Source organism: Streptomyces sp. NPDC048057, from assembly GCF_040653095.1.
Taxonomy (GTDB): Bacteria; Actinomycetota; Actinomycetes; order Streptomycetales; family Streptomycetaceae; genus Streptomyces.
In genome coordinates this window covers 1-109,496 of the sequence record NZ_JBEZNF010000013.1, presented here as the reverse complement: position 1 = coordinate 109,496, position 109,496 = coordinate 1, and the positions used below count along the sequence as shown (strand labels likewise).

Sequence of the window (109,496 nt, the reverse complement as noted above, 5' to 3'; positions counted from 1 at the left end):
CCCACCCCGCGGTGGGACGCGTTCCTCGCCCAGACCTTCGGCGGGGATACCGACCTCCTCGCATACGTGCAGCGGATGGCCGGGTACTCCGCCAGCGGATCCGTGAAGTGGCACATCCTCCCCTTCCTTCACGGCCCGGGCGGCAACGGGAAGGGCGTCTTCCTCAACGTGCTGCGCGCGCTCCTCGGGGACTACGCCGCGACCGCGCCGAATGCGTTCCTCATGGCCGGCGGGCAACGCCACGAAACCGAGATCGCTCGCCTCCACGGGCTGCGCCTCGTCATCGCATCCGAGGTCAACCAGGACGCCAAGTTCGACGAGGCCAAGGTCAAGGAACTCACCGGCGGCGACGGGCTCACCGCGAGGTTCATGAGGCAGGACCACTTCACGTTCGAGCCCACCCACAAGCTGTGGCTGATGGGCAACCACCAGCCCCGCGTGTCCGCCGGCGGCAACTCCTTCTGGCGACGGCTGCGCCTCATCCCCTTCACCCACACCCCGACGGAGATCATCGAAGACCTCGACCAGCTCCTCGTCACCGAGGAAGGCCCCGGGATCCTGGCCTGGATAGCGGCCGGAGCCGTCGCCGTGTTCCGCGGCGGACTCCGCGACCCGGACTCGGTGAAGGCCGCGACCGCGCAGTACGCAGCCGAGGAAGACGCACTCGCCCGGTTCATCGGCGACTCCTGCCACCTCGGCGGAGGGGCCCACGTACTGATCAACACGGCCAAGCTCCGTGCCGTGTACGACGACTGGTGCCGCGCCGAAGGCGAGACCCCGCTCAAGCCTCAGGTCTTCGGCCGGGAGCTGCGGACCCGCTTCGGCATCGAGCAGATCCGCTCCAACGGGCGCCGCTTCTACGTCGGGATCGCAGTCCTCGATCGGTCACTGGACGACGATCGCGACGACGAGCCGGAGGAGTAGACCGTGGCCGTGATCCTCCAGTCCGCGGAACACAACTCGGACATCCTTCCCGTACCAGGCGCCAGGCTCCTCGTCATCAGTGACAGCAGTGACCGATCAGTGACCGTACACATCACCCTTCTGTCACTGCCTGATTCCTCATCTGACCTGCACCTTCCGAACGCCAGTGACCGCAGTGACCGTAATTCTCGGGTTCCAACTCCGTACGTGCGCAAGAAGGTCAATGTAAAGAACCCCAGGATCGGTCACTGCTGTCACTGCGGTCACTCATCCAGGACCAGCCATGGCCATGAACCCAGGCATCGCAGCGAAGATCGCCGCCAGCTCCGACCACGCCCGCGACGCACCCTGTCCCCGCTGCCACGCCCCGGTGCTCACCGCCCGCGCCGGCCGCGTCGCCGCCCTCGACGTCATCGCCGACCCGGACCCGATCGACGCCACCACCGAGATCCTTGCCCGCCTCGACGGACGCCTCACCTGGCACCTCACCACCACCGCACTCGGCGTACGACGCATCGTCTGGCGCAACCCCGGCTTCGCCCCGCACAACAAGCACCCGGTGCTCCAAGACCACCGCTGCCCACCCCAGTCCATGCAGGAGACCCTCATATGACCCGCCACTTCACCCTCGCCCTGCCACCCGGGTTGAAGCTCCTCAACGCGAACCAGCGCCTCCACCACCGCGTACGCGCCGAAACCACCGCGGCCATCCGCGCCGCCGCCATGACCGCCTGCTCCGAGAACGACACGATGCGAGCCGCCCTCACCGCCGCTGGAGCCGCCCCGGTGCTTCACCGCGCCTACATCCTCGGAGTGCTCCACCCTCCGTCACGGCGCCGCGCAGACCCCGCGAACTGGTACCCGAGCTTCAAGGCCGCGGTCGACGGGCTCGTAGACGCTGGGGTGTTGGAAGACGACGACCACACCCGCGTCGTCGGCCCCGACATGCGCATCGGCCCCACCACCACCGGCGGGCAAATCGTCCTCCACATCCAAGAGATCAGCGCGGACCAGCACGCCGCGTTCCAGTGGGGAGCCGCGTCATGATCCCCACCCCGTGCACCGCTGCGCCGGAACTCTGGTTCTCCACCAAGCCCCAGGACCAAGCCGAAGCCGTCACCGCATGCGGATTCTGCCCCCTGCGGAAGCCGTGCACCGAGTACGCGACCGCCCAGAACATCCCCTGGGGAACCTGGGGCGGACTCACCGAGAAGGACCGCCGTCGACAGGCACGCCGAGCCAGATCCGCGAGCGAGCCCGAGTGCCGCACACACCGCGCCATCCAGAAGCACCGCCGCCGCAAGGAGACCTGCATCGCGTGCCAAGCCTGGTGGGCCACCGTCCTCGAAGCCGACCGTCGCCACCGGCTCGCTGACGAACACGCCAAAGGCGGCAGCCTCACCGGCTACCAGATCCACCGCCGCCTCGGCGAACGCCCCTGCGCCCGATGCCGCACCGTCAACCGGCTCGCCAGCCAGCAACGACGCGACCGAGCCACCGCCACCTGACCGCCACCGCCGGCACTCGGTTCCGCGCCGCACGCGCCCGAAGGAGACCCGCCTCGTGTCCGTCAGCATCACCGTCCACTGCGAGCGCAACTGGCGCCACGGCACCTGCGCCACGGCTCCTGCGCCACCAGCTTGATCACCACCGCGACCACCACCGCGACCACCACCGTCGACGCTCTCGCCTACGCCGAAGCCCGTGGCTGGGCCACCGGCACCGGCATGGGCGACCTCTGCCCCGGCCACTCCGGGCGCACCACCAGCCCGCCGCCCGTCCGCCGCATCCGGCCCCGCACCGAGGAGACCCGCTGATGTCCGACCAGCCCACCGCCGGCTTCCGACCGCACCCGGCAGCCCGACCTCTTCACCGACCCGACAGCCGAGGAGAACTCCTGATGCCTGCCGTCGACCGCTATCCGCTCCGTGTCCGCCTCCACGGCGGCCGGAACACCCACGGCGCCCGCCCGCTCGACGACGACCAGATCACGGCCTGCGACTACTTCGCCGCCGCCGGCTCGCAGAACCACCAGCTCCCCGCGGACAGCCCGATCACCTGCCCCGGCTGCCTGCGGCAGATCGCCCGGCAGGAGGCCCGTTGATGTTGCTCGCTCTCGCCGCCACGGCCGCGCTCGGCGTCGGCTACGTCCTCGGCCGTATCCAGCCGCTGGACCGCCTCGACACCTGGGTCTGGCGCCGGCTGACCTTCGGCGGGCCGTGGGTCCGCTCCCGCTGGCAGCAACTGCTGGTGTTCGGCGCCCACGCCGTGGTGCGCCCCCGGGCCACCGTGCACGCCTGGCGCCACCGCAACGACCCGCCCCCGCCCCCGCCCCGTAGCCCAGTCCCAACCATCCGCACCGACAAGGAGAACCGCTGATGTCCGAGAACCCGCCCCGCCGCTTCCACCTCCAGCGCGACAACGACCTCACCGGAGTCTCCGGCACCGGCCGCGTCGCCGACGGCATCCTCTGGCCCGACGGCACCGTGACCATCCGCTGGCGCGGCGAACGCCCCTCCACCGTCAACTGGGCATCGATAGACGACGCCCGCACCGTCCACGGCCACGGCGGTGCCACCCGCATCATCTGGGACGACCTCGCGCCCGGCGCCTACACCCTCCGCTCCAGGTGCCCTCACTGCCCCGACGGCCACACCCCGCCCGACCACGGCCAGCCCTGGCACGCCCGCGTCGGTTCCGAGCGGGACGCCGACGGACAGCCCACTGTGATCCGCGTCGAGCGGGCCGCCGGGGCGCACGTCGCCGAGTCCGACGCCGACTGGATCCGCGACCGCCTCAACGCCCGCTGACCCCGCCGGGGCCGCTGTACGCCCGCCAGACGGCCGAACACCCATCCAGCGGCCCCGCGTTCCGCCCACCCGCCGTACGCCCGCCACACGACCACCAGGAGCCCCACGTGACCACGCCCGACGGATGGCGCGGAGCCACCGAACTCACCCCCGAGCGCGAGGCCGAACGCCTCGCCGCCACAGGCATCGTCGGCTACCGACAAGACCGCGACCAGCTCCACCACTGCCTCCACCACAAGCCCGCCCCCGCCAACCGCTGCGCCGACTTCCACGCAGTCACAGCCGACGCCCTCGACCACAGGGCGATCTGCGTCCACTGGGACTGCGGGCGCGACCTCCTCGCCACCGCCGCCATCACCACCCAGGAGCAGCCCCGATGACCACCCCCGCAGACCGGCTCGCCCGTATCGCCGACGCCCACACCGCAACCCGCGGCCCCGCAGGCACCACCGACGGCTACTGCGCCGAATGCGACCACCGCTGGCCCTGCCCCACCTCCATCTGGGCCACCACGGACCGCGACCCGCTCGCCACCTGGGACCCCGCAGACGACGACACCGCCCCCGAGTAGCCCCGCCGGGCCGCTGTACGCCCGCGTGAGCGCCGAACACCCGTCCAACCGCCCCCGCGCCCACCCCAACGCCCACACGCCCGCACACGACCACCAGGAGCCCCACAGTGACCCCCGCCGACGAACTCCGGGCAGCAGCCGCCCTGCTGCGCACCCTCGCCACCGCAGCCACCCCCGGCCCATGGCGCCAACACGACACCCACCTCGACCTCGGCGGCCACACGGCAACCGTCCTATCCGGCCACCAGAACACCACCGAACTCCGCGCCTGGCTCCCGACCATGAGCCACGAACCCTGGGACGAGACCCGCAACGTGTGGGCCGACGCCTCCTACATCGCCCTGATGGACCCGACCGTCGGCCTCGCCCTCGGCGAATGGCTCGACCACGCCGCAACAGCCCACGACGCCTCCGTGACAGCCGCCGCCAGCGTCTGGCCCGATCCGGCTGACGCCGCAGAGCGCAGCGCCTGGGTAGCCCGACAGACCGAACTGCCCGCCCTCGCCGTCGCCCGCGCCCTCACCCAGGAGCAGCCGTCATGAGCCAGCCCCGCCACACCGCCGACACCATCACCGACGACGCCCTCGACCACCTCTACCGGCAGCTCGCCACCCTCCACCGCCGCACCGAAGACGACGCCGACACCATCCGCCACTGGCAAGGCCGCGCCGAGACCGCAGAAGTCCGCGCCGAGAAGGCCGAAGCCGCCATCGACCGAGTCCGTACCGCCCTCGCCCGCCTCTGCGACGACGTCCCCCACCCCGGACACGACCACCTCTGCCCCGACGACATCCAACGCGCCATCGAGGACGCCCTCGACGAGCAGCCGGCCACCTGACCCTGAGCACGACGAAGGGGCGCCCACCAGCCGACCAAGCCCGGGACGCCCCACACGGTGCGACCACCGTACCCACCCGCCACCGCACGGAGCGCACCATGCACACCACCACCACGCCGACGACCACACAGCAGCTCCAGACCATCGCCCGCCTCTGGCCCGACCTCCTCCAGCAGCGCACCACCCGCCCCCACGACGCATGGCCGCCCTCCTCCCTCCAGACCTACCTCCGCACCGTCGAGGAGTACGACCCCGCCGACCGCAGCGCCCCCGTCCGCCTCCACATCATCGACACCATCCGCACCATCACCGTCGCCCTCGTCGACACCGCCGACCAGATCGCCGCCCAGGTCCAACGCCAGCCCATGAGCGACGCGCCCGCGAACTGGCCGGCCACCGACCGTACCCGCCGCAACGCCCTCGCCCACGAAGACCGGCAAGACCCCGCCCGCTGGCCGTACACCGGCACCCGCACCGCCCCCGCAGCAGCACTGTGGCTCCACGCCCGCATCGTCGGCGCCCCCGGCCCCTGCACGGCCCTCACCGGCCCCCAGCACGACCGCATCGCCCACGTCGCCGACCACGCCGCACAACGCCTCACCCACGCCCTCGGCACCAGCCGCCGCACCATCCCCACCGGACGCACCTGCGGCTGCGGCGGCGAACTCCTCCTCGACGGAGGCGACGGACACCCCCCGGTGATCCGCTGCGGCTGGTGCTCAGCACGCACCGCAGCACCCGCCGCCGCCTGAACACGACAACGGCCCGCCCAGCGACGCAACCGCCGGGCGGGCCCCGACCCGACGGGAGCAACACCCCGCCATGGCCACCACCGAACCTATCCGCAACACCGCGACGACCGTCGCGGCCCGTCGCGCACGCGTCGCGCAACTCCTCCGCGACAACGTCCAGCAAGCCGACATAGCCCGGCGTCTGAACGTCTCCAAGCACGTGGTGTGGCGCGACGCGCAGGCGATCGAGCGCGACACCGCGCAGCGCCCTGACCAGCCACAACCAGCGCCGCCGCGACACAGCCGCGACGCCCTTGCGCGACGCGCCGAAGAGGCCCGCGACGCCATGCGCGACGTCAGCGACGCCGTTGCGGCCGTCGTCGCGGCCAGGCCGTCCCACGTCGCGGTCACCACCGCCACCGCCCACGCCTGGGCGCGGCAACTCCGCGACCACGCCGCCGTGCTGGCGCGCATCGCGGACGACTTCACCGAGTACTACCCGGCGACCGCAACGTCCGAGAGAGGATGAGCCCATGGACGACCTGATCGCGTTCCTCCGCGCCCACATCGCCGAGGACACAGCCGTCGCCGAGACCGCCGGGGGCTCCTGCACGTACCTGCTCGACGACCCGAGCCTTGCAGGGCTCGACACCGGGGATCGCGCGCACGTCGCCCGCCAATCCCCGTTCCGCACGCTCAGCGACGCCGCCGCCATCATGGAGCTGCTGCACCGCTACGAGAACCCCCAGACCAACCCCGCTTTCCCGCCTTCCGTGAACAAGTTCACGGCCCAGAACGAACAGCTCATGCTCGCTGACGTGCTCCGCGTCCTGGCCCACGCTCACGCCACCCACCCCGACTATCGGACCGAGTGGCGCCCTGAGTGGCGGCGGTAGCTCCGCTGTCACACCCCGGGCGTACCGTCGGAGGCGTCCACATTCGCGCCTCTGGCTGGGCGCAGCACTCGGACCCGCCCCGCCGCTCCCACCCCCAGCGGCGGGGCGCACCGCGTACTACACCTGTAGTTGCGCCCCGTCCCGCCGTACGGCATCCTGACCCTGCGCGGTACTCGCGCGCCCGAAACTAGCCACGGCGTCCGGTCTTCGCATTCTCCTTACAGCACGGTCACAGCCGTGCCACGATGCCCCTAACACGCATCTTGGGGGCACAGGTCATGCATCAACAGAGGGTCGTACACAAGCGCGGCGCGAACCACGGACTCCACATCGTCCTCACGATCTTGACGTGCGGACTGTGGGCGATCACCGGATGGCCCATCGCCGCCGCCATGGGACGCAAGACCGTCACCACCGCGCCGAGCCCGATGTACCCGCCGCCGCAGCAGGGCTACCCGCCCCAACAGGTCCCCCCAGGCCAACCGTACGGACAGCAGCAGCCGTACGGGCAGCCCGGATACGGCTACCCACCCCAACAGCAGCAGCCGCCGCAGGGGCACAGGCAACCCGGCTGGGCCCAACCCCAGCAGCAGGCGTGGCCACCCCAGCAGCCCGGAGGCACCCAGCAGCCCCCGCCAGGAGCCTCCGGGCCACCCCACCAGCAGTAGCCACACCAGCCCCCGCCGCCGCGGGGGCTTCTTCATGCCCCGGGAGGTGCCACGTGGCCGAGAACCGGCCCCGCCCCGTCACCGACGAAGACCGCCGCAGCATCCGCGAACTCCACGCCGCCGGCCACGGCCGCAACGAGATCGCAAGGCGGCTCAACCGCGGCACCCGCACCGTCAGCGTCATCGCCCAAGAACTCGGCCTCGTCTTCGACATCACCGCGACCGAAGTCGCCACCAAGCACCGCATGGCGCAGCTCGCCGAGAAGCGCGCCATCCTCGCCGACGCCCTCACCGACGACGCCCTACGCCTAAGCGAACAGGTCTGGCAGCCTGCCGTCGTTTACAACTTCGGCGGCAAGGACAACACCTACGAAGAGCGCGGAGTCCCCGAACCGCCGGCCGCCGACAAGCGGGCCCTCATGGCCGCCGCCACCGCGGCAGCAGCCCAATCCGTACGCCTCGTACCGCCGGCCGTCGATACCGACGTCGAGGACGCCGTCTCCGTGGTCGGGAAGCTGGGTGCCGGGCTCGCCGTAATCGCAGCACGGATCAGGGCGGAGGAAGCCGGAGGCGAGGAGGCGGAAGGTGGATCTCCTTGACGCGCTTCCCCTATCCCACAAGCAGATCATCAGCATCGTCGACTCGCAGGCCAGGCTCAACGGCTGGGAGGGCGCGGTCCGGTCCGGGAAGACCATCGCGTCCCTGCTCCGCTGGCTGATCTACGTCGCCAGCGCCCCGCGCGGAGGCGAGCTGGTGATGGTCGGCCGAACCCGGGACTCGATCTACCGGAACGCGTTCCTGCCGCTGATGAACCCGGAGATCTTCGGAGCGCTCGCCCACCAGGTCAAGTACACCAACGGCGCGGCGACCGCCACGATCCTCGGCCGTACGGTGCACGTCCTGGGGGCCAACGACGCCCAGGCCGAGCCGAAAATCAGGGGCATGACCTGCGCCGGAGCGTACGTCGACGAGGCCACCACGCTGCCGAAAGCGTTCTTCGACCAGCTCGACGCCCGCTGCTCGGTCCCTGACGTACAGATCTTCTTCACCACCAACCCAGACAACCCGGGACACTGGCTGCGCAAGCAGTACCTCAAGCGCCCGCAAGAGACGAACCTGCGATCGTGGAGCTTCACCCTCGACGACAACCCGTCGCTCACCGAGGAGTACAAGAACCACCTGAAGTCCACCCACCAGGGCGTCTTCTACCGGCGCAACATCCTCGGCCACTGGGTGCAGGCCGAAGGCGCGATCTACGAAGCCTTCGACCCCGCCCGCCACATCGTCAAGACCCTGCCGCCCATGGCCCGCTGGCTGTGCGACGCGATCGACTACGGCACGACCAACCCCTACGCCGACCTACTCATCGGCCTCGGCACCGACATGCACCTGTACGTTGCGTCCGAGTACCGGTGGGACTCGAAGGCGCAGCGCCGGAAGAAGACCGACGTCGAGTACTCCGCCGCGCGCCGCGCCTGGCTTCAGGCCGTGCCCCACCCCGGGTCGAACGCGGTCGGAGTCCGGCCGGAATGGACGATCGTCGACCCGTCGGCCGCCTCGTACATCGAGCAGCTACACCGCGACGGCGTGACCGGCGTGACGCCTGCCGACAACTCGGTCATCGACGGAATCCGTACGATCGGAGCCCTTTTCGGGGCCGGGCGTCTGCTCGTCCACGAGTCCGCCCGGGGGCTGATAGAGGAGATCCCGGGCTACTCCTGGGACGACGAGAAGTCAGCGAAGGGCGAGGACGCCCCGATCAAGCTGGAAGATCACTCGTGCGACGCCCTCCGCTACGGCATCCGTACGACCGAGGCCCTGTGGCGCCCCCACATCCCCACCCTCATGGAGGTGGCCGCGTAGTGGCCTTCGAGACGTCCTACCAGGAGTACCGCGACCGCGTCGCCCGCCAGTACGGCGCCGAAGAAGAACTCCGCCGCCTCTGCCCCACGTACGCGCGGCACCTCGCGACCACGCTGCGGACAGACGCAGCAGCAGCCAGCGGCCAGGAACGTGCCGCACTGCTGCGCCTCGCCGACCGCATGGACCCCGACCTGACGGAGGTGGCCGCGTGAACGGGCTCCCCAACAGCGTGACGCTCGCGCAGGTACAGGAAGCACTCAGTTCCCTCGGGATCCCCCTCACCCACGTCACGAGGGTGACCCTGGACCACCACCGGGGCGTCACCGTCCAGCTCTACGTCACGGACGACGCCGGGCGAAAGCAAGTGCACGCCGGCTGCCCGCTCATGACGGAGCTGACCATCCCCTACGAGACGCCGGAGGTGTCCGATGCCGCTGCCGACGGCTGACACCCCCTGGCCCCCCGCCAACCTCGACCGCGTCCGCGACAAGATGACCGTCTGGGACGCCTGGTACTCCGGCGACCCCGACGCCCTCGCCTCCGTCTACGGCGGCCAATGGGGCGACGACCCCAGCGACACCGGGTTCTTCGCCTCCGAACGCGGAGGCTGGCGCGCCGCAGTCGGCCGCCGCATCAGCCGCTGGTTCTGGGGCACCCCCACCCCCTCCGGCGAACGCCGCTCCAAGCTCCACGTCCCCGTCGCCTCCGACATCGCCACCACCAGCGCGGCACTCCTCTTCTCCGAACCCCCCACCGTCACCGGCGCCGACGACGCCACCACCGACCGGCTCACCACCCTCATAGACGACGGTCTGCACGGCGCGCTCCTTGAAGGCGCCGAACTCGCCGCCGCCCTCGGCGGGGTGTACCTGCGGGTGCTGTGGGACCGCGACCGGTACGACGCCCCCTGGCTGGAGCCCCACCCCGCCTCGCACGCCGTGCCCGAGTGGCAGTGGGGACGGCTCGCGGCCGTCACCTTCTGGCGCCCCCTGGAGGTCGAGGGGGACCGCGTCGTACGACACCTGGAGCGTCACGAGCCCGGGTTTGTTCTCCACGGCCTCTACCAGGGCACCCGCGACAGCCTCGGCATCCGTATCCCGCTGACCGACCACCCCGCCACCGCGCCGATCGCACAGGCCCTCGGCCCACGCGGCGACGCGATCGAGACCGGGGTCCGGCAGCTCACCGCCGTCTACGTGCCGAACATGCGGCCCAACCGCCTCTGGCGCGGCACTCCGGCCGCGGCGTACCTCGGCCGGCCGGACATCGCCGGCGCCGAGCCGCTGCTGGACGCCCTGGACGAGGTCTACTCGTCGTGGATGCGAGACATCCACCTCGGGAAGGCGCGCATCATCGTTCCCGGGACGTACCTGGAGTCCAACGGCCCAGGGAAGGGCGGCTACTTCGACGCCGACCGGCAGATCTACTCCGAGCTGAACATGCTGCAACGCCCCGGCGACAGCGCGATGATCACCCCGGTGCAGTTCGGGATCCGTGTCGCCGAGCACCGCGACACCGCGCAGGACCTGGTGGAGCAGATCCTTCGCACGGCCGGCTACTCGGCGCAGACCTTCGGCGAGCAGGGCCAAGCCGCGGTCACCGCAACCGAGGTCGTCGCCCGTGAGCGGCAGTCCTTCACGACCCGTAACCGGAAGATCGTGTACTGGCGGCCGGCCCTCGCTGAGGCTCTGGAGACCCTGCTGGCCATCGACAAGGCCGTCTACGGGACGCTGGTCACGGTCGCCCGGCCCGACGTGGCGTTCGGCGACTCCGTCAGCGAGGACCCGAAGACCCTCGCGGAGACGGCGGAGCTGCTGCGCCGCGCGGACGCCGCGTCGACGGAGACCCTGGTGCGTCTCACCAACCCGGGCTTCGACGAGAAGCAGGTGCAGGCGGAGGCGGAGCGGATCCTTCAGGAATCCGGCCGTGCCGCGCTCTCCGACCCGACCCTGACCGGAGCCGAAGGGGGGCCTCCCGATGCCGGTGTCCCCAGCGATGGCGGAGGATCTGGCCCGTGAGGTGTCCCAGCTCTACCAGGACGCCGAGACGGCGCTCCTGGAGCTGCTGGCCGCTGCGCTCGAAGCGGACATCGAGTCGCCGCGGTGGGCGGAGCTGAAGCTGGCAGCGCTCGGCAACCTCCGCAACGCGGTCGAGGAGATCACCCGCGCGCTTCAGACCGACACCAACGGCGCCGTGCGGCGGGCCTTGATCGAGGCGTACGGCCGCGGGCGCACCGCGGCCATCGCGGACATGGGCGGCCTCGACACCGGCCGCGAGCTGGCCGCCCGCACGGCGCTGCCGAACACGCCCGCGGTCGATCGCCTCGCCGCGTCGATGGCGGACGAAACCCGCCCGGTGTACGCCCGGATCACCCGGGCCGTGACGGACACGTACCGGCGCATCACCGCCACGGCATCCGGCACGCAACTGCTGACCGGCATCACCCGCCGCGCAGCATCCCAACGAGCGCTCAATCAGTTCGCTGCCCGCGGCGTGACCGGGTTCGTCGACCGCGCCGGCCGCTCCTGGGGCATGGCCGCCTACGCGGAGATGGCGGTGCGCAGCGTGACGGCGCGCGCCGCTGTCGAAGGGCACACCGATGCCCTCGCCGAACTCGGTGTGGGGCTGGTCATCGTGTCGGACGCCCCGTTGGAGTGCCCCCTCTGCGCCCGATGGGAAGGCGAAGTCCTCAGCCTGGGCGGGCAGTCGGGGCCGCACACGATCCGGGCCCCGCACGCCGATCCGCCCGGCCGGCGCGGGCTGCTGCGCCGTACCCCCACCGTGGTGGTGCACGTCGCCGGCTCGCTGCTGGAGGCCCGCGCGAGCGGCCTGTTCCACCCCAACTGCCGCCACAGCCTGGCCGCATACCTCCCCGGCGTCACGACCCGGCCACCGCACCACCCCACCCCCGGCACCTCGTACGAGGACACGCAGCGGCAGCGGGAGATCGAGCGGCACATCCGCCGCTGGAAGCGCACGGCCGCCGCCGCGATGACCGACGCCGACCGGCGCCGCGCCGCGACCTACGTACGGCGATGGCAGAAGGCCGCGCGCGAGCACGTGGCCGCGCACCCGGACCTGCGACGCAAGCCCGCGCGAGAGCAGATCAGCTCCGCGCGCTGAACAACCGCCCGCCAGGAGCGGGCCAACGACGCCCCAGGAGGGCACCATGACCCGCCGCACCCCTGCCCGCCACCGCCGCGACGGCGCCGGCTGGGCCCACCCCTACGCGCGCGCCCCTTTCTCCCCGATCTTCTACGCCGACGGAGGGGACGGCGACGGCTCCGGATCCGACCCGGCGCCCGCAGCGCCGGCCGCCGGTAACCAGGGCGACGACGGCGGGCAACAGCCGCGGATGTACGACGCCGCCTACGTCGACAGCCTCCGCAAGGAGGCCGCTCAGTGGCGCACCAAGCTCCGCGAAGCCGAGCAGCAGCAGGACACCCGCTTCAACGGCCTCGTCGACCAGCTCAAGGCCGCCGGGATCAAGCTCGGTGACGACGCCAACCCGGAGCAGCTCCAAGCCAGCCTCACCGCCGCGCAGTCCGAGCGCCGTGACGCGCTCCTGCGCGCCGCCCTCTACGAGACCGCGGGCGAGCACGGCGCCAACCCCGCCGCGCTCCGCGACTCCGTCAGCTTCCTGGACTCCGTCCGGGAGATCGACCCCACAGACTCCGCAGCCCTGGTGGCCGCGGCCAAGGCGGCCGTCGCCGCCAACGCTTCTCTCTCCGCAGCTCCGGCCGGCCCGGTACGCGGTGGCGCTGACCTCTCTGGTGGAGGCGGCTCCGAGCCTCGGCAACTCACCGAGGACGACCTCTCCCGCATGACGCCCGAGCAGATCGTGGCAGCCCAGGACAAGGGCCTGCTGCGCAACCTGCTGGGCGGATAACCCCAGAAGGAGGCCCCTGTGGCCATCACCCGATTCCGGCCGGAGATCTGGTCCGCCAGGCTCCTCGTCGCCCTGCGCAAGCGCCTCGTCTACGCCGGGCCGACGATCGTCAACCGCGACTACGAAGGCGAGATTGCCGAGGCCGGCGACACCGTCCGCATCACGTCGATCTCCGACCCGACGATCGGCACCTACGTGCCGAACGCGACGGTCATCACGCCCGAGGAGCTGACCGACGCGCAGCGCACCCTCGTCATCGACCAGGCGAAGTACTTCGCCTTTAAGGTGGACGATATCGACAAGCGGCAGGCCCGCGGCGACGTCATGACCGAGGCCATGAGCCGCGCCGCCTACAAGCTGGCCGACACCGTTGACCAGTACGTTGCGTCCTTCTACACCGGCGTGCAGGCCGGGAACGTCGTCGCGCCGGTCACCATCGACACCTCCACCCCCACCTCGTGGGACGCGGAGGCCGCGAAGGCGTACAACGAGATCCTGGTGCCGCTGAAGGTCCAGCTCGACGAGGCCAACGTGCGCACCGACGGACGGTACGTCGTCATCCCCCCGTGGCTCCACGGCGTCCTGCTGCGCGACCCCCGGTTCGTGAAGGTCAACGAGTCCGGCACCAGCGAGGGCCTGCGCAACGGGCAGGTGGGGCGCGCTGTTGGCTTCGACATCCTCGTCTCCAACAACGTCCCCGTCCCGACCGCGAACAACTTCATCGTCACCGCGGGCGTGAACTCGGCCATCTCCTTCGCCGAGCAGATCAACAAGACCGAGGCGTACCGGCCCGAGTCCAGCTTCAGCGACGCGGTCAAGGGCCTCGCCCTGTACGGCGCGAAGCTCATCCGCCCCGACTCGATGGCGTACGTCACTGCCGTCCAGTCCTGACCCGGAGGCCACCATGGCACGCACTCCTGTCGCTTACAGCAACCTCGTCCCCAACAGCAACCTCGCCGACCCGGCCGGCACCGCGCTCAACCCCGGCACCAACAACGGGCACGTCATCCCCGCCGCCGGGCCGAACGGCAAGGCCCTGCCCGAACTCACCGTCCTGCGGGTCACCGCGGGCGCCACCGGCGGCAACGTGACGGTCAAGGCCGGCACCTACCCGCCCGCGATCGCGTCCGGCCAGGGAGACCTCGTGGTCGCGGTCGCCAACGCGGGCACCCAGTGGATCGGCCCCTTCGAGTCCGGCCGGTTCCTCCAGAACGACGGCACCATGCTCATCGACGTGGCGTCCGCCGTCGTCCCCGGCACGATCACCGCCTTCCGCGTCCCGAGGAACACCTAATGAGCAGCGACCACATCTACGTCCGTGGGGAGGGCGGGACCATCTTCCGGATGGATCTGCCGCTCCCGGAACCGATCGCGGATCGGCTCGCCAAGGGCGCGCTGCGCCGCGTCAACGAGGACGGCACCCCCTACGTGGAGCCCGCTGAGGCTTCGGGGGTGCCCGGTCTGCCGCTGACCGAGCCCGCGCGCACGGCGCCGAAGACGTCGTGGGTCGGCTGGGCCGTCGTCCAGGGCGCCACGGCCGATGACGCCGAGGCCATGACCAAGGGCGACCTGATCGACAAGTACGGAACGGGAGGTGGTTCCGGTGCCGGTGATCAGTGACTTCGGAATGAGCGCGTCCGTGCGGCAGACGAAGGCGCAGGATCTGACGGTGGTGACGGACCCGCTGGACTTCCGGCGCGGTGTGCACCTGGAGTCCGGCACGGCTGCGGGCATGGCTGACCGGGTGTTCCACGACCGGCGCACCCTGGCCGCTTCGGCGACGGAGGATCTGGACCTGGCGGGGGTGCTCACCGACGCCTTCGGGGCGGCGATCACCTTCGTGAAGGTGAAGGGCCTGTTCGTCTCCGCGGCCTCGGCCAACGCGAACAACGTCGTGATCGGCGGCGCCACGTCGAACGCGTGGTCCACCCTCCTCGGCGCCACCGGCACGATCACGCTGCGGCCGGGCGCGACGCTCGGCGTGATGGCCGGCGCGACGGACGCGACCGCCTACGCCGTGACCGCAGGGACCGCCGACCTGCTGAAGGTCGCCAACTCGGGCGCCGGCACCAGCGTGACGTACGACCTCGTCCTCATCGGCACCAGCGCGTAGGAGGTGGCCATGGCCAGGGTGTACGCCACGGCCACCGACTACCAGACGTACACGGGGCAGACCCCGCCCGAGGACATCGCGAGCCGCCTCGCGCGCGCGAGCACGTTCCTCGACTCCCGGGTGTTCCGGCTGTGCTGGTGCGACGCCGACCCCGTGACCGGGCTTCCGACGCACCCCCTCGTCGTGGCCGCCTTCCGCGACGCGGTGTGCGCGCAGGCCGAGTGGGGCGCGGAGGTCGGGGACACGACCGGCGCGGCCGGCGTTGGCTGGGGCTCCGTGAGCATCGGCTCCGTCCAGCTCAGCCGGTCGGTCACCGCGGTCAGCGGAGACGACGCGCCGGGGCGGCAGATCGCGCCGGCTGTCTGGGATCACCTGCGGTCGCCCGACCTCACCCCGGATGTGCTGCTGCTGGGGCTGGTGGTCTCGTGAGGGTCCCCGGTTGGCTACTCCAGCACACGGTCACGGTGTGCCCCTATATAGGGGACAGCGCGTACGGGCCGCAGTACGGGCCGGCGACCACCGTGCGGTGCTTCCTCGACGACCAGACCCGCACGGTCCGGGCAGCGGACGGGCAGGAGGTCGTCTCCTCCAGCACGGTGTACGCGCCGCTGGAGACCGTCTGTCCGGCCGAGAGCAGGGTGATCCTGCCGTCCGGCCGGGAGACCACGGTGATCGCCGCGCTCCGCAGGGATGGCGGACGGCTCCCCGTACCGAGCCATCTGGAGATCCAACTGTTGTAGGAGGTGGTCGGCTTGCCGCAGTACACCCGCTTCCGGCCGGGCGACGCCCGCCGCCAGTGGACCTCACGCGGGCGCCGGCTCGCGTCCGAGGGGCTGCAACGTGGCCTGGAGCACGTCCTGGGCGAGGCCAGGAAGTTGGTGCCGCTCGACGAGGGCACCCTTGAGCGCTCCGGCCGGGTCAACATGATCTCCGAGCTGGACGGCATGATCACCTTCGACACTGTGTATGCCGTCAGGCAACACGAGGAGCTGACCTGGAAGCACGCCCCCGGCAGGTCGGCGAAGTACTTGGAGATCCCGATGAACTCTGAGCGGGATGTGGTTCTGAGGATGATGGCGGTCCCGTTGGGGAGGTGGCTTCGTGGCTGACCTTCTCGACGGCATCGCGCAGCACCTCGCCGCCCGTGGCATCGTCCAGTACGACCCGACCGGCGTCACGGGCAACTGCTTCCTTGAGTCCATGCCGAGCGCGCCGGACACGGTGGTCGTGCTGACGCTGTACGACGACGGCACCGAGCCGGACAGTCTGCTGCCGTACGACGAGCCCCGCATGCAGGTGCGGGTCCGCGGCGGGCGCGACCCACGCGTGTCCCGCGCCCTGTGCTCGCGGATCCGGTCGGAGCTGCACGGCCTCGGGCCGGTCGTCCTGCCGGACGGCACGACGCTGATCCTGGCCGTCGCCCTCTCGGGCGCCCCCGGCTCGCTCGGCGTCGACGCCAACCAGCGTCACGAGCACGTGGCGAACTTCCGCCTGGAGATCCGCAACCCAACGGCGCACCGCGCCTGACCCCCCTTCCACACTTCAGCCCGTCGCCGACCGGTGCCCGGGCCCACAGGCATGCCCGGAGGAGAAATGCCAGCTCAGAAGTACAACGCACGCGACTGCCGGTTCCAAGTCGAGGACTTCAACGCCCCCGGCACCTGGCTGGAGTTCCGTACGTCGGAGGGTGGCACCGGAGAAGGCGGCATCACCACCTTCACCAAGAGCCACGAGTACGAGACCGCGGACACCACCACTTTCGGCAGCGAGGGCCAAGCCGAGTCCCAGAACATGCAGATCGGCAAGTCCTTGACGCTGGAAGGGCTCCGGCTGAAGGACCCCGTCACGGGCGCCCTGGACCCGGCTCAGGCACTGATCGAGGCGCAGGCCGAACGGCTCGGCAATGCCTCCTTGTGCGGCTTCAGGTTCGCAGCTCCCGGCGACACCACCTGGGAAGTATGGCCGAAGGCTCACTTCCAACTCGGCGACACCGGCGGCGGCAACAACGACAAGGCCAGTTGGTCCGTCACGATCACCCGCTCCGGCCCGTCGACCACGGCGGCCATCGCATGACCGCCCGCAAGACGGAACCCACCTCCTTCGACGCCTGGTGGACCGAGGTCCACGGCGCCCGCACCACCGAGGTCTGCGGCCTCACCGTCAAGGTCCCCAGCGACCTCCCCTACGGATTCAACAAGCGCTTCGAAGAGCTTCAGGACTCCGACAGCGACGAGGACGCCGCCGAACTGGTGGCGCTGCTCTTCGGCGAGGAGGCCGCGAGTGCGTGGCTCGACGGCCCGGACCGGATCGGCACTCGACAGCTCTTCACGATCCTCGGGTGGGGCATGGCGCAGGCGCAGGGCGAGGACGTGTCCTACCAGGAGGCGTACGACGCGGTGATGGAGCAGGTCGTGGGAAAAGCTCCGGAGCCGAACCGCGCCGAGCGCCGCGCAGCCGCGCAGAAGAGGCCGTCGAGAAGTACTGGTGGGCGGTCGAAGCCGACTTCCTCAGGGAGTACCACCTCGGCCCGCAAGACATCGCGGGGCTGAGTACCCGCCGCTTCTGGGTCCTCCTCAACGGCCTCTCCGGCGAGGCCGTGTTCCGCCGCATTGCCGGCGACGAACTCAACGTCGTCGACGACCCCGCCCTGATTCGCGCCGCCCTCCGCGGCTGACCACGAAGGAGGCGGTGCGGCATGTCCATGACGATCGGCGACCTCGTCGGCTACATCAGGGCCGACGGCAGCGACTTCGAGCGCGGCATTGCCAGGTCGCAGCTCAGGATGGAGGGCTTCCGCCTCGACACCGCCGGGCGCCTCCGCGATCTCTCCGGCCGCTTCATTCGTGAGTCCGAGGTCATGGGCAACGCCCTCGCGGATTCCTTCTCCGACGCTGAGCGGGCTGGGACGCGGATCGTCACGGTGTACAGCAGCGTTGCGGACGCCCAGTCCAGGACGATGCGCGCGAGGTTCGCACGCCTGCGGGCGGAGGCCGGCCGGCTCGGCACCTCGCTGGCCGGCATGGTCAACCGCGTCGCCGAGCGCGTCGGCGGCCTCGACTTCAGCCGCCTCGCCGCCGCCGGGCCCGCTATCGGTGGGGTCGCGATGCAAGTTGGCGCCCTCGCGGGCCGGCTCGGCGCAGCGGTTCCGGTGGCTGCTGGGCTGGCTGCGACGGTGGGCAACATCGCCCCGGCGGCGGGCCTTGCTGTGACCGCCCTGTTCGCGGTGCAGCTGGCGTCCAAGGCGCTGAAGATCGGCATGGTCGGCGTGAAGGACGCCGTCTCGGCCGCGATGGACCCGTCCGATCCGGAAGCGTACGCGGAGGCTTTGAAAAAGCTCTCGCCGAATGCGCGGGAATTCGTCAAGGAAATCCGCACCATGCAGCCGCAACTGAAGGCCCTCCAACAGGGTGTTCAGGAACGACTCTTCCGGGGCCTCGACGACATTCTGAAGGGAATGGGGAAGACCACGCTCCCCATTCTCCGGAATGGCCTGTCGAACTCGGCCAACGCACTGAACCTGATGGCGCGGAACGTTGGCAACGCAGCGATGGGGCTCAGCACGTCCGGCACCCTCGGGCGGGCCATCAGCGGGGCCAACACGGGCCTGTTCAACCTGTCGCGGGTCCCGTCTCAGATCATGGTGGCTCTCACACAGGTGGCCGCTGCCAGTGGCCCGGCATTCGGGCGCCTCACGGCGGGCGCCGGGAATGCTCTGGACAGCATCTCGGAGCGGATCGACCGAGCTTTCCATTCGGGCGCGATGGAACGCGCCATTGAACAGGCGCTCGTAATTCTCCGGCAGCTGGGTCAGGTCGCGGGGAACGTGTTCTCAATTGTCGGGTCGATTTTCGGGGCTGCGAACGCATCGGGCGGCTCCTTCATCCAGGTGCTTCAGCAGATCACGGGGGCGCTCGCGGATGCGTTCGCCAGCCCGGCCGTCCAGGCGGGGTTGCGGGCGATCTTCGAGACCGTTGCGACCCTGGCGCGCGTCGCGGCGCCGCTGCTCGGCAGCGCCCTGAGCGCGCTGGGGCCCGTGTTCGCCGCGCTCGGGCCGCCCGTGCAGACGCTGATCACAGCGCTCGGCGCCGCGCTCGGCCCGATCATCGCCGCTCTCGGCCCCGTGCTACAGGCCGCTGCTACGGCGGTCGGTGCGCTCGTGGTGGCCGCCGCGCCGCTGCTGCCGGTGATCGGTCAGCTCGTCGCGGCCCTGCTGCCGGCGCTGTCGCCGATGCTGGCCGCGGTCGCCTCGGTGTTCACCGCCTTGGCGCCGGTGGTGCAGCAGGTCGCCTCGATGATCGGCCCCTTGCTGACGCCGATCATCAAGGGCCTGAGCGACATCCTCGTTCAGCTCGTGCAGCAGGGCGCGCAGCAGTTCGTATCCATCCTCCAGATGATCATCCCGGTGTTGCCTCAGGTCGCGCCGCTGTTCGTGCAGCTCGGGCAGTCCGTCGGGCAGGTCCTCACCGCGCTCGCGCCGCTGCTGCCGCAGCTCACCACGCTGAGCATGCAGCTCGTGTCGTCGCTGCTGCCGGCGATCCTGCCGCTGCTCCCGGTGCTGACGACGTTCGCGGCGCTGTGGCTGCGGCTGGCGACGGGCGTCATCACGGGCGTCGTGATCCCGGTGATCTCCGGCATCCTGGCGGTCCTGGGCGGCCTCCGGACGGCGATGCAGCCGGCTCTGGACGCGGTGACCTGGCTGACGACCGGCATCGCCTCGGCGTTCGAGTGGCTGTACAACCTGCTCGTCGGGAACAGCATCATCCCCGACCTCGTCACCGAGGTAGTGGCCTGGTTCGCGGGCCTTCCCGGCAAGGCGCTCTCCGCGCTCGGCGGGCTCGTCGCCTCGGTCGCCGGCCCGGCGCGCAACGCCGCCACGCAGATGATCACCGCCGTACGCGACGGGGTCTCCAAGGCGGTCGAGTGGGTGCAAGGTCTCCCGGGGCGTGCTGGTCGGGCGCTCGGCAACATCGCCTCGACCCTGTACAGCAGCGGCCGGTCGCTCGTGCAGGGCTTCATCGACGGCATCGTCAGCAGGGCGGGCGACATCGCCAACGCGGTCAGCGGCCTGGTGTCGAAGGCGAGGGACTTCTTCCCCTTCAGCCCCGCGAAGGAAGGCCCCTTCTCCGGCCGGGGCTGGACCCTCTACAGCGGGCAGTCGATCGGGCAAGCACTCGCCGCCGGCATCACGGGCGAGCAGGCCACGGTGGCGCACGCGGCGGGCGGCATGCTCGCCGCCGCGCAACAGGCCCTCGGCGCGGGCCTCGCGCTCCCCGGCGCGGGCATGCCGGGGCTGGCTATGGCCGGCGCCGGCGCGACGGCGGGCGCCGGGGAGCGGCGCATCGTCCTCGAAGTCCGCAGCGACGGAAGCCGCGGTGGCGACTACCTCACCGAACAGATCCGCCAGCAGGTCACTGTCCTCGGCGGCGGCGACGTCCAACGGGCCTTCGGCCGGCGATAGATAGATAGGAAGGAGCAGCAGGTGGCGATCCCTGACGCGCGAGTGGAACTCCAGATCGACGGCGTGTGGACCCCCGCGACGGTGCGGCATGAGCCGGGCATCACCCACACGCGCGGCCGGCGCTCGCGCGGGTCCACGGCGGACGCGGCCGAGGTCGGACTCACGTTGGACAGCCCGGGCGGGTTGTACGACAACCGCAACCCCCGCAGCCCGTACTACCAGCGGCTCGGACGGAACACCCCGTTGCGGCTCACGGTCGACTCGGGGCAGCGGGCACTCGTCATGGGGGCCGGCGGAGGCGCGTCCACGCCGGACGCGCCGCCCCTCGACATCGTGGGCGACACCGACGTCCGGGTCGAGGCGACCCTGGACAACTGGCTCGCGGACGGAAGCGTCGAACTGGCCGGCAAGGGCGCGCAGGCCACGAACCAACGATCGTGGTTGCTGCTGATGCGTGACCGGCGGGTGCGCATCGAGTGGTCGACCGCCGGCACGTCCACGCTCGGCGCGACGTCCACCATCGACCTGCCCGTCCCGCCGTCCCGGCGCCTCGCGATCCGGGCGGCGCTCGACGTCGACAACGGCGCGGCCGGGAGCACCGTCACCTTCTACACGGCACCGAGCATCGCCGGGCCGTGGACGCCGCTCGGGGCGCCAGTCGTCACGGCCGGGACGACGTCCGTCTTCGCCAGCACCTCACCCGTCCGCGTGGGCGACGGCTGGGGAGACTTGGGCTTCCCGTCCGCGGCCGGCATGGTCCATGCCTTCGAACTCCGGGCCGGCGCCACGGTCGTGGCCGCGCTCGACTTCAGCGCGCAAGCGGAGGGGGCGACCAGCTTCACTGACAGCGCAGGCCGACCGTGGACGGTGGAGGCGGGCAGCACGGTCACGGGCCGCCGCACCCGTGCCGTGGCCGAGGTCCCGAAGTGGGAGCCTCGCTGGCACCGCAGCGGGCACAACGTCACCGTGCCGATCACCGCGGCTGGGTTGCTGCGCCGGTTGGAGGCCGGCCGCGGTGACCTGGAGTCGACGTTGCGTCGCCGGATCCCTTCGGAGCCGTCGGTCAGGGCCTATTGGCCGATGGAGGACGACCGCGACGCCACCCAGGCGTACAGTCCGCTGTCCGGCGTCGCCCCTCTCGCCGTGACCGGGCTGGACTTCGCCGCCGACAGCAGCCTCGTCGGCTCGTCGGCGCTGCCCCGGCTCAGCAGCAGCGCCACCCTGACGGGCACTGTCCCGACTCACCCGGCGACGGGCGAGTGGATGGTTACCTACGTCTGCTTCATCCCGACCCCAGCGGGCGGGGCGGGGCCGACGCAGCTCCTGGAGTTCACGACGACCGGCACGGTCCGACGGGTCACGGTCGCGCTGGAGCCCCCAAACGCGATGCGCCTGACGGGCGTCAACGCGGCCGGCGACGTGGTCCTGAACCTCCCGTTCTCCCCCTTGGAAGAGTTCTTCGATCGGTGGATCCGTCTCGAGGCCATCGCAAAGCCTGCCCCGGCTCCGGGGCAGGTCACGTACCACCTCGGCTACATGAACATCTCCGGCGACGGGTACTTCCTGGGCACCGACATAGCGGCCACTTCTGGGGTCGTCGCATCCGTGCGCACCCGCTTCGATGCCACAGCGGCCGGGTTCAGTGTCGGGCATCTCGGCGTCCTGAGCAGCGACAACACATTGGCCTACGAGTTCGCCGACGATGGATTCCGGGGCGAGGCGGCATCCGGGCGCATCACCCGCCTGTGCGCTGAGGAGGGTGTGCCGCAGACGGTGGACAGCGGGGACACGGTGCCTATGGGTCCGCAGCGGCCCGGGCAGCTGCTGTCGCTGTTGGAGGAGGCGGAGGCCGCGGACGGTGGCCTGCTGCTGGAGCAGGCGACGGCGCTCGCGCTGTCGTACCGGCCGCGGGTGAGCCTGTACAACCAGCGCCCGGCGCTGATGATCAGCTACGAGCAGTTGACGCAGCCGTTCGAACCTGTCGAGGAAGACACCGTACGCAACAGCGTGACCGTGTCCCGGACGGGCGGCTCGTCGGCCACCGTCGAACAGGACACCGGGCCGCTGTCGACTGCGCCGCCGCCGGCGGGGATCGGCTTGTACGAGGAGGCCGTCGCCCTGTCCCTGTTCCATGACGGGCAGTTGGAGCAGATCGCCGCCTGGCGGCTCGCCCAGTCCACGTGGGATGAGTACCGGTATCCGCGGCTGAGGCTGCTGCTCCACCGGTTCCCGGAGCTGGCGCCCGCCGTGTGCATGCTGCGGGAGGGCGACATCATCCGCATCACCAACCTGCCGGACCATCTGCCGCCGGGGCCGCTGGACCTGATGGCCCTGGGCTGGTCGGAGACGTTCGGCGAGTTCGAGTGGGTGGTGGACTTCATGTGCGCCCCGGGCGGTCCGTGGACCGTCGCCGTCGCCGAGGACCCCGCTCTGGGGCGGCCGGATACGGAGGGCTCGTCCCTCAGCGCGCCCGCCTCGGAGACGCAGACGGCTCTGGAGGTGCAGACCGACAGCGGTCCCCGTTGGATCGACTCGGCGGGCTACGGGGCGATGTTCCCCTTCGACCTGGCGATAGCCGGCGAGCACGTGACCGCCACGGCGATCGTCAACCGGGCCGACACCTTCGCGCGCACCCTGTCGGGCACGTGGGGCACGTCGACTTCCGGGCAGGCGTGGATGGAGGTCGGCGGCGCCACCTCCGATCGGACGGTGGCCAGCGGCCGAGGCGTCATCACCCTGGCGGCCAACGCGGGGTCGATCCGCTTCCAGACGATCACGGGGCCGGTCGCGGATGCCGAGGTCCGGGTGCGCATGTCGGTGTCGGCGGTCGCGACCGGGGCCGCTTACATCCCCGGCATAGCCCTGCGCGCCGTCAGCACCTCCGTGTTCTACCGGGCCCGGGTGCACTTCGGCCTCGCAGGCGCCCTGTCGGTGTCCATCACGCGCGGCACGACCCAGGTCGGCTCGGCGCCGGCCCTGCCGTACACGTACACCGCGGGCAGTGAGCTGGAGGTCCACGTGCGGCTCGTCGGGCACACCGTGCAGATGCGCGTGTGGCCCGTCGGCCAGCCGGAGCCCGTCGACTGGACCCACACGGTCACGATCACCACGGACACGATCGAGGCCGGCGAACTCGGCCTCACTGCCTCGGCGTTCAATGGCAACACCAACACGGCGCCCGAGCTGAGGTTCGACGCGTTCGAGATCATCACGCCGCAGCTTGCCACCGTGGTCCGCTCGGCGAACGGCGTCATCAAGGCCCACGCCACCGGGGCGCCTGTGAACCTCGCCCACCCGATGCGCACCGCGCTCTGACCAGAATGGAGGGGTCATGCCGATCCTGGCAGGCCAGATCGTCACCGCGGCCCAGCTTGATCGCCTTCAGCCGACGCCGTACTCAGCGGAGTGCACCGCGGCCCTCACCGGCACGACGTCGTACCAGCCGATTCCCGGGCTCACGATCACCCTCGCGACCGAGACGGCGGGCGCGCGTTTCACGGCGAGCGGCGTGTTCGATTGCAGCGTCACCGTGGTCCACGCGACCAATCTCATGGTCGGAAAGCTCCAGGTCGGCGGCACCGACCAGAGCGGCTTGGCTATCCATGCGATGGATACGCCGGATCGGGACACGGTCGCGATGTCCTGGTCCGGGACCCTGGCCAGTGCGGGGACGCAGACCTTCACGCTGCTCGGCGTGATCAACGGCGCGGGCGGCGGCGGTCAGTTCCATCTCCACTCGCGCTTGGAGGTCGTGATCTACGAGGTCACCTGACCCCTCCCTCGCCCTCACCCCAACGCCCCTCGCCGCCTTGGCCGGGGGCTTTCTTGTGCGCCCTGGAGGCTCCCGTGCCGCTTGTCACCCGCGCCCAACTGGGCTGGCCTGCCTCTGCGGCAGCCGCCCAGACGTCCACCCGAGGCGTGAAGATCCACTACGAAGGAACGGCGGTCTCGACCAAGCTCGCCGACGACCACCAACTGTGCCTCGCCGAGTGGAAGAACATCCGCCGCGCGCACCTCGCCGACAAGACGCAGGGCTACAGCGACGTGGCGTACAACTACGCCGCCTGCGTCCACGGCTACCTGCTGGAGGGCCGCGGGCTGCGGCGCCGGACCGGCGCCAACGGCAACGCCCAGTTGAATCGCGACCACTTCGCGATCGTCGCGCTCATCGGCTCCAAGGGGCTCACCCAGCCCACGGACGCCCTGCTGCACGCGCTCCGCGACGGCATCGAGCTGCTGCGCGAGCACGGCGCCGGCTTGGAAGTCCGCGGGCACCGGGACGGGTACGCGACCGCGTGCCCGGGGGATGCGCTGTACGACTGGGTGGAGCGCGGCGCCCCGCGGCCCGGCGGCTCCGATCCGGTGCCGCCCGCGAAGCCCGGGACGCGACCGCCCGCGAAACCCGTCGTCGACCTGTCCCGGCTGATCGCCGCCGCGAAGTCGGACCCGCCGCGGCGCGGGACCCCGGTGTCGTACTACGGCACCAAGACCGTGGAGACCGCGCTGGTGGCCGAGAAGCTACTCGCCCGCGAGCTGGCGGACGGCCACTACGGCACCGCCACGGTGCGCGCGTACGCGGCGTGGCAGCGGCGCTGCGGCTACGCCGGCAAGGACGCCGACGGCATCCCCGGCGCCGAGTCCCTGAAGAAGCTGGGCGCCAAGCGCGGCTTCACCATCACCCCCTGAAGAACGGAGAACCCCCCATGTCTCGACTCGTCCTCGACACGATCGAACGCACCGCCGGCACGTACGTCGTCGCCCTCCTCGGGCTGCTGCTCGCCGACGGCTTCGACCTCACCGACCTGTCCGCGCTCAAGGCCGCGGCGATCGCGGCCATTCCGGCGGGCCTGTCGGTGCTGAAGGCCGCCGTCGGCTCGCTGATCGGCGATCAGGCGACGGTCGGTTGGATACCGCGGAGTCGCCGGTGACTCCCGAGCAGACGACGCAGGTCGCGGTCGAGCTGGCGGAGGTGAAGGGCGAGATTCGTACGGGCTTTGCCGAGCTGAACGGTCGGCTGGATCTGGCGCTCCAGCGTACGGGCCAGTCGGAGGCCGATATCGCGGCGCTGGAGCAGCGGGTGGAGGCTCTGGAGCGGGCGCGTTGGCCGCTGCCGTCGATGGCGGCGTTGACCGCGCTGGGTGCGCTCGCTGTTGCGCTGTGGCAGAGCGTCGGCCGGTGAAAGAGGAAACGGGAAACCCCTGTTGGCGCGTGGTGGCGCGGTGCACGCTGGCCGCATGACTCCCTTACTGCGGGTCGTGTCCTTCGGGTACGGCCACGCCGCTCCACCGTTGGCGGACATCACCCTTGACCTGCGGCGGGCGCTGCGGAATCCGCATCATGACCCGGCTATGAGGCAGATGACCGGGCTCGACGACCGCGTGTACCAGCATGTCCTCGCTACCCCTGGAGCCTGGCAGCTCGCTGCTCAGACCACGCTCGCGGCGCACATACTCCTGACGGAGTCTGGCGCCCCGATGCTCACGGTCGCGGCGGGCTGTGTGGGCGGCCGGCATCGTGCGGTTGTGATGGCGCGGGAGATTCAGAAGCTGGCGTTGCTGTACGTCGAAGCGTCGGGGTACGAGGTGGAGCTGGTGCACCGAGACGTCCACCGGCCAGTGCTGCCGTCGTCCGTCCACAGCTGAACAACTGCCCCGTCCGCCCCCTTCGTGGGAGCGCGGCGGGGGCTGCTTCGTGCGTTCAAGGGGACGACTGGGGGACGACTGAGACGTGTGGGGGACGACTGGGGGACGCGTCCCGAACCGTGAGGCGTCCCCTCGCTGCCCCGCTCCCACCAGGACAAAGGGCGATTCAGACGCCATGGGGGACGCGGGGGACGACTCTTACCCCCTTCTTCTCTGTCCTGATGAGGAAGGAGAGGAGAGGGATAGAGAGGAAGCCGGAAACAGCGTCCCCTGCGTCCCCACCGTCCCCCGGGTGGGGGTGAATCTTCGCGTTCTCCCTGCGCCCGCGGGGCCGGCGGTGCTACGTTCCTGGTGTGCCAACCGCTGGGCAACTGGCGGGCGGTGCCTCATCAGCCCTGGAGGGCGCGGCCTCGGCCGCATCACGTCCCCCGTTTCGACGGAGGCGTCATCATCATCCCTTGAGGGATCGCAACAGTGCGGTGGCCTTTCAGTTTTCCGCTTCCGCTTGTTCTTCCGGAGCTGGTGAGGGTTCCGGCGTTCACCTTCCTGGTGGGCGCCGGTTCCTGCTCCGGGCCCTTCGAGCCCACAGGAGCCGACGATGAGCACGATGTACCTCATATCCGCCGCCCCCGGTGACCTGGTCCCGGGCCGCGAGCTGGCCGACCCGGAGTGCCCGGAGGTGCCCGGGTTGCTGGACCGTCCGGAGATAGCTGCGTGGCTGGCGCAGGTCGGCTACGGCCCCGACGCTCCGGACGAGTTGGTCTACCTGCTGGCCGAGGGCGACGCTGGTGCTGTGCCCGCAGGGTTCGAATACCTTGCCGTGTCGGTCTGAACGCTGATCGGCTACCCCGCTCGCCCCCTCCCCACCCGTGGGGAGGGGGCGGCTTTGTCACGTGCTGGGGAGCCGTCGGGCGAGCCGCTCCCAGAGGATGGCGGCGGCCATGGCGGTGTCGCCGTCGGTGTCGGGCAACTCTGCCAGGTGTCGGAGCAGAGCGATCGCGGCTTGTGCTTCCGCCGCGGTTCGGCGTCCGACTCGTCGGGGAGCTGGGCGAGGTCGAGGTCCATGCTGGTGCAACGCGCGGCCCGGCGGGCGGACACGGGGCGGGTGGCTGCGCTACCGTGGTCGGCACCCCGCCGCTGCGGGGGTGTTCCGTGTTTCCGTCTCAGAGTGGATTCGTCCCTGCCGTTGCGGGGTTGCCGGGGGCGGTGCGGTCTAGGACTCGCGTCATCTGCTCGGCTACCTCCATCTGCTGCTCGGCGTGGTCGGGGTGGGTGTCGGCGAGCATCCCAGCTGAGAACGCGATCCATTTTTTGGCCGTGGTTAGAGCGTCGCGGAGGTCGGCGATGTGCTGGTCTCGCGGATCGGGTGCGGTCATGGCGGGAGGCTACCCGGCGGGGTGCCGCACCCGCTGCTTCAGCTCGCGCTCGACCTCGTACCGTCCCTGCCCGGTGGCGGCGGCGTGCGCCGTGATGCCGGCCTGCACCGCGGCGGCGGTCTCCACGGTGAGCCGGCCGGCGCGGATCTCCTCCCAGGCGGTTCGCTCCAGCGCGATCAGTTCGTCCGTGAGTTCGATATCAGCCACGGACCGAGATCCTACGCCTCGTAGGCTGGCGCCATGATCCGAGCAGTGGTGTTCGACATCGGTGAGACCTTGGTGCGCGACGACCGATACTGGGGCGGCTGGGCGGACTGGCTGGATGTACCCCGGCACACGCTGTCCGCGCTGGTCGGCGCAGTCGTTGCGCAGGGACGGGACAACGCGGACGCACTGCGGCTCGTGCGACCTGGCCTCGATGTGCCCGCGGAGTACGCGGTACGGGAGGCCGCCGGCCGCGGCGAGGTCGTCGAGGAGCCGGATCTGTACGACGATGTGCGGCCCGCGCTCGCTGCTCTGCGCGAGCTGGGCGTTCGCGTGGTCGTGGCCGGCAACCAGACCGCCCGCGCCGGCGAGCTGCTGCGCGCTCTCGACCTGCCGGCCGACGTGGTCGCGGTGTCTGGAGACTGGGGTGTCGCCAAGCCGTCCCACCAGTTCTTCGAACGGGCCGTTGCCCTCGCGGAGGCGGCACCGGCGCAGACGGTCTACGTGGGTGACCATCCGGCGAACGACGTCGCTCCCGCCGCCGCGTACGGCCTTCGCACCGCGCACCTGCGGCGCGGCCCGTGGGGCTTCTACTGGGCGGACGACGCCCAGGTGCGAGCGGTGGCGGACTGGTCGATCGACAGCCTGCACGATCTGGTCCCGATCATCTCAGCCAACCGGGAACGGTGAACGGCCCCACCGACGGGTGTCAGCAAGGCCGTTCCTGTACCCGGATAGTGACAGCGCGGGTACTTTCGAAGTGTCGAGCTTCGAATGGAGACCATTATGCCCGCGCCCAGTGCGCGCGAGGTAGGGCTTCGCGTTGCCTACCAACGCAGTGTGTCCCGGCCTCGAATGACGCAGCAGCAACTTGCCGATCGGGCAGGTGTCCACGTCGGCACGCTCCGAAAGATCGAGCGGGGCGCCCGCGGTGCCGGCGATGCCGTGCTCACGGCGATCGCGGACGCGCTCGGGATCGACGTCTCGGTACTGCTCGGCGCGCACGATCGCAGCGCCGGCCGGGTGAGAGCTGCACTGCCTGGGCTCTCGGCGGTGATTGCGACGTACGACATGCCCGACGATGGCCCGGTACGACCGCTGTCAGAGTTGCGGTCCGCCGTTGAGGCTGCGGAGCGGAAGCGCCTGAACGCCCAGTACGTGAGCATCGCCGAGTCGGCCGCGTCGCTCCTCGGTGAGCTGTTCCGCGCGTTCGACCAGTCCGCCGACGAAGGCCGTCCCGCGGTCGCACGCCTCCTCGTCTCCGCCCTGCGCACCGCAGATGCTGCCGCCTACAAGTACGGCGCGCACGACCTGTCCGCGCGCCTCATCGACCTGATGCGGTGGTCCGCTCCTCACGCAGGGGATCAGGTGGTGGGCGCGACGGTCGCGTACGTGCGCACGGAGACGTACTTCGCAGCCCGCGCGCACGATGCGGGCCTCCGCGCGTTGGAGGTAGCCATGGACCGGGTGCCGGCGCCGAGTACGCCGGCGACGTCGGCTGCACTGGGCGCGCTCCACATGCGCGCCGCGGTGATCGCGGGGCGCACGCGATGTGCCGCCGCTGCCCATCACCACCTCGCCGAGGCTGAGCGGCTGTCTGAGGATGTTGAGGAGGGCACCTATGGGGGGACCGCGTTCGGCCCGGAGTCGGTGCGCATCCACGCGGTGTCCGTTGCGGTCAGCCTCGGCGGTGACCACACCGCCGCCGCGCTGGACGTGGCCCGCCAGTGGAAGCCAGCGCTGACCCTTCCTGCCGAAAGGAGGAGCGGCTTCTACATCGAGCTGGCGCGCGCGCAGCTCTGGTCGGGGCGCCCGGACGACGCGTACGAATCGTTGAAGGTCGCGCGCCACATCGCGCCGCTGCATGCTCGCGAGCATCCGTGGGTGCGTGAGGACGTCGCGAAGATCCGCCGCATCCGGCGGGCGGACGTCGAAGACTTGTCGTCCTTCGCCGAGTGGTGCCACGCGGGAGACGCCTGAGCCGAGTGACCCACCTTGGGTCACTTGTGGGGTACCTGCGGCTTCATCATCGCTCTCAACCGCGAAAGGTTGGGAGACCCCTCCATGGTGCACTCGCCACCGATCGAACCGGCGCTGGTGCTCACCGGCACCGTGAGCTTGGCCCGGCTGCACGGCGCGGCATGCTGGCATTGCGGTGCCGCGTCCCGCCCGATGGAGCCCGTAGGGCTGGTGCGCTTCGAAGCTGATCAGCGCGTGTGGGAGGTCCGCTCCTGCGGCTGCCGCCCTGGTCCCCTTGTCTTCGCGTTGCCCTCCGAGGCCGCGCCGGCGATGACGATGCGGGTGTACCGGGTCGCCCCCGACGGGACGCGCGGCCCGGTCGAGCGGGAGGTCAACGTCCGGGCAACGGAGGACACCGTGCCCGAGCCCATGAAGTTCCCGCCGTGCTCCTGCCCCCGCTGCGTACGGAGGCCGCGGTGACCCGCGCTCCCCTCCCGGACGGCCACGTCAGCATGGTCGACATCGCCCGGGACGCCGACCTCGCGCGAGCACTCGCCCGCCAGGACCCGACCGGCCCCCGGGCCACGGCGGTCCGCGCCCGGCTCCGCAGGTACATCCTGCTCGTGATCGACGAGGCTGAGGCGTACGGCCGCGGCCTGCCCGACGATCGGCGCCGCGACATCGTCCTCCACGACATCGACCTCGCCCGGCAGGCTGCGGCGCTCCAGCCCGGCGAGGCGGACCCTGTGGTCGCCCTCCGGATGCTGGCCGAGTCGGCGCGCAGGACCACCGCCTACACCAGGGGCAACACCCAATGAGGCGCGCAGCGGGCACCGTACGCCCCCCGCTACGCTGCGGGCGAGATGACCGATTTCGCCGACGAGGCCCGCTCCCGGGTGGCGCGCTTACTGCGCATGGCCGACACGATGGATGCCCGGCTGCGGGCCCGGATCGTGGACTACGTGGCCAGCACGCCGGACCCGCCCCTGATGGGGCCGCAGGGCATCCGCACCCGCGGTTGCCCGAAGTGCCGGGCCACGATGTGGCTGCAACCTGGCCTGTGGATCTGCGCCGTCTGTGGGCGCATGGAGGACGAGTGAATACCCCGGAATGCCCCCGCTGCGACCGGCTCATGGAGCTGGCAGCGGGGTGGTTGCAGTGCCCGAAGTGTCACCGCGTGGCACGGCCCGGGGACACGAGGGCCCAGATCGACGACGACGAGCACCAACTGAAGCGCGTGCTCGCCATGATCGACGAGGCCACCAGCCCGGCAGCACGCCAGGCGACGTACGAGCGTCGCGTCATCGAAGAAATGGAGGCCCAGATGGGACAGCGGATCGAGACGCGCGGGTGCAGCAGGTGCGGGGGCACGATGTACCGCACGGTGGACGTGGATGAGAACGGGAACCCCACGTCGTACCCGCAGTACGTGTGCAGCAATGGAGCCTGCGGCAACGTCGAGGGCTAACCCCCGAACCGCCCCGGCCCTGCGTTTCCGCTCCCCTGCGGCAGGGCCGGGGCCCTACTCGCCCGCGTCGTCAGCGACGAGGACCGCCAGCGGGACGTCGAGCGCGCGGGCGATCCGCAGGAGGCGTCCGTACGGGGGGTCGCTGGTGCCGGCCTCGATGCGCTGGAGGGTCCGGCGGTCGATACCGGCCATCTCCGCGAAAACCTCTTGAGTGTGCCCGGCGTAGAGACGTGCTGCCCGGATGCGATCGCCGAGCCGTTGGCGGCTGTCGCTGATCCAGGCGGGGGTCTCGGGCACTCGACAAACTGTTTGACCTGCACGATTGTTTGTCAGCGTCAGTCATGTCGCTTTTTGTGATCATGGCTCCACGATCGGCCGCCCGTTCTCCGAGCACCCCCGGAGGGCGGGCGGCCTTCTGCGTGCTCGGGCCGAGCGTCCGGGTGGGAGAAGTGGGAGACGACTGGGAGATGATCATGGAGAGTAGATGCACAGCATTGCTAGCTACTGCTAGATACAGCCAGAGTTGGGCATCATGGGAGCGCAGGTCAGCGACATATCCGCAGGTCACGCCGATCCGGCTCGGGCAAGGCAGGCAATCGACAAGATCTTCTGGGAGACCAAGCAGGGCTGACGCCCCTTGCGCTCCTGGAGACCAGGTCAGAGCGAGCACACCAGTGGCCCGACCGCGGGGATTCCTTTCCGGCGGTCGGGCCACTGCGCGTCTGAAGATCCTTCGTCCGCGAACGGTCCTTCCCGACGCCTTCGGCGACGGGCGTCAATCCGAGACGCACGTCCCACGCGCGCGCCTGCGCGGACCGGACGAACTCGGACACCTCGAAGACGGGCAGCGCTAGGCGCTGGTCAGAGGCAAGGGATGAGGTAGACGCGGGCGAAGTGCGTACCGATGTGCGCTTCGTGGAGGTGGCCAGATACGGCTCGGTCCCCCTGGACCGCCATGACCGCGTGGACGTGGGCGAAGCCGTTACGGATCTCGCCGGTGCCCGTCATCTCGGCAGGTAGCTCGTACTTCGTGATGTCGTCCTTCAGCGCGTCGCCTTCGGGCATGGTGGAGACCGTGAAGCGGTCGGCGGCCCCGATGAGCGACACAATCGCCGCGTCCGTCACACCGGCCTTCGCCGCCTGCCGGTTCACCGACTCCATGAGTTCTTCGTTCTTGACCTCGAAAACCAGCACGTCAGCTCCATCCGATCATGGGTGAGAGTTCTCGCAGCATGACGGATGAGCACCAACGCGCACCAGCGTCCCTTGGATTGACCGCTTCCTGCGCGAAGCGCCCAGCAAGGAACGGGGCCTGTGAGGCGTAGGCACCTGGGGTCGTGACGATGCGCCCGGCCGTCGTCCAGTCGACCGCGCACACCCTTGACGTCACCGCGGTCATGTAGAGGTGCCGGACCTCGTCGTCATGAGTGAGGACGTCCGTGACTTTCGCTGCATGGTCCTGGCTAGGGAGTTTGGCCAGGATGCCCGCAGCGTTCACGCGCAGGACGGACGTTCCCGCGTCCCGCATCCACCGCGTGAGGTGCGACACCGACGCCCTGTCGGCCATGGAAGCGATCACGATGTCAGTGCCGTGTGTTGTCTGGGACAGCGCCAAGGGCCCCGAGTCCCGACCCGCGATGCTCGCCACCATCTGTGAGGCGATATGCCCATGCGCGGCGACGAGGGCCGAAAGGCCAATGAAGTTTCGTCGGTTCACGTGATCGAGCGTAGCTTCACTCTTCAAGTTCTCGATAGGCACGTTGAAGACGTGCGCTAGTTGGCGAAGCCAGTGATCGCCGGGGATCACTTTTCCCGCTTCCCACCTTTTGACTGCGTCCCGTCCGGGCGCGCCGTTGGGTTCGCCAGCGGCAATGGAGAGTTGGTCAGCCAGCTTGTTCTGAGTCCAGCCTCTGGCACCGCGCAGATCACGGATGAGCTGTCCGATCGGCATGGAGCACATGATGCCCCTCCGTATGCCCCTCCACGGCGCTCTCCGCGGAGATAGACCTGTACGTGTGCAATCGGGTCTCGACTCGGCCACCCGCTCCGATTCTGCTTCACGGCCGCCCATCGAGTTCCGACCCGCTACAAGAAGGCCCCCGCAGCCGGTGAGACGACTCGGGGGTGTGGACGACTGGATGGAGTCGACGCGATGCATCGTACTGACGGCCGCAGATCTTCGGGGAGTTTCCCACCAGGCGCCGAACTCAACCCAGCGTCCGAGCGCGCAGTAGTTGAACGACCCGACGAGGGACGGGCCGCGATGACGATGCGGGTGTATCGCGTGGGTTCGGATGGGACGCGGTGGCCGGTGGAGCGGGAGGTCAGCGTCCGGGCGTCGGACGACATCGTCCCGGAACCGATGAAGTTCCCGCCGTGCTCGTGTCCGCGTTGTACTCGGGGTGCTCGGTGAGCCTGCGCGTGAGCCTGGTGGATGTCACCCGGGACGTACGCCTCGCGGGTGCCGTGTGCCTGACTCAGCCGCCGAACGACGCCGTCGAAGCACTCCGGGGCCGACTGCGGGCCCACATCACCATGCTGGCGGAGCCCGCTGAGGAGTACGGGCGCAGCCTCAGCGGGGAGTGGTACGGGCAGCACGTCCTCACCTGCGTCGCGAGTGCGCGGAAGGCCGCGGCCGGGGTCGAGCCCGGAATTCGGATCGATGAAGAGCTGCTGCTCTTGGCCGAGTTCATCAAGACCTTGCTCATGTACACGGGGCGCAAGCCACGGCACAGCGCTTGATCTCCGTGTGCCGGCGCACGGGCAAGGGGCCATCGCGTCGGCACACGGGTCCAACCGGCCCCGGCCCTTCTTTCCGATCCCCCGCGACAGGGCCGGGGCCACCCACCCACAGGAGCACCACATGCTCACCCTGATCCCCGTCAGCGCCGCCAAGCTGACCGCGACCGACGTCACGACATGCGAGGCATGCTGGCGCCAACCCGTCACCACGACCCGCACCGCACCCGGCATCCGCGACCTGCTGTGCGACACCTGCGCCACAGAAGGCAATCCGGTACGCGTCGAACTCTTCCCGCCCCTCGGGATCTACCGCCTCACCGAACGCCGAATCGAAGCCGGCAAACACGGCAAGCCAACCCCACAGATGCCACCCGACCCAGGCCCACACCCACCACGACCAGCACCGACCCCGACGCCCGGCGTACCCCCGGTGTAGCGGACGGCCAGGCGTCCTCGTGGATCAGTCAGCCAGAGCGCCCAAGTCCCCTCGCAGGACGGCGCGGGCCTCGTCGGTCGTGTCCCGGTGCGCCTGCCTGGCAGTTTGGGATTCCGGCGTCGGCACGGTGGCGCCGGAGGCGAGCACTTCATGGATCCCGCGCAGCGTGACGTATGCGGCGTCGATCGTCGACGTCACCTCGCGGGATGCCGTGAGGGCCAGCCGCTCGCGCGCCCCGTCGCACCCCGAATGCAGGAACGCCTGCCGGATCCTGACCGCTCGCACCTGTGCGTTCGGATGGTCTTCGTCCGCCGCCGACCGCATGGCCTCGTGCGCCGTCCGGAAGGCGACGAGGCAGTCCGCGTACAGGTTCCGGCGGTCCTGGAGCCCGCTGTCCCTGGCGGTGCGCCGCCAACGCACGTGTTCGCCGACCAAGGTGGCCCCCACTCCGAGGACCGCCCCGAGTCCCGTACCGACCAGACTCGCCCACTCCACGCCACCGGATGGTGCCATGCGGGCGCGCAGTACATAACCCTCCTCACAAGCCACCTCCGGGTGAAGCCAAGGGCGAAGGCGCAGGTGGGCCAGCACAAGGGTGGGAGGGTGGGGGGACTTCGCGGCGCGCCAGCAAGGAGCAGACGCATGCAGTGGACCGTTCACGGCGAACGGCAGATCTACGCCAACCTCTGGGTCAATCTCTGGCTCGCGGACGTGCAGCAGCCGGACGGCCTCCGGTTCGAGCACCACGTCGTCCGGATGCGGCACCTCGCGGTCGCCGCCGTCGTGGACGACCGGAAGCGGGTGCTGATGATGTGGCGCCACCGGTTCGTGACGGACACCTGGGGCTGGGAGTTGCCCATGGGGCTGATCGAGGAGGGCGAGTCGCCGGAGGAGACCGCGGCGCGGGAGGTGGAGGAGGAGACCGGCTGGCGGGTGGAGGCGCTGAAGCCGCTGCTGTACGCGCAGCCCGCGAACGGCATCACGGACTCGGAGCACCACTTCTTCCGCGCCGACGGCGCCACGTACACCGGCCCGCCCGTCGAGGTGAACGAGGCCGACCGCATCGAGTGGATCCCGCTCGCGGAGGTCCGGGGGATGATCGACCGCCGCGAGATCGTCAGCGGCGCCAGCCTGAACGCGCTGCTGTACGTCCTCCTCGACGAGGCGACGGCGGGGCCGCGGACTTAAGGGGCCCGTTTACGCGGCCGGCACCGCGAGCAGCGGGCTGCCGTGGTGGCGTAGCCACTGGCGGTACGCCGCGGCGCCAGCGGCGACTTCCCGGTACGCCTCCGCCAGGTCCACGTACGCCCCCTCGGCCACCTCCTGCGCGCCGGCGCGGGAGCACAGCAGCAGCCGTACGGCCAGGGGGTCGCCGCGCAGGGGGCGGATCGCCATGTCGCCACGCGGGTCGGAGGTGGGCTGGCAGGGGGCGACGGCCTCGCCGACGGCGATCAGCGCGGCGGCGGTGTGGTAGTCGCCGTGCAGCAGCGGCGGGTCGATGCCGGCGGCGAACAGCACCCGGCGCACGCCCTCCCACTCGCCGTCCACCGTGGGGTCGACGATCCAGCGGTCGTCGGCCAGGTCGGCGAGTTCCACGACGGCGGCGTCGGCGGCCGGGTGGTGGCGCGCCATGGAGACGAACTGCGGTTCCCGTTCCACCAGGACGCGTACGGACAGCCCCTCGGGCAGCACCAGCGGGCAGCCCTCCACCTCATGCACGAAGGCGACGTCGAGCTGTCCGGCCGCGACCAGCTTGAGCAGGGAGTTCGGCGAGACGTCCACGTGCAGGGAGATGTCGGTGCCGGGCAGTCGGCGGCGCAACCTGCCGAGCCAGCCGGGCAGGGCGCGGCTCGCGGTGGAGCCGATCCGCAGCCGGGGTCCGCCCGCCCGCGCGGCGGCCGACTTGGCCTCGGCCACCAGGGCGCTCATCTCGGCCAGCAGGGGGCGCGCCCGGCTCAGCACGGCGCGTCCCACGGGGGTGGGCCGGCAGCCGGAGCGCTCGCGCGCGAAGAGCTCGGTGCCGAGGGAGTTCTCGATGCGGCGGAGTTGGGTCGTCAGCGACGGCTGGCTGACACCGAGTTGCCGGGCCGCCTTGTGCAGGCTGCCGGCATCCGCGATGGCGCACAGGGCGCGGAGGTGTCTCACCTCTAGCTCCATGGTTGGAGAGTAGGACCGCGCCAACTGCCGCACCAGACGCATAGTCCGGGCACAGCGGGACGGATGAGGACGACACCGCCCGAGAAAACGGAACCCTCAAACCCGGATTGATGACATGAGCATGCAACAACCGGACAACCGGGACGCCCCGGGTGATGCGTCGGCGTTATCGGGGGTTGGCATCATCCCAACCAGGGGTGGTTCCCCGAAACTCGGCCGTACCGAACCGCTCAACGGACGAGTAGGAGCCCCCCATGCGTCACCCCCGAACCGTCCTCGCCACCGCACTCGGCATCGGACTCGCCGCCGCGCTCGCCACCCCGGCGACCGCAGCCACCGCCCCCGTCGCGTCCACCGCACCCGCGGCCAGCACCGCCGCTGCCGCCGCCGGCTGGGCCGCGTACGAGAAGTCCGGCGAGGACGCCCGGGCGACCGAGGCGTTCATCCAGGCCGTACAGAAGGCCGTCGCCGAGAAGCGCGCCGCCAACCCGGACGCGCGCGTCGTGACGGTCAACTACAGTGCGGCCGGCGCGCCGTCCTTCCGCAGCCAGATAGCCCGCAGCACCCAGGTGTGGAACAGCACCGTCACCAACGTGCAGCTGCGCGAGGGCGGCAGCCCCAGCTTCACCTACCGCGAGGGCAACGACCCGCGCGGCTCGTACGCCAGCACCGACGGCCACGGCCGCGGCTACATCTTCCTCGACTACCGCCAGAACCAGACCTACAACTCCAACCGCGTCACCTCGCACGAGACCGGGCACGTCCTCGGCCTGCGCGACAACTACAGGGGCCCGTGCAGCGAATTGATGTCGGGCGGCGGCCCCGGCCCGTCCTGTCAGAACGACACCCCGAACAGCGCCGAGCGTTCCCGGGTCAACCAGCTCTGGGCCAACGGCTGATGAGCTGACCGGCCCTCAGCCCCGGGACTGAAGGGCAAAGGAGGGGCGTCCCGCCGAAACCATCGGCGGGGCGCCCCTCTCCCGTAGCTCTTCCAACGCGCGCCCGGCGCGCTCCGCGTCAGGCGTCCGCCGGCGTGAGCACCCCCAGCTCCGCACCGTGCGGCAACAGCCGCTGGAGCCGGTCGAGCGCGTCGTCGAAGTCGCCCCCGGCCACCCCGGCCTCGAACGCGGCCCCGCCGTAGTGCAGCGTCAGGTTCAGGTCGGCCCGGTCCAACGAGCCGTCGGGGCGCGGCTCGCCGAGCGTCAACAGACAGCTGAGCGTGGCCCGCTGGACCGCGCCCTCGGCATGGACGGGGAGCGGCATGTCCCACTCCAGTACGCAGGACGAGAGCAGCCCCTCGGCCCCTATGGCCTCCAGCGCGGCAAATGTCGCACCCTCGTACTCAACACCCCTGATGCGCGTGCACAGTTGACGTCCGCGCGCCGCGATCGTGACGGCTTCCGCGCCCCGCCGATCCCGGTACCAGCCCGCCCAGACTTCAGTCGACTCCGATGACATGGCGCGGACTGTAGCGCTACGGCGGACGGGGGCGTACATCAGGGATGCCTGAACGGCGCGTTCGGCCCCGGCAACGTTCCGGAACCGTTCGGTCCGGGCCCGTCCCCAGCCGGATGCGGAGGTGAACTCCGGGTGCGGTCAGGCCGTGCCGACGGAGGTGTCGGGGCCCGCGCCCGGCGGCTTGCGGGAGCCCGCAGCGCCCGCAGAACCCTCCGCGCCGGCGGCGCCCCCGGCGCCTTCCGCGCCCTCGATCTCCTCGGGCGGCACGTACCGCTCGCACGCACGGTGGTGGCAGGGGCCGGGCCCCCAGAAGGGGACGAACGCCCCGAGGGTCTTGCGTCGCTTGATGACGGTACCGACAGGCCGGCCGCACGCCGGGCACCGGAACTTCGCCTGCGGGCTCCGGAGCTCCACCTGCGGGCTGCGGACGGTCCGACGTCCATGGCTGCCCATGACCCCAGGATAGAGCGGGGTACGGGGAGCGGGCAGCCCGGCGGTGCGCCCCGTTCGCCCACTCGGGTCGCCCCCCGGGCCGCCGGCCCCGCCCGCGTCGCTCAGCGGTTGCGGCGCGTGACGAACTCCGCCAGCGCCAGCAGATCGCCCGCCGCCGCCAGGTCCGGCACGGCCCGCGACAGCTCGTGGACCGCCCGCGCCATCCGGTCCGACGCCTGCTCCTGCGCCCAGTCACGGCCGCCGGCCCGGTCGACGGCGTCCGCCGCGCGCGCCACCGCCGCCCCGGTCAGGGGCCCCCGGTACAGCTCCGCCAGCTCCGCGCCCGCCGGCGTACCGGAGGTGAGCGCGGCCACCACCGGCAGGGACTTCTTGTGCGCGGCGAGGTCGGCGCCGGCCGGTTTGCCGGTGCGCCCCGGATCGCCCCAGATCCCGATCAGGTCGTCGATGAGCTGGAAGGCGAGCCCGGCCTCGCGCCCGAAGGCATCCATGGCCGCGGCCTCCTCCGGCCCCGCGCCGGCGTACAGCGCCCCGATCGCGCAGGAGCACCCCAGCAGCGCGCCCGTCTTCGCGGTCGCCATGGTCAGGCACTCGTCGAGCAGGACCTCCTCGGGGGCGCGCTCCTCGAAGGCGCAGTCCGCCTGCTGGCCCGCGCACAGCTCGATCACGCAGGCCGCCAGCCGGTCCGCGGCCTCGACCGCCGCCGGGTGGGCGTCCGCGGCCAGCAGTCGGTGCGCGAGGGCGAGCACCGCGTCACCGGTGACGATGGCGTCCGCGGTGCCGAAGACGGCCCAGGCGGTGGCGCGGTGCCTGCGGGTCGCGTCCTCGTCGATCACGTCGTCGTGGAGCAGGGTGAAGTTGTGGACCAGTTCCACGGCCGCCGCGGCCCCGACCGCGGGCTCCGCCGGCCCGCCGAACGCGTCCGCCGCGGCCAGGACCAGGGCCGGCCTGATCGCCTTGCCCGCCAAACCCGCACCGGGCGCGGCGGGCGCGCCGGCCCCGGGCTCGTGGTCCTCCCAACCGAAGTGGTACGCCGCGACCCGCCGCAGCGAGCGGGGCAGCGTCCCCACGGCCGCCCGCAGCCGCGGGTCGACCAGTTCACGGGTGCGTTCCAGCAGGGCCGCGGCCTCCCGGGCCCCGACGGCCTCCGACATGGTCAATGAGCGGTCCTTTCCCCGGTGGATCGACGACCCGCTTGCCCCTCGGCGCTCAGCCCCACCGGCCCACCTCCACGTTCTCCAGCACCCCCAGCGCGTCCGGCACCAAGATCGCCGCGGAGTAGTACGCCGTGACCAGGTACGAGATGATCGCCTGCTCGTCGATGCCCATAAAGCGCACGGAGAGGGCGGGCTCGATCTCGTCCGGGATGCCGATCTGGTGCAGCCCGACCACGCCCTGCTCGGACTCGCCCGTCCGCATGCACAGGATGGACGTCGTCCCGGACCCGGTGATGGGGATCTTGTTGCACGGGTAGATCGGCACCCCGCGCCAGGACGGCAGGTGGTGCCCGCCGACCTCCACGGTCTGCGGCACCAGCCCGCGGCTGTTGCACTCGCGCCCGAACGCGGCGATGGCCCGCGGGTGGGCGAGGAACAGCCGCGACCCGCGCCGGCGGGAGAGCAGTTCGTCCAGGTCGTCGGGGGTCGGTGCGCCCGCGTGCGGCTGGATCCGCTGCCCGTGGTCGCAGTTCGCCAGGAGGCCGAACTCCCGGTTGTTGACCAGCTCGTCCTCCTGGCGCTCCCGCAGCGCCTGAACCGTCAGCCGCAACTGCTGCTCGGTCTGGTTCATGGGCTGGCTGAAGAGGTCGGCCACCCGGCTGTGGACCTTCAGCACGGTCTGGGCGACGCTCAGTTCGTACTCGCGCGGCGACGCCTCGTAGTCCACGAAGGTGTGCGGCACGACCGCCTCGCCGACGTGGCCCGCGGACAGGTCGATCGCGGCTTCGCCGTGCTTGTTCGTCCGCTGCCTCGGCACGGCGGCGAAGGCGGCCAGGTGCGCGGCGAGCGACTCCACCCGGTCCGCGAGGCCCAGCACGTCGGCCCGGCTCAGCTCCAGGACGGTGCAGGCGGTGGCCGCCCGGACGGAGTGGTCCCAGGTGGCGTCGGCGGCGACGAGCGCGCCCTCGCCGAAGTACGCGCCGTCGGCGAGCGCGTCGAGCACCGCCTCGTCCCCGTACGGCCCGGAGCCGACCCGCTCGACCCGGCCGTGGGCCAGCAGGAAGACCCGGTTCGTCGGTGTCCCGGCGGCGGCGATGACCTGCCCGGCCGCGTACTCCCGCTGCACGCAGCGGCCGGCCAGCTCGGCGAGCGCGCTCTCGTCCCCGTACTCCCGCAGGGCCGGCAGCTCGCCCAGCTCGGCGGGGACGACGGCGACCCGGTCACCGGTCTGCACGAAGGTCACCCGGCCGTCGCCCACCGCGTACGTCAAGCGACGGTTGACCCGGTAGGTGCCGCCCTGGACCTCCACCCACGGCAGCGTCCGCAGCAGCCACCGGGAGGTGATCTCCTGCATCTGCGGCACGGACTTGGTGGTGGTCGCCAGGTTCCGCGCGGCGGCCGTACCGAGGCTCTGCTGCTCCGGCGCCCGCGGCTCGCGGACCTCGTCGCCCGCAGCGCCGACGAAACCGCCCGAACCAACCGAACCAACGGACATAGGACTTCCTCTCGATCTTGCGTGACAGCCGCAGGACACACCGCCGCCCCGGGACCCGAAGACTCCCGGCGAGCGCCGCCTGACCTGCGTGGAGAGAGCGTTTCAGCGCATGAAGTGCCGGCGCCATTACACGAATTGATGGGACTGGATCAGCTCCGGCGGGGCATATCCCGCGGAATTTGGCAATCCGCCAGGTGGGGTGATCAGAGCTGACCGGATCGGATCGCACACGTTCCGAACAGCCGGCGGGGCCGTCCGGCCGGGGTAGGTAGGCCGATACGGAATTCTCCGTACCTCATCCCCAACCTCTTGTCCCGACCCATCCCCAAAAACCCCTCCTCTCCTCGTACCTCCAGGGAGTCGCCATGTCCTCACCCATGTCCGCCAGCCGGTTCCTCGAAGCGCTGCAGGACGAAGGGCTCAGGGTCGTCCAGGTCGGTGAGTGGCGCACGCACAACCGCAACCACAAGGGCCCCTGGGGGCCGGTGCACGGCGTGATGATCCACCACACGGTCACGAAGGGGACGGCCCTGACGGTCGCCCTGTGCCGGGACGGCCGCCCCGACCTGCCGGGCCCCCTCTGCCACGGCGTCATCGCCAAGGACGGCACCGTCCACCTCGTCGGCTACGGTCGGGCCAACCACGCCGGGCTCGGCGACGACGACGTGCTGCGCGCGGTCATCGCCGAGAAGGCGCTCCCCTCGGACAACGAGGCCAACACCGACGGGAACCGACACTTCTACGGCTTCGAGTGCGAGAACCTCGGCGACGGCAAGGACCCCTGGCCCGAGGCCCAGTTGGAGGCCATCGAGAAGGCGTCCGCCGCGATCTGCCGGGTGCACGGCTGGAACTCGCGCTCGGTGATCGGGCACCTGGAGTGGCAGCCGGGGAAGGTCGACCCCCGGGGCTTCACCATGGACGCGATGCGCTCCCGCATCCACGACCGCCTGAAGTAGCACGCCTGACGTAGCACGACTGACGTAGCACGGCTGAAGGAAGCCGGGTCGCGGGGCCGGGGCGGTCGCCCGGGGGCCGTTGTCGGACCCCGGGGCCACAATGGGATCCATGTCGCCACAGGTGTTCGATCCCGCCGCCGCCCTGCGGCCCCGGCTGCCGTCGCCGCTGCAGCCGGTCGAGGACGAGCGCTTCGCCCGCCGTGGCGTCCGCCTGCTGCTCAAGCGGGACGACCTGATCCACCCCGACCTGCCGGGCAACAAGTGGCGGAAGCTGACGCCGAACCTCACGGCAGCGGCCGGCCGCCCGCTGCTGACCTTCGGCGGCGCGTTCTCGAACCACCTCCGGGCCACGGCCGCCGCGGGCCGCCTGCTCGGCGTGGTCACCATAGGCGTGGTCCGCGGCCACGAGCTCGCGGACCGTCCCTTGAACGACTCGCTGGCCCGCTGCGCGGCGGACGGGATGCGGCTGGTCTTCGTGGACCGCACGACCTACCGGGCGAAGGCCGACCCGGCGGTGGTGGCGCGCGTGATCGCCACCGCCGGCGGGATACCGGACTCGGTGTACGTGGTGCCGGAAGGCGGGAGCAACGCGCTCGCCGCCCGCGGCTGCGCCGACCTGGGCCGGGAGCTTCGGGGCGCGGCGGACGTCGTCGCCGTGGCCTGCGGCACCGGGGGCACCGTCGCGGGGCTGGCCGCGGGGCTCGCCCCCGGGCAGCGGGCCGTCGGCTTCCCGGTGCTCAAGGGCGGTTTCCTCACCGCCGACGTGGAACGCTTGCAGCGGGACGCCTTCGGGGGCCGCCGCGGCGACTGGTCCTTGGACGACCGCTTCCACGGCGGCGGATACGCCCGTATACCGGCCGAGGTCCATCGATTCGCTGACGAGTTCGAAACGCGCCACGGACTGCCCCTGGAGCGACTGTATGTGGCCAAAATGCTGCACGGTTTGACCGCGCTCGTGGCTGAGGGCGCCTTCCGGCCGGGGACGAGCGTCGCCGCCGTCGTCACCGGCGCCCCCGACCCCGACCCCGCCGCCGTCACCGGAGCCCGCGGCCCCGCCGGCCGTCCGCAGCGGGAAGGGGAGCGCTCGCGGGACGCGGATCAGTCGTCGCCCTCGCGATAGGCCGCCGCCTCCTCCAGGTCCAGCCGGAACAGCAGCGTGCGCATCATCTCGTCGTCGATGCGCCGCTCGTCCCGCAGCCGTACGAAGACCTCCCGCTCCGTGCCGATCATCTCCCGGGTCAGCCTGCGGTAGGTGTCGTCGGCGGACTCCCCGGTCTCCTCGTTCACCGTCCCCAGCCGCTCCCAGACCGAGTTCCGCCGGCGCTCCATCACCGTCCGCAACCGGTCCGCCAGGGGCTCCGGCAGGGCGTTGCGCGGATCCGCCAGCAGCTCCTCCAGGCGCCGGTCGGCCGCCGCGGACGCCTCGCTCTGCGCCTGCGCCTCGGCGAGCGTCTCCGCGTACGCGTCGCGCTGCGGCAGCCGCAGCGCCCTGATCAGCGCCGGCAGCGTCAACCCCTGCACCACCAGCGTCCCGATCACCGTGGTGAAGGTCAGGAAGAGCACCAGGTTCCGGGACGGAAAGGGGTCCCCGGCCGCCGTGGTCAGCGGTACGGAGAACGCGATCGCCAGCGAGACCACCCCGCGCATCCCGGCCCAGCCCACGACCGTCGGCGCCTTCCAGTCCACCTCGGGCTCCCGCTCCCTGATCCGGGGCGACGCCCGCCGCGGCAGGAACGTCGCCGGGAAGACCCAGACGAACCGCACCACGACCACGAACACGAAGACCCCGACCGCGTACCCGAGGGCCTGGCCGACGCCGTAGTGCCCGAGCCCCTTGAGGACGTAGGGCAGTTGGAGGCCGATCAGCGCGAAGACCGCGGACTCCAGGACGAAGGCGACCATCCGCCACACCGCGCCCTCCTGGAGCCGGGTGGCGAAGTCGACCTGCCAGGACCTGTGCCCCAGGTAGAGCCCGACCACGACCACCGCCAGCACCCCGGACGCGTGGACCTGCTCGGCCGCCGCGTACGCGACGAAGGGGATCAGCAGCGACAGGGTGTTCTGGAGCAGCGGCTCCTTCAGATGGGTGCGCAGCCAGTGGATGGGGACCATCAGCAGCAGTCCGACGCCGACGCCGCCGAGCGCGGCGAGGGCGAACTCGGCAATGCCCTCCGCCCAGGTCACGCCCTCCCCGACGGCCGCCGCGACCGCGACCCGGTACGCGGTGATCGCGGTGGCGTCGTTCACCAGGGACTCGCCCTGGAGGATCGTGGTGATCCGGTTGGGCAGCCCCAGCTTGCGGGCGATGGCGGTGGCGGCGACCGCGTCCGGCGGCGCGACGATCGCGCCCAGCACCAGCGCCGCGGTCAGCGGGAGCTGCGGGATCAGCAGGTGGGTCAGCCAGCCGACGGCGAGCGTGGCGAACAGGACGTAGCCGATGGACAGCAGGGCGACCGGGCGGACGTTGGCCCGTAGGTCGAGGTACGAGCTGTCCAGCGCGGCCATGTGCAGCAGGGGCGGCAGCACCAGCGGGAGTACGACGTGCGGATCGAGGGTGTAGTCGGGGACCCCGGGCAGGTAGCCGGCGAGCAGCCCCACCGCGACGAGCAGCAGCGGGGCGGGGACGGGGGTCCGCCGGGCCGCCCCGGCGACCGCGGCGCTGGCCGCGATCAGTGCCACCAGTGGCAGTGCTTCCATCCGCGCTCCTCCTGCCGCCCGCGACGCCGCCCGCACCCGGCCTGGCCGCCGCCGGTCCCCGACCGGACCGGACCCGCGGACCGGACCCGCCGGACCGCCCGTCGCTCGACGCGAAGGGGCGGCGCATCCGCCGTAACCTGGCCATCATGAGCGAGTGCCCGCACACTGCGGCTCTGCCCCGCCCGGAGCCGGCCGCGCAGTCCGAAACCTGCCCCGAGTGCGTGATCGCCGGGACGCAACCCGTACACCTACGGCTCTGCCTGGTCTGCGGTCACGTGGGGTGCTGCGACTCGTCCCCGCTGCGGCACGCGAGCGCGCACTTCAGGGAGACCGGTCACCCCGTGATGCGGAGCTTCGAGCCCGGCGAGGACTGGCGCTGGTGCTTCGTGGACGCCTCGCTGGTGTAGGGCGGGCCGGAAAGTCGGGGTGCGCCCTGACGCGTCGTTGCAGGTCGCACTCCGTGCGCCGCTGGACATGGCCGCCGTTTCTCTGCGGGAACGTTGGTCTCCACCGGCTGGTGGGTGGCTTGTCGCGCAGTTCCCCGCGCCCCTGATTCGCCCACCTCGTCGTTCACCTGCGGGGCAGGGCCTTGAGGGGCGCGGGGAACTGCGCGACAGGCCCACCGCCGGGCCGCAGGCGCAACCGCGCAGCTCGCCGCACGGTGAAACCGCGGGTTGGTGCGCCCGTCACATGGGTACGTCAACCCTTCACCGGCCGCCTGGAATTGCGTCCCGCAGACCTCTAGCCACTGTGTGTACTCATATGCCTACCATGAGTGACAGTGACCATAGGGGGCCCTGCGACAGGGCACCATGGATCGCGATAGCGTCGCCGGGCCGGTACCGGCTGCGCGCGGAAGTCGACCGGTCTTCGTACCGGACCGCGTAACCGACGGCCCCGGGACCTTCCTCCCGCGGCCCCGAAAGAGCTTGTGTCACCTTGGAGGTGAGGGTGTCCCAGATCGCAGGTGAGCCCGGGACCCAGGACTTCGTGGAAGTCCGGCTGCCCGCTGCGGGTGCCTATCTGTCCGTGCTGCGTACGGCCACCGCCGGTCTCGCAGCGCGCTTGGACTTCACCCTCGACGAGATCGAGGATCTGCGGATCGCAGTCGACGAGGCGTGCGCGATCCTGCTCCAGCAGGCCGTTCCCGGCTCGGTCCTGAGCTGCGTGTTCCGGCTCATCGACGACTCCCTGGAGGTCACGGTCTCCGCACCGACGACCGACGGCCGGGCCCCCGAGCGCGACACCTTCGCCTGGACGGTGCTCTCCGCGCTCGCCGGCAAGGTGAACTCGTCGGTGGCCGACGACCGCACGGTCTCCATCAGCCTGTACAAACAGCGCGGCGCGGGACCCGGGCCGGCGTGAGGAACGGGGACGGTCCGGTGTGGGACGAGGACGGTCCGGTACGGGACACGGATCGGGACGGACGGCCGGACGCGCAGCAGGACGGGCGGGCGGACGGGGCACGGCAGGGGCGGCGGGACGGGCAGCCCGCGGTCCCCGGCATCCCCGGACAGCAGGTCCGACCGCTCCCGGTCGAAGGACCCCACGTCGAGGTGCTCAATGGCGAGGTGCCCGACGGTGCGGAACCGAGCGGCCGAGGGGCCGCGGCGGAGCAGGAGGCGGGGGCTGCCATTGCGGCGGAGCCCGGGGCGAGGGCGGACCACATGAGCGAGCAGCAAGAGCAGGCGCACGACAGCCGACCGGACCACGACCACGACCACGGCGCAGCTGACGACCGGCGCGACCCGGACGAGCGGCGCGAGAGCCCGAACGAACACCGGAACGAGCAGCGGAACGGCGGGCAGGACCGCGGTGGCGCGCGCGCCCTCTTCGTCGAGCTGCGCAAGCTGCCCGACGGCTCCCCCGAGCGCGCCGAGCTGCGCAATCGACTGGTGCGGATGCACCTCCCGCTGGTCGAGCACCTGGCCCGCCGGTTCCGCAACCGCGGCGAGCCCCTGGACGACCTGACCCAGGTCGCGACGATCGGCCTGATCAAGTCCGTGGACCGGTTCGACCCGGAGCGCGGCGTCGAGTTCTCCACCTACGCCACCCCCACCGTCGTCGGCGAGATCAAGCGGCACTTCCGGGACAAGGGCTGGGCGGTGCGGGTGCCCCGCCGCCTCCAGGAGCTGCGGCTCGCCCTGACGACGGCGACCGCGGAGCTGTCCCAGCAGCACGGCCGCTCCCCCACGGTCCACGAGCTGGCCGAGCGGCTGAGCATCTCGGAGGAGGAGGTCCTGGAGGGCCTGGAGTCGGCGAACGCGTACTCCACGCTGTCCCTGGACGTCCCCGACACGGACGACGAGTCCCCGGCGGTCGCCGACACCCTCGGCGCGGAGGACGAGGCCCTGGAGGGCGTCGAGTACCGCGAGTCGCTGAAGCCGCTGCTGGAGGACCTGCCGCCGCGGGAGAAGCGGATCCTGCTGCTGCGCTTCTTCGGCAACATGACCCAGTCGCAGATCGCGCAGGAGGTCGGCATCTCCCAGATGCACGTCTCGCGCCTGCTGGCGCGGACCTTGGCGCAGCTGCGGGAGAAGCTGCTCGTGGAGGAGTGACGAACGCCCCCGGGCGTTCAGGAGGGTGCTGAAGGCCCTGGCCTCCCGGGGCGCGTCAGCGCTGCGGGCCGCGGATGCCGAGCGCCTGGGTCGTCGCCGGGTTCACCAGCAGCACCAGACCGGAGACCGCGACCACCGCGAGCACCATCCCGACCGGGATCAGCGCACCGGTCGACCTCAGCAGCGTCCACGCGGGGATCAGCGCCATCAGATGCGTGATCAGCGCGGGCCCGCGGCTCCAGCTGCGCTGGAGCAGCAGCCCGCGCGCCGCGACCAGCGGCAGCGCACCCAGGGCGATCATGGTGAGCCCGCCCATCTCGGCCTGGGACGGGCTGTCCGGCCGGCCCAGGAGCCCCATCACGAGCATGTAGACGCCGTACGCGACCAGCGCCAGCCCTTCCAGACCGGACGTCGCTGCGGCGGCCGTCAGACGGGCGGGGCGGGGGCTCGGCGCATCACTCACCCCGCCAGGGTAGCCGCCGCGGCCGGCCGGTCGATCCGCCGGCCCCGCCCGACGACCGGCCCGCGCGGGGACCGGCGCGCACACCCGCGTACGGACCGGTGCGAGGGGGCTGCGAGGGGTCCGGGGTGGACCGGCACTCCCCGCTGGGTACGCTGCACCCCATGCGTGCACTCCTCGTGGTCAACCCGGCAGCAACCACCACCAGTGCTCGTACGCGCGACGTATTGATCCACGCGCTCGCCAGCGAGATGAAGTTGGACGCGGTGACGACGGAGTACCGCGGCCACGGCCGGGACCTGGCGCGGCAGGCGGCGGAGTCGGGCGAGGTGGACCTCGTCGTCGCCCTCGGCGGTGACGGCACCGTCAACGAAGTCGTCAACGGACTGCTCCACGACGGCCCCGAGCCGGACCGGTTGCCGCTGCTCGCCGTCGTGCCCGGCGGTTCCACGAACGTCTTCGCCCGCGCGCTCGGTCTGCCGAACGACGCCGTCGAGGCGACCGGCGCGATTTTGGACGCGCTGAACCGCAAGAGCGAACGAACGGTCGGACTGGGTCTCGCCTCCGGCACCAAGGGCACCGCCGACGAAGGCGTGCCGGAACGCTGGTTCACCTTCTGCGCCGGATTCGGTTTCGACGCCAGCGTGATCGGACGGGTCGAACAACAGCGGGAACTGGGAAAGCGTTCGACGCATCCTCTTTACGTACGGCAGGTGGTGCGCCAGTTCCTGCGCTACCCGCACCGTCGGCAGGGCACGATCGAGCTGCGCCGACCCGGCGCCGACCCGGTGACCGACCTCGTGGTCTCCATAGTCGCGAACACCTCTCCCTGGACCTACCTGGGCAATCGCCCGATCTACGTCTCCCCCCGGGCCTCCTTCGACACCGGTCTGGACGTGCTCGGACTCTCCCGGCTGTCCACCGCCGCGGTCACCCGTTACGCCTCCCAGCTGCTGATGTCGACGCCCGAACGGGGCCCCCACGGCAAGCACGCCACGACGGTCCACGACATGGATGACTTCACCTTGAATTCAAAGGTTCCGCTCCCCTTTCAGATGGACGGAGACCACCTCGGGCTGCGGACGAGCGTGACGTTCACAGGCGTACGCCGTGCACTGCGTGTGATTGTGTGAGTAGAAGGGCCGTACGACCTTTATCTCGAACGTACGGACTGCGATCCACCCCATGGAAGTACGGCTGTGACCTAGTCGACACCGAGGAATCAAAAAAAACTTTCCGGAAGGGGTTGTATCCGCCGCCGAGGTTTGCGAATCTCTTCATGGCGATCGGGACGGCCCGCAAGACCTCGGCCCGCAGATCGCCAGAACCCCTCCCCTGAAGCCTGGACCTTCGTCGATCTGATGTTGGCGATCGCCCTTCCCTCGCGGGGGGATTCGTGAAAGCGTTCACATTCACAAGCACCCGCATGTCATACCAAGGAGAGGTAGCAGCCATGGACTGGCGTCACAACGCCGTTTGCCGCGAGGAAGACCCCGAGCTCTTCTTCCCCATCGGCAACACCGGTCCTGCGCTGCTGCAGATCGAGGAAGCCAAGGCCGTCTGCCGTCGCTGCCCCGTCATGGAGCAGTGCCTGCAGTGGGCGCTTGAGTCCGGCCAGGACTCCGGCGTCTGGGGTGGCCTCAGCGAGGACGAGCGCCGCGCGATGAAGCGCCGCGCCGCCCGCAACCGGGCGCGCAACGCCAGCGCCTGACCGCCACCGCGACAAGCCTGAGGCAACCGGGCGGCGCGTACAGCGCGTACGCACTCACCGCCCCCGAACCGCAGCGCGCAGGAGCAACGACCCACAGCATTCGAGCCCCGGAACGTCTCTCGAAACGTTCCGGGGCTCGCTGCTGTGCCCGAAGTCACGTCCGCCGCGGCGCCGTCACTTCTTCTGTGCGCGCACCGGTACGTCGAGGACGACGCGCGTGCCGCGGCCGGGCTCCGGCACCGGAAGCATGTCGAAGGTGCCGCCCAACTCCCCCTCCACCAGCGTCCGGACGATCTGGAGGCCGAGGTTGCCGGCGCGGTGGGCGTCGAAGCCCTCGGGCAGACCGCGGCCGTCGTCCTGCACGGTGATCAGCAGCCGGCTGTCGGCGCGGGTCTCGCCGCGCACCGCGGACACCTCCACGGCACCCCGCTCCCCCGCCGGGAAGGCGTGCTCCAGGGCGTTCTGGAGGACTTCGGTGAGCACCATGGAGAGCGGGGTGGCGACCTCCGCGTCGAGGATGCCGAACCGGCCGGTGCGCCGGCAGTCGACCTTGCCGGGTGAGATCTCCGCCACCATCGCGATGACCCGGTCGGCGATCTCGTCGAACTCGACCCGCTCGTCCAGATTCTGGGACAGCGTCTCATGGACGATGGCGATCGAGCCGACCCGGCGCACGGCCTCGTTCAGGGCCTCCCGGCCGCGCACGGAGTCCATCCGGCGCGCCTGGAGGCGCAGCAGGGCCGCGACGGTCTGGAGGTTGTTCTTCACCCGGTGGTGGATCTCCCGGATGGTGGCGTCCTTGGTGATCAACTCACGCTCGCGGCGGCGCAGTTCGGTGACATCCCGCAGCAGCACGAGCGAGCCGATGCGGACGCCCTTGGGGCGCAGCGGGATGGTGCGCAGCTGGATCACTCCGCCGTTGCCCTCCACCTCGGTCTCCCGGGGCGCGTAGCCGCTGGCGAGCTTGACCATGGCCTCGTCCACCGGTCCGCGGGAGGGGGCGAGTTCGGCGGTGACCTGGCCGAGGTGGTGTCCGACGAGGTCGGAGGCGAGGCCGAGGCGGTGGTAGGCGGAGAGGGCGTTGGGGCTGGCGTACTGGACGACGCCCTCCGCGTCCAGCCTGATCAGCCCGTCGCCGACGCGGGGGGACGCGTCCATGTCGACTTGTTGCCCCTGGAAGGGGAAGGCTCCGGCGGCGATCATCTGCGCGAGGTCGGAGGCGGACTGGAGGTAGGTCAGCTCCAGCCGGGAGGGCGTGCGGACGGTCAGCAGATTGGTGTTGCGGGCGATCACGCCGAGCACCCGGCCCTCGCGCCGCACGGGGATGGACTCCACGCGCACGGGCACCTCCTCGCGCCACTCGGGGTCGCCCTCGCGCACGATGCGGCCCTCGTCGAGGGCTGCGTCCAGCAGCGGACGGCGGCCCCGGGGCACCAGGTGTCCGACCATGTCGTCCTGGTAGGAGGTCGGGCCGGTGTTGGGCCGCATCTGCGCGACGGAGACGTACCGGGCGCCGTCCCGGGTGGGCACCCACAGGACGAGGTCGGCGAAGGAGAGGTCGGAGAGCAGCTGCCACTCCGAGACCAGCAGGTGGAGCCATTCGAGGTCCGAGTCGCTGAGAGCGGTGTGCTGGCGTACGAGGTCGTTCATGGAGGGCACGTGTGCGAGCGTACCTGTGGCCGGCGGCGGGGATGAGAGGCCGGTGAGTCAGGGATGAGAGGTCGGATGAGACTTCAAACTGGTGCGGGCGTACGCATGGACATCCGCGAATGGTCTAGTCCACAATGAATGCATCAAGAGCTTCCGCCCTCCCCGCACAGGTGGGCGGAGTGAGGTCCGGCGTTCTCTGCCCTGACTGCGCCGCGTCCTCCCCAACGGCCGCGCGAGCCCGCACACTCGCCCGGCCGAAGCACTCCGGGCTGCGGTGCCGGGCGGGTTGAGGGTCCCGCCAGGCGCCGCGGCCCGCGGGTTTTTCCAGCCCCCCTTTCCCGCCCCCGGCCCGGCCTCAGCGGGTCTCGGTGACCTTCGCCAGGGCCCGTGGGGCGTCCGGGTCCTGGCCGCGGGCGATGGTGACCTCGTAGGCCAGCAGTTGGAGCGGGAGGATCTCCACGATCGGCTGGAGCTCCTCCGGGAGGCCGTCCGTGGGGAGCACGAAGCCCGCGGACGCCGCCGCGACCTGCGCCGCGGGGCCGATCACCACCAGGTCGGCGCCCCGGCCGCGCAGCCGGTCCAGGACGGGCTGGAGGGCCGTGCCGCCCTTGCCGTCGGTGACGACCGCGATGACGGGCGAGATGTTGTCGACCATCGCGAGGGGGCCGTGCAGCAGGTCGGCGCCGGAGTACGACAGGGCCGGGATGTAGCTCGTCTCCATGAGCTTGAGCGCGGCTTCCTTCGCCGTGGGGTAGCCGTAGCCGCGCGAGGTGATCACCATGCGTTCGGCGAAGCGGTAGCGGGAGGCGAGTTGGCGGACCTCGTCCTGGCGGTCGAGGACCTGCGCCGCGAGGTCGGACAGTGCCTTGGCCGCCGCGCCGTCGCCGCCCCGCAGCCCCTCGACGAAGAGGTACAGCGCCAGCAGGGACGCGGTGTACGTCTTGGTGGCCGGCAGCGCCTTCTCGGGGCCGGCGAGGACGTCGATGTGGAACTCGGAGACCGCGGCCAGCGGCGAGTCCGGGTTGTTGGTGACCGCGAGCGTCACCGCGCCCGCCTCCCGGGCCGCCCGGGTGGACGCCACCAGGTCGGGCGAGCCGCCGGACTGGCTGACGGTGATGACGAGGACGTCCCGCAGGTCGGGCTTGGCCCCGTACGCCGTCGTCGTGGACATGGACGTCAGCCCGCACGGCAGGCCGAGCTGGATCTCCAGCAGGTACTTCGCGTACAGCGCCGCGTTGTCGGACGTGCCGCGCGCGGTCAGCAGGACGAACCGGGGTGCGCGCGCCGCGATCGCCGCGGCCGTCTCACGGATGCGCGGCGCACCCTGCTCCAGGATGCGCCGCAGCACGGCGGGCTGCTCCGCCATCTCGCCGGACATGATCCGCCCGGGGCGCTCGCTGGCCGAGTGCGGCGAGCCGGCCTGGTCCGGCGGCTGCTGCGAAGGGGCAGGCATCTGGGGGCCTCCAACAGGCGTTCCGTGCGCCGGGGCCCCGGGGCTTTGGGGCGGGGTCGAACCCCCCGCCCAAAAGCCCCGGGGCCCTCGGCACAACACTCGGACCGCGTCGGTCAGGCACCCGCTCCCTTGCCGGTGATGACCTCGGCGGCGGCGCGTCCGCAGACGCGGGCGGCGCCATGGGTCGCGATGTGCAGCGCGCCCCTCGGCCGTGACCTGTTGACGCCCATCTCGACGACGACCGTCTCCGGCCGGGCCGCGACCAGCGCGTCCAGTGCCCGTGCCATCCAGGGGTGGCGGTGGACATCACGTACTACTGCGACGATCCTACGGTCTGCCGCAGCCGCCAGCACTTCCCCGACCAGCTTCTCCGTGCCGCCGTCGGCGTTCGCAGCGTTCGCGGCGTCCTGAAGGGTGTAGGCGTCGCCCCGGGTGTCCGGGACCAGCGCGGTCAGCTCGCCCACCACGCCCCACGGCGTCTCGTCGCCGACGGCGATGTTCGCCTCGGCGGCGAAGGACGCCACGTACGGCGCCTCGGTGACGGGCTCGTACGGCCGTTCCCCCGCCGTGACGGCGACGGCGCGGCGCGCGGCGACCAGCCCCACATCGACTCCGTCGGAGCGGATGCCGGGCGCGGTCCCCTCCTGCGTTTCCGCGCCCGGCTCCGCGACGGCCTCCCGTGCCCTGCGCGCCCAGTCGGCGAGGGCGCGGACCCGCGCCGCCGCGTCGGCCAGCCGTTCCTCGGGCAGGTCGCCGTCCCGTACCGCGGTGACCAGCGCGTCGCGCAGCGCCACCACGGTCGCCTCGTCCGCGAGCCCGCCGCCGACGCAGATGGCGTCGGCGCCCGCGGCGATCGCCAGGACCGCCCCGCGCTCCAGGCCGTACGTCGCGGTGATCGCCTGCATCTCCAGGCCGTCGGTGACGATCAGCCCGTCGAAGCCCAGTTCCTCGCGGAGCAGTCCGGTGAGGATCCGCGGGCTCAGGGTGGCGGGCCGGTCGGCGTCGAGCACCGGCACCAGGATGTGCGCGCTCATCACGGCCTTGGTGCCCGCCGCGATCGCCTCGCGGAAGGGCAGCAGGTCGCGGGCGTGCAGGGTGTCGAGACCCACGTCGATGCGGGGCATCGCGTGGTGGGAGTCGACGTTGGTGTCGCCGTGTCCGGGGAAGTGCTTGACGCACGCGGCGACGCCGGAGTCCTGGAGGCCCTGGACGTACGCCACGGTGTGCCGGGCGGCGAGGGCCGCGTCGGCGCCGAAGGAACGGACGCCGATGACCGGGTTGTCCGGGTTGGCGTTGACGTCCGCGGACGGCGCCCAGTTGAAGTCGACGCCGCAGACGGCGAGCCGGCGGCCCAGCTCACGGGCGACGTCCCGGGTCAGCCCGGTGTCGTCGACCGTCCCGAGGGCGTAGTTCCCCGGGAAGGACGAGCCGCCGCGCACCTCCAGCCGGGTGACGTCCCCGCTCTCCTCGTCGATGGCGACGAGGAGGTCGTCGCGCTCGGCCCGCAGTCGGGCGTTGAGCGCGGTGAGCTGCTCGGGGGTGGTGATGTTGCGGCCGAAGAGTCCGACGCCGCCGAGTCCGTCGGCGATCTGCCGCAGCAGCCAGTCGGGGGCCGTGGTGCCCTCGAAGCCGGGCTGGAGGACGGTGAGCGCGTCCCGACTGAGCTGGTCGGTGGTCCTGAGGTGGTTGGTCGTGGTGGTCACCGCGCGTTATCCCTTCACTGCGCCGTCGGTGAGCCCCGAGACCGCCTTCCGCTGGAGGAAGACGAAGAGGATCAGGATCGGGATGGCGAAGAGCGAGGACGCGGCCATGGTGGCGCCCCAGTTGCTGCCGAAGACGGACTGGAAGCTGGACAGCCACAGCGGCAGGGTCTGGAACTCCACGTCCTTGTTGAGCACCAGGACGATCGCGTACTCGTTCCAGGCGGTGATGAAGCCGAACATCGAGGTGGACATCAGGCCCGGAGCCAGCAGCGGCAGGATGACCTTGAAGAACGCCTGTCCGCGGGTGCAGCCGTCGACCATCGCGGACTCCTCCAGCTCCTTGGGCACGGCGGCGACGAAGCCGCGCAGCGTCAGGAGGGTGAAGGGAAGGATGGAGACCGTGTAGAAGATGGTCAGCGGCACCAGGCTGTTGAGCATGTCGGCGTCGCGGGTGATGAAGTAGAGCGAGATCACCATGACTTCCCAGGGCGCCATCTGGGCGATCATGAAGCCGATGATGAATCCGCGGCGGCCCTTGAACTTCATCCGGGCCAGGGCGAAGGACGCGGCCAGCGCGATCGCCAGGGAGAACAGCACCGCGAGGATCGTGACCGTGAAGGAGTTGCGGACCAGGGTCCAGAAGTGGTCGGCCTCGATCGCGGCCTTGAAGTGCTGGATCGTCGGGTCGAGCGGGATCCACACCGGGGTGTCCGCCACGATGTCCGTCGTCTTCTTGAACGCGGTGGCGAACATCCAGTACACGGGGAACACGAAGCCGACGCAGAGCAGGACGGCCGTCACGTTGGGCCACACGCGGCCCAGCAGGGAACGCTTCATCGCTCGTCCTTCTCTTGCTTGAGAACGATCCGCAGGTGGAACGTCGTGATGAACAGCAGGATCAAGATCGTGAGGATCGCAATGGCGGCGCCCATGCCGTAGTGCTGGTTGCCGATGCCCTCGACGTACGCGTACACGGGCAGGATCTCGGTCAGTCGGTCCGGACCGCCCTGGTTGATGGCGAGGACCTGGGGCAGGGCCTTGAAGACCCAGATGATCTCCAGGAAGGTCGTCGCCAGGAGGAAGGGCTTGAGGAACGGCAGGGTGACGGAGGTGAAGCTGCGCCACATGCCGGCGCCGTCCAGGGACGCGGCCTCGTACAGCTCCTTCGGGATCGTGGTGGTGGCGGAGTACACGTAGATCGCCACGAAGGGGATCGACTGCCACACGATCAGCAGGGTGATCACGAAGAAGGTGGAGAGCTGGCTGCTGAACCAGTTGTAGTCCGCCATGCCCTCGAAGCCGATCTTGGCGAGGACCCAGTTGACGACGCCGAAGCGCTGGGCGAAGAGCCACTGGTAGACGGTGGTGGAGGCGATGACGGGCATGGCCCAGGCGAAGACGAGCGCGATCAGCAGGGCGAAGCGCATCCGCTTGCCCAGTCGGGCGAGCAGCAGACCGACGAGGAGGCCCAGCACCATGATCAGCAGGACGTTGACGCCCGTGAAGACCAGGGATCTGCCGGTGACCCGCCAGAAGTCGGAGCCGGTCAGGATCTCCTTGTAGTTGTCGACCCCGTTCCACTCGGTGAGACGCTGGATCAGCTGTCTCATGTTGAGGTTCTGGAACGACAACAGGAAGTTGTTGAACAGCGGCCACCCGAGGACGACGATCGTCACGCCGATCGCGGGAAGCATCAACAGATAGGGCAGGAGTGCGCCACCTCGGGACGCTGAGGGCTTGCCCTTGCCCTCGACGGAGACCTTCGATACCTCCGTCGGGCCTGAAGGCGGCCTTTCGGTCTGCACGGTCATGCTCGTCATCTCTTCACTAGGCGCCGGGGGGAACGCAGTGGGCGGCCGGGGCGGGGGCGTCTTCGGCCCCCGCCCCGGCCGCGAGCAGAACTACTGCTTCTGAGCCAGGCGCTTGTTGAACTCGCCCTCGACCTGCTTGGCGGCGTCCGCCGGCGACTTACCGTTCAGCACGGCGGTCAGGTAGGTCTTGATCGGGTTCGGCGCGTTCTCGACCGCGGCCCACTCCGGGATCAGCGGGGTGGTGCCACCGCCCTTGGCGGACGGCGCGGCGGCCTCGGCCACCGGGTTGCCCGTCAGGTTGGAGTTCAGCGACTCCTTGTTCGGGATGACGCCGCTGGCCTTGGACAGGCCGCCCATGTACTTGTCGGAGAGGATCAGCTTCAGGAACTCCTTGGCGAGCGCCTTGTTCTTGCTGCCCTCGGCGACGGCGAGGTTCGAGCCGCCGAGGAAGACGCCCTCGGGCTTGTCGGCCGTCTCACCCGGAATGGTGAAGTAGCCGATGTCCTTCTCGATCTTCGGGTCGGCCTTGACGGCCGTACCGGCCTCCCAGCCCATGCCGATGAAGGCGCCGGTGTTGCCCTTGGCGAAGATCTCGGCCTGCTGCGGGGTGGCCTCGTCCTTGTCCTTGGGGGCCTGGGAGTACGACTGGAGCTTCTTGTACTCCTCGGCCGCGGCGACGACCTTCGGGTCCCCGAGGTTGGAGACGTACTTGTCGCCGTCCTTCTTCACCAGCTCGCCGCCCTGACCGATGACGAGGCCGACGAAGTGGTACCAGTTCTGGCCGGGCAGGTAGATCGGCTCCTTGCCCTTGGCCTTGATCTTGTCGAGCGCGGCGTAGAACTCGGCGCGGGTCTTCGGCGGCGCGGCGATGCCGGCCTCGGCGAAGATCTTCTTGTTGTAGAGGACGACGCGGTTGGCGAACCACCACGGCACGGCGTACTGCTTGCCCTCGAACTGCGCGCCCTCGTTGAAGTTGGCGGCCCAGTCCTTGCCCACCGCGTCCTTGACCTCGGCCAGGTCGGCGAGGCCGCCGCTCTTGGCGTACGCAGAGGTCTGGGTGTTGCCGATCTCGAAGACGTCCGGCGGGTTGTCCTCGGAGAGCGCGGTGGTGAGCTTCGGCTGGATGCCGGTCCACTGCTGCTCTTCGAACTTCAGCTTGGCGCCGGTCTTCTGCTCGAACTCAGTCGTGAGATCCTTGAGCCACTGGTCGGGCGTGGACCCGTCCATGGCCCAGAACGTCAGGGTCTTGCCCTTGAAGTCCGCCGGGTCGCTGGAGCCTTCGTCCTTCTCGTTGTCCGAACCGCACGCAGCAATGCTGACCAACATGCCCGCGACGCCGATCGCCGCGATGAGCTTGCGCTTCACGCCACCCTCCTAAGGGATGCCTGCCACCCCCGCCCACCACGAAGCCACACGTACGTCATACGCGAAGTACTACTGCCTGGGGCTGGGACCTGGTCTTTAATGGTTTAGACCAGTACCGGGAGCTTGGCCTAGACCTTTAGGGCTGTCAAGGCTCGATAAACCTGCCTATCCAGTCCGTTACCGGAACGACATCTGGGCATGATCCGGGCAGGGTTCGGCCGCTCTCCCGCCCCGCGTTCCGCCCGGCGACATGGACTAGACCAACCCTAGTGCCCACGGTGTATAAGAAGCAGTGGTGTCGCCTGGAACGGTGCCAGGAACACGACCTGGCAGGAAGCCGGGGACGACGAGGGTCACTCCCCGGGACCGGCCCGTGCCACGATGTGAGCCGCGACAGACGGAGGAGCCGGTGACGGCAGCAGCGCAAGCGCAGGAGTCGGGAAGGCGGGCCATGACGACGGACGGGGTGGGTACGGAGACCGAGGGCGGGACGCAGACCCGCACGGCACGCGTACCCAAGTACTACCGCCTGAAGCGACACCTCCTCGACATGACGGAGACCCTGCCGCCGGGCACTCCCGTGCCCCCGGAACGCACGCTCGCGGCCGAGTTCGACACCTCGCGCACCACGGTGCGCCAGGCCCTCCAGGAGCTGGTCGTCGAGGGCCGGCTGGAGCGCATCCAGGGCAAGGGGACGTTCGTCGCCAAGCCCAAGGTCTCCCAGGCGCTGCAACTGACCTCGTACACGGAGGACATGAAGGCCCAGGGGCTGGAACCGACGTCCCAGCTGCTGGACATCGGCTACGTCACCGCGGACGACACCCTCGCCGGGCTGCTCGACATCACCACCGGCGGTCGGGTGCTGCGGATCGAGCGGCTGCGGCTGGCGAGCGGCGAGCCGATGGCGATCGAGACGACGCACCTGTCGGCGAAGCGCTTCCCGGCGCTGCGGCGCAGCCTGGTGAAGTACACCTCGCTGTACACCGCGCTGGCGGAGGTGTACGACGTCCACCTCGCGGAGGCGGAGGAGACGATCGAGACCTCCCTGGCGACCCCGCGGGAGGCGGGGCTGCTGGGTACGGACGTGGGCCTGCCGATGCTGATGCTCTCGCGCCATTCGCTGGACGAGCGCGGCGAGCCGGTGGAGTGGGTGCGGTCGGTGTACCGCGGCGACCGCTACAAGTTCGTGGCGAGACTCCGCCGCCCCCAGGACTAGCCGCACCTTGTCTTCGAAGCCCCCCGGCGCACCGGGGGGCTTCGCGCTGCGCGCACCGTGACACATCCGCCGCTTCCCTGCGGGCCGGCTGGTCTCCGCGGCCCGGCGCCGGGCTTGTCACGCAGTTCCGCTCCTGCGCCCGAAGGACGTGGGCCCAGAGCCCTGAGACACACTCGCCGGATTCCTGCGGGAGCATCGGTCTCCGCGGATGCGTTGCGGTTGTTCGCGCAGTTCCCCGCGCCCCTGTTTCGCCGCCCCAGTCGCCACCCTGCGGCGCGCCTGTGGCGTGCCGCACGACTCCCCCTCCGAAGCCGACAGACATAACGACGAGGGTCGACACAACAGGAACGCTGGAGGTCCCCCCACGCCCTCTGGGCGTAAGGACGGAACCGTGCGAGCAAGCCGCAGACGGGCCGCGGAGGGCAGCGTGGCCGGGGGCGGAGCGGCGAGGGCGGCGGGGTTGCGGCCCCAGCGGACACGGTGGCACGACACAACATGTGGGGGCTACCTCCAAGCACCGCCCCCACATGTATGCTCATCTCGCTGTCACCGCAGAGGAATCCGGTGCGAATCCGGAACTGTCCCGCAACGGTGTGCTTCCGCATGCTTCGTCATGCCGAGCGAGTCCGACCGTCTGTCGACAGCGCGCCCGGCTCGTCCGACCCGGGTGCCCAGACGTCCGGGCCTCGCGGTTGGGCCGGTGGACGCCGTACGCGCCGTCGGCCTGCGCAACGCAGCGGCAGCGCGTCCCGGCACGCCCACTTCCCCCGCGCCGCCCGTGAGCCGAGCGAGGGAGAGCACCACGTGACCATCGCGCCAGCCGATCCGGCTTCAGGCACCGCCGAGCAGCTTCCCGGGCAGCCGACGCCGGCCGCCCGGCCGACCGGGCCCACGCCCCCCGGAGCAGCCGCCGCGGTGCCCGAGGACGGCCCGGGGACCGCGCTCCTGCGGACCCTGACCGACCTCACGGCCGATCTGCCGGACACCGACCCCGGCCGGGTCGCCGCCGCGGCCCTGCGCGGTCGGCACGCCGGGTCGGACGCGGCCGAACTCCACGGGCTCGCCACCGACGCCGCCGCGGGCCTCATCTCCGAGGACCCCGCCTACTCGCGCCTCGCCGCCCGCCTGCTCGCCCGCACCATCGTCGCCGAGGCCGCCGGCCAGGGCTCCGTGTCGTTCTCCGACTCCGTCAAGGTCGGCCACGACGAGGGCCTGATCGCCGACCGCACCGCCGGGTTCGTCGCACTGCACGCGGAGCGCCTGGACGCCGCGGTCGACCCGGTCGCCGACGACCGCTTCGGCTACTTCGGCCTGCGCACCCTCTACAGCCGCTACCTGCTGCGCCACCCCATCACCCGTCAGGTGATCGAGACCCCGCAGCACTTCATGCTCCGGGTGGCCTGCGGACTCGCGGAGGACGACGGCGTACGCGCCCTGGACGAGGTCGTCTCGCTGTACGGGCTGATGAGCCGGCTCGACTACCTCCCCTCCTCCCCCACGCTCTTCAACTCCGGCACCCGCCATCCGCAGATGTCGTCCTGTTACCTCCTCGACTCCCCCCTGGACGAGCTGGACTCCATCTACGACCGCTACCACCAGGTCGCCCGGCTCTCCAAGCACGCCGGCGGCATCGGGCTGTCGTACTCCCGCATCCGCGCCCGCGGCTCCCTCATCCGCGGCACCAACGGCCACTCCAACGGCATCGTGCCGTTCCTGAAGACCCTGGACGCCTCGGTCGCCGCGGTGAACCAGGGCGGTCGCCGCAAGGGCGCCGCCGCGGTGTACCTGGAGACCTGGCACGCGGACATCGAGGAGTTCCTGGAGCTGCGCGACAACACCGGCGAGGACGCCCGGCGCACCCACAACCTCAACCTCGCGCACTGGATCCCGGACGAGTTCATGCGCCGGGTCGACGCCGACGCCGAGTGGTCGCTGTTCTCCCCCGCCGACACCCCCGAGCTGGTGGACCTGTGGGGCGAGGAGTTCGACGCCGCCTACCGCGCCGCCGAGGCGAAGGGCCTGGCCCGCAAGACCATGCCGGCCCGCGAGCTGTACGGCCGGATGATGCGCACCCTCGCGCAGACCGGCAACGGCTGGATGACCTTCAAGGACGCCGCCAACCGCACCGCCAACCAGACCGCCGAGAAGGGCCACACGGTCCACTCGTCGAACCTGTGCACCGAGATCCTCGAAGTCACCGACGACGGCGAGACCGCGGTCTGCAACCTGGGCTCGGTCAACCTCGGCGCGTTCGTCAAAGACGGCGACGTCGACTGGGAGCGGCTGGACGCCACCGTCCGCACCGCGGTCACCTTCCTCGACCGGGTCGTCGACATCAACTTCTACCCGACCGAGCAGGCCGGCCGCTCCAACGCCAGGTGGCGCCCGGTGGGTCTGGGCGCCATGGGCCTCCAGGACGTCTTCTTCCAGCTCCGGCTGCCCTTCGACTCCGCCGAGGCGCACGCCCTGTCGACCCGCATCGCCGAGCGGATCATGCTCGCCGCGTACGAGGCGTCCGCCGAGCTGGCGGAGCGCCACGGCACCTTCCCGGCCTGGGAGAAGACCCGCGCCGCCCGCGGCGTGCTGCACCCCGACCACTACGACGCCGAGCTCAACTGGCCCGACCGCTGGGCCGCGCTGCGCGAGCGCGTCGCCCGCTCCGGGATGCGCAACTCGCTGCTGCTCGCGATCGCCCCGACGGCGACGATCGCGTCCATCGCCGGCGTGTACGAGTGCATCGAGCCGCAGGTGTCGAACCTCTTCAAGCGCGAGACCCTGTCGGGCGAGTTCCTCCAGGTGAACTCGTACCTGGTGGCGGACTTGAAGAAGCTGGGCGTGTGGGACGCCCAGACGCGGGAGGCGCTGCGCGACTCCAACGGCTCGATCCAGGGCTTCTCCTGGGTCCCGGCGGAGGTCCGCGAGCTGTACCGCACGGCGTGGGAGATCCCGCAGCGCGGTCTGATCGACATGGCGGCGGCGCGCACGCCGTTCCTGGACCAGTCGCAGTCGCTGAACCTGTTCCTGGAGACGCCTACCATCGGCAAGCTCAGCTCGATGTACGCGTACGCCTGGAAGCAGGGCCTGAAGACGACGTACTACCTGCGCTCCCGCCCGGCGACCCGGATCGCCCGCGCCGCGAGCGGCACCACGGCCGCCGTCGCGCCCGTTCCCGCGCAGACCACCGCCGAAGAGGCGGTCGCCTGCTCCCTCGAAAACCCCGAGTCCTGCGAGGCATGCCAGTAATGTCCGACACGTCCACCCCCAAGCGCACCCAGAACCTGCTCGACCCGGGCTTCGAGCTGACCCTGCGGCCGATGCGCTACCCCGACTTCTACGAGCGCTACCGGGACGCGATCAAGAACACCTGGACCGTGGAGGAGGTCGACCTCCACTCGGACGTCGCCGACCTCGCGAAGCTCACGCCGAAGGAGCAGCACCTCATCGGGCGGCTGGTCGCGTTCTTCGCCACCGGTGACTCGATCGTCGCCAACAACCTGGTGCTCACGCTGTACAAGCACATCAACTCCCCCGAGGCGCGGCTGTACCTGAGCCGTCAGCTCTTCGAGGAGGCCGTGCACGTCCAGTTCTATCTGACCCTGCTGGACACCTACCTGCCCGACCCCGAGGACCGGGCGGCGGCCTTCGCTGCCGTCGAGAACATCCCCTCGATCCGCGAGAAGGCGCAGTTCTGCTTCAGGTGGATCGACCAGGTCGAGAAGATCGACCGGCTGGAGACCAAGGCCGACCGCCGTCGCTTCCTGCTGAACCTGATCTGCTTCGCGGCCTGCATCGAGGGCCTGTTCTTCTACGGCGCCTTCGCGTACGTGTACTGGTTCCGCTCCCGCGGCCTGCTGCACGGCCTGGCGACCGGCACCAACTGGGTGTTCCGCGACGAGACCATGCACATGAACTTCGCGTTCGAGGTCGTCGACACCGTCCGCAAGGAGGAGCCGGAGCTCTTCGACGACGAACTCCACCAGCAGGTCACCGACATGCTGAAGGAGGCGGTGGACGCGGAGCTCCAGTTCGGCCGCGACCTGTGCGGCGACGGCCTGCCGGGCATGAACACCGAGTCCATGCGCGAGTACCTCCAGTGCGTCGCCGACCAGCGGCTGGTCCGGCTGGGCTTCGCCCCGGTGTACGGCTCGGAGAACCCGTTCTCCTTCATGGAGCTCCAGGGCGTCCAGGAGCTGACGAACTTCTTCGAGCGCCGCCCGTCGGCGTACCAGGTCGCGGTGGAGGGCTCGGTCTCCTTCGACGACGACTTCTGATCCCGTACGCACGCGAACGCCCGGCCGGGGCTGCCCGGCCGGGCGTTCGCGTGCGTACGGACGAATCGGTGTCCTAGTCGTTCGGGACGGTCTCGTACCGCGGCGTGCCCTCCGCCATCTGCTGCAGCGCGTCCTTGCGGTCCCGCTTCGACAGCCGGTCGATGTACAGCCGCCCGTACAGGTGGTCCGTCTCGTGCTGGAGGCAGCGGGCGAAGTACCCCGTGCCCTCGACCCGGATCTCGTTGCCCTCCAGGTCCTGGCCGCGGACGACCGCGTAGTCCGGGCGGGCCAGCGCAGCGTACGCCGTGGGGACGGACAGGCAGCCCTCATTGGACTCGTCCAGCACCCGGCGCTCGGCCGGCAGCTCCTCCACGACCGGGTTGCAGACCGCGCCGACGTGCCGCACACCCTCGTCGTCGGGGCAGTCGTAGACGAAGACCTTCAGGTCCACGCCGATCTGGTTCGCCGCGAGGCCGACGCCCTCGGCGGTGCGCTGGCTGGCGAACATGTCGTCGACGAGCGCCGCCAGCTCGTCGCCGAACTCGGTGACGTCCCGGCACTCCCGGTGGAGGACCGGGTTGCCCACGACCGTGATGGGACGGGAGGTGCCGCGCTCGCGATGGGCGCGCTCGCGCTCCTCGCAGTCCTCCGTGTCGATGATGAAGTCGTCGACGACCGACTGCTCCGTGTCCTGCTGCGACGCCATGGTTCCTCGATACCCCGGTGATCTTCCTCGGTGGACGGCTCCGAGCCGACCTCGTCCGTACAGGGTACGGAAGCGCCGCCGGCCGCGGGTGCACGGTGCGGCGATCGGCCGGCGTCCGTCAGCAGACCTCTTCGAGGTCCCGCCAGGCCCGGGAGTCCGGGCTGTCGGCGACCCAGCCGTCCAGCAGCCCCCGCACCAGCCCGGCCGGGGCCGCGATGCCGCACTCCCGTTCGGGGTGCCACAGGTCGCCCGCGGTGCGGTGGCCGAGGGGCCCGGGGTGGCCCGGCTCGCTGTGGTCGTGCGGGTCGAGGTGCTCCCCCTCGCCCTCCGCGCTGGGCATCCGGCTCTCCGAGCAGGACCGGCACAACAGCCGTACGGACGAGGACCAGTCCTCGGCGGCGAAGCCCGCGTCGGAGGCCAGCCGCTCCAGGGCGTCGCGGTCGTCCTCGCTTCCGGCCTCCAGCAGGACGACCCAGGTGGGGACGGGTGAGGGCGCCCACAGCTCGATCTCGTCGAAGACGGGGTACGAGGGGCCGGCGGTGGTGGTGCGCTCGCCGTTCGGCACCCCGTCGTGGAGCACGACCTCGCCCCAGCGGCGACCGGACGACGGCAGCGGAATGGACAGCACCTCTATCCGGGCCGGGTCGAGCCGGCGACCCCACACCACCTCGGCCTCGCCCTCCGGCGAGAGCCGCACCGCCGCGCTGCCCAGGTCCATGACGACGGGCTCGCCGACCGGCCCGAAGCCCGTGGCGGAGCCGGCTTCGGAGCGGGAGCGGGAGGAGGGGCCCGGCACCTTCAGGCCGTACGCCTGCCAGGCGCGGCGCGCCAGCGGCCAGTCCTGGAGGGCGGTGGCGGCGATGCCGACGTTCCACCAGTCGGGGGCGCCGTTCTCCTTGTCGAGGAGGGCCACGGCGCGCAGCCCCGCGGCGCGCGCCTGCTCCCAGTCGTGCCGGAACTTGTGCAGCAGGGCGAGGTTGAACCAGGACTCGGAGAGCCAGGGCTCCAGGTCCGCGGCCCGTGTCAGCAGGGCGCCCGCGTCCTCGTACCGCCCGTCGCCGATCAGCGTGAACGCGCGGTCGGTGGCCTGCCGCCACGAGGCGGAGGGCCGATGCCGTACCTTCCCGAAGATCCTCACGATTCCCGCCTGCCGGTCGCTCGGGTCAGTTCCCCCGGACGTGGTCGCCGCGTCTGAGCGCCCTCTGGTCGTCTCTCCTCATTCGCATCCAACCATGCCGCGCTCAGAGCTGGCTCCTTACCCATGGGTTACCCAGGGCGGCGCGGGTCCGACCGCCGGGGACCGAGCCCTTTCGCCCCGTCCCGCGCGAGCACCCTGGCCAGGGATTCCACGACCTCCGGTTGGTGGTCGTGGCCGGTGGCCAGCCGCAGCCGCTCCAGGGCTTCCAGGGCCCTGGCCGCCTGACCGGTCCCGCTGTGGAATCCCGTTCCCCCGGTCAGATCGTCGTATGCGTTCACGGTGCGGACGATTCGCGCCGTGAGCGGCTGCTCGCGGTACGGGTCGGCCTGCCGCTCCACCACGACGGCGACCGCGGCGGGCACGCCGGTCTGGCGGACGACCGCGCCGCCGAGCAGCGCGATCCTGCGCTGCTCGGCGGCGGGCAGCAGGGCGGTGGCCCCCTCGGGGACCGGGTCGACGAGGGAGAGCTGGCCGATGTCGTGCATCAGGGCCGCGTACTCCAGCACGGTCAGGTCGGGCCCGCTCAGCCCCAGGTCGCGCCCGACCTCGGTGCTCAGGTCGGCGACCCGGCGGGCGTGGCCGTGCGGGGTGTAGCCGGCGACCTCGGTGGCGCGGGCGAGGGAGGCGATGGTCTGCCGGTAGGTGGCCTTCACGGCCGCGTACCGCCGCAGGGAGAGCTGGGTGAGCAGCAGGGGCAGGCAGAAGACGGGCAGGGCCCACAGGCCGGCGACGGTGACGGCGAGCGCCATCACCGCGCCGGTGGCGCAGACCGCGGAGCCGATGCCGGGCAGTGCGCGCAGCTCCTCGCGGAGCAGGGCGCCGTACGGGTAGCCGGTGCGCGAGCACTGGATCGCGGCGGCGAGGACGGAGTCCGCGAGGGCGGTGAGGACCAGCAGGACGAGCAGGAAGAGGGCGTACAGGGCGCCCTCGGACCAGTTGACGGGGGCGACGCCGTGGTACACGGGCTGGAAGCACACGGCGACGAAGGCGGCGATCAGGACGCGGCCGGCCAGGTGGTCGAGGACGGGCCCCGGGCCGCAGGAGGCGTGCGGGAGGGAGCCGATCAGGGTCGCGACCAGGACGACGGTGACGACCTGGAAGACGCTGTGGGTGGTCATGCGCCCCCCGCAGTCGCCGAGCAGGGCGTACGCGAGGGCGCCGGCGGCGCCGAGCGGCGCGGGCTCCCGCTCGGCGGGGGTGAACCCGCGGCGGGCGACCTCGCCGATGGTGATGAGCACGCCGAAGGCGAGGGCGATGGCGGGCTCGTGGAGGCCGCCCCAGACGGTGGCGCCCACGCCGGCGCAGACCAGGAGCGCGGCGGCGGCGTGGGCGCCGTTGACCTCGGTGACGCGGGCGAGGTGGAGGGCGCCCGGGCGCCCGCCCGTACGGACGCTCTCGTCACTCATCGGTGGCCGCCTCCGCTCGGCTGGTCGCCGCCCCTCTCGGCGCGCGCGGGCGGGGCCGGGGCGGCGCGGGGCGCGGGCGGCAGCGGTATGGCGGCGGGCGGCGGTGCGGACGGCGGCGGGGGCGCCTCGTCGTCCGAGGTCACGCCGGTCGACCAGCCGTGCCGGGAGAGCGCCCGCACCAGCGCCTGCACCATACGCGGGTCGAACTGGCTGCCGGCGCACCGTTCCAGCTCCTTCAGGGCGACCGACACCGGCCGTGCGCGGCTGTAGGAGCGGGTGGAGGTCATCGCGTCGAAGGCGTCGGCGACGGCGACGACCCGGGCGAACTCGGGGATCTGCTGCCCGGCGAGCCCGGCCGGGTAGCCGGTGCCGTCGAGGCGTTCGTGGTGGTGGAGGATGGCGGCGCGCGCCTCGTCGAGGAAGCAGATGCCGCGGGTGATCTCGTGCCCGTACTCGGGGTGGAGTTCGATGACCCGGCGCTCCTCGGGCGTCAGCGGTCCCTCCTTGCGCAGGATGCGGGTGGGGACGCCGAGCTTGCCGACGTCGTGCAGGATCCCGGCGAACCGGATCGCCTCCAGGCGTTCTCCGTCCATCCGCAGCTCGCGGGCGATCAGCACGGAGGCGCGGCCGACCCGCTCGCTGTGGCCGCGGGTGTAGCGGTCCTTGAGGTCGACGGCCTGCACCAGGGCCCGGATGGTGGCCTGGTGGGCGGTGGACTCGCGGTGGTACTGGGCGAAGAGCCAGCAGGAGATGTACATCGGCAGCAGGACGAAGAGCGCGGACACCGGCCCGTACGGGCTGCGCCACAGCACCGCCATCATCAGCCCGGCCAGGCCGTGCACCAGGTGCGGCACGGCGGCGCCGGGAACCAGTCCGTGCCAGGCGCGGCGCAGCGGCAGCCGTTCGGCGGTGGCGAGGACGCCGCCCTCCAGGACGCCGAGGACCAGGCAGAACGCGAGCGCGCCTGCTGCCGCCGGCAGCAGGACGTAGGGGAAGTCGGGCGGGCCCGGGGCGTCGTCCACGCCGAGGAGGTCGTACGTGCGCGCCGCGGCCCAGGTGGCGAGCGCGAGTTGGGCGGCGCGCCACACGCGGCGCACGCCGGCGGGACGGCGCTCGACCCGGCCGAGCAGGGCGCCGGGCACGGCGACCAGGGCGGCGGCCTCGGCGGGCAGCAGGAACGCGGCGGCGAGCAGCACCGGGAAGAAGGAGCCGGGGCTGACGGGGACGGAGTAGCGCGTGAAGGGGTGGCGGCCGGGCAGCTCGCACGCCGTGTACAGGCCGGCGAGCAGTCCGACGGTCAGCCAGGACGTGGTGTCGCTGAGGACCGCGGGCACGGCGCACGCGACGGTGCCGAGGACGGCGCAGAGGACGTAGGCGTACGCCCCTGTAGGTACGGAGCTCATCGCCGCGCCACCCCCTCATCGTCACCCGAGCGTCACGCTAACGAGCGCTGAAAAGGGGAGTGACGGCTTATCCGATAGTTCCCGCATTCGGGTGAAGGAGGGTCCGGAAGGGGACGCGGAAAGGCGCGCCGCTTTGATCGCGGCGCGCCGGTGACGCAGGAATGCGCGGGGTGTGCCGGCCGTCGGAGGGCCGGCCGGGGTCAGTCCTTGGCGGGCTCGGCGCCGGCGACGGTGACGTCCTCGTCGGGCACCGGGTGTCCGGCGCGGATCAGGTCGATCCGGCCGAGCACCTTGGAACGCAGGTCGGCGGGGACGTCGTCCGAGCCGCAGCAGCGCTTGACCAGCTTCTTGACGGCCTTCTCCAGCCCGTACATCTCCAGGCAGGGAGAGCACTCCTCGAAGTGCACTTCGAACTTGGTGCAGTCACCGTCGGGCATCTCGCCGTCGAGGAGCTCGTAGAGGTGGTCCAGGACCTCCGAGCAGTCCGTCTCGTGCGGCTCTCCGCAGCTCATGAGCCCGAACCTTTCACTTCGTTCGACTCCCCCGCACCGGCCGGGACGAGCCCGCGCTCGCGCGCGTAGTCCTCCAGCATGCCGCGCAGTTGGCGCCGGCCCCGGTGCAGGCGGGACATCACCGTCCCGATGGGTGTACCCATGATGTCCGCGATCTCCTTGTACGCAAAGCCCTCGACGTCCGCGAGATAGACCGCGATGCGGAACTCCTCGGGGATGGCCTGGAGCGCGGCCTTCACGTCCGAGTCGGGCAGGTGGTCGAGCGCCTGCGACTCGGCGGAGCGCAGACCGGTCGACATGTGCGACTCGGCGCGCGCGAGCTGCCAGTCCTCGATCTCCTCGGCGGCGCTGCGCTGGGGCTCGCGCTGCTTCTTCCGGTAGGAGTTGATGAAGGTGTTGGTGAGGATCCGGTAGAGCCACGCCTTGAGGTTGGTGCCCTCGCGGAACTGGTGGAACGACCCGTACGCCTTGGCATACGTCTCCTGCACCAGGTCCTCCGCGTCGGCCGGGTTGCGCGTCATGCGCAGCGCCGCGGAGTACATCTGGTCGAGGAAGGCGAGGGCGTCCCGCTCGAAGCGGGCGTTGCGCTCGGCGGTGGTCTCCGCGCCGCGCTCCTCCGCCCGTGCGGCGTCAGCCGCGGCGGACGCTTCCGTCTCCGTACGCGCCTGCTCCGCCTGGCCGCCGTCGGTCCCTGCGTCGGTCCCAGTGACCGGACCCACCTCCTCCAACCCGGTGGCGGGGCCGAGTGCGGACCCGCTCGAATCGGAGAATAGTCGACCTGCGGCGGCGGGCTCTCGGTGATCGACCCCGCCCTTCGCCCGCTCGGGGGCGGCAGCAGCCGCCGAGAGCACGGTCCACTCCAGGTCAGCGGCGTGCGGGCGGCGGGGGCAGATGGTCGAACCCATGCGAAGGACTCCTACTCCATGCTCTGCTTGGTGGCCGGCTGGCTGCTTGCGGCGGCTTGCGTCGTCGTGCCGTTGTGTTGCTCGGGTATTCGCCTCAACAGAGTCGGTGACCCGGGCATTCCCCGGCCCTCACCCCGGTCACGGCAGTTTCCGCAGCCACCGGCGCACCGCGTCCGTGATGGTGGTCACGGTCTCGGCTTCGGTGCGGCCGGAGCGCTTGGGGACTTTGAAGGAGTGGTCGGCGTCCGGGACGGCGACGAGGGCGTGGTCGCCGGCGGGGAATTCGTCGGGGGCGCCGAAGGGGTCGTGCGCGCCCTGGACGACGAGGGTGGGCAGGCCGCTCCCCAGGAGTTCCTCGGCCCGGGACTTCTCGGGGCGGCCCGGCGGGTGCAGCGGGAAGCTGAGGGCGAGCACCGCGCGGGCGCCGAGCGCACTGCCCGTACGGCAGGCGACGCGGGCGCCGGCGCTGCGCCCGCCGGCGACGACGGGCGGTCCGGCGGCGACCAGGGCGGGCCACAGTCCGCGCCAGCCCTCGTCGAGGGTCTTGGGCGCGGGGGCGACCTTCTTGCCGGCCACCCGCCAGGGCTGTTCGACCAGGGCGACGGTGACGCCGTCGGCGGGCAGGGCGCGGGCGAGCGCCTGGAGGTCGGGGGCTCCGATGCCGCCGCCGGCGCCGTGGCCGAGGGCGAGCACCAGCCGCGGGGCGTCGGCGCGGTGCCAGGTGATGCGGGCGGTGCCGACCGGGGTGGGGACCTCTTCTTCGGCTGCGGCTGCGTTCTTCTTCGTGGTCACGCCGCCATCCTGCCGAACGGCCGGCGGGACGGGACGGTGGCGCCGGGGCGTCAGAAGAGCGTGCCCTCTTCCGGCGCAGCCAGCTCGGTCAGCAGCTCGGGCCCGTTGTTGCGGACGTTGCTGACGGCGGTGGGCACCGGGTACGCCCGCATCAGGCCCTCCGGCGGCGGGGCCAGCAGCGAGGTGAGGTCGTCGACGTCCGTACGGGACGGGTCCAGCCAGGCGTCCCAGCGGTCGGGGGTGAGCATCAGCGGCATCCGCGGGTGGATCTCGGCGAGCGAGCCCGGCCCTTCGGCCGGCGCGACGCCCAGGGGCCCCTTCTCGGCCTCCGTGGTGATGACGGTGCAGGTGGCCCACCACGCCTGGGGGTGGTCGTCGGGCAGGGTCCGGTCGCGCCAGAACTCGTACAGGCCGGCCATCGCGAAGACGGACCCGTCGGCGGGGGTCACGAAGTACGGCTGCTTGCGGGGCCGCTTCTTGCGGCCCTGCTCCTCCAGCTTCCGTTCGTCGGCGGCGGTGACCCACTCGAAGTAGCCGTCGGCGGGGAGGATGCAGCGGCGGGCGGCGAAGGGGCGCCGGAAGGACGGCTTCTCGTGGACCGTCTCCGCGCGCGCGTTGATCATTCGGGCCGCGCCCTCCGGCGACTTGGCCCAGGAGGGCACCAGGCCCCACTTCAGGGCCCGCAGCTGACGAACCGGACGGGGGTCGTCCGCGTCTTTCAGAGGGCGTTCGAGTATCGCGTGGACCAGCTTGGTGGGGGCCACGTTGTAGTCCGGGGCCAGGGTCTCCTCCGGCTCCCACCTCTGGACGTCGAAGATGGTGACCAGGTCCTCGGGCTGTCGGCTCGCCGCATAACGTCCACACATGAGTGCCACACTGCCACTCCCGCCCGCCGAGCAAGGAGCCGCCCCACAAATGGATAGGACTCATTCCGCTTCCCTCCCTTCTACCACTGGACCCTCCGGCGGGCCGGAGGCCGGCGTCCCGCTCGGCAGCACCTCCTTCGGCGACCTGTGGGACCGGCTGGTCGGCACGCAGCCGGCGCCCGAGCAGTGGGTGGTGGTGGTCGCCGGGACGCTCGCGCTGATAGCCGTCGTGCCCAATCCCCTGTGGCGGCTGTCGCGGAACGCGGTCACCATCGCCCACGAGGGCGGCCACGGCCTGGTGGCCCTGCTCACCGGCCGCACCCTGGAGGGCATCCGGCTGCACTCCGACACCAGCGGCCTGACCGTCAGCCGGGGCCGGCCGACCGGGCTCGGCATGGTCCTCACCGCGGCGGCCGGGTACACCGCGCCGCCCCTGTTGGGCCTGGGCGGCGCCTGGCTGCTGACCGCCGGCCACATCACCCTGCTGCTGTGGCTGGCCACCGCCCTGCTGCTCGGGATGCTGGTGATGATCCGGAACGCGTACGGCGTGCTCACCGTGGTCCTCACCGGCGCGCTCTTCGTGCTGGTCTCCTGGCTGGCCGACCCGGAGGTGCAGGCCGGGTTCGCGTACGCGGCCGTGTGGTTCCTGCTGCTCGGCGGGGTGCGCCCGGCCTTCGAACTCCAGGCCAAGCGGCGCTACGGCGAGGCGCCCGACTCCGACGCGGACCAGCTCTCCCGGCTGACGAACGTGCCGGCGGCGCTGTGGCTGCTGCTCTTCCACGCGGTGTCGCTCTGCTCGCTGATCGGCGGCGGACGCTGGCTGCTCGACCTCTGATCGACACCCGGCCCCGACGCCCGGGACCGCCACCGGCCCCGATCACACATCGTGAGCACCGTTCAGGAACTTCGTTATCACATGCCGGTTACGCCCCTGTTTCCCCGCATTTGATCAAGATCGAGGCCCGGCCCGAGCCACTAAAGTATTGGCCATGACCGAAGCCTCCGTGCACCACGCCCCCGCCCTCTGGCCCGCTCCGTACGCGACCGGCGCCGTCGACGCGACCGTCACCGTGCCCGGATCCAAGTCGGTCACCAACCGCGCCCTGGTGCTGGCCGCGCTGGCCGCCGAGCCGGGGTGGCTGCGCCGCCCGCTGCGCTCCCGCGACAGCCTGCTGATGGCCGAGGGGCTGCGGGCGCTCGGCGTCGGCATCGAGGAGGGCGTCGGCCCCGACGGCGAGGGCGAGAGCTGGCGCGTCATCCCCGCCGGGCTGCACGGCCCCGCCACGGTCGACGTCGGCAACGCCGGCACCGTGATGCGCTTCCTGCCGCCCGTCGCCACCCTCGCGGACGGCCCCGTCCGCTTCGACGGCGACCCCCGATCGTATGAACGTCCGCTGCACGGCGTGATCGACGCGCTGCGCGCCCTCGGTGCCCGGATCGACGACGACGGCCGGGGCGCGCTCCCGCTCACCGTGCACGGCGGCGGCGCCCTCGACGGCGGCCCCGTGGAGATCGACGCGTCCTCCTCGTCCCAGTTCGTCTCCGCCCTGCTGCTCTCCGCCCCCCGCTTCAACCAGGGCGTCGAGGTCCGGCACGTGGGCGCCCGGCTGCCCTCCATGCCGCACATCCGCATGACGGTCGACATGCTGCGCGCGGTCGGCGCGCAGGTCGACGAGCCGGAGACCGGCGGCGAGCCCAACGTCTGGCGGGTCTCCCCCTCCGCGCTGCTCGGCCGCGACCTGACCATCGAGCCCGACCTGTCGAACGCCCAGCCGTTCCTGGCCGCGGCCCTGATCACCGGCGGCCGGGTCACCGTCCCCGACTGGCCCGAGCGCACCACCCAGCCCGGTGACGCCCTGCGCCGGATCTTCACCGAGATGGGTGGCGCCTGCGAACTCACCGACCTGGGCCTGACCTTCACCGGCAGCGGCCGGGTGCACGGCATCGACGTGGACCTGAGCGAGGTCGGCGAGCTGACCCCCGGCATCGCGGCGGTCGCCGCCCTCGCCGACTCGCCCTCGACGCTGCGCGGCGTGGCCCACCTGCGGCTGCACGAGACGGACCGGCTGGCCGCGCTCACCAAGGAGATCAACGGGCTCGGCGGCGACGTGACGGAGACCGAGGACGGCCTCCACATCCGCCCGCGCCCCCTGCACGGCGGGGTCTTCCACACGTACGACGACCACCGCATGGCGACCGCCGGCTCGATCATCGGGCTCGCCGTCGAGGGCGTGGAGATCGAGAACGTCGCCACGACCGCGAAGACGCTGCCCGACTTCCCGGCGATGTGGTCCGCCATGCTCGGCACCGACCGAACTGCGGGGGCCGAAAGCTGAACGGGATCTGAGGACATGCGGCGCTACGGCAAGAACCCCGACGAGGACGACGTCCGCGTACGTCCCAACCGCAAGGGCAACCGCCCGCGGACGAACATCCGGCCCAAGCACGAGGACGCCTCCGAGGGGATGGTCCTCACCGTCGACCGCGGCCGGCTGACCTGCCTCGTCGACGACCGGGTCGTGGTCGCCATGAAGGCCCGCGAGCTGGGCCGCAAGGCGGCCGTCGTCGGGGACCGGGTCGCGCTCGTCGGCGATCTGTCCGGCGCCAGGGACACCCTGGCCCGCATCGTCCGGATCGAGCCCCGCACCTCGGTGCTGCGCCGCACCGCGGACGACGACGACCCGTACGAGCGGGTGGTCGTCGCCAACGCCGACCAGTTGGCCGTCGTCACCGCGCTCGCCGACCCCGAGCCACGGCCGCGGCTGATCGACCGCTGCCTCGTCGCCGCGTTCGACGGCGGGCTCGATCCGCTGCTGGTGCTGACGAAGTCGGACCTGGCGCCCCCGGACGAGCTGTTGGCGATGTACGGCGCGCTCGGCGTCCCGTACATCGTCACCACCCGCGAGGAGTTCGAGGACGGCGTCGCGGCGGACCGGGTGCTCCAGCACCTGGTGGGCCGCACCACCGCCTTCGTCGGCCACTCCGGCGTCGGCAAGACGACGCTGGTCAACGCACTGGTGCCGAAGGACCGCAGACGCAGTACGGGCCACGTCAACGCGGTCACCGGACGCGGCCGGCACACCACCACCTCGGCGCTGGCGCTCCCGCTCACCGGCAACGACGGCGGCTGGGTGATCGACACCCCGGGCGTACGTTCCTTCGGCTTGAACCACGTCGACCCGGCACGCGTCATCCACGCCTTCCCCGACCTGGAGCCCGGCACGGAGAACTGCCCGCGTGCGTGCAGCCACGACGAGCCCGACTGCGCGCTCGACGCCTGGGTGGCCGAGGGCCACGCCGACCCGGCGCGCCTCGTCTCACTGCGGCGACTTCTCGCCACCCGCGAGCGGCACGAGGGCGACTGACACCGCTGGTCACACCCGGTGTGCCGGGGCGCGCGGGGCGGCTGCGACGCGCAGCGCAGCGGCTCGGGCAGGTTTGCGGGCTACTGATGTTGGTAAGTGCATAATCGCATCAAAGACCGACGAAGCAGTCACCGACTGTTGGGGAGGCACTTTCCATGGCGTGGCTGCTCGTGGTGGTCGCCGGGATTCTCGAAACCGGCTTCGCGGTCTGTCTGAAGCTCTCCCACGGATTCACCCGACTGTGGCCCACCGTCGCCTTCGCGGCCTTCGCCCTCGGCAGCTTCGGCCTGTTGACGCTGGCGCTGAAGCGGCTCGACGTGGGCCCGGCGTACGCGGTGTGGACCGGCATCGGCGCGGCCGGCACGGCGATCTACGGCATGATCTTCCTCGGCGACCTGGTCTCGACGCTGAAGATCGTCTCCATCACGCTGGTGATCGTCGGCGTCATCGGCCTCCAGCTCTCCGGCTCCACGCACTGACGCCCCACGCCGTGCGACGGCGACTAGAAGGGGCGACCGACCGCGGTCCGCACGATCGAGCCGACTCCGTCGCCGTCCGGGGCCACCACGTACGACAGCGCCAGCCGGACCGCGACCTCGCAGCGGTACGCGAGCACGGCGACCTCCTCCGGCGTGCGCCCGCTCCCACCGGCGTCCCAGCCGCCGCCCCCGCCCCTGGTGAGCGCCGAGAGCGCCGCCAGCGAACGGTCCCGTATCGCCGCGGCCAGGTCAGCGGGGTCGGGCGGGCCCGCGTCCGCGCGGCGCTGCGCGGGCGCCCCGCCCTGCGGCGCACCGGGCCCGACGGGTCTGGGGGCCGGCAGCCGCTCGCCCCAGCAACCCGTGAGCAGTGCGTGCAGCACGGGTCTGGCGCGCGCCTGGGTGACCGTCCACTCCGCGACGGCGACGAGCCGGTCGACCACCCCGCCGCCGTTGGCTCCCGCGTTGACTCCGTTGAGGGCCGCGGTGACCGGGGAGGCGCACGGGGGCCGGTCGCGCAGCAACCGGTCCACTCCGTGGAAGTACGCGTCGGCCTCCCGCCGCACCAGTGCCCGCGCCAGGCCGTCCTTGCCGCCGAACTCGTTGTACAACGTCTGCCGGGAGACGCCCGCGGCTGCCGCGACGTCCACCATCCGCACCGCTGACCAGGGACGTTCATCGAGCGCCAGCAGTGCGGCACTCAGCAGGGACTCTCGCGCTGTGGGCACCGGCACCTCCAGACCGCAGGGCACTGCGCCCAGAGTTGACGGGCCGTCCGAAGGTGTCAAGGGCCGCTGCGGGGGCGGAGGGGGGCCTGCGGGAGCGACCCCGGACGGCCCGCGTGCGACCCCCCGCACTGCCCGCCGCGGGGTCCGATCCGGGCGGAATCCGGGCCCGGCACGGGACCGCACCGGCTCGATAGAGTGAGGATCATGGCCGATTACCACGATGACCTGCGCCTCGCCCACGTACTCGCGGACGCGGCCGACGCCGCCACCATGGAGCGCTTCAGAGCGATCGACCTCAAGGTCGAGACCAAGCCGGACATGACCCCGGTGAGCGAGGCCGACCGTGCGGCCGAGGAGCTGATCCGCGGCCACCTCCAGCGGGCCCGGCCGAGGGACGCCGTCGTCGGCGAGGAGTACGGCACGGCGGGCACCGGCCCGCGCCGCTGGATCGTCGATCCGATCGACGGCACGAAGAACTACGTCCGCGGCGTGCCCGTGTGGGCGACGCTGATCTCCCTCACGGTGCAGGGCGACGACGGGTACGAGCCGGTCGTCGGGGTCGTCTCCGCGCCCGCGCTGGGACGGCGCTGGTGGGCCGCGCGGGGCGCCGGCGCGTACACCGGCCGCTCCCTCACCTCGGCCTCCCGGATCCGGGTGTCCCGCGTGGGCCGGATCGAGGACGCCTCCTTCGCGTACTCCTCGCTGTCCGGCTGGGAGGAGCGGGGGCGGCTGGACGGCTTCCTCGACCTGACCCGCGCCTGCTGGCGGACCCGCGGGTACGGCGACTTCTGGCCGTACATGATGGTCGCCGAGGGGTCGGTGGACATCTGTGCGGAGCCGGAGCTGTCACTGTGGGACATGGCGGCCAACGTGATCGTGGTGCAGGAGGCCGGCGGCACGTTCACCGGGCTCGACGGCCGCCCCGGCCCGCACAGCGGCAACGCGGCGGCGTCGAACGGGCTGCTCCACGAGGAGCTGCTGGGGTACGTGGGCAGCCGCGGCGCCTAGCTAGCGGCCCGCCCGGGGGCGCACGCCCGTCGCGGGCCACCCGAGAAGCGCACGTCGTGGGCCCGGTCGGAAAGGCCGGGCCCACCCCCTTGCTGCCACCCGGCTGACCTGCAACTCTGAAAGTCACCCCACTTGTGAACTTGTGAATCGGTTCTCTAAGGAACCGGTCCTCCTAGGAGGTGGCTCCATCCATGCTCGTCCGTGACGCCATGAGCACGGTGGTCCTCACCATCGGGCCAGCTCACACCCTCCGTCAGGCCGCCCGTCTGATGGCCGCGCGCCGGGTCGGCGCGGCCGTGGTCCTCGACACCGACGCCGAGGGCATGGGCATCATCACCGAGCGCGACATCCTCACGTCGGTGGGCACCGGGGAGAACCCGGACCTGGAGACCGCAGGTGCCCACACCACCACCGACGTCGTCTTCGCGGCGCCCTCCTGGACCCTGGAGGAGGCGGCGGAGGCCATGTCCCACGGCGGCTTCCGACATCTGATCGTGCTGGACGACGAAGGCCCCGTCGGCGTCGTCTCCGTACGCGACATCGTCCGCTGCTGGGCCCCGGACCGCCGCCAGCACACCACCCTGGTGGGCTGAGCACGACCGGGGCACCGCATGCGGGAGGGGCCGGACCCGTCGCGCTCCGACGGGCCCGGCCCCTCCTCCTACGACAAGCGTCCGTCAGCCGCGCAGGGCCTGGACCGCGGCCTCCAGCCGCTTGCCGAAGTCACCGTCCGCCTGGCGGAAGTTGTTGATCGCGCGCTCGGCGATGTCGTCGCGCGACACCCCGGCGATCCCGCCGGCCAGGTTCTCGATCAGCCGGGCCTTCTCGTCCTCCGACATCAGCCGGTAGAGGTTGCCCGCCTGGACGAAGTCGTCGTCCTCGGTGTGACTGGGCGCCTCGTGGGTGCCCGTCGCCCCGGTGACCTGCGTCGCCGCCCACAGCGGACGGTCAGTCTGGAACGGGCCGCCGAAGCTGTTCGGCTCGTAGTTCTTCGCGCCCTTGTGCCGACCGTCGTAGAGGAAGCCGTCCCGGCTGTTGGTGCGCGCCTCGGTGGCGTGCGGGCGGTTCACCGGCAGGTGGTCGGCGTTGATGCCGACGCGGTAGCGGTGGGCGTCGCCGTACGCGAAGAGACGGCCCTGGAGCATCTTGTCCGGGGACGGGCCGATGCCCGGCACGAAGTGCGCGGGGCTGAAGATGGACTGCTCGACCTCGGCGAAGATGTTCTCCGGGTTCCGGTTGAGCTCCAGCTTGCCGATCTCGACCGGCGGGTAGTCCTCGTGCGGCCAGACCTTGGTCAGGTCGAAGGGGTTGAAGCGGTAGTTCGCCGCCTCGGCCGCGGGCATGACCTGCACCTGCACGGTCCAGGACGGGAACTCCCCGCGCTCGATCGACTCCCGCAGGTCGCGCTGGTGGCTGTCCGGGTCCTCACCGGCGAGCTTGTTGGCCTCGGCCGCGGTCAGGGTCTTGATGCCCTGGTCGGTCTTGAAGTGGTACTTCACCCAGAAGACCTCGCCGGCCTCGTTCGTCCACTGGTACGTGTGCGAGCCGTAGCCGTTCATGTGGCGGTACGAGGCGGGGATGCCGCGGTCGCCGTGCAGCCAGGTCACCTGGTGCGTCGACTCGGGCGAGAGGCCCCAGAAGTCCCAGACGTTGTCCGCCTCCTGCGAGCCGGTGTACGGGTCGCGCTTCTGGGTGTGGATGAAGTCCGGGAACTTGATGGCGTCCTTGATGAAGAAGATCGGGGTGTTGTTCCCGACGAGGTCGTAGTTGCCCTCCTCGGTGTAGAACTTCAGCGCGAAGCCGCGCGGGTCGCGCACCGCGTCCGCCGCACCGAGGTTGCCCGCGACCGTCGAGAAGCGCAGGAAGGTCTCTGTCTCCTTGCCGACCTCCGAGAGGAAGGCGGCGCGCGTCCACTGCGAGACGTCCCTCGTGACGGTGAAGGTGCCGTAGGCCCCCGCACCGCGCGCGTGGACGACGCGCTCCGGAATGCGCTCGCGGTTGAAGTGCGCCAGCTTCTCCAGCAGCAGCTGGTCCTGGACGAGAACAGGCCCGCCGACGCCCGCGGTCTCGCTGTTCTGATTGTCGGCTACCGGCGCCCCGGCCTCCGTGGTGAGCGGTCCCTGCGTCGTCACGTGTGCCTCCTGCGTCATCCGCGTGTGTCTCTGTCCCTTGGCGTTCGCCGGTCTCGATCCTACGATGGACTTTGTCTAAGTCAAGTGAGCTTCCAAAGTCACACCCGTTCGGGATCTAGGTCCCACCACTGTTAGGCTGGTCCTTATGAGTGACCTGTTGCAACGACTCCGCGGACGCGGCTGGCGCATGACCGCGCAGCGGCGCGTCGTGGCGGAGGTCCTCGACGGCGACCACGTCCATCTGACGGCCGACGAGGTGCACGCACGGGCGACGGAGAAGCTGCCGGAGATCTCCCGCGCGACGGTCTACAACACCCTCGGCGAACTGGTCTCGCTCGGCGAGGTCCTGGAAGTGGCCACGGACCGCCGCGCCAAGCGGTACGACCCGAACGCCCACCGCCCGCACCACCACCTGGTCTGCGCCCGCTGCGGCGCCATCCGTGACGTGCGCCCGGCCGGCAATCCCCTCGCAGACCTGCCCGAGTCGGAGCGCTTCGGCTTCACGGTCTCGGACGTCGAGGTCACGTACCGCGGCGTCTGTCCGAACTGCGCGTAACGACGCGGCGCGCCCGGACCCCTCTCCGCACAAGCACCGCGCCCGCACGCCTCGCCGCACGAACACGGCGTGCCGTGAGCGCATCCACGCACACGACGGCGGCCCGGTACTCGATGAGTACCGGGCCGCCGTCTTCAGTAGCGGGGACAGGATTTGAACCTGCGACCTCTGGGTTATGAGCCCAGCGAGCTACCGAGCTGCTCCACCCCGCGTCGGTGAACACCACACTACGTTGCTCCGACCGGCCAGTGCAAATCGCTTCCGATCGCCCCGCCCGGACGGGCGGTGCCGGGCCTTGCGCGGCCTCTGCGAGTGGGGGGCGCTCACCTTGGGTGCGCGCCCCGCACAGGGCCCCGCGGACGCCCTACGCCGTGAGCTCCTGGTGCAGCGCCTCCTGGAGGCGGGCCGCCCGCTCCGCGACCTCCGCCGGGCCCAGCTCCACCGCCCGGACGCACCAGCGCTTGCCCTCGGCCAGCTCGCCGCGCCGGGCGGCCAGCAGCGCCAGGCGCAGCGCGGCACGTCCGTGGCCCGCGCGGGCGGCCCTGGTCCACCACAGCGCGGCCTCCCGCTCGTTCCCCTCGCGGGCGAGCAACAGCCCCAGATTGAACGCGCCGTTGCGGCTGCCCGCCTCGGCCGCCTCGCGGTACCACCGCGCGGCCTCGCCCAGGTCGCCCCGCGCGGCGGCGAGCATCCCGACCCGGACCTGCGCCCGGCGGTGCCCCTGCTCGGCGGCACGCTCGTACCACTCCTCGCACTCGGTCTTCTCGCCCACCGCCGCCTCGCCCAGCACGGGCCGGCTCTGCGGCGGCTGGCGCGCGTCCAGGAGCGTGGCCAGGCGGAACGCCGCCTCCGCGCTCCCGCCGCCCGCGGCGCACCGCAGATGGCGCTCGGCGGTCCGCTCGTCACCCTCGCGCAGCCGCGCTATGCCGACCTGGAGCGCGGCCTCGGTGTGCCCGGCGGCGGCGGCCCGCTCGTACCAGACCAGCGCGTTGCGGTCGTCGTCCCGGCCGACGTAGAGGATGCCGAGGTTGAACGCCGCGTCGACGCTGCCGGCCTCGGCGGCCTTGGAGAACCACGGCTCGGCGCCGAGCGCGTCCCCCGCCTGGAGGAGCAGCACGGCGAGCGCGTTCGCGGCCTCGCGGTGGCCGGCGTAAGCGGCCTGGCGGTACCACTGCTCGGCCTGCGCTATGCGCCCCTGGGCCGCACAGAGCAGACCGAGGTTGTACGCGCCGTTGACGTCGCCCGCCGTCATGGCGGCGCGGTACCAGCGCTCGGCGGTCTGCGGCTCGCCGCGGGCGGCGTGCAGCGCGCCGAGCGCGTTCGCGGCGTTCCCGTCGCCCTCCTGCGCGGCCCGCAGCCACCAGATCGCGGCGCTCTCCTCGTCGCCCGCGTCCCGCAGCAGGAAGCCGAGGGCGCACGCGGCCCTGGCCTCGCCGTCCTTGGCGGACGTGAGGTACCAGCGGCCGGCTTCCTTCAGCTCGCCGCGCTTCTCCAGGATGGCGCCGAGGTACAGCGCGGCGCGCCGGTGGCCGCGCGCCGCGGCCTGTCGGTACCACTGGGCGGCCTCGTCGAGCGGGGACAGCGGCCCCTTGGGCCGGTTGCGGGTCGAGGTGTCCGCACGGCCCCTGCCGTCGTCCGTCTCGCCCTCCGCGCCCGCCACGGGGATGTCGGTGCGGGACCCGGGCTCGCCGCGGAAGCCGGTCTCGGCCCGGAAGCCGAACTCGGTACGGATCCCGGACTCGGTGCGGACGCCGAGGGAGGCGCGGGCCGCGGGCTCGGTGCGGTCGAGCGAGCCGGGCGGCCGGGTCTCCTCGGCCGCGCGCAGCTCCAGGATCCGGGCGAGGCGGTACGACGCCTCCCGGTGCCCGCGCTCGGCGGCGGCGCGCAGCCACCGCTCCGTCCCCACGTCGCCGCGGTGCTCCAGCAGGTCGGCGAGCGCGTACGCGCCGAGGGCGTGGCCCTGCTCGGCGGACTGGCGCAGCCAGTACTCCGCGGCGGGCTCGTCGCCGCGCTCGCGGAAGTGCCGCCCGAGCGCGTGCGCCGCGGCGGCGGACCCGGCGACGGCGGCGACGCGCCACCAGCCGGCCGCCTCCTCCGGATAGCCCCGCTGGTGCAGCAGCACGCCGAGGTTGTTCGCGGCGGCCCGGTCGCCCGCGGCCGTCGCGGACCGCAGATACGGCTCGGCGTCGTCGAGGTCGCCACGGCGCAGCAACAGCGCACCGAGCACGCTCATGGAAGCGGTGTCGCCGCCGTCTGCTGCCCGGCGGTGCCGCGCTTCCGTACCGGCGGTCTCCACAGCGTCAACACTGGCACCGCTTGCATCAGGCGCACCAGTGTTCGTCGTCACATGCGGTGCATCTGCTGCGGTTCCAGCATGACGCTGCACAAACCGCCCTGTCTCCAACAGAGTTGCCCTGTCCCCCATAAATTCCATCGTCGCACCACCCGCAACCCGCGTACATCTGGTATATCGCAGCCAGTGAGGTCACTTCAGCGTTTTGTCGACATGCCCACAGAGAGATAAGTCAAACACTCTCGGGCCCAACTTGCCCGTCGGCGCGCGCAGTTCTCGGTGTCGAGTTCTCCGCGTCCCGCTCCCCCACCGTCCCGTCGGGTGCGTATACGCACGAAGAGGGCCCGGATCCTCAAAGGATCCGGGCCCTCTTCGATTCAGTAGCGGGGACAGGATTTGAACCTGCGACCTCTGGGTTATGAGCCCAGCGAGCTACCGAGCTGCTCCACCCCGCGTCGGTGTGTAGTGACACTATCACGACGCGGGATGGCTCCAGCTCACACCATCGGCACCGGCTATGACGCCTTGGTCGCCGGTGGCGACTTCGTGCCCGCCGGTGGCTGGGCCGGCGGGGCTGCCGCACCCCGCTGGGCCGCAGCCAGCCGTTCGAGCGCCGCGTCGAGCTGGTCCTCCGCCCGACCGACGGCCTCACGGTCCGTCGGGTCCTTCTTCAGGACCGCGTTCACCTCGTCGTACGCCTTCAGCACGTCCTCGATGGCCTTCTTCGTCGCCGGGTCGTTCGCCCCCGGCGGGGTCGTCGGCGGCGTCGGCGGCTTGGTCGTGTCCTCGCCCGGTGGCTCCTCGGCCGTCTGCTGCCCGAAGGCCGCGTCCAGCGACTCCGTCAGGCTGTCCTTGAAGACCGGTTTGCCACCGCCGTAGGCGACGGCCACCTTCTTCAGCAGCGGATAGTTCGCACTGCCACCGCGCGCGTACACCGGCTCGACGTAGAGGAAGCCGCCGTCCAAGGGGATCGTCAGGAGGTTTCCGTACTCGATGTCGGAGTCGGTGCCTCTGAGGTCACGGACGAACGTGGCGACTTCGGGCACGCCGTTCAACTCGCTCTGCACCTGCGAGGGACCCTGGACGGTCCCGGTGACTCTCAGGAGTCTGATGGAGCCGTAGTCGGGACTGTTGGCGTCCGCGTCCACCGCCATGTACGCGCTGAGGTTCGGCCGGCCGGACGGCGTGAACGTCGTCGTCAGCGAGAACTTCTGCTCCTCGTCGCCCGGCATCTTCAGGCTGAGGTAGTACGGCGGGACCGCGCTGGTGTCCTTCTTGTTCGTCGGGTCGTCCGGCACCTGCCAGGCGTCCGAGCCGCTGTAGAACTGGTCGGGCTCGGTGACGTGGTACCGGGTCAGCAGCTCGCGCTGCACCTTGAACATGTCCTGCGGGTAGCGCAGGTGGGACTTCAGCTCCGGGCTGATGTCGCCCTTGGGCTTCACCGTGCCGGGGAACGCCTTCATCCAGGTCTTGAGCACCGGGTCCTTGGTGTCCCACTGGTACAGCTTCACCGAGCCGTCGTAGGCGTCGACGGTGGCCTTGACCGAGTTCCGGATGTAGTTGACCTGGTTCTGCTGGGCGACGACCGCGCGTTGGCTGGTGGTCAGCGAGTCGGCGGTGGTGTCGCCGAGCGTCGTCCGGGAGGCGTAGGGATAGCCGTTCGTCGTGGTGTACGCGTCGACGATCCACTGGATCCGGCCCTCGACGACCGCCGGATAGGCGTCGCCGTCGATCGTCAGCCAGGGCGCGACCGCCTCGACCCGCTCCTTGGGCGTGCGGTTGTAGAGGATCTTCGAGCCCTCGCCGATGGCGCCCGAGTAGAGGATCCGGGGCTCGCTGAAGGCCACCGCGTACGCCGCGCGGTTCAAGGTGTTGGAGAGGCTGACGCCGCTCTTGCCCTTGTAGCTCGTGTACTGCGTGTCGCCGCCGGTCGGCTCGTAGTCCAGCTCCCGCTGGGGGCCGCCGACGATCGAGTACTGCGCGGTCTTCTCGCCGTAGTAGACCCGCTGCTCGTGCTTGGGCAGCTGACCGGTGGTCGGCAGCCCGGACTCGGTGAAGTCCGGCGACCCGACGGTGCCCTTGTTCGGATCGGTGACCACGCTGGTGCCCTTGGCCGCGATCGCGCCGTAGCCGTGGGTGTAGTTGAAGTGGTCGTTGATCCAGTTCCGCTTTTCCTTCGGAATGGCGTTGAGGTCGAGCTCGCGCAGACCGATGACGGTGTCCTGCGGCTTGCCGTCCGCGCCCGGGTAGCGGTCGACGTCCAGCGTCGTCGGGAACTGGTAGTACTCGCGCTGCTGCTGGAGCTGCTGGAAGGCGGGCGAGACCACGTTGGAGTCCACGACGCGGTAGCTGGCGGCGCTGTTCGCCGCGGCCCGCTGCTGCGCCTTGCGGTTCGGGTCGACCTTGCCGCTGTAGTCCTGTTGCTTCGCCTGGTCGATCCCGTACGCCTCACGCGTGGCGTCGATGTTCTTCTGGATGTACGGGCTCTCCTTGGCCAGCTCGTTCGGCTGGACCTGGAACTTCTGCACGATGGCCGGGTACAGCCCGCCGATCAGGATCGCGGAGAGGACCATCAGGCCGAAGCCGATGACCGGCAGCTGCCAGGTGCGCCGCCACAGCGTCGCGAAGAAGAGCACGGCGCAGATGACCGCGATGCAGAAGAGGATCGTCTTCGCCGGGAGGTAGGCGTTCGCGTCGACGTAGCGCAGACCCGTCCAGTTGTCCGTGGACTTGATGTCACTGGACTTCACGGCCAGGCCGTACCGGTCGAGCCAGTACGCCACGGCCTTCAGCGAGACGAAGAGGCCGAGCAGCACCGACAGGTGTCCGGTGGCCGCGGCGGTGGCGCGCGCGCCGGGGCTGGTGATCCGCAGTCCGCCGTAGAGGTAGTGCGTCAGCGCGGCCGCGATCAGGGAGAGCACGATGGTCGCGAAGCCGAAGCCGAGCAGGAAGCGGTACCAGGGCAGGTCGAACGCGTAGAAGGACACGTCCATCTTGAACTGGGGGTCCTTCTGCCCGAACGACACTCCGTTGACCCACTGGAGCCAGGTCTTCCACTGGCCGGTGGCGGAGGCGCCGGCGATCAGCCCGACGAGGGCGGTGACCGCGAGCAGCACCCACTTCTTGTACGGGGCGATGCCCATGCGGTAGCGGTCGAGGCTCTGCTGCTCCAGCGACATCGCGCTCAGCGGCGGGCGCAGTCGGTGTGCGAGCCAGATGTTCAGGCCGACCGCGACCGCCATGAGCAGGCCGAAGACGGCGAACAGGCCGATCTTGGTCCACAGGGTGGTGGTGAACACCGACGAGTAATTGACGGAGCGGTACCACAACCAGTCCGTCCAGAACCCGGCGAACATGACGAACGCCATGGCCAGCACCGCCAGCACGCCGAGTGTCATGAGCAGGGTGCGGATGCGCCGGGACGGCCGGCCCACTCTGATCCGTGGCCCGGTCGGGGGGCCTCCGCCGCGGTCCGGCATCTGGAAAGCCAACGTGCGCACCTCGAAGTTCGCGGTCGGTATGACCGCCCGGCGCGCTGCCGGACGGTCGGGTCAAGCGGGCCCCGCGATCGTAGAGCCCATTACTGCAACTTACTGAGGCTTTACCTAGTTCCCGTACCGGGGGTCCACTTCGCCCGGAGCGCGGCCGATTCTCGCCACCGGGGTGAAAGAAGGCAGGATGAGGTCCATGCCGAACGAATCCCCCACGTCCCCCTCCGCCTCCTCTGCCGCTTCCGCGTCCGCCCGGCCCGCGGGCCCCGGTGCGGGCGGCCCGATCGCCGCTTCCCCGCTGACCAGGGCCGTACTGGAGATCGACGAGTACGCGGCCCAGCTCGGCTGGGACCAGCCGGCGCGGCTGTTCGCCCTCGTCGACACCGCGCGGCTGCGCACCCAGGAGCCCTCCCTGGCCGCGCAGCTCGGGCTGGACGGCGACGAGGAAGCGGCGCCGCTGACGCCGATCGAGCAGGACGAGATTCCGGCGGGCGCACCGCTCGACGAGTTCCTCGCCACGATCGCCTGGCCCGATGCGGTGGCGGGGTGCGCGCTCACCGTGGAGCGCCAGATGCTGCCGCCGTCGGCGGAGGCGTCGGTGCCGCAGCACCTGGACGAGGCGGGGCTGGCCCGCTGGGTGGCCGAGCACCCGGACCGGCAGGAGGTGCGGATGACGGTGGCCGTGCTGCGCGACGGTGCGCGCGAGTCCGCGCTGCGGCTGCGTGAGAAGGACTCGGCGACGGACGTCCTGACGGGTTCGGACCTGGTGCCGGGGCTTGCGGACGCGCTGACGGCGACCTTCGAGGCGTGAGGGCCCTCCCCGGCGCTGCCCTTGGGTCGCGGTGGCGGTGAGCCGGGGTCAGCCCTTGGTGCAGGTGGGCAGGTCCGCGGTGTCGCCCGCCTTGATCTTCACCAGGGAGTCGGTGGCGTCGGCGATCGTGTCGACCTTCACCAGCTTCAGTCCGCTGGGGGTGTCGGAGGCCGCGGTGGGGCAGTTGCCCGCAGGCGTCAGGAAGTACTGGGCGCCCGCGTTCCGTGCCCCGACCAGCTTCATCGCGATGCCTCCGATCGGTCCGACCTTGCCCTCGTCGTCGATCGTGCCGGTGCCCGCCACGAACGTGCCGCCCGTCATGTCGCCGGGGGTGAGCTTGTCGACGATGCCCAGCGCGAACATCAGGCCGGCGCTGGGGCCGCCCACGTCGGCGAGGTTGATGTCGATGGTGAAGGGGAAGGTGTGGTCCGTCCCGGCCTGGATGCCGACGACGGCCCGGTCCCCCGAATCCGCCTTCGCGGTGGTGATGGTGACCTGCTCGGTCGCGTCCGGCTTCCGGCCCGCCTTCTCGGCCGCCGCCGCTTCCTTCGCGGGGACGATGGTGAAGACGACGTCCTGACCGGGCTTGTGCCGGGTGACGAGCTTGGCGACGTCACCCGGCTGCTTGACGGCCGTGCCGTCGACGGCCCTGATGACGTCACCGGCGTGCAGCGTGTCCTGCGCCGGGGAGTCCTTGAGGACCGACGCCACGACGACCCGGGACTGCACGGGGATCTTCAGCTCCTTCAGGGCGGCGACCTTCGCGCTCTCCTGGGACTGGCTGAACTCCTCGGCGTTCTCCTGCGTGGACTGCTCCTCGGTCTGCCCGTCCGGGTAGAGCGTGTCGTGCGGCACGACGACGTTGTCGTGGGCGAGCCAGCCGTAGAGCGCCTCGACGAGGTTCATCCGGTAGTCGGCGCCGGTGACCCGGACCGTCGTCATGTTGAGGTTGCCGGAGGTGGGGTACGTCTTGCGCCCGGTGATCCGCAGAACCGGTTCGCCACCCGCGTCGCCGAGGGTGTTCACCGTGGGCCCGGGCGACATCTCCGAGTACTTCACCGGGATGAGGATCCCCGCGAACAGCAGCGCGACGAAGATCAGCGTGGCGGTGAGCATCGTCGTAGTGCGGCGTGGCATGGAACGACAGTACGGGACGAGGCTGTCAGCGCACCGTCCGGGCCGGTCCGTCCGGGGACGGCCCGCGGATGGTCAGGGGAGCCATCAGAAGCTGGAGCTGGATCTGGCGGATACCGATCGGTCGTCACTCGCCCGCGGCGAGGCGGCGCGCGGCGCGGGTGGTCCGGCCGGGTGGTGACCACCCCTGCCGACCCTGCGAGAGGGCCCGTCCCGGGCCCCGCCCCCTCGTGGCCGAGCGGCCTACTGGCCGGAGCCGCTGCCGGCCTTCTCCATGGCGTCCCGGAACCGTGCATAGCCGGCGAGTTCCGCCACGTCCCCGGCGGTCCGGCTGCGCGAGGCCCAGCCTCCCCATATCGCGGCTCCGACGACGGCGAACAATGGAATCAGCAACCAGGCGAGCGCTGCCATCGCGACCTCCCTACCCCAGAAAAGAAACGCAACCGGACCGAGTCCGGCTGAGTGATCAACAGATTAATCATCCACTGCTCCAACGCTCGGCGCAGGGACCTGGTTACGCAAATCGGGCGCCTTGGGCCGTTCGGGGTGACTCCGGGCCCGTACGGCCGGTGATCCGGCGCTCCATCACGGCGGGATCGAGGCGCCGCCGGTGTGTCGTCGGCGTGTCGCCCGGACCGTCCGATCGAGTCGGCGTGCCGTCGCGCCGGCTCCTCAGGCCCCCACCCACTCCTCGGTGCCGTCCGAGAACGTCTGGTGCTTCCAGATGGGGACCTCGCGCTTGAGGTCGTCGATCAGCCGGCGGCAGGCGTCGAACGCGTCCGCCCGGTGCGGACAGGACACGGCGACGATCACGGCCAGGTCGCCCACGGCCAGGTCGCCCACCCGGTGCACCGCGGCCATGGCCCGTACGGGGAAGTCCGCCGCGACCTTCTCCGCGACGCGGCGCAGTTCCTCCTCAGCGGTGGGGTGAGCCGAGTAGCCCAGCGCCGCGACGTCCGCTCCGCCGTCGTGGTTGCGCACAGTGCCGACGAAGAGGGCGGTGCCGCCCGCCGCGTCGTCCCCGACGGCGCGGAAGACCTCGTCCACCGAGAGCGGCGAGTCGCGGACGGCGAGGAGGCGAAGGGGATCGCCGACCGCCCGCTCCCCCGGATGGTCGTGGGTGGTGGTCATGGCCCCATCGTGCCGCACGCCACTGACAACGGGAAACGGCCGTCACCACGGACCGGGTGCGGGCGCCCGGATCTCCCTCCGGGGCCGCTCCCCTACAGGCGTCGGCGCGCCTTGCGGGCACGGCGCACCAGGGCAGCGGTGCCCAGGAGGGCGACGGTCGCGCCCGCCGCACCCGCCGCGGCTGCGTCCTTGCGGCCGAGCCGGCGGCCCGCCACCGTGTGCCGGCCCTCCACCTCCTCCAGGAGGGCGGCCAACACCTCCTCGTTGGTCCACTGCGGGCGCCAGCCCGCGTCGTGCAGCCTGCTGACGCTGACCACCCAGGGGTGCATGGTGTACGCGAGGTCCCCGGCGGGCGACGGGGTGACGCCGATCCGGTGGAGGCGCGCGGCGGCGCCCAGGGCGACGGCGGACGGCAGCTCCATGCGCCGGATGCCGCTCAGCTCCTCGACCTCCTCCTGCTCCAGCCAGCCGTCGCAGCCGACGGCCAGCTCGCCCTCCACCTTCTCCAGGGCCGCGTATTCCAGGGCGCTGACCAGGTCCTCGACGTGGCAGAACTGCCAGGTCGGACGGGATCCGGCGACCACCAGGAGGCGCGGCGACTCGAAGTAGCGGGTGAGCGCGGTGTCCGTGCCGCCGACCAGGACGGTGGGGCGCACCACGGTCACGTTGAGGCCGGGGTGCGCGCGCGGCGCGCGGCGGCCCAGGCGTTCGATCTCCAGCAGGTCGCCGAGGGCGGTGGCCTCGGCCGTGGCCCGTAGCTCGGCGTCCTCGGAGAGCGGGACGTCGTTGTCCGGCAGCGCGCCGTACACCATGGCGGAGGTGCACAGCACCACGCGGCGCACCCCCGCGGCGGCAGCGGCCGTCAGTACGGTCTGGGTGCCGCGTACGTTGTACGCGGTCCGGGCGGCGTCGTCCGTCTCCAGGTCGAGGTCGAGGGCGAGGTGCACGACCACGTCGACGCCGCGCAACTTCTCGGCGATGGCCGGATCGCGGACGTCGAGGACGTGCCACTGCGCCTCGGGGACGTCGCCCAGGCGTTCGTCGACGGCGACCACCTGCTTGACCTCGTCGGACGCGACGAGCCGCCGGGTCAACAGCTCACCGGTACCGGTGGCGGCACCGGTGACCGCGACGACGGGTCCGCGTCCCGCGGGTCCGTCGCCGGGGGTCGGGGTTGAGCGGTTTCGCGCTCCGCGAACCTGCGGATCTGGGGAACTCACCAGGTGTCTCCAGCGGTTGTCTTCAGTACGTACTCGAATGACGCGTACGGACCAGGTGGCGTCCATCCTGCCGCAGGCCACGAGCCGACGGAGCACCGAGCCCATATGCGGGCCGGGATGTCTACGCTGGGTGGTGTTGTGAGGGCATTCGCCGTCGGCCAGGAGCCGGCGGCCCTAGGAGCCGAGGAAACCCGTGAGTGACACCCCATTCGGATTCGGCCTTCCGCCGGAGGAGCCGGAGCCCGGCGACGAGGGCAAGAAGAAGGATCCCGCTTCCGGTGGCGGCGGCACCGGCGGTTCCTCGCCCCAGAATCCCTTCGGATTCGGCTCGGGGCCCGGCGGCGGGGACAATCCGTTCGCGGCCATGTTCGGCTCGCTGAACCCCAATGACCTGGGCGCCGCCTTCCAGCAGCTCGGCCAGATGCTGAGCTATGAGGGCGGCCCGGTGAACTGGGACATGGCCAAGCAGATCGCCCGCCAGACCGTCTCCCAGGGCACGTCCGACGGCGTCAAGGACGAGTCCGTGAGCGCCACCGACCGCACGGCGGTCGAGGAGGCCCTGCGCCTGGCCGACCTGTGGCTGGACGGCGTGACGTCCCTGCCCTCCGGTGCGAGCACCGCCGTGGCGTGGAGCCGCGCCGAGTGGGTCGAGGCGACGCTGCCGGCGTGGAAGCAGCTGGTCGATCCGGTCGCGGAGCGCGTGGGCACCGCCATGGGCGGTGTGCTCCCGGAGGAGATGCAGGCCATGGCGGGCCCGCTGATCGGCATGATGCGCTCCATGGGCGGCGCCATGTTCGGCCAGCAGATCGGGCAGGCCATGGGCGTGCTCGCCGGTGAGGTCGTCGGCTCGACGGACATCGGGCTGCCGCTGGGCCCCGCGGGCAAGGCCGCGCTCCTCCCGCTGAACGTGGAGGCGCTGGGCAAGGACCTCGGCGTCCCCAAGGAGGAGGTGCGACTGTACCTCGCCCTGCGCGAGGCGGCCCACCAGCGCCTCTTCGCCCACGTGCCGTGGCTGCGCTCGCACCTGTTCGGCGCCGTCGAGGGGTACGCCCGCGGCATCAAGGTCGACACCAGCAAGCTGGAGGACGTCGTCGGGCAGTTCGACCCGTCGAATCCGGAGCAGCTCCAGGAGGCGCTCCAGCAGGGCATGTTCCAGCCGGAGGACACTCCGCAGCAGAAGGCCGCCCTGGCCCGTCTGGAGACGGCTCTGGCCCTCGTGGAGGGCTGGGTGGACGCAGTGGTGCACGAGGCCGCTGCGAGCCGTCTGACGTCCGCAGGGGCGCTGCGGGAGACGCTGCGCCGCCGTCGTGCGTCCGGCGGGCCCGCCGAGCAGACGTTCGCCACGCTGATCGGCCTCCAGCTGCGTCCGCGACGCCTGCGGGACGCCTCCCGGCTGTGGGCCTCGCTCACGGACGCCCGCGGGATGGACGGCCGTGACGCCTTGTGGGAGCACCCGGACATGCTGCCGACGGCCTCGGACCTGGACGATCCGGACGGATTCGTCCACCGTGAGCAGTTGGACTTCTCCGAGCTGGACAAGATGCTCGGCGAGGCGGCGTCCGGCGACGCCGGCGCCCATGGCTCCCACGGCTCCAAGGGGTCACAGGGCTCCCAGAACTCCGAGGACTCCCAGGGTGACGCGAGCCGCGACGCCGAGGGCAAGAAGGACGACGAAGGCGGCCAGGACGGCCAGACCGGTCAGGACGGCCCCGGTCGATGAGCCTGCACGATGACGCCGTCCTCGTGCTGAAGGGTTACGAGGACGGGGGCGACGCCGCCCAGGCCGGGCTGCGCCAGCAGTATCTGGACCATTTGTCGACCCACCCGGACGGCATGTGGAAGGCGTGCGAGGCGGGCCACGTCACGGCCAGCGCCCTGGTCGTGGACGTGGAGCGCGGGCGGGTGCTGCTCACGCTCCACAAGAAGCTCGGCATGTGGCTCCAGATGGGTGGCCACTGCGAGCCGGCGGACCCGACGCTGGCTGCTGCGGCGCTGCGCGAGGCCACGGAGGAGTCCGGCATCGACGGGCTGACGCTGCTGGGTCTCGGCCCCGACGACGCCACCCCGGTCAGCCTGGACCGGCACGCGATCCCGGCTCCGTGCCACTGGCACCTGGACGTGCAGTACGCGGCCCTCGCCCCGGCCGACGCGGTCGCCGCGATCAGCGACGAATCGTTGGACCTGCGCTGGTTCGGGTACGACGAGGTGTCGGACGTCGCGGACGGCTCCGTCGTACGACTGGTGGAGCGGACCCGGACGGCGCTGGAACGCCAGCACTGACGTACCGCGGTCGCCGCGCTTCTCGGCGGCCGGCACGTGCTCCATGCGAACTCGGGTCGGCATGTGTAAGGGGCGCCCTCCGAGGGAGGGCGCCCCTTACACATGGGTGTGGCTCAGTTCCAGGCGTTGTTCCGGTTCTGACCGTCCGCGCCGAACTGGCCGCGCAGACCGCCGCCGATCGACGCGTTCTGCGGCGGCATGACCTCGCTGGGCTGCACCAGGACGAATCCCTGGCCGAGGAAGCTCAGCTCCCAGCCCTCTCCGGTGCTGCCGCGCCGGGTGCGGACGCTCGTGGAGGTGGTGGGCGCCTGCATCTGCACGCGCAGCCCGGTCGACCAGGCCACGATGGCGTCCGAGTCGACGTTGACGTACGACTCCGGCGTGACGGGCAGCATCAGCGGCTGACCCGAGGTCATCAGGGCGACCTTGCCCTGACCGGTGATGTTGAGCTGGTACTTCCCGGACCCCGAGATGCCGTACTCGCTGTCGACGGCCAGCACTTCGGTGTTCAGCTGCGAGTCCAGCGCCAGCACGTAGGAGCTGTCGACGGTCATGCCCCCGCGGTCGACGTCCACGAGGTGGATGTGCTGCGCGAGGTTGGCCAGGAAGACGGTGCCCTGCCCCGAGCAGCGCATCAGGTCGAGGCCCTCGCCGGTCCGGGCGCGCGAGCGCCGCTGGCTCGGCGACTGGTACTCGCCGTCGAAGTCGACCATTCCCTGGTAGGCGACCATGGCGCCCTTGCGGGCCAGCACGTCGTCACTGCCGTTGAGGGCGACCCGCAGCAACTGCGGGTTCTGGATGGCGAAGCGCTCTTGGCTCTGCTGCTCGCCGTAGGTGAAAAGTGGGCTCTGCATGGCTGTTCTTCGCTCCCCCTCAGCCCCGGATCCGCAGCCGGTCGGTGTTGTCCTCGCTCGGCTGGACGACGACGATGCCCTCCCCGGAGAAGGCCATCTGGTACGCCTCGCCGGTGCCGCGCCCGATCAGTGCGCCGGCCTTGAGGCTGCGCTTGGCCTTCACCTTCAGATTGGGCGACCAGGCCACGAGGGCGTCCGGGTCGACGTAGGTCTCGTCCTGGCCCCGGCCGGAGTCCACGACGATCGGAGTGCCGCGGGAGGTCAGGGCCACCCAGCCGGTGCCCGCGATCTCCACGTTCCACAAGCCGGTGCCGGCGAGCTTGGCCATGCCCTTGACCTTCTCCACGCTCCACTGGAGGTGGGCGTCGAAGGCGAGCACGTTGCTGCCGTTGACCGAGAGCGAGTCGTTGTTCAGATAGATGACGACGACGTCCGCGCCGTAGTCGGCGAGGTAGAGCACGCCGTCGCCGTGACAGCGCATGATGGGCGCGCCCTCGCCGGTGGCCCACTGGGCCACGGCCTGCCGGGCGGCCGGCGGATTGGCCTCGTACTGGACGAAGCCCTCGTAGGCGACCATCGAGCCGGTGCGGGCGAACAGGTCCTGGCCGGTGGCCATGGCGACCTTGAGCATGGTGCGGCCGTGGTTCTCCATCCGGGCCGCGAGGGGGGTCGGGGCGAAGCCCGCGAGTTGCTGGTTCATGTCTTCGGGCTCCCTCAGACCTCGTAGGGCTGGACGACGATGAAGTTCCCGGGCGCGCCCCGGAACTGGAGGTTGACCGTCTCCCCGCTGTGCCCCGGGTACGCGTTGCGGCGCAGCCGCACCTGGCTGGCGAGGACCACCTGGGACGCCGCCGACCAGGCCACGATGGCGTTGGCGTCGGCGAAGGTGGTCGGGGTGACGGGGAGGACGACGGGGGTGCCGTGCGTCTTGACGACGACGGTCCCGGTGCCCTGGAACTGCAGGGTGAACAGGACGCCGCCGGGGATGCCGTGGCCCTCGATCCGGCGCACCTCGTACTGGAGGGACTCGTCGAACGCGAGGACGTTCTCCGCCGAGACGCAGATCGCGTCACCCTGGAGCTCGATGGGGTGCAGGTCTGCGTTGTTCTCGGCGAGGAAGACCTGGCCGCGGCCCGTGCAGCGCATCAGCTGCATCTCCTGCCCGGTCGCGTTGCCCACGATCCGACTGGCGAAACCGCCGCTCTTGTGACTGAAGTCCACCTTGCCCTGGTACATCACCATGCTGCCGGAGCGGGCGAGGACGGCGGTGCCGCCCATGGAGACATCCACCCGCATCAGGTACGGGTTCTGCGCGGTCCAGCGCTGGCCGGTGGGCGTCTCCCGGTACGCCTGGAGCGCGGCGTTCAGCCCGGGCCCGGCGGCCGGCATCCCCTGGGGGACGCCGCCCTGCACACCGGTCTGACCGTACGCGAAGGGCGCCTGCTGGACGAAGGTCCCGGGGGCGCCCGGAGGCGGGGCCATGCCCGGCATCTGACCGGGGAACTGGCCGGGGGCCTGGCCCGGGAATGGGCCGGGGGGCTGACCCGGGACCTGTCCCGGCACCTGGCCGAACTGCGGTTGCACGGGCTGCGGTGGCTGCCCGTACGGTGCCGGAGCCGGCGGTGCGGGCGGTGCCGGCGGCACGACGCCCTGCGGCATCGCGGCGGGTGCGGGGGGCACGACCGGGGCGCCGAAGGCGGCGGCCGGCTGAGGCGCCGGAGGCGTCTGAGGCGCCACGGGTGCGGCTGCGGGTGCGGGCGCGCCGAAGGCCGGCGGCGCGGCCTGGGGAGCGGGCGCCGCGGCCGGCTGCTCCTCGGCGACCTCGCCGCCGAAGTTCTTCAGGAGCGCTTCCAGACCGCCGTCGAACCCCTGCCCGACGGCGGCGAACCGCCACACGTCCTTCAGGTAGAAGTCACCGAGCATCACGGCGCGCTCGGTGGTGAACTCCGAGCCGTTGAAGGGGTAGCGGGCGACTTCCTCGCCGCCGGCGACGATGCGGACGTACCCCGGGCCGACCTGGGACATCTGGCCCGCGCCGTCGATGGTGGCGGTGAAGGAGAGCTTGGTGATGTTCGCCGGGATGCGGTCGAGCGTCACCCGGAACGACTCGGTGTCGCCGGATTGCGCGCCCAGCAGCTGGAGGGACTCCTCCGGTGACTTCGGCTGGTTGAAGAAGATGAAGTACCGGTCGTCCGAGAGCCGTTCGTCGGCGTCGAGGCCGAAGCAGCTGATGTCGAAGGTGAGGCCGGGCGCGGAGATCTGCACACCCACGTACAGATCCGTCCCCGGAGTCAGATCACTGATCTTGGCCTTGTGGCCCCGTTGGAATTCCCTGGCCATGCGTAACGACCGTCCCCCATCCCGATAAAAAGATTGCGTCGCGCCAGGCTAACGGCTGGGTCCTGCAATCGGCCAAGGGGCCATCGCGCGCCGGGACGAATTCGATACGTGGAGTTCGACGGTCGGTCGCCGTCCCCTCACTCCCGGTCGGTGCCGCTCACTCCTGTTCGCCGCCGGGCCGGTGGGGCAACCGTTCGGCAGCGACGATCCCTTCGAGATAGCCCCTGGCCCGCTCGGTGCGCGGATAAGCCTCCAACAGCTGCCAGAAGCGGGGACCGTGCCCCGGGACCAGGAGGTGCGCCAGTTCGTGGACGAGGACGTAGTCCACGACGTACTCGGGCATGCCCTGGAGGCGGTGGGAGAGGCGGATGCTGCCCTCGGCGGGGGTGCAGGAGCCCCAGCGGGTGTTCTGGTTGGTCACCCACCGCACGGACGCGGGGCGGGCACGTCCGTCGAAGTACTGGGCGGACAGCCGCTCGGCCCGGTCGGCGAGCTCGCCGTCCCCGAGGGTCCGCTTGCTCTCCTGGGCGGCCAGCTTGTCCAGCATCACGCCGACCCAGCGGCGCTCCTCCGCTTCCGACATGCGGGCGGGGATCAGGACGATGGTGCGGTCGCCCTCGCGGTAGGCGGAGACGGTCCTACGGCGCCGGGGGCTCCTGCGGACCTCGACGGCACTGGTGCCCGACGCCCTGGCCGCTCGCGGCTTCCCGGTCGGGGCCGAAGTCGTGGCGTCCTCGGCCGGATCGGCGGAGGCGGGCTCACCGGACGGATCGAGCTGACCGGGTTGTTCGGACGGGTCGAAGGGGCGGATCGGATCTGGGGCGCGGGTCGCCTGGGGGTGCCCCGCCGAGTCGGTCGGACCCGCCGCGCCGTCGTGCGGGCCTTCTCCACCGCGCTGCGGGGTCCCCCCAGCGACGCGTGGGGAAGGGTCGACGGACACCCCACGACCGTACCCGCTGAAGGCCCGGGAATCACCGCCTCAGCAACGGTTCTCCGCTGAACCACTCCATGGCGGCAGCATTTGAACGACTAATGCGCCCCCCTGTGGATAACCTTCCTCCCGCCGTGGCAGGACTGGGCATTCTGTCGTCAGAAGCGCTCGACGGGGCGCATACCGTAGGGACGTTTCGATGTGACGGGGGTTGGGACCATGGAGATGCACCCGATGGTGAAGCCGGCCTTGCGCCGGGCCTGGCGGGAGCGGCAGACCGTCCAGTTCGGCGTGGCAGAGGCGCGTGCGGTGTCGATCGGCCCGATGGACACGGCCACCGGCTCTTTTCTCCAACTGCTCGACGGGACTCGCGGGATGCCGCTGCTGCGTACGGAAGCGCGGCCGATGGGCCTGACCGAAGACCAGGTCGATGCCTTGGTCGAACGGCTGAAGAAGGCGGGGCTGCTGGACGACGCGGCGTCCGGCGGCCCGGCGGTCAAGGCGCTGACGCAGCCGCCGGGCACCTTCGACCGGCTGAGAGCGGACGCCGCCTCGCTGTCGCTGGTGCACCCCGAGCCCGGCGCCGGGTTGCGTCGGCTGGCGGCCCGCAGGGCGATGCGCGTCCAGGTCAGAGGGGCGGGCCGGGTCGGCGCGACGGCGGCGGCACTGCTCGCCGGTGCCGGCGTGGGCCGCGTCGAGGTGGTGGACGGCGGCAGCGTGGCGCCGTGGGAGGTGGCGCCCGGCGGGCTGCCGAAGGAGGCGGTCGGCGAGCGGCGGGATGCTTCGGCCCGAGGGCTGGTGCGGCGCTCGGCAGCGGTGCGCCCGCCCCGCTCGACGGCGCGGGTCGCCCCGGCCAGTGGTGAGCAGGCCCTGTCGCTGATCCTGATGTGCCCCCGGGACGGCTTGGCGGTGTACGCCCCGGATCCGACGACCTCGGCCGACTGGGTGAGAACGGGCGTCCCCCATCTGTACGCGGGAGTGATCGAAACCACAGGGATGGTGGGCCCGCTGGTGGTTCCCGGTGGCACCGCCTGCGCCGGCTGCCTGGAGTTGGCTCGGGTCGAGCGCGATCCGGGGTGGCCTCGGCTGTTGGCGCAGTGGCGCTCGGGCGGACGAAGGACACCGGTGCCCGCCTGCGATATCGCGCTGGGAGCGGTGGTCGCGGGGCTGGCTGCGGCCCATGCGCTGGCCTTCCTGGACGGCGGATCGCCGCTGAGCGCGGACACCCGATGGGACACTTCTCTGCCCTGGCTCGACTGGCAAACGCAGAAGTTCAAGCCGCACGTCGACTGCGTGTGCGAAGCCTGGGGGAAAAGTAGGGGCCAGGACGCCTCCGGCTTCAGGCCGGCGCACGAGACAATGGCCGGGTAACCGCTTCGGCGCCACGCCGTTGGGCTCACGCGGCACAGCTTGTCTGGGATTTGGAGGGGCGTATGTCTGATCTTCCCCGGAAGGCGGTCACCCGGACCGCCAAGTTGGCCGCCCTGCCACTGGGGTTCGCCGGCCGCGCCACCTGGGGGCTGGGCAAGCGGATCGGCGGCAGATCCGCGGAGATCGTCACCCGGGAGCTGCAACAGCGCACGGCCGAGCAGTTGTTCAAGGTGCTCGGTGAGCTGAAGGGCGGGGCGATGAAGTTCGGGCAGGCCCTGTCCGTCTTCGAGTCCGCCCTCCCCGAGGACATCGCCGGCCCCTATCGCGCCGCGCTCACCAAATTGCAGGACGCAGCTCCCCCGATGCCCACGCGCACGGTCCACGCAGTGCTGGCGGAGCGGCTGGGTGAGGAGTGGCGGGAGCTCTTCGAGGAGTTCGAGGACAAGCCGTCGGCCGCCGCCTCGATCGGCCAGGTGCACCGTGCGGTGTGGCACGACGGCCGCGAGGTCGCCGTGAAGGTGCAGTACCCGGGGGCGGGGGACGCCCTGCTCTCGGACCTGACGCAGCTCAGCCGGTTCGCCCGGCTGTTGGGGCCGCTCATTCCGGGGATGGACATCAAGCCGCTGATCTCGGAGTTGCGCGACCGGATCTCGGAGGAGCTGGACTACGGCCTGGAGGCCCAGGCCCAGCGGGAGCACGCGGCGGAGTTCGCCGACGACCCGGACGTGCTGGTGCCGGACGTGGTGCACCAGTCGGACCAGGTGCTGGTGACCGAGTGGATCGACGGGATACCGCTCGCCGAGGTGATCTCCGACGGCTCGGAGGAGCAGCGGGACCGCGCGGGGCAGCTACTCGCCCGGTTCCTGTTCTCGGGTCCGGCGCGCACGGGCCTGCTGCACGCGGACCCCCACCCGGGGAACTTCCGTCTGTTGCCCGATCCCGACGGCGGGAGCTGGCGGCTGGGGGTCCTGGACTTCGGGACGGTCGACCGGTTGCCCGGCGGGCTGCCGTCGACGATCGGCGACTGCCTGCGGATGACCTTGGAGGGCGAAGCCGAGGAGGTGTACGCGATGCTCTGTGAGGAGGGCTTCGTCAAAGAGGAGATCGACCTCGACCCGGATGCGGTGCTGGAGTATCTGCTGCCGATCATCGAGCCCGCCGAGGTGGACGAGTTCACCTTCACCCGGAGCTGGATGCGCACACAGGCGGCGCGGATCGCCGACATCCGCTCCCCCGCGCACCAGCTCGGCAAGCAGCTGAACCTTCCGCCGTCGTATCTGCTGATACACCGGGTGACGCTCAGCACGATAGGCGTGCTGTGTCAGCTGAATGCGACCGTACGGCTGCGGGACGAGCTGGAGGGATGGCTCCCCGGTTTCCTCGCTGAGTACGACGAGGCCAAGGTGATCGACGAGGTCGACGACGCCGACCGGCACGACGTCGACGGTGATGATGACGGCGGCCTCGACGAGGTCACGGGTGAGGTCGACGCGGGCCGGGGAGAGGCTGACGGCGAGGGGGTCGTGAAGGCAGCGGCGGCGCCGTAGGAAGGGCGCGAGACCGGAGCGGTCCAAAAGGCGCGGAAGGCGCAGGAGGCGCTTACCACCAGGAGGAGTCGAGCCGGCCTTCGATCGCTCTGATGTTGGCACGGGCGCAGTCGTCGCAGAAGTAGCGGCGGGTGCGGTTCTCCACCGAACAGGTCCAGGTGGGCTGGGCTCCCTTGGCCTTCTTGCCGCACCGGGCGCACACGACGGTGGCGCCCTTCCCGTCCGGGAGGGGGTTCTGCTGCTGTTCCACCTCGTGACGATAACCCCACCGAGGAGCAGGGCGGGGACAACGCACCGCGGGGGCCGATCCGTTAGGACCGGCCCCCGTGTGGTGAGTGTCGGCTTCAGCCGGTGGCGCGTCAGTTCATGACGGCCATGGCGAGCGCGCGACGGGCACGCATCGAGACGCGCTCGGCGCGGCGCTGCATGCGGCGGGCGGCGATCAGATGCACCGCTCGACGTTCCGTCTCGGCTTCACGTAGGCGCTCGTGCATATGCGCACGGGCCAGGGCTTCTGGGATGAGTTGCATGGCGCGGGTCCTGTTCTGACGCGAGGCGGTCGCGCCGGTGATGGTCACTGCTGGAGTCGCGGAGCCCGAGGGCTCGTTCGTGGAAGGGGCCATGGGGTCCTGCTTCTGAAGGGGATCGTGCGCGTAGGGGCGGTCGATGGTTCCGTTGGCGTTCATGCCGAGACCGGGTTCTTGCGCGGACGACCACGGGGCCGCTTGCGGGCGACGACGACGCCCTGGACGAAGAGCTCTCCGCCCCAGACGCCCCAAGGCTCACGCCGGTCCTTGGCACCGGCGAGGCACGCCTCCATCAGCGGGCAGGTGCGGCAGAGGGACTTGGCGTACTCGACGTCGGCCGGCGACTCGGCGAAGAAGACCTCCGGGTCGTAGGAGCGGCACGGGACGGGGACGTCGAGGTTCTCGATGGCGTCGTCGAGTGCGGTCAGGGCGGTGGGCGCGGTCGGCGCGGTCAAAGCGGGGTCCTCCGTGTGGGCGGGCGGGGAGAGCGTCTGGGCAGGCGGTACGGACGGGGCGTGCGCTTCGAGTTGCACGGTGGTGTCTTTCCTCGTCTTGTCGGTCCGGCCGGTGGCCGGTTGGCTGTCCCCCGACGGGTCCGGGGGGCTGGTACCGGGTGTTGCTGTCCCGAGGCCCCTGGGGCTGCTTTCCCGTCCGGGGAAAGCAGAAGGGCCGCGGATCCCGAGTGGGATTCCGCGGCCCTGAAGGCGCCGGCCTGATCGCGTCAGGCTGGATCGCTCCAGGGTTCGAGCCCACGGAAGGCCCACTTGGTGTGGTGCTGCGTCTGCTTCGGGGTGACGGCACTGGCTGCCGCAAAGGCATAGACCTGGGCCTGTGCCAGTCCTGCTTCCAGTGCCTTCGTCGGTCGTTCGGCGCGCTCCTCGCGCAGAACAGGGAGACGTCCGGCCATGGAGGTGGCGGGAGCGCCGGCCAGACCGCCGGACACACCGGTGCCCTTGCCGATGCGGGTGCCATTGGCGGCGAGCAGCGACGTCGAGAAGCCGAGCGAGCAGACGGAGACGACGGCCGAGCGATCGGCCATGGACTGGAAGTTGATGAAGCTGGTGTTGTTGGTGATCACTGGACTCGCCTCCTCTCGGCGTCTAGGGGACCGGCCGGGGCCGGTCACGCGTATTCGGATAAGTACATCACGAGCACAGGGCTTCAGAGAAGCGCCTGTTCTCGTGGTTAAGAACCTATGGGGACGGTCGGGGCATGCGCAAACTATTTTTCCGACGAGTTTTCCTCAGGGCTCCTCAGACTCGTTCTCCACGTCCTGGCCTGCGCAGATGGCAAGGACATCGACTCCGAACCGGTCCAGTTTGCGGGCGCCGACTCCGGCGATCATGGAGAGCTCGCCCTCGTCGCCCGGGACGGCTTCGGCGATCGCCATCAGCGTCTTGTCGGTGAAGACGCAATAGGCGGGCTGGCCGAGCTGCTTCGCCTGGTCGGAGCGCCACTCGCGCAGCCGCTCGTACAGCCCCTCGTCCATGTCGGAGGGGCAGTCCTCGCAGCGCATCAGCTTCATCTCGCCGGCGTCCGTGAGGGTCTTGCCACACACCCGGCACAGCACCGGGCCGCGGCGCTTGCGGCGGCTGCCGCGCTCGACGCCGCCCGCGCCGCCGGCTCCCCGGGAGCCCGGGGCGGCCGATCCGGGCCGCAGCCCGTTCAGGAAGCGGGTGGGGCGGCGGGAGGCCCGGCCACCAGGGGCCCGGGACAGCGCCCAGGACAGCGACAGGTGGAGCCGGGCGCGGGTGACGCCGACGTAGAGCAGTCGGCGCTCCTCCTCGACCTGCTCGTCGGTCTTGGCGTGGGTGATCGGCATCATGCCCTCGGTCAGCCCGACGAGGAACACCGCGTCCCACTCCAGGCCCTTCGCGGCGTGCAGCGAGGCCAGGGTGACGCCCTGGACCGTGGGGGCGTGCTGCGCGGCGGCGCGCTCGTCCAGCTCGGCGACCAGGTCGGCGAGGGTCGCCTCCGGCTTGACCCGGGCGAAGTCCTCGGCGAGCCGCACCAGGGCGGCCAGCGACTCCCAGCGGTCACGGACGGCGCCCGAGCCCGAGGGAGGCTCGCTGGTCCAGCCCTTGGTGGAGAGCACCGCGCGGACCTGGGACGGCAGGTCCTCGGCGTCGTCCAACAGGGGGTCGTTGCCGCCGGCGCGGGCGGCGCCGCGCAGGGCGATGCCGGCCTCCCGGACCTCCTGGCGCTCGAAGAAGCGCTCGGCGCCACGGAGCTGATAGGGCACGCCGGCGTCGGCGAGGGCCTGCTCGTAGACCTCCGACTGGGCGTTGATCCGGTAGAGGACGGCGATCTCGCCGGCGGGGACGCCCGCGGCGATCAGGTCGCGGATGCGATGGGCGGTGCCCTCTGCTTCGGCGGGCTCGTCCGCGTACTCCGTGTAGCCCGGCTCGGGGCCGGGGTCGCGCTGGGAGATCAGCTCCAGGCGGTGCTCGGCGGCCCGGCCGCGGGCCTGGCTCAGCAGGCCGTTGGCCAGGTGGACGACCTGGGGGGTGGAGCGGTAGTCCCGGACCAGCTTGACGACCGTCGCCGAGGGGTGGCGGGTGCGGAAGTTCAGCAGGTGGTCGGGGGTGGCTCCGGTGAAGGAGTAGATCGTCTGGCTGGCGTCGCCGACGACGCACAGGCTCTCCCGGTCGCCCAGCCAGAGGTCCAGCAGGCGCTGCTGGAGGGGGCTGACGTCCTGGTACTCGTCGACGACGAAGTGCTGGTACTGACGGCGGATCTGGTCGGCGATGTCGTGGCGGTCCTGGAGGATGCCGACGGTCAGGAGCAGCACGTCCTCGAAGTCAATCACCGCGCGATCGCGCTTGAGCTGTTCGTACAGCCCGTAGATCTGGCTGATTTCCGATGGGTCGCGAGGGATGTCGCGGAGCGCCTTGGCGGCGGCAGCCGCGTAGTCCGCGGGGACGGTCTGGGTGACCTTCGACCACTCGATCTCGCTGGTCACATCGCGCAGCTCGTTGCGGTCGAGCCGGATCCGACAGCGGGCCGCGGCCTCCGCGACGAGCTGGATCTTGCGCTCCAGCAGCCGGGGCAGCTCACCACCGATTGCTTTCGGCCAAAAATACTGGAGCTGTCGCAGCGCGGCGGAGTGGAAGGTGCGCGCCTGGACGCCGCCGGCGCCGAGCTGGCGCAGCCGTCCGCGCATCTCGCCCGCGGCGCGGTTGGTGAAGGTGACGGCCAGCACGCTGGCGGGCGGGAGTATGCCCGCGCGCACCCCGTAGGCGATGCGGTGGGTGATCGCACGCGTCTTGCCCGTGCCGGCGCCGGCGAGGACACACACCGGACCGTGCAGGGCGGTCGCCACTTCGCGCTGCTCGGGGTCGAGCCCGTCGAGCACCGCGTCGGCGGACGCGGGGACCTGGGGGAAGAGGGAGGAGTGCGTTGCTGCTGTCACCCCGCCATGCTGCCAGGTCTCGCGAGGCGGATGCGGCCGTTGTCCACAGCCGCCGCCGGATTGTCGTACCGGGACGGATGGGACATCGGCCGGATGGGGCACCGGGACGGACAGGACGGCGTCCCGTCCGCGGGACCGGATCCGCAAGGCCCCGTACCGGGCGCGGCCGGGCGCCCCGTACCGGGCACGGGCGGGGACCCGGTACCGGGTACGGGAATCGTCAGCAGGTCACGTACGTTCTACGCGGTGCGAACCGCACCGCGAGGTGCAAGGACGCGCCAGCCAGACCGAGCGAGACCAGCGAGCCAGAGGAGCCCAGAGACGATGTCGGGGACCGTGACGATGTACAGCACCACCTGGTGCGGCTACTGCCGTCGGCTGAAGAGCCAGATGGACCGTGAGGGCATCGCGTACAGCGAGATCAACATCGAGAACGACCCGGACTCCGCCGCCTTCGTGGAGAAGGTGAACGGCGGCAACCAGACGGTGCCGACCGTCCAGGTCGTGCCCGTCGGCGGCGGCGCCGAGGTCGTCATGACGAACCCGAGCCTCGCGCAGGTCAAGCAGGCGCTCGGCGCCTGACGCCGGTCGACCGCGTCCGAACGCTCGTCGGGCCCAGAGCCGCCGCGGCCCGCTCTCCCCTCGGAGGGCGGGCCGCAGCGCTCTCCCAAGGCCCTCAGGCCGCGGCGGCGCCCTGTCGGGGCAGCGGCCGGCCGTACCACGTCTCGATCAGGCGGGCCGCGATGGAGATCCCGTACGGCGGCAGCACCTCGCCCGACGCGAAGGCCGCGGCCAGCTCGGCGCGGGAGAACCAGCGCGCCTCGTGCAGTTCCTCGCCGTCGACGGTGATCTCCGCCGAGGTGGCCCGGGCCGTGAAGCCGAGCATCAGGCTCGACGGGAAGGGCCACGGCTGGCTCGCCACGTAGCCGACCTCGCCGACGGTCACCCCCGCCTCCTCGTTCGCCTCCCGCCGCACCGCCTGCTCGATCGACTCGCCCGGCTCGACGAAACCGGCGAGGGTCGAGAACCGCCCCTCCGGCCAGTGCACCTGCCGGCCGAGCAGGGCGCGGTCCTCGGCGTCGGTGATGAGCATGATCACCGCCGGGTCGGTGCGCGGGTAGTGCTCCGCCCCGCACGCGGGGCAGCGGCGGATGTGCCCCGCAGCGGCGATGACCGTGCGCTCCCCGCAGCGCGAGCAGAAGCGGTGGTTGCGCTGCCAGTTCTCCAGGGCGACGGCGTGCACCAGCAGTCCGGCGTCGCGCGGCGACAGCAGCAGCCCCGCCTCCCGCAGCCCCGCGGGCCGCGCCGACTGGTCCATGCGGCCCGGCAGCGAGTCCTTCTGGAGCGCGAAGTAGCGCACCCCGTCCTCGTCGGTGCCGAGGAAGTAGCGGTGGGTCTCGGTGACGGGCGCCTCGAAGGTGGGCGTCATGACCAGTTCGGTGCGGCCGTCGGGGGTGTCGTCGATCAGCGCCCGGCCGCCGGAGACCACGAACACCCGCGTCGTCGGGTGGCTCCACGCCGCCGCGAGCCACGCCTCGTCGAGGCGGTGGTGCGCCTCGCGGTCGATCCCCGAGGGGGCGGTCAGGCTGATGGGCCGATCTACGGTGACTTGGCTGTCGGTGCTCACGTGCTTCCAACTCCCCCGGACGGGTTCCAGTTCAGCGGTTCAGCGGTCGAGCGGCTCGATCGGACGGGCTGCTCGACGATCGGCTCGGCTCGGTGCGGATCGGGGCTCAGCGCAGCGCCTGCCCCAGGTCCCCCCACAGGTGGGCGGCCGTCTCCACCCCCTTGAGGAGGAGGTCCACCTCCACCTTCTCGTTCGGTGCGTGCCAGCCGTCGGACGGTACGGAGATCCCGAGGAAGAGCACCGGCGCGCCCAGCACGTCCTGGAGGTCGGCCGCGGGACCGGAGCCGCCCGTGCGCGTGAAGCGGATCTTCTGGCCGTCGAAGGCCCTGCCCATGGCCCGTACGACGGACTGGAGGGCCGGGTGGTCCAGCGGGGTGAGGCAGGGGCGGGTGGCGCCCGCGAAGGTGAGGTCGTAGCGGATGCCGTCGGGCACGCGCTCCGCCACCCAGCGGCTGACGGCGACCTCGACCGCGTCCGTCTGCTGCCCCGCGACCAGTCGGAACGTCAGCTTCAGCAGTGCCGAAGCGGGGATGATCGTCTTGCCGCCGGCGCCCTGGTAGCCCCCGCCGATGCCGTTGACCTCGGCGGTCGGCCGGGCCCAGATGCGCTCCAGGGTCGAGTAGCCGGCCTCGCCGAGCGTGCCGGAGGAGTGCGCCGTCTCCAGCCACTCCGCCTCGTCGAAGGGCAGCTCGGCGAAGAGCTCCCGCTCGGCCTCGCTCAGCGGCGTGACGCCGTCGTAGAAGCCGGGGATCGCGACCCGCTCGTCGGCGTCGTGCAGTGCGCCCGCGAGCCGTGCGGCGACGGTCGCCGGATTGGGCACCGCGCCGCCGAAGGCACCGGAGTGGATGTCCTGCTCGGGCCCGTACAGCTGGATCTCGCAGTCGACCAGGCCGCGCATGCCGGTGCAGACGGTGGGCGTGGTCTCGGACCACATGCCGGTGTCGGAGACCATGACGACGTCCGCCGCGAGCTGCGGCAGGCGCTGCTCGATCAGGGCGCGGAAGTGCGGCGAGCCGACCTCCTCCTCTCCTTCGACCAGCAGCTTCAGATGGACGGCGGGCGCGGTCCGGCCCGTCGCGGCCAGATGCGCCCGGACGCCCAGGGCGTGGAAGAAGACCTGCCCCTTGTCGTCGGCGGCGCCCCGGGCGTAGAGCCGGCCGTCGGCAAACCGCGGCTCGAACGGGTCCGAGTGCCAGCCGTCCGCCAGCTCCGCGGGCTGGACGTCGTGGTGTCCGTAGACGAGCACGGTCGGCGCGTGCGGGTCGTCCGATGGCCACTCGGCGAACACCGCGGGGGCGCCGGCCGTCGGCCACACCTCGACGACCGGGAACCCGGTCTCCGTCAGCTTGGCCGCGAGCCAGTCCGCACTGCGCCGCACGTCGGCCTCGTGCTCGGGCTGGGCCGACACGGAGGGGATGCGCAGCCACTCCGCGAGGTCGCCGAGGAAGGCGTCGCGGTGCTGCTGGACGTACGTACGGACGGCGCTGTCCGGGGTCTCGCTCATGCGTATGAGCCTAACGGGCGTCCCCGGCCCCCTCCGCAGCCGTCCGCGCCTCGGTCACCGCCCCGCGGCCGGATCCGGCTCCGCCTTCCGCTTCCCCGGGCTCCGGCTGCGGCGGCCCGCCCATGAGGATGCGTTCCAACTCCGCACGGCCGGGCAGCGACGCCGGTCGGACGACCTCGCCGCTGCGGACGAAGACGAACGCGGCGCCGACGTCCTCGGGCGCGAGACCGTGCTGTTCCGCCCAGGCGAGCCGGTAGATCGCGAGTTGGAGCGGGTCGGCGGCCATGGCCCGGCCGGTCTTCCAGTCGACGATCTCGTACCCGCCGGCCGGGGCACCGGCGTCGGGATCGGCGTTGGACGGGGTGCGGTACACGGCGTCGATGCGGCCCCGGATCACCCGGCCGCCGAGGGTTATCTGGAACGGGGACTCGACGCGGTACGGGGTGCGCCGGGCGTACGGGGTCCGCTCGAACGCCTCCTTCAGCTCGGCCAGATCCCGCTCGTCGTCGATCTCCACGGCGTCCGGGCCGCGGTCGTCGCCGGGCAGCTCCTCCAGGTCGAGCAGGGGCAGCGGCAGCGCCTCGAAGCGGGACTCCACCCAGGCGTGGAAGCGGGTGCCGCGGCGGGCCGCGGGCTGCGGCGGGCGCGGCATGGGGCGCGCCAGGTCCTGGGCGAAGCCGTCGGCGTCGGCGGCGAGGCGCACCAGTTGGGACGCGGTGAGGGAGGCCGGGAGGGGGACCTCGCGCACGGCGGCGCGGGTGCGGCGCAGCTCACCGGCGAGGGCGTCGAGGTCGCGGTCCCAGGAGGCGATGGCACGCGCCTCTTCGGGGGTGAGTTCCTCGGGGCTCGCGGGGTCGCGCTCTCTCTCGTACGGGGGTGGGTCGGCCTGGTGGGGCACGGGGGCGGAGGCGTCGTCGGGCGGCTCGTACGGGTCGTACGGGTCGTACGCAGGCTCCTCCGGGTCCTCCAGGTCGTCCAAACCCTCCGGGAACAGCTCGCCCTCCGCGGCCGGGGCCGAGGCGCCGCGCTCCTTCGCGGGGTCCGGTTCGGGTTCCCGTAGATACGCCAGTACGGTCTGCGCCGCCGCCCTGCGACGGGCCAGGGAAGCCGGGTCCAGGGGCAGCGGCCAGGCGCGGTCCGGACCGGTCTCCTCCAGGGCGGGGTTCTCCGCGTCCTCCGCGGGCTCGTCCGCCCACGCCTCGATCTCCCCGTGCCCTGCGGCGCAGTGCTCGTACAACGCCTGGAGGAACGCGGACGGTCCCCGCCTGCGCTTCTGCGTCGGGCCCCACCAATGGGCCGAGCCGAGCAAGAGGGAGCGGGGGCGGGTGAAGGTCACGTATCCGAGGCGCAGTTCCTCGGTGTGCTGGTGGTCCTTCATGGACTCCTTGAAGGACTTCAGCCCCTTGGCGTCCCAGGCCGTGACGTCCGGGAGGGTGGCCGCGTCGCCGCGCAGGGCGTGCGGCAGCACCTGGGGGTGGGACGTCCACGCCTCCCGTCCGCGGTCGCTCGGGAACTGCCGGGCGACCAACCCGGGGACGGCGACCACGTCCCACTCCAGCCCCTTGGACTTGTGGGCGGTGAGGATCTTGACGGTGTTCTCGCCGCCCGGCAGGGCGTTGTCCAGGCCCTTCTCGTACTGGGCGGCGGTGCGCAGGAAGCCGAGGAAGGCGAGCAGGGTGGCCTCGCCGTCCAGCGCGGCGAAGCCGGCGGCGACGTCGAGGAAGTTCGCCAGGGTCTCGCGGCGGCGGGCGGCCAGCGCGTGCGGGGACGCGGACAGCTCGACGTCGAGGCCGGTGGTGCCGAGGACCCGGTGCAGGACGTCCATCAGCGGGTCGGCGAGGGAGCGGCGCAGCTCCCGCAGCTCCGCGGCCAGGTGGGCGAAGCGCACGCGGGCGTCCGCGGAGAACGGCAGCCCGTCGTCCGCGCCCGGGGCCGTGCCGGCGCCGGCCTCCGCGTACGGGTCGAGGAAGGTGTCCAACGCGTCGGCGAGGGAGATCACCTCGGCCGGGTCGGTGCCCTCGACGGCCGCGGCGAGCCGCTCGGCGGGGTCTGCGTGGTCGTCGGGGGCACCGGCTCCTGCGCGGTGCACCAGCAGCCGGGCCCGCCGGCCGAGCAGGGCGAGGTCCCGCGCGCCGATCCGCCAGCGCGGGCCGGTGAGCAGCCGTACGAGCGAGGCATTGGCCCCCGGGTCCTGGAGGACCTCGCAGACCGCGACGAGGTCGGCCACCTCCGGCAGGTGCAGCAGCCCGGACAGCCCCACGACCTCGACCGGCACCTCCCGTTCCACCAGGGCGCCCTGGATCTCGGGGAAGTCGCCCGCGGTACGGCACAGGACGGCGATCTCGCCCGGCGGCGTGCCGGTGCGCACCAGGTGGGCGATCGAGTCGGCGAGCCAGGCGATCTCCTTTGCGTGCGTCGGCAGCAGGGCGATGCGGACGGATCCGTCGGCCTCGGCCCCGGGGGCGGGGCGCAGCGCGGCCACGCCTTCGTGCCGGGCGCGCAGCGGGGCGGCGAGGTCGTTCGCGAGCTGGAGCAGCCGGCCTCCGCTGCGGCGGTTCTCGCTGAGCGCGTACCGGGTGGCGGGGGTGCCGTCGCGGTGCGGGAAGTGCTCGGGGAAGTCGTCCAGGTTGGCCACGGAGGCGCCGCGCCAGCCGTAGATCGCCTGGCAGGGGTCGCCGACGGCGGTCACGGCGTGCCCGGCGCCCTGGGGTTGCCCCTGGCTCTCACCCTGGCTCTGGCCGAAGAGTCCGGAGAGCAGCAGGCGCTGGGCGACGGACGTGTCCTGGTACTCGTCGAGGAGGACGACGCGGAACTCGTCCCGCAGGATCCGCCCCGTCTCGGGCCGGGTCAGCGCGAGCTGCGCGGACAGCGCGATCTGGTCGCCGAAGTCCAGCAGCTCGCGGGAGCGCTTGGCCCGGCGGTAGCGGACGGTCAGGTCCAGCAGCTCGCGGCGGGCGGCCACGGCGTCGGGGACCTTGCGCAGCTCGGCGTTGCTGAGCCGGACGCCGTTGCCGCTGCCGCTCAGTGTGTCGGCGAGTTCCGTGTCGTACGCGGCGAGGCGCTCGGGGTCCACCAGGTGCTCCGACAGCTCGGCGTCGAGCGCGAGCAGATCGCTGACGAGGGTGGGGAACGAACGGGTCAGCGCGGGGTACGGCCCCGGCGCCTCCCGCAGCACCCGGGCGGCGAGCTGGTAGCGGGTGGCGTCGGCGAGGAGCCGCGCGGTGGGTTCGAGCCCGATGCGCAGGCCGTGGTCGGTGAGGAGCTGCCCGGCGAACGCGTGGTACGTGGAGATGCGGGGCTCACCGGGCGGGTCGTCCGGGTCGATCGCGTCGGGATCGGTGACGCCGGCGCGGACGAGGGCGGTCCGGACGCGTTCGGCGAGCTCGCCCGCGGCCTTGTTGGTGAACGTGAGCCCGAGGACCTGCTCGGGGGCGACCTGCCCCGTGCCGACGAGCCAGACGACCCGGGCGGCCATCACCGTCGTCTTCCCCGACCCGGCACCGGCGACGATGACCTGCGGGGCGAGGGGGGCGGTGATGCAGTCGATCTGCTCGGGCGTGAAGGGAATGCCGAGGAGCTCCTTGAGCTGCTCGGGGTCGCGGAGGTTCCTGTTCACGGGAAAAGGCTAAGCGGCCCCACTGACAGGCTGCGGGGCCGCTGGACGTATTCGCCGCCGCTTCCCCCGGGAGGTTTGGTCTCTGCGGGCCGTCCGTGGCTGTTCGCGCAGTTCCTCCCCCCGGGGGCGGGGGGGGGGGGGGGGGGGCCCGCGCCCCCCGCCCCCCCCCCCGCCGCCCCGCCGCCCGCCCCCCCCACG

At 71.4% G+C, this 109,496-nt stretch carries 121 protein-coding genes, 2 tRNA genes and 1 riboswitch (1 of these 124 running past the window's edge); of the genes, 74 read left to right on the top strand and 49 right to left on the bottom strand.

Going from position 1 to position 109,496, the window contains the following annotated elements; all coding sequences use genetic code 11:
• The 41 genes from AB0E05_RS17295 to AB0E05_RS17095 all read left to right on the top strand — a co-directional run.
• Window positions 1-924: the 3' portion of a phage/plasmid primase, P4 family gene (locus AB0E05_RS17295; RefSeq protein ID WP_361964120.1), read on the top strand. It extends 1,605 nt beyond the left edge of the window; the window shows 924 of its 2,529 coding nt (coding positions 1,606-2,529); the start codon falls outside the window, past its left edge; its stop codon occupies window positions 922-924.
• A gap of 283 nt (window positions 925-1,207) precedes the next feature.
• Window positions 1,208-1,537 carry a hypothetical protein gene (locus AB0E05_RS17290; protein ID WP_361964118.1) on the top strand — a complete coding sequence of 110 codons (330 nt, stop codon included), beginning with the start codon at window positions 1,208-1,210 and terminating at the stop codon, window positions 1,535-1,537.
• Complete coding sequence (locus AB0E05_RS17285) at window positions 1,534-1,971, top strand: hypothetical protein (protein WP_361964116.1); 438 nt, start codon at window positions 1,534-1,536, stop codon at window positions 1,969-1,971. The genes AB0E05_RS17290 and AB0E05_RS17285 overlap by 4 nt, the downstream gene beginning before the upstream one ends.
• Complete coding sequence (locus AB0E05_RS17280; protein WP_361964114.1) at window positions 1,968-2,432, top strand: WhiB family transcriptional regulator; 465 nt, start codon at window positions 1,968-1,970, stop codon at window positions 2,430-2,432. The genes AB0E05_RS17285 and AB0E05_RS17280 overlap by 4 nt, the downstream gene beginning before the upstream one ends.
• 132 nt (window positions 2,433-2,564) lie before the next feature.
• A complete protein-coding gene (locus AB0E05_RS17275) occupies window positions 2,565-2,741 on the top strand; it encodes a hypothetical protein (RefSeq protein ID WP_361964112.1) in 177 nt (58 codons plus the stop codon).
• 83 nt (window positions 2,742-2,824) lie between these two features.
• Window positions 2,825-3,028, top strand: a complete 204-nt coding sequence (locus AB0E05_RS17270; protein WP_361964110.1) for a hypothetical protein — start codon at window positions 2,825-2,827, stop codon at window positions 3,026-3,028.
• Complete coding sequence (locus tag AB0E05_RS17265; protein ID WP_361964108.1) at window positions 3,028-3,303, top strand: hypothetical protein; 276 nt, start codon at window positions 3,028-3,030, stop codon at window positions 3,301-3,303. Before AB0E05_RS17270 ends, AB0E05_RS17265 begins: the two co-directional genes overlap by 1 nt.
• The gene (locus AB0E05_RS17260) at window positions 3,303-3,734 is read left to right on the top strand and encodes a hypothetical protein (protein WP_361964106.1); all 432 of its coding nucleotides are present in this window, start codon (window positions 3,303-3,305) and stop codon (window positions 3,732-3,734) included. The genes AB0E05_RS17265 and AB0E05_RS17260 overlap by 1 nt, the downstream gene beginning before the upstream one ends.
• A 107-nt stretch (window positions 3,735-3,841) precedes the next feature.
• Window positions 3,842-4,114, top strand: a complete 273-nt coding sequence (locus AB0E05_RS17255; RefSeq protein WP_361964104.1) for a hypothetical protein — start codon at window positions 3,842-3,844, stop codon at window positions 4,112-4,114.
• Window positions 4,111-4,305 (top strand): hypothetical protein, encoded by a 195-nt coding sequence (locus tag AB0E05_RS17250; RefSeq protein ID WP_361964102.1) that lies wholly within the window; start codon window positions 4,111-4,113, stop codon window positions 4,303-4,305. The genes AB0E05_RS17255 and AB0E05_RS17250 overlap by 4 nt, the downstream gene beginning before the upstream one ends.
• 107 nt (window positions 4,306-4,412) lie before the next feature.
• Window positions 4,413-4,847 (top strand): hypothetical protein, encoded by a 435-nt coding sequence (locus tag AB0E05_RS17245; protein WP_361964100.1) that lies wholly within the window; start codon window positions 4,413-4,415, stop codon window positions 4,845-4,847.
• A complete protein-coding gene (locus AB0E05_RS17240) occupies window positions 4,844-5,143 on the top strand; it encodes a hypothetical protein (protein ID WP_361964098.1) in 300 nt (99 codons plus the stop codon). The genes AB0E05_RS17245 and AB0E05_RS17240 overlap by 4 nt, the downstream gene beginning before the upstream one ends.
• 98 nt (window positions 5,144-5,241) lie before the next feature.
• Entirely contained in the window at window positions 5,242-5,895 is a 654-nt protein-coding gene (locus AB0E05_RS17235; protein ID WP_361964096.1) for a hypothetical protein, read from the top strand.
• Between the two features lie 70 nt (window positions 5,896-5,965).
• Entirely contained in the window at window positions 5,966-6,403 is a 438-nt protein-coding gene (locus tag AB0E05_RS17230) for an HTH domain-containing protein (RefSeq protein WP_361964094.1), read from the top strand.
• 4 nt (window positions 6,404-6,407) lie between these two features.
• Window positions 6,408-6,770, top strand: a complete 363-nt coding sequence (locus AB0E05_RS17225; RefSeq protein ID WP_361964092.1) for a DUF6221 family protein — start codon at window positions 6,408-6,410, stop codon at window positions 6,768-6,770.
• Window positions 6,771-7,048: 278 nt separating this feature from the next.
• Window positions 7,049-7,438 (top strand): hypothetical protein, encoded by a 390-nt coding sequence (locus tag AB0E05_RS17220; protein ID WP_361964090.1) that lies wholly within the window; start codon window positions 7,049-7,051, stop codon window positions 7,436-7,438.
• A 53-nt stretch (window positions 7,439-7,491) separates the two neighbouring features.
• Window positions 7,492-8,037: a helix-turn-helix domain-containing protein gene (locus AB0E05_RS17215; RefSeq protein ID WP_361964088.1), complete on the top strand. Its 546-nt coding sequence runs from the start codon at window positions 7,492-7,494 to the stop codon at window positions 8,035-8,037.
• Window positions 8,024-9,301 carry a PBSX family phage terminase large subunit gene (locus AB0E05_RS17210; RefSeq protein ID WP_361964086.1) on the top strand — a complete coding sequence of 426 codons (1,278 nt, stop codon included), beginning with the start codon at window positions 8,024-8,026 and terminating at the stop codon, window positions 9,299-9,301. The genes AB0E05_RS17215 and AB0E05_RS17210 overlap by 14 nt, the downstream gene beginning before the upstream one ends.
• Window positions 9,301-9,513, top strand: coding sequence for a hypothetical protein (locus tag AB0E05_RS17205; RefSeq protein WP_361964084.1), 213 nt, complete (start codon window positions 9,301-9,303; stop codon window positions 9,511-9,513). The genes AB0E05_RS17210 and AB0E05_RS17205 overlap by 1 nt, the downstream gene beginning before the upstream one ends.
• Window positions 9,510-9,749: a hypothetical protein gene (locus AB0E05_RS17200; RefSeq protein ID WP_361964082.1), complete on the top strand. Its 240-nt coding sequence runs from the start codon at window positions 9,510-9,512 to the stop codon at window positions 9,747-9,749. Before AB0E05_RS17205 ends, AB0E05_RS17200 begins: the two co-directional genes overlap by 4 nt.
• Window positions 9,730-11,319 (top strand): phage portal protein, encoded by a 1,590-nt coding sequence (locus AB0E05_RS17195; RefSeq protein WP_361964079.1) that lies wholly within the window; start codon window positions 9,730-9,732, stop codon window positions 11,317-11,319. The genes AB0E05_RS17200 and AB0E05_RS17195 overlap by 20 nt, the downstream gene beginning before the upstream one ends.
• A complete protein-coding gene (locus AB0E05_RS17190) occupies window positions 11,279-12,424 on the top strand; it encodes a phage minor capsid protein (protein ID WP_361964076.1) in 1,146 nt (381 codons plus the stop codon). The genes AB0E05_RS17195 and AB0E05_RS17190 overlap by 41 nt, the downstream gene beginning before the upstream one ends.
• A 46-nt stretch (window positions 12,425-12,470) precedes the next feature.
• Window positions 12,471-13,190 (top strand): hypothetical protein, encoded by a 720-nt coding sequence (locus tag AB0E05_RS17185; RefSeq protein WP_361964074.1) that lies wholly within the window; start codon window positions 12,471-12,473, stop codon window positions 13,188-13,190.
• Between the two features lie 18 nt (window positions 13,191-13,208).
• Window positions 13,209-14,081 (top strand): P22 phage major capsid protein family protein, encoded by an 873-nt coding sequence (locus AB0E05_RS17180; RefSeq protein ID WP_361964072.1) that lies wholly within the window; start codon window positions 13,209-13,211, stop codon window positions 14,079-14,081.
• 13 nt (window positions 14,082-14,094) lie between these two features.
• Complete coding sequence (locus AB0E05_RS17175; protein WP_361964070.1) at window positions 14,095-14,484, top strand: hypothetical protein; 390 nt, start codon at window positions 14,095-14,097, stop codon at window positions 14,482-14,484.
• Entirely contained in the window at window positions 14,484-14,810 is a 327-nt protein-coding gene (locus AB0E05_RS17170; protein ID WP_361964068.1) for a hypothetical protein, read from the top strand. Before AB0E05_RS17175 ends, AB0E05_RS17170 begins: the two co-directional genes overlap by 1 nt.
• Window positions 14,794-15,303 (top strand): hypothetical protein, encoded by a 510-nt coding sequence (locus tag AB0E05_RS17165; protein ID WP_361964066.1) that lies wholly within the window; start codon window positions 14,794-14,796, stop codon window positions 15,301-15,303. Before AB0E05_RS17170 ends, AB0E05_RS17165 begins: the two co-directional genes overlap by 17 nt.
• A gap of 9 nt (window positions 15,304-15,312) precedes the next feature.
• Window positions 15,313-15,732 carry a hypothetical protein gene (locus AB0E05_RS17160; RefSeq protein WP_361964064.1) on the top strand — a complete coding sequence of 140 codons (420 nt, stop codon included), beginning with the start codon at window positions 15,313-15,315 and terminating at the stop codon, window positions 15,730-15,732.
• Between the two features lie 35 nt (window positions 15,733-15,767).
• Window positions 15,768-16,043, top strand: a complete 276-nt coding sequence (locus AB0E05_RS17155) for a hypothetical protein (RefSeq protein WP_361964062.1) — start codon at window positions 15,768-15,770, stop codon at window positions 16,041-16,043.
• Window positions 16,044-16,055: 12 nt separating this feature from the next.
• Entirely contained in the window at window positions 16,056-16,412 is a 357-nt protein-coding gene (locus AB0E05_RS17150) for a hypothetical protein (protein WP_361964060.1), read from the top strand.
• Window positions 16,405-16,830 carry a minor capsid protein gene (locus AB0E05_RS17145; RefSeq protein ID WP_361964058.1) on the top strand — a complete coding sequence of 142 codons (426 nt, stop codon included), beginning with the start codon at window positions 16,405-16,407 and terminating at the stop codon, window positions 16,828-16,830. The genes AB0E05_RS17150 and AB0E05_RS17145 overlap by 8 nt, the downstream gene beginning before the upstream one ends.
• A gap of 66 nt (window positions 16,831-16,896) precedes the next feature.
• On the top strand, window positions 16,897-17,376 hold the full coding sequence (locus AB0E05_RS17140) for a hypothetical protein (RefSeq protein WP_361964056.1): 480 nt from the start codon (window positions 16,897-16,899) through the stop codon (window positions 17,374-17,376).
• Entirely contained in the window at window positions 17,373-17,852 is a 480-nt protein-coding gene (locus tag AB0E05_RS17135; RefSeq protein ID WP_361964054.1) for a hypothetical protein, read from the top strand. Before AB0E05_RS17140 ends, AB0E05_RS17135 begins: the two co-directional genes overlap by 4 nt.
• Before the next feature lie 146 nt (window positions 17,853-17,998).
• Window positions 17,999-20,761 carry a hypothetical protein gene (locus tag AB0E05_RS17130; protein WP_361964052.1) on the top strand — a complete coding sequence of 921 codons (2,763 nt, stop codon included), beginning with the start codon at window positions 17,999-18,001 and terminating at the stop codon, window positions 20,759-20,761.
• 21 nt (window positions 20,762-20,782) lie between these two features.
• A complete protein-coding gene (locus AB0E05_RS17125) occupies window positions 20,783-24,076 on the top strand; it encodes a hypothetical protein (RefSeq protein WP_361964050.1) in 3,294 nt (1,097 codons plus the stop codon).
• 16 nt (window positions 24,077-24,092) lie between these two features.
• Window positions 24,093-24,533: a hypothetical protein gene (locus AB0E05_RS17120; RefSeq protein ID WP_361964047.1), complete on the top strand. Its 441-nt coding sequence runs from the start codon at window positions 24,093-24,095 to the stop codon at window positions 24,531-24,533.
• 74 nt (window positions 24,534-24,607) lie between these two features.
• The gene (locus AB0E05_RS17115; RefSeq protein WP_361964045.1) at window positions 24,608-25,447 is read left to right on the top strand and encodes an N-acetylmuramoyl-L-alanine amidase; all 840 of its coding nucleotides are present in this window, start codon (window positions 24,608-24,610) and stop codon (window positions 25,445-25,447) included.
• 17 nt (window positions 25,448-25,464) lie between these two features.
• Window positions 25,465-25,689, top strand: a complete 225-nt coding sequence (locus tag AB0E05_RS17110; protein ID WP_361964043.1) for a holin — start codon at window positions 25,465-25,467, stop codon at window positions 25,687-25,689.
• A complete protein-coding gene (locus AB0E05_RS17105) occupies window positions 25,686-25,940 on the top strand; it encodes a hypothetical protein (RefSeq protein ID WP_361964042.1) in 255 nt (84 codons plus the stop codon). Before AB0E05_RS17110 ends, AB0E05_RS17105 begins: the two co-directional genes overlap by 4 nt.
• A gap of 55 nt (window positions 25,941-25,995) precedes the next feature.
• Window positions 25,996-26,403, top strand: a complete 408-nt coding sequence (locus tag AB0E05_RS17100) for an RNase adapter RapZ (protein WP_361964040.1) — start codon at window positions 25,996-25,998, stop codon at window positions 26,401-26,403.
• A gap of 598 nt (window positions 26,404-27,001) precedes the next feature.
• Complete coding sequence (locus AB0E05_RS17095; protein ID WP_361964038.1) at window positions 27,002-27,235, top strand: hypothetical protein; 234 nt, start codon at window positions 27,002-27,004, stop codon at window positions 27,233-27,235.
• Between the two features lie 331 nt (window positions 27,236-27,566).
• Here the strand turns inward: AB0E05_RS17095 and AB0E05_RS17090 are convergent, their stop codons facing one another.
• Both AB0E05_RS17090 and AB0E05_RS17085 read right to left on the bottom strand, forming a co-directional pair.
• Window positions 27,567-27,779 carry a hypothetical protein gene (locus tag AB0E05_RS17090; protein WP_361964036.1) on the bottom strand — a complete coding sequence of 71 codons (213 nt, stop codon included), beginning with the start codon at window positions 27,777-27,779 and terminating at the stop codon, window positions 27,567-27,569.
• Between the two features lie 9 nt (window positions 27,780-27,788).
• Window positions 27,789-27,986, bottom strand: a complete 198-nt coding sequence (locus AB0E05_RS17085) for a hypothetical protein (RefSeq protein ID WP_361964034.1) — start codon at window positions 27,984-27,986, stop codon at window positions 27,789-27,791.
• Window positions 27,987-28,019: 33 nt separating this feature from the next.
• On the opposite strand from AB0E05_RS17085, the gene AB0E05_RS17080 reads away from it, so the two are divergent.
• From AB0E05_RS17080 to AB0E05_RS17055, 6 genes are all read left to right on the top strand, one after another.
• A complete protein-coding gene (locus tag AB0E05_RS17080) occupies window positions 28,020-28,673 on the top strand; it encodes an HAD family hydrolase (RefSeq protein ID WP_361964032.1) in 654 nt (217 codons plus the stop codon).
• A gap of 165 nt (window positions 28,674-28,838) precedes the next feature.
• Window positions 28,839-29,963: a helix-turn-helix transcriptional regulator gene (locus AB0E05_RS17075; protein WP_361964030.1), complete on the top strand. Its 1,125-nt coding sequence runs from the start codon at window positions 28,839-28,841 to the stop codon at window positions 29,961-29,963.
• An 84-nt stretch (window positions 29,964-30,047) separates the two neighbouring features.
• Window positions 30,048-30,422 (top strand): hypothetical protein, encoded by a 375-nt coding sequence (locus AB0E05_RS17070; protein ID WP_361964028.1) that lies wholly within the window; start codon window positions 30,048-30,050, stop codon window positions 30,420-30,422.
• Window positions 30,419-30,760: a DUF6415 family natural product biosynthesis protein gene (locus AB0E05_RS17065; protein WP_361964026.1), complete on the top strand. Its 342-nt coding sequence runs from the start codon at window positions 30,419-30,421 to the stop codon at window positions 30,758-30,760. The genes AB0E05_RS17070 and AB0E05_RS17065 overlap by 4 nt, the downstream gene beginning before the upstream one ends.
• 45 nt (window positions 30,761-30,805) lie before the next feature.
• A complete protein-coding gene (locus AB0E05_RS17060) occupies window positions 30,806-31,042 on the top strand; it encodes a hypothetical protein (protein WP_361964024.1) in 237 nt (78 codons plus the stop codon).
• Window positions 31,043-31,119: 77 nt separating this feature from the next.
• Window positions 31,120-31,410: a hypothetical protein gene (locus AB0E05_RS17055; protein ID WP_361964022.1), complete on the top strand. Its 291-nt coding sequence runs from the start codon at window positions 31,120-31,122 to the stop codon at window positions 31,408-31,410.
• 54 nt (window positions 31,411-31,464) lie between these two features.
• Here AB0E05_RS17055 and AB0E05_RS17050 read toward each other — a convergent pair whose 3' ends face one another.
• From AB0E05_RS17050 to AB0E05_RS17040, 3 genes are all read right to left on the bottom strand, one after another.
• A complete protein-coding gene (locus AB0E05_RS17050) occupies window positions 31,465-31,707 on the bottom strand; it encodes a helix-turn-helix transcriptional regulator (protein ID WP_361964020.1) in 243 nt (80 codons plus the stop codon).
• A gap of 564 nt (window positions 31,708-32,271) precedes the next feature.
• Window positions 32,272-32,604, bottom strand: a complete 333-nt coding sequence (locus tag AB0E05_RS17045; RefSeq protein WP_361964018.1) for a DUF296 domain-containing protein — start codon at window positions 32,602-32,604, stop codon at window positions 32,272-32,274.
• 1 nt (window position 32,605) lies between these two features.
• Window positions 32,606-33,361, bottom strand: coding sequence for a helix-turn-helix domain-containing protein (locus AB0E05_RS17040; RefSeq protein ID WP_361964016.1), 756 nt, complete (start codon window positions 33,359-33,361; stop codon window positions 32,606-32,608).
• Between the two features lie 470 nt (window positions 33,362-33,831).
• Here AB0E05_RS17040 and AB0E05_RS17035 point away from each other — a divergent pair, with 470 nt between their 5' ends.
• Together AB0E05_RS17035 and AB0E05_RS17030 are read left to right on the top strand one after the other, a co-directional pair.
• Window positions 33,832-34,152, top strand: a complete 321-nt coding sequence (locus tag AB0E05_RS17035) for a hypothetical protein (protein WP_361964014.1) — start codon at window positions 33,832-33,834, stop codon at window positions 34,150-34,152.
• Between the two features lie 121 nt (window positions 34,153-34,273).
• The gene (locus AB0E05_RS17030) at window positions 34,274-34,588 is read left to right on the top strand and encodes a hypothetical protein (RefSeq protein WP_361964012.1); all 315 of its coding nucleotides are present in this window, start codon (window positions 34,274-34,276) and stop codon (window positions 34,586-34,588) included.
• 24 nt (window positions 34,589-34,612) lie between these two features.
• Here the strand turns inward: AB0E05_RS17030 and AB0E05_RS17025 are convergent, their stop codons facing one another.
• Window positions 34,613-35,083: a hypothetical protein gene (locus tag AB0E05_RS17025; RefSeq protein ID WP_361964010.1), complete on the bottom strand. Its 471-nt coding sequence runs from the start codon at window positions 35,081-35,083 to the stop codon at window positions 34,613-34,615.
• Window positions 35,084-35,230: 147 nt separating this feature from the next.
• Here AB0E05_RS17025 and AB0E05_RS17020 point away from each other — a divergent pair, with 147 nt between their 5' ends.
• On the top strand, window positions 35,231-35,776 hold the full coding sequence (locus tag AB0E05_RS17020) for an NUDIX hydrolase (protein WP_361964008.1): 546 nt from the start codon (window positions 35,231-35,233) through the stop codon (window positions 35,774-35,776).
• 9 nt (window positions 35,777-35,785) lie between these two features.
• Here AB0E05_RS17020 and AB0E05_RS17015 read toward each other — a convergent pair whose 3' ends face one another.
• On the bottom strand, window positions 35,786-36,745 hold the full coding sequence (locus AB0E05_RS17015) for a LysR family transcriptional regulator (protein ID WP_361964006.1): 960 nt from the start codon (window positions 36,743-36,745) through the stop codon (window positions 35,786-35,788).
• A gap of 254 nt (window positions 36,746-36,999) precedes the next feature.
• On the opposite strand from AB0E05_RS17015, the gene snpA reads away from it, so the two are divergent.
• Window positions 37,000-37,644: a snapalysin gene (gene snpA, locus AB0E05_RS17010; RefSeq protein ID WP_361964004.1), complete on the top strand. Its 645-nt coding sequence runs from the start codon at window positions 37,000-37,002 to the stop codon at window positions 37,642-37,644.
• Between the two features lie 118 nt (window positions 37,645-37,762).
• On the opposite strand, the gene AB0E05_RS17005 is transcribed toward snpA, so the two are convergent.
• From AB0E05_RS17005 to AB0E05_RS16990, 4 genes are all read right to left on the bottom strand, one after another.
• On the bottom strand, window positions 37,763-38,203 hold the full coding sequence (locus tag AB0E05_RS17005) for a DUF6304 family protein (RefSeq protein ID WP_361964002.1): 441 nt from the start codon (window positions 38,201-38,203) through the stop codon (window positions 37,763-37,765).
• Window positions 38,204-38,341: 138 nt separating this feature from the next.
• On the bottom strand, window positions 38,342-38,656 hold the full coding sequence (locus tag AB0E05_RS17000; RefSeq protein ID WP_361964000.1) for a hypothetical protein: 315 nt from the start codon (window positions 38,654-38,656) through the stop codon (window positions 38,342-38,344).
• A gap of 101 nt (window positions 38,657-38,757) precedes the next feature.
• On the bottom strand, window positions 38,758-39,807 hold the full coding sequence (locus tag AB0E05_RS16995; RefSeq protein WP_361964333.1) for a family 2 encapsulin nanocompartment cargo protein polyprenyl transferase: 1,050 nt from the start codon (window positions 39,805-39,807) through the stop codon (window positions 38,758-38,760).
• A gap of 55 nt (window positions 39,808-39,862) precedes the next feature.
• Window positions 39,863-41,305 (bottom strand): family 2B encapsulin nanocompartment shell protein, encoded by a 1,443-nt coding sequence (locus AB0E05_RS16990; protein ID WP_361963998.1) that lies wholly within the window; start codon window positions 41,303-41,305, stop codon window positions 39,863-39,865.
• Window positions 41,306-41,670: 365 nt separating this feature from the next.
• Here AB0E05_RS16990 and AB0E05_RS16985 point away from each other — a divergent pair, with 365 nt between their 5' ends.
• Both AB0E05_RS16985 and AB0E05_RS16980 read left to right on the top strand, forming a co-directional pair.
• Entirely contained in the window at window positions 41,671-42,261 is a 591-nt protein-coding gene (locus AB0E05_RS16985; protein WP_361963996.1) for an N-acetylmuramoyl-L-alanine amidase, read from the top strand.
• 109 nt (window positions 42,262-42,370) lie between these two features.
• Window positions 42,371-43,381 (top strand): pyridoxal-phosphate dependent enzyme, encoded by a 1,011-nt coding sequence (locus tag AB0E05_RS16980; protein ID WP_361963994.1) that lies wholly within the window; start codon window positions 42,371-42,373, stop codon window positions 43,379-43,381.
• Here AB0E05_RS16980 and AB0E05_RS16975 read toward each other — a convergent pair.
• On the bottom strand, window positions 43,360-44,958 hold the full coding sequence (locus AB0E05_RS16975; RefSeq protein WP_361963992.1) for a Na+/H+ antiporter: 1,599 nt from the start codon (window positions 44,956-44,958) through the stop codon (window positions 43,360-43,362). The genes AB0E05_RS16980 and AB0E05_RS16975 overlap by 22 nt on opposite strands.
• Before the next feature lie 146 nt (window positions 44,959-45,104).
• Between AB0E05_RS16975 and AB0E05_RS16970 the strand changes: the two genes are divergently transcribed.
• The 3 genes from AB0E05_RS16970 to AB0E05_RS16960 all read left to right on the top strand — a co-directional run bounded on the left by AB0E05_RS16970 (window position 45,105) and on the right by AB0E05_RS16960 (window position 47,516).
• Window positions 45,105-45,365 (top strand): UBP-type zinc finger domain-containing protein, encoded by a 261-nt coding sequence (locus AB0E05_RS16970; RefSeq protein WP_361963990.1) that lies wholly within the window; start codon window positions 45,105-45,107, stop codon window positions 45,363-45,365.
• A gap of 544 nt (window positions 45,366-45,909) precedes the next feature.
• Window positions 45,910-46,323, top strand: a complete 414-nt coding sequence (locus tag AB0E05_RS16965) for an anti-sigma regulatory factor (protein ID WP_361529373.1) — start codon at window positions 45,910-45,912, stop codon at window positions 46,321-46,323.
• Window positions 46,320-47,516 (top strand): RNA polymerase sigma factor SigF, encoded by a 1,197-nt coding sequence (locus tag AB0E05_RS16960; protein WP_361963987.1) that lies wholly within the window; start codon window positions 46,320-46,322, stop codon window positions 47,514-47,516. Before AB0E05_RS16965 ends, AB0E05_RS16960 begins: the two co-directional genes overlap by 4 nt.
• Window positions 47,517-47,571: 55 nt before the next feature.
• Here AB0E05_RS16960 and AB0E05_RS16955 read toward each other — a convergent pair whose 3' ends face one another.
• On the bottom strand, window positions 47,572-47,979 hold the full coding sequence (locus tag AB0E05_RS16955; RefSeq protein ID WP_361963985.1) for a hypothetical protein: 408 nt from the start codon (window positions 47,977-47,979) through the stop codon (window positions 47,572-47,574).
• 161 nt (window positions 47,980-48,140) lie between these two features.
• On the opposite strand from AB0E05_RS16955, the gene AB0E05_RS16950 reads away from it, so the two are divergent.
• Window positions 48,141-49,109, top strand: a complete 969-nt coding sequence (locus tag AB0E05_RS16950) for a diacylglycerol kinase family protein (RefSeq protein ID WP_361963983.1) — start codon at window positions 48,141-48,143, stop codon at window positions 49,107-49,109.
• 320 nt (window positions 49,110-49,429) lie between these two features.
• The gene (locus AB0E05_RS16945) at window positions 49,430-49,687 is read left to right on the top strand and encodes a WhiB family transcriptional regulator (RefSeq protein ID WP_003953983.1); all 258 of its coding nucleotides are present in this window, start codon (window positions 49,430-49,432) and stop codon (window positions 49,685-49,687) included.
• A gap of 174 nt (window positions 49,688-49,861) precedes the next feature.
• On the opposite strand, the gene AB0E05_RS16940 is transcribed toward AB0E05_RS16945, so the two are convergent.
• From AB0E05_RS16940 to AB0E05_RS16915, 6 genes are all read right to left on the bottom strand, one after another.
• Window positions 49,862-51,337 carry a histidine kinase N-terminal domain-containing protein gene (locus tag AB0E05_RS16940; protein WP_361964331.1) on the bottom strand — a complete coding sequence of 492 codons (1,476 nt, stop codon included), beginning with the start codon at window positions 51,335-51,337 and terminating at the stop codon, window positions 49,862-49,864.
• Window positions 51,338-51,692: 355 nt separating this feature from the next.
• A complete protein-coding gene (locus AB0E05_RS16935; RefSeq protein WP_361964329.1) occupies window positions 51,693-52,715 on the bottom strand; it encodes an SIS domain-containing protein in 1,023 nt (340 codons plus the stop codon).
• Window positions 52,716-52,903: 188 nt separating this feature from the next.
• Window positions 52,904-54,493 carry a glycoside hydrolase family 3 N-terminal domain-containing protein gene (locus AB0E05_RS16930; RefSeq protein ID WP_361963981.1) on the bottom strand — a complete coding sequence of 530 codons (1,590 nt, stop codon included), beginning with the start codon at window positions 54,491-54,493 and terminating at the stop codon, window positions 52,904-52,906.
• A gap of 6 nt (window positions 54,494-54,499) precedes the next feature.
• Window positions 54,500-55,330, bottom strand: a complete 831-nt coding sequence (locus tag AB0E05_RS16925) for a carbohydrate ABC transporter permease (protein WP_361963979.1) — start codon at window positions 55,328-55,330, stop codon at window positions 54,500-54,502.
• A complete protein-coding gene (locus AB0E05_RS16920) occupies window positions 55,327-56,304 on the bottom strand; it encodes a sugar ABC transporter permease (RefSeq protein ID WP_361963977.1) in 978 nt (325 codons plus the stop codon). The genes AB0E05_RS16925 and AB0E05_RS16920 overlap by 4 nt, the downstream gene beginning before the upstream one ends.
• 90 nt (window positions 56,305-56,394) lie before the next feature.
• Window positions 56,395-57,669 carry an extracellular solute-binding protein gene (locus AB0E05_RS16915; RefSeq protein WP_361963975.1) on the bottom strand — a complete coding sequence of 425 codons (1,275 nt, stop codon included), beginning with the start codon at window positions 57,667-57,669 and terminating at the stop codon, window positions 56,395-56,397.
• A 451-nt stretch (window positions 57,670-58,120) separates the two neighbouring features.
• Between AB0E05_RS16915 and AB0E05_RS16910 the strand changes: the two genes are divergently transcribed.
• From AB0E05_RS16910 to AB0E05_RS16900, 3 genes are all read left to right on the top strand, one after another.
• Window positions 58,121-58,885: a GntR family transcriptional regulator gene (locus tag AB0E05_RS16910; RefSeq protein ID WP_361963973.1), complete on the top strand. Its 765-nt coding sequence runs from the start codon at window positions 58,121-58,123 to the stop codon at window positions 58,883-58,885.
• 556 nt (window positions 58,886-59,441) lie between these two features.
• Window positions 59,442-59,516: riboswitch (cobalamin riboswitch) on the top strand.
• Window positions 59,517-59,800: 284 nt separating this feature from the next.
• The gene (locus AB0E05_RS16905) at window positions 59,801-62,128 is read left to right on the top strand and encodes a ribonucleoside-diphosphate reductase subunit alpha (protein WP_361964327.1); all 2,328 of its coding nucleotides are present in this window, start codon (window positions 59,801-59,803) and stop codon (window positions 62,126-62,128) included.
• Window positions 62,119-63,156, top strand: a complete 1,038-nt coding sequence (locus AB0E05_RS16900) for a ribonucleotide-diphosphate reductase subunit beta (RefSeq protein ID WP_361963971.1) — start codon at window positions 62,119-62,121, stop codon at window positions 63,154-63,156. The genes AB0E05_RS16905 and AB0E05_RS16900 overlap by 10 nt, the downstream gene beginning before the upstream one ends.
• 73 nt (window positions 63,157-63,229) lie before the next feature.
• On the opposite strand, the gene def is transcribed toward AB0E05_RS16900, so the two are convergent.
• From def to AB0E05_RS16860, 8 genes are all read right to left on the bottom strand, one after another.
• Complete coding sequence (gene def / locus AB0E05_RS16895) at window positions 63,230-63,862, bottom strand: peptide deformylase (RefSeq protein WP_361963969.1); 633 nt, start codon at window positions 63,860-63,862, stop codon at window positions 63,230-63,232.
• A gap of 118 nt (window positions 63,863-63,980) precedes the next feature.
• Window positions 63,981-65,000: a hypothetical protein gene (locus AB0E05_RS16890; protein ID WP_361963967.1), complete on the bottom strand. Its 1,020-nt coding sequence runs from the start codon at window positions 64,998-65,000 to the stop codon at window positions 63,981-63,983.
• A 128-nt stretch (window positions 65,001-65,128) separates the two neighbouring features.
• Window positions 65,129-66,466: an HD domain-containing protein gene (locus AB0E05_RS16885; RefSeq protein ID WP_361963965.1), complete on the bottom strand. Its 1,338-nt coding sequence runs from the start codon at window positions 66,464-66,466 to the stop codon at window positions 65,129-65,131.
• Window positions 66,463-67,869, bottom strand: coding sequence for an HD-GYP domain-containing protein (locus tag AB0E05_RS16880; protein WP_361963963.1), 1,407 nt, complete (start codon window positions 67,867-67,869; stop codon window positions 66,463-66,465). The genes AB0E05_RS16885 and AB0E05_RS16880 overlap by 4 nt, the downstream gene beginning before the upstream one ends.
• A gap of 200 nt (window positions 67,870-68,069) precedes the next feature.
• Window positions 68,070-68,381: a mycothiol system anti-sigma-R factor gene (gene rsrA, locus AB0E05_RS16875; protein ID WP_361963961.1), complete on the bottom strand. Its 312-nt coding sequence runs from the start codon at window positions 68,379-68,381 to the stop codon at window positions 68,070-68,072.
• Window positions 68,378-69,100, bottom strand: coding sequence for a sigma-70 family RNA polymerase sigma factor (locus tag AB0E05_RS16870; RefSeq protein ID WP_361964325.1), 723 nt, complete (start codon window positions 69,098-69,100; stop codon window positions 68,378-68,380). Before AB0E05_RS16870 ends, rsrA begins: the two co-directional genes overlap by 4 nt.
• Before the next feature lie 324 nt (window positions 69,101-69,424).
• Window positions 69,425-70,078, bottom strand: a complete 654-nt coding sequence (locus AB0E05_RS16865) for an alpha/beta family hydrolase (protein ID WP_361963959.1) — start codon at window positions 70,076-70,078, stop codon at window positions 69,425-69,427.
• A 50-nt stretch (window positions 70,079-70,128) separates the two neighbouring features.
• Window positions 70,129-70,944, bottom strand: a complete 816-nt coding sequence (locus AB0E05_RS16860; RefSeq protein WP_361963957.1) for an SOS response-associated peptidase — start codon at window positions 70,942-70,944, stop codon at window positions 70,129-70,131.
• A 49-nt stretch (window positions 70,945-70,993) separates the two neighbouring features.
• On the opposite strand from AB0E05_RS16860, the gene AB0E05_RS16855 reads away from it, so the two are divergent.
• From AB0E05_RS16855 to AB0E05_RS16840, 4 genes are all read left to right on the top strand, one after another.
• Complete coding sequence (locus tag AB0E05_RS16855) at window positions 70,994-71,779, top strand: M50 family metallopeptidase (RefSeq protein ID WP_361963955.1); 786 nt, start codon at window positions 70,994-70,996, stop codon at window positions 71,777-71,779.
• 154 nt (window positions 71,780-71,933) lie between these two features.
• Complete coding sequence (gene aroA, locus AB0E05_RS16850) at window positions 71,934-73,280, top strand: 3-phosphoshikimate 1-carboxyvinyltransferase (RefSeq protein ID WP_361963953.1); 1,347 nt, start codon at window positions 71,934-71,936, stop codon at window positions 73,278-73,280.
• Window positions 73,281-73,295: 15 nt separating this feature from the next.
• Window positions 73,296-74,309: a ribosome small subunit-dependent GTPase A gene (gene rsgA / locus AB0E05_RS16845; protein WP_361963951.1), complete on the top strand. Its 1,014-nt coding sequence runs from the start codon at window positions 73,296-73,298 to the stop codon at window positions 74,307-74,309.
• A 155-nt stretch (window positions 74,310-74,464) separates the two neighbouring features.
• Complete coding sequence (locus AB0E05_RS16840; RefSeq protein ID WP_361529442.1) at window positions 74,465-74,788, top strand: multidrug efflux SMR transporter; 324 nt, start codon at window positions 74,465-74,467, stop codon at window positions 74,786-74,788.
• A 23-nt stretch (window positions 74,789-74,811) separates the two neighbouring features.
• Here the strand turns inward: AB0E05_RS16840 and AB0E05_RS16835 are convergent, their stop codons facing one another.
• A complete protein-coding gene (locus AB0E05_RS16835) occupies window positions 74,812-75,513 on the bottom strand; it encodes a helix-turn-helix domain-containing protein (protein WP_361963948.1) in 702 nt (233 codons plus the stop codon).
• A 204-nt stretch (window positions 75,514-75,717) separates the two neighbouring features.
• On the opposite strand from AB0E05_RS16835, the gene hisN reads away from it, so the two are divergent.
• Window positions 75,718-76,521 carry a histidinol-phosphatase gene (gene hisN / locus AB0E05_RS16830; protein WP_361963946.1) on the top strand — a complete coding sequence of 268 codons (804 nt, stop codon included), beginning with the start codon at window positions 75,718-75,720 and terminating at the stop codon, window positions 76,519-76,521.
• A gap of 191 nt (window positions 76,522-76,712) precedes the next feature.
• Window positions 76,713-77,114 (top strand): CBS domain-containing protein, encoded by a 402-nt coding sequence (locus AB0E05_RS16825; protein ID WP_361963944.1) that lies wholly within the window; start codon window positions 76,713-76,715, stop codon window positions 77,112-77,114.
• A gap of 84 nt (window positions 77,115-77,198) precedes the next feature.
• Here AB0E05_RS16825 and AB0E05_RS16820 read toward each other — a convergent pair whose 3' ends face one another.
• Complete coding sequence (locus AB0E05_RS16820) at window positions 77,199-78,671, bottom strand: catalase (RefSeq protein WP_361963942.1); 1,473 nt, start codon at window positions 78,669-78,671, stop codon at window positions 77,199-77,201.
• A 127-nt stretch (window positions 78,672-78,798) separates the two neighbouring features.
• Between AB0E05_RS16820 and AB0E05_RS16815 the strand changes: the two genes are divergently transcribed.
• Entirely contained in the window at window positions 78,799-79,209 is a 411-nt protein-coding gene (locus tag AB0E05_RS16815; protein ID WP_361963940.1) for a Fur family transcriptional regulator, read from the top strand.
• Window positions 79,210-79,347: 138 nt separating this feature from the next.
• On the opposite strand, the gene AB0E05_RS16810 is transcribed toward AB0E05_RS16815, so the two are convergent.
• From AB0E05_RS16810 to AB0E05_RS16795, 4 genes are all read right to left on the bottom strand, one after another.
• A tRNA-Met gene (locus AB0E05_RS16810) sits at window positions 79,348-79,421 on the bottom strand.
• A gap of 152 nt (window positions 79,422-79,573) precedes the next feature.
• On the bottom strand, window positions 79,574-81,643 hold the full coding sequence (locus AB0E05_RS16805; RefSeq protein ID WP_361963938.1) for a sel1 repeat family protein: 2,070 nt from the start codon (window positions 81,641-81,643) through the stop codon (window positions 79,574-79,576).
• A 240-nt stretch (window positions 81,644-81,883) separates the two neighbouring features.
• Window positions 81,884-81,957 (bottom strand) — tRNA-Met (locus AB0E05_RS16800).
• Between the two features lie 60 nt (window positions 81,958-82,017).
• Window positions 82,018-84,981: a UPF0182 family protein gene (locus AB0E05_RS16795; RefSeq protein WP_361964323.1), complete on the bottom strand. Its 2,964-nt coding sequence runs from the start codon at window positions 84,979-84,981 to the stop codon at window positions 82,018-82,020.
• A 208-nt stretch (window positions 84,982-85,189) separates the two neighbouring features.
• Between AB0E05_RS16795 and AB0E05_RS16790 the strand changes: the two genes are divergently transcribed.
• Entirely contained in the window at window positions 85,190-85,804 is a 615-nt protein-coding gene (locus AB0E05_RS16790) for a PPA1309 family protein (protein ID WP_361963936.1), read from the top strand.
• A 48-nt stretch (window positions 85,805-85,852) separates the two neighbouring features.
• Here AB0E05_RS16790 and AB0E05_RS16785 read toward each other — a convergent pair whose 3' ends face one another.
• The 4 genes from AB0E05_RS16785 to AB0E05_RS16770 form a co-directional block, all read right to left on the bottom strand.
• Window positions 85,853-86,941, bottom strand: coding sequence for a PDZ domain-containing protein (locus AB0E05_RS16785; RefSeq protein ID WP_361963934.1), 1,089 nt, complete (start codon window positions 86,939-86,941; stop codon window positions 85,853-85,855).
• A 240-nt stretch (window positions 86,942-87,181) separates the two neighbouring features.
• Entirely contained in the window at window positions 87,182-87,349 is a 168-nt protein-coding gene (locus AB0E05_RS16780) for a hypothetical protein (protein ID WP_361963932.1), read from the bottom strand.
• 261 nt (window positions 87,350-87,610) lie between these two features.
• Complete coding sequence (locus AB0E05_RS16775) at window positions 87,611-88,069, bottom strand: molybdenum cofactor biosynthesis protein MoaE (RefSeq protein WP_361963930.1); 459 nt, start codon at window positions 88,067-88,069, stop codon at window positions 87,611-87,613.
• A 92-nt stretch (window positions 88,070-88,161) separates the two neighbouring features.
• Window positions 88,162-89,289, bottom strand: coding sequence for an SDR family oxidoreductase (locus AB0E05_RS16770; protein ID WP_361963928.1), 1,128 nt, complete (start codon window positions 89,287-89,289; stop codon window positions 88,162-88,164).
• 193 nt (window positions 89,290-89,482) lie between these two features.
• Here AB0E05_RS16770 and AB0E05_RS16765 point away from each other — a divergent pair, with 193 nt between their 5' ends.
• Both AB0E05_RS16765 and AB0E05_RS16760 read left to right on the top strand, forming a co-directional pair.
• The gene (locus AB0E05_RS16765; protein WP_361963926.1) at window positions 89,483-91,009 is read left to right on the top strand and encodes a zinc-dependent metalloprotease; all 1,527 of its coding nucleotides are present in this window, start codon (window positions 89,483-89,485) and stop codon (window positions 91,007-91,009) included.
• Window positions 91,006-91,569, top strand: a complete 564-nt coding sequence (locus AB0E05_RS16760; RefSeq protein ID WP_361963924.1) for an NUDIX hydrolase — start codon at window positions 91,006-91,008, stop codon at window positions 91,567-91,569. Before AB0E05_RS16765 ends, AB0E05_RS16760 begins: the two co-directional genes overlap by 4 nt.
• A gap of 113 nt (window positions 91,570-91,682) precedes the next feature.
• Here AB0E05_RS16760 and AB0E05_RS16755 read toward each other — a convergent pair whose 3' ends face one another.
• From AB0E05_RS16755 to AB0E05_RS16740, 4 genes are all read right to left on the bottom strand, one after another.
• Window positions 91,683-92,423, bottom strand: a complete 741-nt coding sequence (locus AB0E05_RS16755; RefSeq protein WP_361963922.1) for an AIM24 family protein — start codon at window positions 92,421-92,423, stop codon at window positions 91,683-91,685.
• Between the two features lie 19 nt (window positions 92,424-92,442).
• The gene (locus tag AB0E05_RS16750) at window positions 92,443-93,123 is read right to left on the bottom strand and encodes an AIM24 family protein (protein WP_361963920.1); all 681 of its coding nucleotides are present in this window, start codon (window positions 93,121-93,123) and stop codon (window positions 92,443-92,445) included.
• A 14-nt stretch (window positions 93,124-93,137) separates the two neighbouring features.
• The gene (locus AB0E05_RS16745; RefSeq protein ID WP_361963918.1) at window positions 93,138-94,763 is read right to left on the bottom strand and encodes a TerD family protein; all 1,626 of its coding nucleotides are present in this window, start codon (window positions 94,761-94,763) and stop codon (window positions 93,138-93,140) included.
• 157 nt (window positions 94,764-94,920) lie between these two features.
• Window positions 94,921-95,703, bottom strand: coding sequence for a SprT-like domain-containing protein (locus AB0E05_RS16740; RefSeq protein WP_361963916.1), 783 nt, complete (start codon window positions 95,701-95,703; stop codon window positions 94,921-94,923).
• A gap of 216 nt (window positions 95,704-95,919) precedes the next feature.
• Between AB0E05_RS16740 and AB0E05_RS16735 the strand changes: the two genes are divergently transcribed.
• Window positions 95,920-97,065: a ThiF family adenylyltransferase gene (locus tag AB0E05_RS16735; protein WP_361964321.1), complete on the top strand. Its 1,146-nt coding sequence runs from the start codon at window positions 95,920-95,922 to the stop codon at window positions 97,063-97,065.
• 62 nt (window positions 97,066-97,127) lie between these two features.
• A complete protein-coding gene (locus AB0E05_RS16730; RefSeq protein WP_361963914.1) occupies window positions 97,128-98,612 on the top strand; it encodes an AarF/ABC1/UbiB kinase family protein in 1,485 nt (494 codons plus the stop codon).
• Window positions 98,613-98,664: 52 nt separating this feature from the next.
• Here the strand turns inward: AB0E05_RS16730 and AB0E05_RS16725 are convergent, their stop codons facing one another.
• From AB0E05_RS16725 to AB0E05_RS16705, 5 genes are all read right to left on the bottom strand, one after another.
• Window positions 98,665-98,862, bottom strand: a complete 198-nt coding sequence (locus tag AB0E05_RS16725) for a hypothetical protein (RefSeq protein WP_361963912.1) — start codon at window positions 98,860-98,862, stop codon at window positions 98,665-98,667.
• A 109-nt stretch (window positions 98,863-98,971) separates the two neighbouring features.
• Entirely contained in the window at window positions 98,972-99,298 is a 327-nt protein-coding gene (locus tag AB0E05_RS16720; protein WP_361963910.1) for a hypothetical protein, read from the bottom strand.
• Window positions 99,295-99,672: a WhiB family transcriptional regulator gene (locus tag AB0E05_RS16715; RefSeq protein ID WP_361529502.1), complete on the bottom strand. Its 378-nt coding sequence runs from the start codon at window positions 99,670-99,672 to the stop codon at window positions 99,295-99,297. Before AB0E05_RS16715 ends, AB0E05_RS16720 begins: the two co-directional genes overlap by 4 nt.
• 188 nt (window positions 99,673-99,860) lie before the next feature.
• Entirely contained in the window at window positions 99,861-100,217 is a 357-nt protein-coding gene (locus tag AB0E05_RS16710) for a hypothetical protein (RefSeq protein ID WP_361963907.1), read from the bottom strand.
• Between the two features lie 165 nt (window positions 100,218-100,382).
• Window positions 100,383-102,551: an ATP-dependent DNA helicase UvrD2 gene (locus AB0E05_RS16705; RefSeq protein WP_361963905.1), complete on the bottom strand. Its 2,169-nt coding sequence runs from the start codon at window positions 102,549-102,551 to the stop codon at window positions 100,383-100,385.
• Between the two features lie 324 nt (window positions 102,552-102,875).
• Between AB0E05_RS16705 and AB0E05_RS16700 the strand changes: the two genes are divergently transcribed.
• On the top strand, window positions 102,876-103,133 hold the full coding sequence (locus AB0E05_RS16700) for a mycoredoxin (RefSeq protein WP_361963903.1): 258 nt from the start codon (window positions 102,876-102,878) through the stop codon (window positions 103,131-103,133).
• 94 nt (window positions 103,134-103,227) lie between these two features.
• On the opposite strand, the gene nudC is transcribed toward AB0E05_RS16700, so the two are convergent.
• The 3 genes from nudC to AB0E05_RS16685 form a co-directional block, all read right to left on the bottom strand.
• Window positions 103,228-104,178, bottom strand: a complete 951-nt coding sequence (nudC, locus tag AB0E05_RS16695) for an NAD(+) diphosphatase (RefSeq protein WP_361963901.1) — start codon at window positions 104,176-104,178, stop codon at window positions 103,228-103,230.
• 106 nt (window positions 104,179-104,284) lie between these two features.
• The gene (locus AB0E05_RS16690; protein ID WP_361963899.1) at window positions 104,285-105,682 is read right to left on the bottom strand and encodes a dipeptidase; all 1,398 of its coding nucleotides are present in this window, start codon (window positions 105,680-105,682) and stop codon (window positions 104,285-104,287) included.
• Window positions 105,683-105,692: 10 nt separating this feature from the next.
• Window positions 105,693-109,298 (bottom strand): UvrD-helicase domain-containing protein, encoded by a 3,606-nt coding sequence (locus tag AB0E05_RS16685; protein ID WP_361963897.1) that lies wholly within the window; start codon window positions 109,296-109,298, stop codon window positions 105,693-105,695.
• Window positions 109,299-109,496: the final 198 nt, after the last annotated feature.

Bases quoted from the DNA above. Each gene is read 5' to 3' on its own strand.
- AB0E05_RS16945 (WP_003953983.1), top strand. From the start codon at position 49,430: ATGGACTGGCGTCACAACGCCGTTTGCCGCGAGGAAGACCCCGAGCTC.
- AB0E05_RS17110 (WP_361964043.1), top strand. From the start codon at position 25,465: ATGTCTCGACTCGTCCTCGACACGATCGAACGCACCGCCGGCACGTAC.
- AB0E05_RS17090 (WP_361964036.1), bottom strand. From the start codon at position 27,779: ATGACCGCACCCGATCCGCGAGACCAGCACATCGCCGACCTCCGCGAC.
- aroA (WP_361963953.1), top strand. From the start codon at position 71,934: ATGACCGAAGCCTCCGTGCACCACGCCCCCGCCCTCTGGCCCGCTCCG.
- AB0E05_RS16745 (WP_361963918.1), bottom strand. From the start codon at position 94,763: ATGGCCAGGGAATTCCAACGGGGCCACAAGGCCAAGATCAGTGATCTG.
- AB0E05_RS17040 (WP_361964016.1), bottom strand. From the start codon at position 33,361: ATGCCGATCGGACAGCTCATCCGTGATCTGCGCGGTGCCAGAGGCTGG.
- AB0E05_RS17285 (WP_361964116.1), top strand. From the start codon at position 1,534: ATGACCCGCCACTTCACCCTCGCCCTGCCACCCGGGTTGAAGCTCCTC.
- AB0E05_RS16755 (WP_361963922.1), bottom strand. From the start codon at position 92,423: ATGCAGAGCCCACTTTTCACCTACGGCGAGCAGCAGAGCCAAGAGCGC.
- AB0E05_RS16935 (WP_361964329.1), bottom strand. From the start codon at position 52,715: ATGTCCGGCGAGATGGCGGAGCAGCCCGCCGTGCTGCGGCGCATCCTG.
- AB0E05_RS17080 (WP_361964032.1), top strand. From the start codon at position 28,020: ATGATCCGAGCAGTGGTGTTCGACATCGGTGAGACCTTGGTGCGCGAC.
- AB0E05_RS17170 (WP_361964068.1), top strand. From the start codon at position 14,484: ATGAGCAGCGACCACATCTACGTCCGTGGGGAGGGCGGGACCATCTTC.
- AB0E05_RS16970 (WP_361963990.1), top strand. From the start codon at position 45,105: ATGAGCGAGTGCCCGCACACTGCGGCTCTGCCCCGCCCGGAGCCGGCC.
- AB0E05_RS16995 (WP_361964333.1), bottom strand. From the start codon at position 39,807: ATGTCGGAGGCCGTCGGGGCCCGGGAGGCCGCGGCCCTGCTGGAACGC.
- AB0E05_RS17160 (WP_361964064.1), top strand. From the start codon at position 15,313: ATGGCCAGGGTGTACGCCACGGCCACCGACTACCAGACGTACACGGGG.
- AB0E05_RS16790 (WP_361963936.1), top strand. From the start codon at position 85,190: ATGCCGAACGAATCCCCCACGTCCCCCTCCGCCTCCTCTGCCGCTTCC.
- AB0E05_RS16795 (WP_361964323.1), bottom strand. From the start codon at position 84,981: ATGCCGGACCGCGGCGGAGGCCCCCCGACCGGGCCACGGATCAGAGTG.
- AB0E05_RS17195 (WP_361964079.1), top strand. From the start codon at position 9,730: ATGCCGCTGCCGACGGCTGACACCCCCTGGCCCCCCGCCAACCTCGAC.
- AB0E05_RS17250 (WP_361964102.1), top strand. From the start codon at position 4,111: ATGACCACCCCCGCAGACCGGCTCGCCCGTATCGCCGACGCCCACACC.
- AB0E05_RS17240 (WP_361964098.1), top strand. From the start codon at position 4,844: ATGAGCCAGCCCCGCCACACCGCCGACACCATCACCGACGACGCCCTC.
- AB0E05_RS16825 (WP_361963944.1), top strand. From the start codon at position 76,713: ATGCTCGTCCGTGACGCCATGAGCACGGTGGTCCTCACCATCGGGCCA.
- AB0E05_RS17030 (WP_361964012.1), top strand. From the start codon at position 34,274: ATGCTCACCCTGATCCCCGTCAGCGCCGCCAAGCTGACCGCGACCGAC.
- hisN (WP_361963946.1), top strand. From the start codon at position 75,718: ATGGCCGATTACCACGATGACCTGCGCCTCGCCCACGTACTCGCGGAC.
- AB0E05_RS17015 (WP_361964006.1), bottom strand. From the start codon at position 36,745: ATGGAGCTAGAGGTGAGACACCTCCGCGCCCTGTGCGCCATCGCGGAT.
- AB0E05_RS16780 (WP_361963932.1), bottom strand. From the start codon at position 87,349: ATGGCAGCGCTCGCCTGGTTGCTGATTCCATTGTTCGCCGTCGTCGGA.
- AB0E05_RS16985 (WP_361963996.1), top strand. From the start codon at position 41,671: ATGTCCTCACCCATGTCCGCCAGCCGGTTCCTCGAAGCGCTGCAGGAC.
- AB0E05_RS16940 (WP_361964331.1), bottom strand. From the start codon at position 51,337: ATGAACGACCTCGTACGCCAGCACACCGCTCTCAGCGACTCGGACCTC.
- AB0E05_RS17280 (WP_361964114.1), top strand. From the start codon at position 1,968: ATGATCCCCACCCCGTGCACCGCTGCGCCGGAACTCTGGTTCTCCACC.
- AB0E05_RS16805 (WP_361963938.1), bottom strand. From the start codon at position 81,643: ATGGAATTTATGGGGGACAGGGCAACTCTGTTGGAGACAGGGCGGTTT.
- AB0E05_RS16900 (WP_361963971.1), top strand. From the start codon at position 62,119: ATGCCAGTAATGTCCGACACGTCCACCCCCAAGCGCACCCAGAACCTG.
- AB0E05_RS17290 (WP_361964118.1), top strand. From the start codon at position 1,208: ATGGCCATGAACCCAGGCATCGCAGCGAAGATCGCCGCCAGCTCCGAC.
- AB0E05_RS16735 (WP_361964321.1), top strand. From the start codon at position 95,920: ATGCACCCGATGGTGAAGCCGGCCTTGCGCCGGGCCTGGCGGGAGCGG.
- AB0E05_RS17000 (WP_361964000.1), bottom strand. From the start codon at position 38,656: ATGGGCAGCCATGGACGTCGGACCGTCCGCAGCCCGCAGGTGGAGCTC.
- rsgA (WP_361963951.1), top strand. From the start codon at position 73,296: ATGCGGCGCTACGGCAAGAACCCCGACGAGGACGACGTCCGCGTACGT.
- AB0E05_RS17095 (WP_361964038.1), top strand. From the start codon at position 27,002: ATGAGCACGATGTACCTCATATCCGCCGCCCCCGGTGACCTGGTCCCG.
- AB0E05_RS17100 (WP_361964040.1), top strand. From the start codon at position 25,996: ATGACTCCCTTACTGCGGGTCGTGTCCTTCGGGTACGGCCACGCCGCT.
- AB0E05_RS16880 (WP_361963963.1), bottom strand. From the start codon at position 67,869: ATGAGCTCCGTACCTACAGGGGCGTACGCCTACGTCCTCTGCGCCGTC.
- AB0E05_RS16815 (WP_361963940.1), top strand. From the start codon at position 78,799: ATGAGTGACCTGTTGCAACGACTCCGCGGACGCGGCTGGCGCATGACC.
- AB0E05_RS16700 (WP_361963903.1), top strand. From the start codon at position 102,876: ATGTCGGGGACCGTGACGATGTACAGCACCACCTGGTGCGGCTACTGC.
- AB0E05_RS16820 (WP_361963942.1), bottom strand. From the start codon at position 78,671: ATGACGCAGGAGGCACACGTGACGACGCAGGGACCGCTCACCACGGAG.
- AB0E05_RS16730 (WP_361963914.1), top strand. From the start codon at position 97,128: ATGTCTGATCTTCCCCGGAAGGCGGTCACCCGGACCGCCAAGTTGGCC.
- AB0E05_RS16990 (WP_361963998.1), bottom strand. From the start codon at position 41,305: ATGTCCGTTGGTTCGGTTGGTTCGGGCGGTTTCGTCGGCGCTGCGGGC.
- AB0E05_RS17190 (WP_361964076.1), top strand. From the start codon at position 11,279: ATGCCGGTGTCCCCAGCGATGGCGGAGGATCTGGCCCGTGAGGTGTCC.
- AB0E05_RS17060 (WP_361964024.1), top strand. From the start codon at position 30,806: ATGACCGATTTCGCCGACGAGGCCCGCTCCCGGGTGGCGCGCTTACTG.
- AB0E05_RS17075 (WP_361964030.1), top strand. From the start codon at position 28,839: ATGACGCAGCAGCAACTTGCCGATCGGGCAGGTGTCCACGTCGGCACG.
- def (WP_361963969.1), bottom strand. From the start codon at position 63,862: ATGGCGTCGCAGCAGGACACGGAGCAGTCGGTCGTCGACGACTTCATC.
- AB0E05_RS17120 (WP_361964047.1), top strand. From the start codon at position 24,093: ATGCCGATCCTGGCAGGCCAGATCGTCACCGCGGCCCAGCTTGATCGC.
- AB0E05_RS16775 (WP_361963930.1), bottom strand. From the start codon at position 88,069: ATGACCACCACCCACGACCATCCGGGGGAGCGGGCGGTCGGCGATCCC.
- AB0E05_RS17140 (WP_361964056.1), top strand. From the start codon at position 16,897: ATGCCAGCTCAGAAGTACAACGCACGCGACTGCCGGTTCCAAGTCGAG.
- rsrA (WP_361963961.1), bottom strand. From the start codon at position 68,381: ATGAGCTGCGGAGAGCCGCACGAGACGGACTGCTCGGAGGTCCTGGAC.
- AB0E05_RS17260 (WP_361964106.1), top strand. From the start codon at position 3,303: ATGTCCGAGAACCCGCCCCGCCGCTTCCACCTCCAGCGCGACAACGAC.
- AB0E05_RS16760 (WP_361963924.1), top strand. From the start codon at position 91,006: ATGAGCCTGCACGATGACGCCGTCCTCGTGCTGAAGGGTTACGAGGAC.
- AB0E05_RS16925 (WP_361963979.1), bottom strand. From the start codon at position 55,330: ATGAAGCGTTCCCTGCTGGGCCGCGTGTGGCCCAACGTGACGGCCGTC.
- AB0E05_RS17070 (WP_361964028.1), top strand. From the start codon at position 30,048: ATGGTGCACTCGCCACCGATCGAACCGGCGCTGGTGCTCACCGGCACC.
- AB0E05_RS16950 (WP_361963983.1), top strand. From the start codon at position 48,141: ATGCGTGCACTCCTCGTGGTCAACCCGGCAGCAACCACCACCAGTGCT.
- AB0E05_RS17235 (WP_361964096.1), top strand. From the start codon at position 5,242: ATGCACACCACCACCACGCCGACGACCACACAGCAGCTCCAGACCATC.
- AB0E05_RS17220 (WP_361964090.1), top strand. From the start codon at position 7,049: ATGCATCAACAGAGGGTCGTACACAAGCGCGGCGCGAACCACGGACTC.
- AB0E05_RS17230 (WP_361964094.1), top strand. From the start codon at position 5,966: ATGGCCACCACCGAACCTATCCGCAACACCGCGACGACCGTCGCGGCC.
- AB0E05_RS16720 (WP_361963910.1), bottom strand. From the start codon at position 99,298: ATGAACGCCAACGGAACCATCGACCGCCCCTACGCGCACGATCCCCTT.
- AB0E05_RS17135 (WP_361964054.1), top strand. From the start codon at position 17,373: ATGACCGCCCGCAAGACGGAACCCACCTCCTTCGACGCCTGGTGGACC.
- AB0E05_RS16975 (WP_361963992.1), bottom strand. From the start codon at position 44,958: ATGGAAGCACTGCCACTGGTGGCACTGATCGCGGCCAGCGCCGCGGTC.
- AB0E05_RS16750 (WP_361963920.1), bottom strand. From the start codon at position 93,123: ATGAACCAGCAACTCGCGGGCTTCGCCCCGACCCCCCTCGCGGCCCGG.
- AB0E05_RS16980 (WP_361963994.1), top strand. From the start codon at position 42,371: ATGTCGCCACAGGTGTTCGATCCCGCCGCCGCCCTGCGGCCCCGGCTG.
- AB0E05_RS16855 (WP_361963955.1), top strand. From the start codon at position 70,994: ATGGATAGGACTCATTCCGCTTCCCTCCCTTCTACCACTGGACCCTCC.
- AB0E05_RS16860 (WP_361963957.1), bottom strand. From the start codon at position 70,944: ATGTGTGGACGTTATGCGGCGAGCCGACAGCCCGAGGACCTGGTCACC.
- AB0E05_RS17225 (WP_361964092.1), top strand. From the start codon at position 6,408: ATGGACGACCTGATCGCGTTCCTCCGCGCCCACATCGCCGAGGACACA.
- AB0E05_RS17020 (WP_361964008.1), top strand. From the start codon at position 35,231: ATGCAGTGGACCGTTCACGGCGAACGGCAGATCTACGCCAACCTCTGG.
- AB0E05_RS17270 (WP_361964110.1), top strand. From the start codon at position 2,825: ATGCCTGCCGTCGACCGCTATCCGCTCCGTGTCCGCCTCCACGGCGGC.
- AB0E05_RS17265 (WP_361964108.1), top strand. From the start codon at position 3,028: ATGTTGCTCGCTCTCGCCGCCACGGCCGCGCTCGGCGTCGGCTACGTC.
- AB0E05_RS17185 (WP_361964074.1), top strand. From the start codon at position 12,471: ATGACCCGCCGCACCCCTGCCCGCCACCGCCGCGACGGCGCCGGCTGG.
- AB0E05_RS17130 (WP_361964052.1), top strand. From the start codon at position 17,999: ATGTCCATGACGATCGGCGACCTCGTCGGCTACATCAGGGCCGACGGC.
- AB0E05_RS16840 (WP_361529442.1), top strand. From the start codon at position 74,465: ATGGCGTGGCTGCTCGTGGTGGTCGCCGGGATTCTCGAAACCGGCTTC.
- AB0E05_RS16910 (WP_361963973.1), top strand. From the start codon at position 58,121: ATGACGACGGACGGGGTGGGTACGGAGACCGAGGGCGGGACGCAGACC.
- AB0E05_RS16920 (WP_361963977.1), bottom strand. From the start codon at position 56,304: ATGACCGTGCAGACCGAAAGGCCGCCTTCAGGCCCGACGGAGGTATCG.
- AB0E05_RS16690 (WP_361963899.1), bottom strand. From the start codon at position 105,682: ATGAGCGAGACCCCGGACAGCGCCGTCCGTACGTACGTCCAGCAGCAC.
- AB0E05_RS16785 (WP_361963934.1), bottom strand. From the start codon at position 86,941: ATGCCACGCCGCACTACGACGATGCTCACCGCCACGCTGATCTTCGTC.
- AB0E05_RS17175 (WP_361964070.1), top strand. From the start codon at position 14,095: ATGGCACGCACTCCTGTCGCTTACAGCAACCTCGTCCCCAACAGCAAC.
- AB0E05_RS16885 (WP_361963965.1), bottom strand. From the start codon at position 66,466: ATGAGTGACGAGAGCGTCCGTACGGGCGGGCGCCCGGGCGCCCTCCAC.
- AB0E05_RS17005 (WP_361964002.1), bottom strand. From the start codon at position 38,203: ATGTCATCGGAGTCGACTGAAGTCTGGGCGGGCTGGTACCGGGATCGG.
- snpA (WP_361964004.1), top strand. From the start codon at position 37,000: ATGCGTCACCCCCGAACCGTCCTCGCCACCGCACTCGGCATCGGACTC.